This window comes from Streptomyces sp. NPDC050759, from assembly GCF_044456945.1.
Classification (GTDB): Bacteria; Actinomycetota; Actinomycetes; order Streptomycetales; family Streptomycetaceae; genus Streptomyces.
Genome location: NZ_JBITGI010000006.1, coordinates 339,803 through 455,145, shown reverse-complemented (window position 1 = coordinate 455,145; position 115,343 = coordinate 339,803). Strand labels below are relative to the sequence as shown.

92 protein-coding genes and 3 pseudogenes (2 of these 95 running past the window's edge) are annotated in these 115,343 nt (G+C 71.0%); 60 read left to right on the top strand and 35 right to left on the bottom strand.

Annotated features, from left to right (window positions below):
• From ACIBJB_RS21380 to ACIBJB_RS21370, 3 genes are all read right to left on the bottom strand, one after another.
• Window positions 1–2,060, bottom strand: the 5' portion of a protein-coding gene (locus ACIBJB_RS21380) for a cellulosome protein (protein WP_398932666.1). The gene continues 544 nt to the left of window position 1, outside the view; 2,060 of the gene's 2,604 nt are visible here — the first part of the coding sequence; the start codon lies at window positions 2,058–2,060; its stop codon lies off the left edge, out of view.
• Between the two features lie 125 nt (window positions 2,061–2,185).
• The gene (locus tag ACIBJB_RS21375; RefSeq protein WP_398932665.1) at window positions 2,186–2,725 is read right to left on the bottom strand and encodes a MarR family winged helix-turn-helix transcriptional regulator; all 540 of its coding nucleotides are present in this window, start codon (window positions 2,723–2,725) and stop codon (window positions 2,186–2,188) included.
• The gene (locus tag ACIBJB_RS21370) at window positions 2,722–4,344 is read right to left on the bottom strand and encodes an FUSC family protein (protein WP_398932664.1); all 1,623 of its coding nucleotides are present in this window, start codon (window positions 4,342–4,344) and stop codon (window positions 2,722–2,724) included. Before ACIBJB_RS21370 ends, ACIBJB_RS21375 begins: the two co-directional genes overlap by 4 nt.
• A gap of 159 nt (window positions 4,345–4,503) precedes the next feature.
• Here ACIBJB_RS21370 and ACIBJB_RS21365 point away from each other — a divergent pair, with 159 nt between their 5' ends.
• The 5 genes from ACIBJB_RS21365 to ACIBJB_RS21345 all read left to right on the top strand — a co-directional run bounded on the left by ACIBJB_RS21365 (window position 4,504) and on the right by ACIBJB_RS21345 (window position 8,079).
• Window positions 4,504–5,034, top strand: coding sequence for a DUF5134 domain-containing protein (locus ACIBJB_RS21365; RefSeq protein ID WP_398932663.1), 531 nt, complete (start codon window positions 4,504–4,506; stop codon window positions 5,032–5,034).
• 241 nt (window positions 5,035–5,275) lie between these two features.
• Window positions 5,276–5,947 carry a phosphatase PAP2 family protein gene (locus tag ACIBJB_RS21360; protein ID WP_398932662.1) on the top strand — a complete coding sequence of 224 codons (672 nt, stop codon included), beginning with the start codon at window positions 5,276–5,278 and terminating at the stop codon, window positions 5,945–5,947.
• A complete protein-coding gene (locus tag ACIBJB_RS21355; RefSeq protein ID WP_398932661.1) occupies window positions 5,944–6,462 on the top strand; it encodes a hypothetical protein in 519 nt (172 codons plus the stop codon). The genes ACIBJB_RS21360 and ACIBJB_RS21355 overlap by 4 nt, the downstream gene beginning before the upstream one ends.
• 9 nt (window positions 6,463–6,471) lie before the next feature.
• Window positions 6,472–7,164 carry an HAD family hydrolase gene (locus tag ACIBJB_RS21350; protein ID WP_398932660.1) on the top strand — a complete coding sequence of 231 codons (693 nt, stop codon included), beginning with the start codon at window positions 6,472–6,474 and terminating at the stop codon, window positions 7,162–7,164.
• 240 nt (window positions 7,165–7,404) lie between these two features.
• The gene (locus ACIBJB_RS21345; RefSeq protein WP_398932659.1) at window positions 7,405–8,079 is read left to right on the top strand and encodes a TetR/AcrR family transcriptional regulator; all 675 of its coding nucleotides are present in this window, start codon (window positions 7,405–7,407) and stop codon (window positions 8,077–8,079) included.
• On the opposite strand, the gene ACIBJB_RS21340 is transcribed toward ACIBJB_RS21345, so the two are convergent.
• Window positions 8,067–9,569: an LVIVD repeat-containing protein gene (locus ACIBJB_RS21340; protein WP_398932658.1), complete on the bottom strand. Its 1,503-nt coding sequence runs from the start codon at window positions 9,567–9,569 to the stop codon at window positions 8,067–8,069. The genes ACIBJB_RS21345 and ACIBJB_RS21340 overlap by 13 nt on opposite strands.
• Window positions 9,570–9,665: 96 nt before the next feature.
• Here ACIBJB_RS21340 and ACIBJB_RS21335 point away from each other — a divergent pair, with 96 nt between their 5' ends.
• Window positions 9,666–10,334 carry a DUF305 domain-containing protein gene (locus tag ACIBJB_RS21335; RefSeq protein WP_398932657.1) on the top strand — a complete coding sequence of 223 codons (669 nt, stop codon included), beginning with the start codon at window positions 9,666–9,668 and terminating at the stop codon, window positions 10,332–10,334.
• Between the two features lie 27 nt (window positions 10,335–10,361).
• On the opposite strand, the pseudogene ACIBJB_RS21330 reads toward ACIBJB_RS21335, so the two are convergent.
• Window positions 10,362–10,463: pseudogene (locus ACIBJB_RS21330) on the bottom strand (DUF6214 family protein); the annotation flags it as partial.
• Window positions 10,464–10,657: 194 nt separating this feature from the next.
• On the opposite strand from ACIBJB_RS21330, the gene ACIBJB_RS21325 reads away from it, so the two are divergent.
• Both ACIBJB_RS21325 and ACIBJB_RS21320 read left to right on the top strand, forming a co-directional pair.
• A complete protein-coding gene (locus tag ACIBJB_RS21325) occupies window positions 10,658–11,998 on the top strand; it encodes an FAD-dependent oxidoreductase (RefSeq protein ID WP_398932656.1) in 1,341 nt (446 codons plus the stop codon).
• A 90-nt stretch (window positions 11,999–12,088) separates the two neighbouring features.
• On the top strand, window positions 12,089–13,477 hold the full coding sequence (locus ACIBJB_RS21320; RefSeq protein ID WP_398932655.1) for a nucleobase:cation symporter-2 family protein: 1,389 nt from the start codon (window positions 12,089–12,091) through the stop codon (window positions 13,475–13,477).
• Here ACIBJB_RS21320 and ACIBJB_RS21315 read toward each other — a convergent pair.
• Complete coding sequence (locus ACIBJB_RS21315; protein ID WP_398932654.1) at window positions 13,397–13,750, bottom strand: ArsR/SmtB family transcription factor; 354 nt, start codon at window positions 13,748–13,750, stop codon at window positions 13,397–13,399. The two genes, ACIBJB_RS21320 and ACIBJB_RS21315, sit on opposite strands and share 81 nt — an antisense overlap.
• A gap of 159 nt (window positions 13,751–13,909) precedes the next feature.
• Between ACIBJB_RS21315 and ACIBJB_RS21310 the strand changes: the two genes are divergently transcribed.
• A complete protein-coding gene (locus ACIBJB_RS21310; RefSeq protein WP_398932653.1) occupies window positions 13,910–14,989 on the top strand; it encodes an NADH:flavin oxidoreductase/NADH oxidase in 1,080 nt (359 codons plus the stop codon).
• A gap of 84 nt (window positions 14,990–15,073) precedes the next feature.
• Here the strand turns inward: ACIBJB_RS21310 and ACIBJB_RS21305 are convergent, their stop codons facing one another.
• A complete protein-coding gene (locus ACIBJB_RS21305; RefSeq protein WP_398932652.1) occupies window positions 15,074–16,366 on the bottom strand; it encodes a PHB depolymerase family esterase in 1,293 nt (430 codons plus the stop codon).
• A 487-nt stretch (window positions 16,367–16,853) separates the two neighbouring features.
• On the opposite strand from ACIBJB_RS21305, the gene ACIBJB_RS21300 reads away from it, so the two are divergent.
• Together ACIBJB_RS21300 and ACIBJB_RS21295 are read left to right on the top strand one after the other, a co-directional pair.
• On the top strand, window positions 16,854–17,831 hold the full coding sequence (locus tag ACIBJB_RS21300) for a polysaccharide lyase family 1 protein (RefSeq protein ID WP_398932651.1): 978 nt from the start codon (window positions 16,854–16,856) through the stop codon (window positions 17,829–17,831).
• Window positions 17,832–17,878: 47 nt separating this feature from the next.
• Window positions 17,879–18,682, top strand: coding sequence for a pectate lyase (locus ACIBJB_RS21295; RefSeq protein WP_398932649.1), 804 nt, complete (start codon window positions 17,879–17,881; stop codon window positions 18,680–18,682).
• Window positions 18,683–18,746: 64 nt separating this feature from the next.
• On the opposite strand, the gene ACIBJB_RS21290 is transcribed toward ACIBJB_RS21295, so the two are convergent.
• Window positions 18,747–19,505: a PaaX family transcriptional regulator C-terminal domain-containing protein gene (locus ACIBJB_RS21290; RefSeq protein WP_398932648.1), complete on the bottom strand. Its 759-nt coding sequence runs from the start codon at window positions 19,503–19,505 to the stop codon at window positions 18,747–18,749.
• 65 nt (window positions 19,506–19,570) lie between these two features.
• Between ACIBJB_RS21290 and ACIBJB_RS21285 the strand changes: the two genes are divergently transcribed.
• Window positions 19,571–21,226 carry an acyl-CoA dehydrogenase family protein gene (locus ACIBJB_RS21285; protein WP_398932647.1) on the top strand — a complete coding sequence of 552 codons (1,656 nt, stop codon included), beginning with the start codon at window positions 19,571–19,573 and terminating at the stop codon, window positions 21,224–21,226.
• Window positions 21,227–21,347: 121 nt separating this feature from the next.
• Here the strand turns inward: ACIBJB_RS21285 and ACIBJB_RS21280 are convergent, their stop codons facing one another.
• On the bottom strand, window positions 21,348–21,935 hold the full coding sequence (locus ACIBJB_RS21280) for a hypothetical protein (RefSeq protein ID WP_398932646.1): 588 nt from the start codon (window positions 21,933–21,935) through the stop codon (window positions 21,348–21,350).
• 286 nt (window positions 21,936–22,221) lie between these two features.
• Between ACIBJB_RS21280 and ACIBJB_RS21275 the strand changes: the two genes are divergently transcribed.
• Window positions 22,222–23,307 (top strand): WD40/YVTN/BNR-like repeat-containing protein, encoded by a 1,086-nt coding sequence (locus ACIBJB_RS21275; RefSeq protein ID WP_398932645.1) that lies wholly within the window; start codon window positions 22,222–22,224, stop codon window positions 23,305–23,307.
• 169 nt (window positions 23,308–23,476) lie between these two features.
• On the opposite strand, the gene ACIBJB_RS21270 is transcribed toward ACIBJB_RS21275, so the two are convergent.
• Window positions 23,477–24,331 (bottom strand): ketose-bisphosphate aldolase, encoded by an 855-nt coding sequence (locus tag ACIBJB_RS21270; RefSeq protein ID WP_398932644.1) that lies wholly within the window; start codon window positions 24,329–24,331, stop codon window positions 23,477–23,479.
• A gap of 151 nt (window positions 24,332–24,482) precedes the next feature.
• Between ACIBJB_RS21270 and ACIBJB_RS21265 the strand changes: the two genes are divergently transcribed.
• The gene (locus ACIBJB_RS21265) at window positions 24,483–25,271 is read left to right on the top strand and encodes a DeoR/GlpR family DNA-binding transcription regulator (protein ID WP_266377085.1); all 789 of its coding nucleotides are present in this window, start codon (window positions 24,483–24,485) and stop codon (window positions 25,269–25,271) included.
• Window positions 25,272–25,333: 62 nt separating this feature from the next.
• Here the strand turns inward: ACIBJB_RS21265 and ACIBJB_RS21260 are convergent, their stop codons facing one another.
• Genes ACIBJB_RS21260 through ACIBJB_RS21250 form a run of 3 tightly spaced genes read right to left on the bottom strand, consistent with a single transcriptional unit; the run spans window position 25,334 to window position 28,457 of the window.
• The gene (locus tag ACIBJB_RS21260; RefSeq protein ID WP_398932643.1) at window positions 25,334–26,209 is read right to left on the bottom strand and encodes a carbohydrate ABC transporter permease; all 876 of its coding nucleotides are present in this window, start codon (window positions 26,207–26,209) and stop codon (window positions 25,334–25,336) included.
• Window positions 26,206–27,171: a carbohydrate ABC transporter permease gene (locus tag ACIBJB_RS21255; protein ID WP_398932642.1), complete on the bottom strand. Its 966-nt coding sequence runs from the start codon at window positions 27,169–27,171 to the stop codon at window positions 26,206–26,208. Before ACIBJB_RS21255 ends, ACIBJB_RS21260 begins: the two co-directional genes overlap by 4 nt.
• A 5-nt stretch (window positions 27,172–27,176) precedes the next feature.
• Window positions 27,177–28,457, bottom strand: a complete 1,281-nt coding sequence (locus tag ACIBJB_RS21250) for an extracellular solute-binding protein (RefSeq protein ID WP_398932641.1) — start codon at window positions 28,455–28,457, stop codon at window positions 27,177–27,179.
• A gap of 173 nt (window positions 28,458–28,630) precedes the next feature.
• Between ACIBJB_RS21250 and ACIBJB_RS21245 the strand changes: the two genes are divergently transcribed.
• The 10 genes from ACIBJB_RS21245 to ACIBJB_RS21200 all read left to right on the top strand — a co-directional run bounded on the left by ACIBJB_RS21245 (window position 28,631) and on the right by ACIBJB_RS21200 (window position 48,318).
• On the top strand, window positions 28,631–29,530 hold the full coding sequence (locus ACIBJB_RS21245) for an SIS domain-containing protein (protein ID WP_398932640.1): 900 nt from the start codon (window positions 28,631–28,633) through the stop codon (window positions 29,528–29,530).
• 417 nt (window positions 29,531–29,947) lie between these two features.
• Window positions 29,948–32,896 (top strand): TIM-barrel domain-containing protein, encoded by a 2,949-nt coding sequence (locus ACIBJB_RS21240; protein WP_398932700.1) that lies wholly within the window; start codon window positions 29,948–29,950, stop codon window positions 32,894–32,896.
• A gap of 116 nt (window positions 32,897–33,012) precedes the next feature.
• Entirely contained in the window at window positions 33,013–34,881 is a 1,869-nt protein-coding gene (locus ACIBJB_RS21235) for a glycoside hydrolase domain-containing protein (protein ID WP_398932639.1), read from the top strand.
• A 38-nt stretch (window positions 34,882–34,919) separates the two neighbouring features.
• Entirely contained in the window at window positions 34,920–38,513 is a 3,594-nt protein-coding gene (locus tag ACIBJB_RS21230; protein WP_398932638.1) for a beta-galactosidase, read from the top strand.
• Window positions 38,513–39,739, top strand: a complete 1,227-nt coding sequence (locus ACIBJB_RS21225) for an SGNH/GDSL hydrolase family protein (protein ID WP_398932637.1) — start codon at window positions 38,513–38,515, stop codon at window positions 39,737–39,739. Before ACIBJB_RS21230 ends, ACIBJB_RS21225 begins: the two co-directional genes overlap by 1 nt.
• Before the next feature lie 9 nt (window positions 39,740–39,748).
• Entirely contained in the window at window positions 39,749–41,884 is a 2,136-nt protein-coding gene (locus ACIBJB_RS21220; protein ID WP_398932636.1) for a GDSL-type esterase/lipase family protein, read from the top strand.
• Between the two features lie 11 nt (window positions 41,885–41,895).
• A complete protein-coding gene (locus ACIBJB_RS21215) occupies window positions 41,896–43,344 on the top strand; it encodes an alpha-L-fucosidase (protein WP_398932635.1) in 1,449 nt (482 codons plus the stop codon).
• A 5-nt stretch (window positions 43,345–43,349) separates the two neighbouring features.
• Complete coding sequence (locus ACIBJB_RS21210; protein WP_398932699.1) at window positions 43,350–44,294, top strand: hypothetical protein; 945 nt, start codon at window positions 43,350–43,352, stop codon at window positions 44,292–44,294.
• Complete coding sequence (locus ACIBJB_RS21205) at window positions 44,291–45,199, top strand: beta-glucosidase (RefSeq protein ID WP_398932634.1); 909 nt, start codon at window positions 44,291–44,293, stop codon at window positions 45,197–45,199. Before ACIBJB_RS21210 ends, ACIBJB_RS21205 begins: the two co-directional genes overlap by 4 nt.
• Window positions 45,200–45,219: 20 nt before the next feature.
• The gene (locus ACIBJB_RS21200) at window positions 45,220–48,318 is read left to right on the top strand and encodes an alpha-N-acetylglucosaminidase TIM-barrel domain-containing protein (RefSeq protein WP_398932633.1); all 3,099 of its coding nucleotides are present in this window, start codon (window positions 45,220–45,222) and stop codon (window positions 48,316–48,318) included.
• 52 nt (window positions 48,319–48,370) lie between these two features.
• On the opposite strand, the gene ACIBJB_RS21195 is transcribed toward ACIBJB_RS21200, so the two are convergent.
• Window positions 48,371–49,048, bottom strand: coding sequence for a uracil-DNA glycosylase (locus ACIBJB_RS21195; RefSeq protein ID WP_057609776.1), 678 nt, complete (start codon window positions 49,046–49,048; stop codon window positions 48,371–48,373).
• A 69-nt stretch (window positions 49,049–49,117) separates the two neighbouring features.
• Here ACIBJB_RS21195 and ACIBJB_RS21190 point away from each other — a divergent pair, with 69 nt between their 5' ends.
• Both ACIBJB_RS21190 and ACIBJB_RS21185 read left to right on the top strand, forming a co-directional pair.
• On the top strand, window positions 49,118–50,095 hold the full coding sequence (locus tag ACIBJB_RS21190; RefSeq protein WP_398932632.1) for an N-acetylglucosamine kinase: 978 nt from the start codon (window positions 49,118–49,120) through the stop codon (window positions 50,093–50,095).
• A gap of 95 nt (window positions 50,096–50,190) precedes the next feature.
• On the top strand, window positions 50,191–51,114 hold the full coding sequence (locus ACIBJB_RS21185) for a hypothetical protein (protein WP_365656547.1): 924 nt from the start codon (window positions 50,191–50,193) through the stop codon (window positions 51,112–51,114).
• Window positions 51,115–51,193: 79 nt separating this feature from the next.
• Here the strand turns inward: ACIBJB_RS21185 and ACIBJB_RS21180 are convergent, their stop codons facing one another.
• Together ACIBJB_RS21180 and ACIBJB_RS21175 are read right to left on the bottom strand one after the other, a co-directional pair.
• Window positions 51,194–52,225: a lactonase family protein gene (locus ACIBJB_RS21180; protein ID WP_398932631.1), complete on the bottom strand. Its 1,032-nt coding sequence runs from the start codon at window positions 52,223–52,225 to the stop codon at window positions 51,194–51,196.
• 112 nt (window positions 52,226–52,337) lie between these two features.
• Window positions 52,338–53,825 (bottom strand): FUSC family protein, encoded by a 1,488-nt coding sequence (locus ACIBJB_RS21175; protein WP_398932630.1) that lies wholly within the window; start codon window positions 53,823–53,825, stop codon window positions 52,338–52,340.
• A 211-nt stretch (window positions 53,826–54,036) separates the two neighbouring features.
• Between ACIBJB_RS21175 and ACIBJB_RS21170 the strand changes: the two genes are divergently transcribed.
• Complete coding sequence (locus ACIBJB_RS21170; protein ID WP_398932629.1) at window positions 54,037–54,513, top strand: Lrp/AsnC family transcriptional regulator; 477 nt, start codon at window positions 54,037–54,039, stop codon at window positions 54,511–54,513.
• Between the two features lie 20 nt (window positions 54,514–54,533).
• Window positions 54,534–55,220: an HAD family hydrolase gene (locus ACIBJB_RS21165; RefSeq protein ID WP_398932628.1), complete on the top strand. Its 687-nt coding sequence runs from the start codon at window positions 54,534–54,536 to the stop codon at window positions 55,218–55,220.
• A 31-nt stretch (window positions 55,221–55,251) separates the two neighbouring features.
• Here the strand turns inward: ACIBJB_RS21165 and ACIBJB_RS21160 are convergent, their stop codons facing one another.
• The 3 genes from ACIBJB_RS21160 to ACIBJB_RS21150 form a co-directional block, all read right to left on the bottom strand.
• A complete protein-coding gene (locus ACIBJB_RS21160) occupies window positions 55,252–56,667 on the bottom strand; it encodes an FAD-binding oxidoreductase (RefSeq protein WP_398932627.1) in 1,416 nt (471 codons plus the stop codon).
• A 99-nt stretch (window positions 56,668–56,766) separates the two neighbouring features.
• Entirely contained in the window at window positions 56,767–59,439 is a 2,673-nt protein-coding gene (locus ACIBJB_RS21155) for an ATP-binding protein (RefSeq protein ID WP_398932625.1), read from the bottom strand.
• Window positions 59,440–59,949: 510 nt separating this feature from the next.
• A complete protein-coding gene (locus tag ACIBJB_RS21150; RefSeq protein WP_398932624.1) occupies window positions 59,950–60,450 on the bottom strand; it encodes an FBP domain-containing protein in 501 nt (166 codons plus the stop codon).
• A gap of 70 nt (window positions 60,451–60,520) precedes the next feature.
• On the opposite strand from ACIBJB_RS21150, the gene ACIBJB_RS21145 reads away from it, so the two are divergent.
• Entirely contained in the window at window positions 60,521–61,102 is a 582-nt protein-coding gene (locus tag ACIBJB_RS21145; RefSeq protein WP_398932623.1) for a TetR/AcrR family transcriptional regulator, read from the top strand.
• A gap of 4 nt (window positions 61,103–61,106) precedes the next feature.
• On the top strand, window positions 61,107–62,276 hold the full coding sequence (locus ACIBJB_RS21140) for a GDSL-type esterase/lipase family protein (RefSeq protein WP_398932622.1): 1,170 nt from the start codon (window positions 61,107–61,109) through the stop codon (window positions 62,274–62,276).
• A gap of 278 nt (window positions 62,277–62,554) precedes the next feature.
• Here ACIBJB_RS21140 and ACIBJB_RS21135 read toward each other — a convergent pair whose 3' ends face one another.
• Window positions 62,555–63,343, bottom strand: a complete 789-nt coding sequence (locus ACIBJB_RS21135) for a LysR substrate-binding domain-containing protein (RefSeq protein ID WP_398932621.1) — start codon at window positions 63,341–63,343, stop codon at window positions 62,555–62,557.
• A 58-nt stretch (window positions 63,344–63,401) separates the two neighbouring features.
• Here ACIBJB_RS21135 and ACIBJB_RS21130 point away from each other — a divergent pair, with 58 nt between their 5' ends.
• On the top strand, window positions 63,402–63,785 hold the full coding sequence (locus ACIBJB_RS21130) for a DUF5997 family protein (RefSeq protein WP_398932620.1): 384 nt from the start codon (window positions 63,402–63,404) through the stop codon (window positions 63,783–63,785).
• A 91-nt stretch (window positions 63,786–63,876) separates the two neighbouring features.
• Window positions 63,877–66,048 (top strand): hypothetical protein, encoded by a 2,172-nt coding sequence (locus ACIBJB_RS21125; protein WP_398932619.1) that lies wholly within the window; start codon window positions 63,877–63,879, stop codon window positions 66,046–66,048.
• A gap of 228 nt (window positions 66,049–66,276) precedes the next feature.
• Here the strand turns inward: ACIBJB_RS21125 and ACIBJB_RS21120 are convergent, their stop codons facing one another.
• Window positions 66,277–67,143, bottom strand: coding sequence for a fructosamine kinase family protein (locus ACIBJB_RS21120; protein WP_398932618.1), 867 nt, complete (start codon window positions 67,141–67,143; stop codon window positions 66,277–66,279).
• A 175-nt stretch (window positions 67,144–67,318) separates the two neighbouring features.
• On the opposite strand from ACIBJB_RS21120, the gene ACIBJB_RS21115 reads away from it, so the two are divergent.
• From ACIBJB_RS21115 to ACIBJB_RS21070, 10 genes are all read left to right on the top strand, one after another.
• Entirely contained in the window at window positions 67,319–68,653 is a 1,335-nt protein-coding gene (locus ACIBJB_RS21115; RefSeq protein WP_398932617.1) for an ABC transporter substrate-binding protein, read from the top strand.
• On the top strand, window positions 68,650–69,570 hold the full coding sequence (locus tag ACIBJB_RS21110) for a carbohydrate ABC transporter permease (protein WP_398932616.1): 921 nt from the start codon (window positions 68,650–68,652) through the stop codon (window positions 69,568–69,570). The genes ACIBJB_RS21115 and ACIBJB_RS21110 overlap by 4 nt, the downstream gene beginning before the upstream one ends.
• Window positions 69,567–70,511: a carbohydrate ABC transporter permease gene (locus ACIBJB_RS21105; protein WP_398932615.1), complete on the top strand. Its 945-nt coding sequence runs from the start codon at window positions 69,567–69,569 to the stop codon at window positions 70,509–70,511. The genes ACIBJB_RS21110 and ACIBJB_RS21105 overlap by 4 nt, the downstream gene beginning before the upstream one ends.
• A gap of 27 nt (window positions 70,512–70,538) precedes the next feature.
• A complete protein-coding gene (locus ACIBJB_RS21100) occupies window positions 70,539–71,447 on the top strand; it encodes a 5-dehydro-4-deoxyglucarate dehydratase (protein ID WP_398932614.1) in 909 nt (302 codons plus the stop codon).
• The gene (locus tag ACIBJB_RS21095; RefSeq protein ID WP_398932613.1) at window positions 71,444–72,697 is read left to right on the top strand and encodes a glucarate dehydratase family protein; all 1,254 of its coding nucleotides are present in this window, start codon (window positions 71,444–71,446) and stop codon (window positions 72,695–72,697) included. Before ACIBJB_RS21100 ends, ACIBJB_RS21095 begins: the two co-directional genes overlap by 4 nt.
• A gap of 130 nt (window positions 72,698–72,827) precedes the next feature.
• A complete protein-coding gene (locus ACIBJB_RS21090) occupies window positions 72,828–73,424 on the top strand; it encodes a hypothetical protein (protein WP_398932612.1) in 597 nt (198 codons plus the stop codon).
• Between the two features lie 83 nt (window positions 73,425–73,507).
• Window positions 73,508–74,563: an NAD-dependent epimerase/dehydratase family protein gene (locus tag ACIBJB_RS21085; protein WP_398932611.1), complete on the top strand. Its 1,056-nt coding sequence runs from the start codon at window positions 73,508–73,510 to the stop codon at window positions 74,561–74,563.
• A 137-nt stretch (window positions 74,564–74,700) separates the two neighbouring features.
• Entirely contained in the window at window positions 74,701–76,314 is a 1,614-nt protein-coding gene (locus ACIBJB_RS21080) for an NlpC/P60 family protein (RefSeq protein WP_398932610.1), read from the top strand.
• A gap of 167 nt (window positions 76,315–76,481) precedes the next feature.
• The gene (locus ACIBJB_RS21075; protein ID WP_398932698.1) at window positions 76,482–79,385 is read left to right on the top strand and encodes a glycosyl hydrolase 115 family protein; all 2,904 of its coding nucleotides are present in this window, start codon (window positions 76,482–76,484) and stop codon (window positions 79,383–79,385) included.
• 208 nt (window positions 79,386–79,593) lie between these two features.
• Complete coding sequence (locus ACIBJB_RS21070; RefSeq protein WP_398932609.1) at window positions 79,594–80,358, top strand: response regulator transcription factor; 765 nt, start codon at window positions 79,594–79,596, stop codon at window positions 80,356–80,358.
• Window positions 80,359–80,403: 45 nt separating this feature from the next.
• Here ACIBJB_RS21070 and ACIBJB_RS21065 read toward each other — a convergent pair.
• Together ACIBJB_RS21065 and ACIBJB_RS21060 are read right to left on the bottom strand one after the other, a co-directional pair.
• A pseudogene (locus ACIBJB_RS21065) lies at window positions 80,404–81,929 on the bottom strand (ISKra4 family transposase).
• A 71-nt stretch (window positions 81,930–82,000) separates the two neighbouring features.
• Window positions 82,001–82,543, bottom strand: a complete 543-nt coding sequence (locus tag ACIBJB_RS21060) for a hypothetical protein (protein ID WP_398932608.1) — start codon at window positions 82,541–82,543, stop codon at window positions 82,001–82,003.
• A 233-nt stretch (window positions 82,544–82,776) separates the two neighbouring features.
• On the opposite strand from ACIBJB_RS21060, the gene ACIBJB_RS21055 reads away from it, so the two are divergent.
• On the top strand, window positions 82,777–83,184 hold the full coding sequence (locus ACIBJB_RS21055) for an SgcJ/EcaC family oxidoreductase (RefSeq protein WP_398932607.1): 408 nt from the start codon (window positions 82,777–82,779) through the stop codon (window positions 83,182–83,184).
• Between the two features lie 63 nt (window positions 83,185–83,247).
• On the opposite strand, the gene ACIBJB_RS21050 is transcribed toward ACIBJB_RS21055, so the two are convergent.
• Window positions 83,248–84,210 (bottom strand): RNA polymerase subunit sigma-70, encoded by a 963-nt coding sequence (locus ACIBJB_RS21050; RefSeq protein ID WP_398932606.1) that lies wholly within the window; start codon window positions 84,208–84,210, stop codon window positions 83,248–83,250.
• A 374-nt stretch (window positions 84,211–84,584) separates the two neighbouring features.
• Here ACIBJB_RS21050 and ACIBJB_RS21045 point away from each other — a divergent pair, with 374 nt between their 5' ends.
• The 3 genes and pseudogenes from ACIBJB_RS21045 (at window position 84,585) to ACIBJB_RS21035 (ending at window position 87,118) form a co-directional block, all read left to right on the top strand.
• Window positions 84,585–85,160, top strand: a complete 576-nt coding sequence (locus tag ACIBJB_RS21045) for a YdeI family protein (protein ID WP_398932605.1) — start codon at window positions 84,585–84,587, stop codon at window positions 85,158–85,160.
• 62 nt (window positions 85,161–85,222) lie between these two features.
• Window positions 85,223–85,597, top strand: a complete 375-nt coding sequence (locus ACIBJB_RS21040; protein ID WP_398932604.1) for an ester cyclase — start codon at window positions 85,223–85,225, stop codon at window positions 85,595–85,597.
• A 40-nt stretch (window positions 85,598–85,637) separates the two neighbouring features.
• Window positions 85,638–87,118 (top strand): annotated as a pseudogene (locus ACIBJB_RS21035) (IS1182 family transposase).
• A gap of 161 nt (window positions 87,119–87,279) precedes the next feature.
• Here ACIBJB_RS21035 and ACIBJB_RS21030 read toward each other — a convergent pair.
• The 6 genes from ACIBJB_RS21030 to ACIBJB_RS21005 all read right to left on the bottom strand — a co-directional run bounded on the left by ACIBJB_RS21030 (window position 87,280) and on the right by ACIBJB_RS21005 (window position 96,274).
• Window positions 87,280–88,755 (bottom strand): MFS transporter, encoded by a 1,476-nt coding sequence (locus ACIBJB_RS21030; protein WP_398932697.1) that lies wholly within the window; start codon window positions 88,753–88,755, stop codon window positions 87,280–87,282.
• A gap of 107 nt (window positions 88,756–88,862) precedes the next feature.
• Window positions 88,863–90,308 (bottom strand): alpha-amylase, encoded by a 1,446-nt coding sequence (locus ACIBJB_RS21025; RefSeq protein ID WP_398932603.1) that lies wholly within the window; start codon window positions 90,306–90,308, stop codon window positions 88,863–88,865.
• A gap of 41 nt (window positions 90,309–90,349) precedes the next feature.
• Window positions 90,350–93,727, bottom strand: coding sequence for a pyruvate carboxylase (locus ACIBJB_RS21020; protein ID WP_398932602.1), 3,378 nt, complete (start codon window positions 93,725–93,727; stop codon window positions 90,350–90,352).
• 136 nt (window positions 93,728–93,863) lie between these two features.
• Window positions 93,864–94,652 (bottom strand): DUF427 domain-containing protein, encoded by a 789-nt coding sequence (locus ACIBJB_RS21015; protein WP_398932601.1) that lies wholly within the window; start codon window positions 94,650–94,652, stop codon window positions 93,864–93,866.
• Window positions 94,653–94,665: 13 nt separating this feature from the next.
• Complete coding sequence (locus tag ACIBJB_RS21010; RefSeq protein ID WP_398932600.1) at window positions 94,666–95,862, bottom strand: cysteine desulfurase-like protein; 1,197 nt, start codon at window positions 95,860–95,862, stop codon at window positions 94,666–94,668.
• 43 nt (window positions 95,863–95,905) lie between these two features.
• Window positions 95,906–96,274, bottom strand: coding sequence for a MerR family transcriptional regulator (locus tag ACIBJB_RS21005; RefSeq protein ID WP_398932599.1), 369 nt, complete (start codon window positions 96,272–96,274; stop codon window positions 95,906–95,908).
• Between the two features lie 100 nt (window positions 96,275–96,374).
• On the opposite strand from ACIBJB_RS21005, the gene ACIBJB_RS21000 reads away from it, so the two are divergent.
• From ACIBJB_RS21000 to ACIBJB_RS20990, 3 genes are all read left to right on the top strand, one after another.
• Window positions 96,375–97,448 (top strand): alkene reductase, encoded by a 1,074-nt coding sequence (locus ACIBJB_RS21000; protein ID WP_398932598.1) that lies wholly within the window; start codon window positions 96,375–96,377, stop codon window positions 97,446–97,448.
• A gap of 74 nt (window positions 97,449–97,522) precedes the next feature.
• The gene (locus ACIBJB_RS20995; protein WP_398932597.1) at window positions 97,523–98,782 is read left to right on the top strand and encodes a glycosyltransferase family 4 protein; all 1,260 of its coding nucleotides are present in this window, start codon (window positions 97,523–97,525) and stop codon (window positions 98,780–98,782) included.
• Window positions 98,779–99,552: a hypothetical protein gene (locus ACIBJB_RS20990; protein WP_398932596.1), complete on the top strand. Its 774-nt coding sequence runs from the start codon at window positions 98,779–98,781 to the stop codon at window positions 99,550–99,552. Before ACIBJB_RS20995 ends, ACIBJB_RS20990 begins: the two co-directional genes overlap by 4 nt.
• A gap of 19 nt (window positions 99,553–99,571) precedes the next feature.
• Here the strand turns inward: ACIBJB_RS20990 and ACIBJB_RS20985 are convergent, their stop codons facing one another.
• Window positions 99,572–100,729, bottom strand: coding sequence for a cytochrome P450 (locus tag ACIBJB_RS20985; RefSeq protein WP_398932595.1), 1,158 nt, complete (start codon window positions 100,727–100,729; stop codon window positions 99,572–99,574).
• Window positions 100,730–100,851: 122 nt separating this feature from the next.
• On the opposite strand from ACIBJB_RS20985, the gene ACIBJB_RS20980 reads away from it, so the two are divergent.
• The 4 genes from ACIBJB_RS20980 to ACIBJB_RS20965 all read left to right on the top strand — a co-directional run bounded on the left by ACIBJB_RS20980 (window position 100,852) and on the right by ACIBJB_RS20965 (window position 105,802).
• Window positions 100,852–102,222, top strand: coding sequence for a hypothetical protein (locus ACIBJB_RS20980; RefSeq protein ID WP_398932594.1), 1,371 nt, complete (start codon window positions 100,852–100,854; stop codon window positions 102,220–102,222).
• Window positions 102,223–102,288: 66 nt separating this feature from the next.
• Window positions 102,289–103,509, top strand: coding sequence for an AAA family ATPase (locus ACIBJB_RS20975; RefSeq protein ID WP_398932593.1), 1,221 nt, complete (start codon window positions 102,289–102,291; stop codon window positions 103,507–103,509).
• Window positions 103,506–104,774 carry a VWA-like domain-containing protein gene (locus ACIBJB_RS20970; RefSeq protein ID WP_398932592.1) on the top strand — a complete coding sequence of 423 codons (1,269 nt, stop codon included), beginning with the start codon at window positions 103,506–103,508 and terminating at the stop codon, window positions 104,772–104,774. The genes ACIBJB_RS20975 and ACIBJB_RS20970 overlap by 4 nt, the downstream gene beginning before the upstream one ends.
• Window positions 104,775–104,902: 128 nt before the next feature.
• Complete coding sequence (locus ACIBJB_RS20965) at window positions 104,903–105,802, top strand: amidohydrolase family protein (protein ID WP_398932591.1); 900 nt, start codon at window positions 104,903–104,905, stop codon at window positions 105,800–105,802.
• On the opposite strand, the gene ACIBJB_RS20960 is transcribed toward ACIBJB_RS20965, so the two are convergent.
• On the bottom strand, window positions 105,786–106,220 hold the full coding sequence (locus ACIBJB_RS20960; RefSeq protein ID WP_398932589.1) for a GNAT family N-acetyltransferase: 435 nt from the start codon (window positions 106,218–106,220) through the stop codon (window positions 105,786–105,788). The genes ACIBJB_RS20965 and ACIBJB_RS20960 overlap by 17 nt on opposite strands.
• Window positions 106,221–106,246: 26 nt before the next feature.
• Here ACIBJB_RS20960 and ACIBJB_RS20955 point away from each other — a divergent pair, with 26 nt between their 5' ends.
• The 4 genes from ACIBJB_RS20955 to ACIBJB_RS20940 all read left to right on the top strand — a co-directional run bounded on the left by ACIBJB_RS20955 (window position 106,247) and on the right by ACIBJB_RS20940 (window position 109,501).
• On the top strand, window positions 106,247–106,798 hold the full coding sequence (locus ACIBJB_RS20955; RefSeq protein ID WP_398932588.1) for a CGNR zinc finger domain-containing protein: 552 nt from the start codon (window positions 106,247–106,249) through the stop codon (window positions 106,796–106,798).
• A 104-nt stretch (window positions 106,799–106,902) separates the two neighbouring features.
• Window positions 106,903–107,844: a metal ABC transporter solute-binding protein, Zn/Mn family gene (locus tag ACIBJB_RS20950; RefSeq protein WP_398932587.1), complete on the top strand. Its 942-nt coding sequence runs from the start codon at window positions 106,903–106,905 to the stop codon at window positions 107,842–107,844.
• Window positions 107,841–108,641 carry a metal ABC transporter ATP-binding protein gene (locus tag ACIBJB_RS20945; protein WP_398932586.1) on the top strand — a complete coding sequence of 267 codons (801 nt, stop codon included), beginning with the start codon at window positions 107,841–107,843 and terminating at the stop codon, window positions 108,639–108,641. Before ACIBJB_RS20950 ends, ACIBJB_RS20945 begins: the two co-directional genes overlap by 4 nt.
• On the top strand, window positions 108,638–109,501 hold the full coding sequence (locus ACIBJB_RS20940; RefSeq protein ID WP_398932584.1) for a metal ABC transporter permease: 864 nt from the start codon (window positions 108,638–108,640) through the stop codon (window positions 109,499–109,501). The genes ACIBJB_RS20945 and ACIBJB_RS20940 overlap by 4 nt, the downstream gene beginning before the upstream one ends.
• On the opposite strand, the gene ACIBJB_RS20935 is transcribed toward ACIBJB_RS20940, so the two are convergent.
• Window positions 109,456–110,286, bottom strand: coding sequence for a helix-turn-helix domain-containing protein (locus tag ACIBJB_RS20935; protein ID WP_398932582.1), 831 nt, complete (start codon window positions 110,284–110,286; stop codon window positions 109,456–109,458). The two genes, ACIBJB_RS20940 and ACIBJB_RS20935, sit on opposite strands and share 46 nt — an antisense overlap.
• Before the next feature lie 70 nt (window positions 110,287–110,356).
• Between ACIBJB_RS20935 and ACIBJB_RS20930 the strand changes: the two genes are divergently transcribed.
• From ACIBJB_RS20930 to ACIBJB_RS20920, 3 genes are all read left to right on the top strand, one after another.
• Window positions 110,357–111,178 carry a phytanoyl-CoA dioxygenase family protein gene (locus tag ACIBJB_RS20930; protein ID WP_398932580.1) on the top strand — a complete coding sequence of 274 codons (822 nt, stop codon included), beginning with the start codon at window positions 110,357–110,359 and terminating at the stop codon, window positions 111,176–111,178.
• Entirely contained in the window at window positions 111,175–111,462 is a 288-nt protein-coding gene (locus ACIBJB_RS20925) for a hypothetical protein (protein ID WP_398932578.1), read from the top strand. The genes ACIBJB_RS20930 and ACIBJB_RS20925 overlap by 4 nt, the downstream gene beginning before the upstream one ends.
• Window positions 111,463–111,554: 92 nt before the next feature.
• A complete protein-coding gene (locus ACIBJB_RS20920; RefSeq protein ID WP_398932576.1) occupies window positions 111,555–113,333 on the top strand; it encodes a SpoIIE family protein phosphatase in 1,779 nt (592 codons plus the stop codon).
• Between the two features lie 322 nt (window positions 113,334–113,655).
• Here ACIBJB_RS20920 and ACIBJB_RS20915 read toward each other — a convergent pair whose 3' ends face one another.
• Both ACIBJB_RS20915 and ACIBJB_RS20910 read right to left on the bottom strand, forming a co-directional pair.
• Window positions 113,656–114,204 (bottom strand): hypothetical protein, encoded by a 549-nt coding sequence (locus tag ACIBJB_RS20915; protein ID WP_398932574.1) that lies wholly within the window; start codon window positions 114,202–114,204, stop codon window positions 113,656–113,658.
• On the bottom strand, window positions 114,201–115,343 hold the 3' portion of the coding sequence (locus ACIBJB_RS20910; protein ID WP_398932572.1) for an ATP-binding protein. Its footprint extends 318 nt past the window's final position; 1,143 of the gene's 1,461 nt are visible here — the last part of the coding sequence; its start codon lies beyond the right edge, outside the window; the stop codon is at window positions 114,201–114,203. Before ACIBJB_RS20910 ends, ACIBJB_RS20915 begins: the two co-directional genes overlap by 4 nt.

Genomic DNA, 115,343 nt, shown 5'->3' with positions numbered 1-115,343 from the left:
TCCGACGTCCCGGTGACCGTCACCTTGTTGACGCCCCCGGCCAGGAAGAGCGGTACGGCGCCGCGCTCGACGCGCCCGATCTCCTCGCCGTTGACGCTCCACACGCCCTCGCCGGGACCGAGCAGGTCGACGGTCACGGAGGCCTCGCCGTCGTCGGCCGCGTACGTCCAGAAGGTGACGGTGCCGCCTCGCGGGAGCACGGCGACTCCGGGCCCCGAGGCGCCGCGGTGGGCGTGACTGACCCGGGCGCCGCCGCCGAGGTCCGCGAACTCGGCGTCGTACAGGGCGGTTTCGTCCTCGCTCCGCAGCAGAAGGTCCAGCTTGTCGACGTCCGCGTCGCCCTTGGTGACTCCGAGGTCGGGGTCCTCGGCGGCGAGGGTGATCCGGTGCCGGCCCGCGGTCAGCTCCACCCGGGTGTCGGTGTGCCCCCACACCGCCGGCTTGTAGCCGAGCGGCAGCCGCAGTTCGCGAGGATTCTCGCCGTCGACGCGCAGGAAGACGTTGGTGGGGCCCTGCTCGCGCACCAGGTCGGCGAGATTGTGCGAGCCCGCGAACACAGCGAGGTCGTACGTCCCGTCCTGCGGCACCTCGACGTCGAAGGCGAGCACGCCGTCGGAGCCGGTGCGCAGACCGCCCACGTGGTAGCCGCCGGAGGTCGCGAACCGGTCGACGGCGGACGGGGACCCCTCGGGTCCGTTCTTCGAGTAACCGTCTCCCGTGTAGGTGGCGTCCTCGGCCTCGTACGTCCGCCTCCACCGCACCGCGGGCGGCAGGGCCACGGCCCCGTTGCCTCCCGGCGACAGGATCAGTTGGTAGGCGGACATCGCGTCGAGGCCGGTCAGACCGAGCGTCACCTTCCCGTGCGCGACCGGCAGTTCCTCGTCTCGCAGCCGCAACGGCTGTTCTGCGGGGCCCACTTGCCCCGTCCAGGGAATCTCCACGAGACGGGCGTGGACCGCGGCACCGAACACCTCCGCGTCCACGCCCTCGAAGACGACGTCCGCCGCGCCGTCCGCTCCGCCGAAGAGCGCCCGCGCCTGTCGCTTGTCCCGGTCGAGGGTGGCGACGCCCTGGAGGGTGTACTGCTCGTTGGGGTGCGGGGCGAGCACGCGGACGGTGTTACCGGTCAGCTGTCCGTAGGCGTTGTAGAGCCACCACTGGCCGTTGGCCTTGTTCGCCTCGACCGCCGAGTCGTTGAGGTTGCCGGCGATGTTCCAGTAGGCGATGTCGGCGTCGACCTTCGACTCCTCGATCGCGGCGATCCACTGGATCATCTGTCCGGGCACGGAGACGTGGTAGTTGTGCGCGTACTCGTTGATGTTGACGGACAGCGGGCCGATGCCCAACTCCCGTTCCAGTTCCCGGTACGCGGCGATGTTGGTGCGGACCTCGGCGGGCGAGGACAGTTCGTGCCAGGTGACGATGTCGGGAAGCACGTCGTGCGACTTCGCGAACCGAAGGAAGTCCCTGACCTCGGGGTACAGAATGCAGGTGTTGGGTCCGGCCACCCGCGCCTCCGGGTCAAGGTCCTTGATGAGGCGGTACGCGGCTTCCCAGGCGGCGAAGTAGTGGTCCGGCCGGGTCCGCCAGGAGACCTGGTCGTAGCTCCACTCCCCCTCGCCGAACATGTTGCCCTCGGGTTCGTTGAACGGCACGTACACGACGTGTTCCTTCAACTCCCCCAGGGTCAGCACGCGTTCGACCTGACGGCGGATCACGTCCAGATGTCCGGCGAGCCGCTCCTCACCCGTGGCCCCCGGCCACTCGTACGGAAACCCCCGGTAGAAGTCGGGCAGATAGACGTAGACGTCCTTGCCGCCCGCCGCGACGAAGGCCGGCAGGATCTCCAGGGCGTCGCCGCCGGGATGCTGGGTGCCGTCCTGGGCCTTGGTCGTCACCGTGCGCGGGTACATGCCCTCGACCACGACGCGGCTGGGCACGCCGTCGCCGTAGAGCCCGTAGAGGGTGCCGCTCGCTCCCCCGTGGAAGGGTCCGGTCTCGGTCCCGAGATCGATGGTGAGCTTCTCGGGGGCGGGGCCTTCGGCTGCCACGGCATCCATCCTTCGTTCGGCATTCCGTACGACAGTCGATGATCCGCACCGACCTGGACGAACGTAGAAAGCGCGGAGCGACCGCGTCAACAGGCAGCGGGCTTCGAAAGTTCCGAAACCGCAGGTCGGAGCCGTCAGGCGCGCAGCACTCCCAGGGTGCCCTCCAGTCGGCCGAGCAGCTCCCCCAGCCGGCCGGCGAGTTCGTCCCGCGCCTCGGGGGTCAGGACGGACAGCACGGCCGTCTCGTACGCCAGTTGCTCGGGCAGGATGCCGTCGACCAGGTCGCGGCCGGTCTCGGTGAGCCGGACGTGGGCGACGCGGCGGTCGCGGGTGTCGCCCCGGCGCTCCACCAGGCCCCGCTCGGTCAGCTGCTTGAGCCGCTTGGTGACGGCGGCGCCGGAGGAGAAGGTCTCGCGGGCCAGGTCACCGGGGGTCAGCTCGTGGCCGGTGCGGCGCAGGGCGCCGAGCAGGTCGAACTCGGGACGGCTGAGTCCGGCCCGGCGCAGGGGGGCGTCCTCGGCCTGCTGGAGGAGGGCCGCGCAGCGGTTGACGCGCCCGATGATCTCCATGGGGCCGGTGTCGAGGCCGGGGTGGACGGTCTGCCACTGCCGGACGACGGCGGCGACGGTGTCGTGCCGCGCCGGTTCCTCCGGTCGTCCGTTCGGTGCCGTCATGGGCGTGCGCCCTCCGCTCTGTGGTGCCGGATCGTCGCGGCGAGCGTACGGTGTCCGGCCTGTTCGGCGCGTACGACCCTCTCCTGCGGCAGGGCGCGCTGCCACCATTCGCCGGACGCGGCCTCGACGCCGGCCCGCAGGTCGACCAGGGCGGCGGCGAGGGCGCGGTGGGCGGAGTCCAGGCTGCCGGGAGCGGGGTGCGGCTCCGCGAGAAGGCGGGCGGCGCGTGCGCGGGCGCGTTCCGCGGCGGCCAGCGCCTGCTCGACGCGATCGCCCGCGCGCCGGTTGGTGACGGCCATGGCGGCGACGAATCCGACCAGCGCCCCGACGAGGGTGTCCACGACCCGCTCGGTGATCAGCCGGCCCGGCTCCTGGTACCCGGCGAACTCGGTGATCAGCAGCGCCATCGGGGTGACACAGATGCTCCCGAGCCAGTAGTTGCGGCCGATGAGCGCCTCGGCGCCGAAGTTGAGGGCGAGGCAGCACAGGACGAGGGCGGCGGGCCCGAGGTGGGCGAGCGGCACCACGGCGGCGAACACCAGCACCCCGACGAGGTTGCCGACGACGCGCTGGACGCCCCGGCTCCAGGTGAGGGTGACGTTGGCCTGGTAGAGCGAGGCGGCGGTGACCAGCGCCCAGTAGGGGCGGCCGATGCCGAGCGCGAGGGAGGCGTAGCCGGCGAGGGCGCAGCCCAGGGCGGTGCGCATCGCGATCGGGGCGAGCGGCCCGAGGGCACGCCACCACCGGCGGGCCGGGGCGGCGCGTTCGGCCTCCACGCCGAGGAGTTCGCTGTCGTACGCCGTCCGCGGGACCGGCCCGTTGCCGCGCAGTTCGCGGGCCCAGGCGCGCAGGCGGTGCGGGTCCGCGTCGGCGGGAGCGGCGAGGGCGACCTCGGCGCGGACGACGAGACGTTCGAGGGCCCGCCGGGTCTCGGAGCGGGCGCCGGCCGAGAGGAGGGTCTGCCAGGCGGCCTGTACGGCGGCATGGGCGGTTCCGCTCGCAGCCGGGCGCCGGTTCGCCGCGTACGCGGCTGCCGCGTTCAGCGCGTGGGCGGTGGCCCGTCGCTCCGGGCCGTGCGGCCGGAAGAGTCCGGGTGCCATGCCGACCAGCCAGGCCCAGGTGCCCGCGGCGAGGGCCAGGGCGAGGTGGCCGGGGACCTGGGCGAGGGTCTGCGGGGCGAACAGGGAGGCGGAGCTGATGAAGGTGAGGACCACATGACCCGGCGGGCCGATCCGGGTCGCGTCACAGAGCGCTTTCTGTACGGCGGCCACCAGGGCGCCGACGGTGACCAGGATCACCGCGCTGCCGGTGAGCGAGGCGGCGACCAGGCCGACACCGAGACCGGCGACCATGCCGAGCACCACCGCGGCCAGGGCGCGGGCCCGGGCCGCGTAGGGCCGGTGGTGGGCGTACAGCGCGCACAGGGACCCGGCCATGGTGTACATCGCCAGGTCGAGTCGGCCGAGGGCCAGGAGGATCAGGTTCGGCGGGGCGACCGCGACGACCACACTCAGGGCGGGCTTGAACCAGATGTCGGAGGGCCTGCCGAGGCGCAGCACACCGGCCAGGGGGAGACGGCGGGCGCGCGGGGTACCGGCAAAGGGGGTCGCACTGCTCATGAGTCAATACTTTAGCAGGTGTTTTACTCGTAAATGATAGGCCCGCGATTCCTCTGTTCTGCTGTGCTCCCTCGCACGCTCCCCGCATACACCCTTGCGCTCGATTGCGCGCCGCATGGCCCGGGCAGTTCTTGACCGACGTCGAGCGGGGAGGTGGGCGTGCACGGACCGGCTTCGCCCGGCTGGCTGCTGGTGGCGCTCTGCGCGGCGACCGGGGCGTACTGCCTGCTGCGGATGCGCAGCAGCGTCGAGGAACAGCGCCGGGCCGCGGGCGGTGAGGCGCTGATGGGCTTCGGGATGGCCGCGATGGCCGTACCCGCCGCCGTGTTCACACCTCCGTCGTGGGCCTGGCCGCTCTGGGCGGCCGTGTTCGGCGGGGCCGCGGTGCGCGCGCTGTGGGCGGCGCGCACGAGCAGCCATCATCTGCACCACCTGGTGGGAGCCGGGGCCATGGTCTACATGGCGGTGGTGATGGCGGCCTCCCCCGGGCACCACGGCGGCGCGGGAGTGCCCGTGGTGACGGGCGTACTGCTCCTCTACTTCGCGGGCTACGTCCTGCTGTCCGGCGTCCGCCTGATACCGGTGACCGCCGGCGGCGGAACCGTCGCCTGGGGCGACCGCCCCGAACTCGCGCGCGCGTGTCGGCTGTCGATGGGCATCGCGATGGTGGCCATGCTGCTGACGCTCTGAGGCGGCCCGGCCCGGACGACGGGACGGCGTACGCGACCGCGCCCGCATATGGCTCGAACTCGACGAGTACCGGGGCGTGTTCGGCCTCTTCCCCGCCTCTCGGGCCATGTCCCACAGCGCGTCCATCACTTGAATCGGGACAGCGACGACCGCGGGTGCCCGTCGCCCGGCGCAACGGCCGGTCAGGCCCGCCCTGTCCCGGAATTGGCCTCAAGGCGCACCGGTCGGCGAGGATCGCAGTATGCGCACGCCGTCCGTCGACTCCCCGCCCCGCCCCACGGAGCACCGGACCGCCGCCCGCGCGACCGGTGTCCTCGCCCTGTGCTCGGTGCTGCTGCTCGTCCTGGTCGCGGTCAAGTGGCATCCGTTGCTCACCGTGGACGGCGACATCGCCGACACCACCCACCGCTGGGCGGTCGACGAGCCGGGGGTCACCCACGCCTTCCGCATTCTCACGGACTGGGTCTGGGACCCCTGGGCGATGCGCATCCTGGCTGCGATCGCCGTGATGTGGCTGGTGTGGCGGCGCAACGCCCGGTGGACCGCCGTATGGCTGGCGGCCACATGTGCGCTGGGCACACTGCTCCAGCAGATCGTGAAGGCCGCGGTCGGCCGCCCGCGCCCCGTCTGGCCCGACCCCGTCGACACCGCGCACTTCGCGGCCTACCCGTCGGGCCACGCCCTGACGGCCACGGTCGTCTGCGGTCTCCTCCTGTGGCTCCTCCGCCACTACGGCGTCGGCCGCGCCCTGTGGTTCACGGCCCTGTCTCTCGCCGTGATCTCCGTGGCCGGCGTCGGCCTGACGCGTATCTGGCTCGGCGTCCACTGGCCCTCCGACGTGCTCGGCGGCTGGCTCCTGGGCGCGATGCTGGTGACGCTGGCGGTGTTGGTCCACCAGCGGTTCCGGCCGTGAACGACGGCCCGAGCCGGGTCTACGGCTATGTGGGCCCGCCCGAGCTGCGCTCGACGGTACGGCCGGACAGCGAGGGCCGGATCATCCGTTCCACCGCCGACCTCGACGCTTGGCTGTCCGGGCGCGGGCCGGCCGAGACCTCGGAGCCCTTCACCTTCGTCGTCGCCCTCGACGGCCTCCTGCGGCTCGCGCCCCGCCGGAGTGAGCACGTGGCCTGCGCGGGCGGCGCGGATGTGTCGTCCGCCGGCGAGATGGGCTTCGCCCGGGCCGCCGGCCGCTGGGCGGTCCACGAGGTCACCAACCACTCCACGGGCTACTGCCCGGACCTCGATTCGTGGCAGGCGGTCGGGCGCGCGCTCGACCGGGCCGGCGTCGAGCACCCCGGCCGGTTCACGCACGCGGTGGTGTTCCGGCGCTGCGAGCAGTGTGGGGAACGGTCGATCGTACGCGAGGGGGATTTCGTCTGCGTGTTCTGCGGGAGTGAGCTCCCCGTCGAGTGGAACGCAGGCCCGTAAGATCACCGTATGACCGCCGTTCTGTTCGACTTCTCGGGAACCCTCTTCCGGATCGAGTCCACCGAGTCCTGGTTGAGGGCTGCTCTCGACGAGGCGGGACTTGCCCTCACCGAGGCCGAGTTGACGCGGGCCGCGCTGGAGCTGGAGAGGGTGGGGGCGTTGCCCGGCGGGATGGCGCCCCGGGCGCCGATGCCGGACGAGGTCGCCGCCGTGTGGGGGATCCGGGACGAGAGTGCCGAGCTGCACCGGGCCGCGTACACCGGGCTCTCGCGACTGGTCCCGCTGCCGGATCCCGCCCTGCACGACGCGTTGTACGACCGGCACATGTCCCCCGCCGCCTGGCGGCCCTATCCCGACGCCGCGGAGGTCCTGCGTGCGCTGAAGAAGCGCGGGATCGGGGTGGGCGTGGTGAGCAACATCGGCTGGGACCTGCGGCCCGTCTTCCGCGCGCACGGGCTCGATCCGTACGTCGACGTGTATGTGCTGTCGTACGAACACGGCGTCCAGAAGCCGGACCCCCGGCTGTTCAAGACCGCCTGCACGGCGCTAGGGGCCGAGCCCCGGCACGTCCTGATGGTCGGCGACGACCGGCGGGCGGACGGCGGTGCGGCGGCCCTGGGCTGCGGGGTGCACTTCGTGGATCATCTGCCGGCGGCGCAGCGGCCCGACGGGCTGCGGCCGGTCCTCGACCTGGTGGGCTGAGACCCGGATCGGCACGCGGCGTCGACACCCGGAATCGACTCCAGAAAGGTGGCCGAAAACCGGGTGGTCACCCCGCCGAGGTGGTCGCCTGAGGACACCATCGGGTCGTATACCCGCCCACTCTGGACGATCCCCCGCGTCGCCCAGAGCAGGCGGCAGCCCCGACCAGGCCTTTCACGGGCCGGTCCGGACGCATTTGAGTATAGTTGGCTGAGAGCCAGTCAACGCAGGAGTTACAGCATGTCCCCGCGCAGCGCCTCGGTCAACGAAGAGTTGCGCCGTCGTTCCCGGGAGCGGCTCCTGCAGGCGGCACTCGAGCTGGTCTCCGAGCGCGGTTACGAGGCCACGACCCTCGGGGACATCGCGGACCGGGCCGGTTCGGCACGCGGCCTGGTGTCGTACTACTTCCCCGGCAAGCGCCAACTCGTGCAGTCCGCCGTGCACCGGCTCATGCACCGCACGCTGGAGGAGGCGCTGGAGCGCGAGCCGCGCACCGAGGACGGGCGGGAGCGGATGGCCCGGGCCATCGACGCGGTCCTGGGCCTGGCCCGGGACCGGACCGTGCTGATGCGCCAGCACATGGCGGGCCTGCTGGACACCGAGGGCTTCGTGCAGTGCCCGGAGCAGCAGCGCCTCGCCGAGCTGCTGCGGGACACGATGGAACGGCACGGTTCACAGACTGTCGAGAGCGACTACCCGATGCTGCGCTCACAACTCATGGGCGCGGTCTACGCGATGGTCCTGCCGAACGTCCCGTTGCCGATCACGACCCTGCGCGCCGAGCTGTTCGCGCGCTACCGGCTGGACTGGGAGCAGGGCGTCCCGCCGGGCACCGAGGCACCCGGCGGGACGTACGACAAGGATCTGTCGCGTTTCTTCGAGACGGGCCCGGAGGCCGGGGATCAGTCGAAGTAGTCCGGCTGCGTCTGGACGTTGAGCTCGCCGAGCCGCACCTTCTTGGCGGGATCCGTGCGCCGGTCGCTGAGCTTCAGGACATCGAAGCCCTTGGCGATGTCGTTGGAGTAGATGTAGCCGTTGTAGTAGTACGCCGACCAGGAGCCGCCCACCGTGAGCGCGCCGGTGGTCAGCGGGCCGCGCTCGAAGTACGCGATCTCCTTGGGCTTCGAGGAGTCGGTGAAGTCCCAGACGGAGACACCGCCCTGGTACCAGGCCTGGACCATGATGTCCTTGCCCTTGACCGGGATCAGGGAGCCGTTGTGGGCCACGCAGTTCTCGGTGTCGGCCTGGTGGCGGGGGATCTTGTAGTAGCTGCGGAAGGCGAGCTTGCGCTGGTCGCCCTTGCCAACGATGTCGTAGATGCCGTCGGCGCCGCGGTTCGGGCCGGTCGCCGCGTTGCAGGTGGCCGCACCGCCGCCGCCCAGTTCGTCGGTGAAGACGACCTTGTTCGCCTTCTGGTTGAAGGTGGCCGAGTGCCAGAACGCGAAGTTGACGTTGTCCTGCACCCGGTCGATGACCTTCGGGTGCTCAGGGTCCCTGATGGAGAAGAGGATGCCGTCACCCATGCAGGCACCCGCCGCCAGGTCCTTGTCCGGGAGCACCGTGATGTCGTGGCAGCCGGTGGTCTTGGAGACGCCCGGGTTGGTGGGCGCGCCCGGGTTGCCGCCGCCGTCGGGGCCCTCGCCGGGGAAGAGCACCGGGAAGTTGACGACCGCCGCCTTCTCGGGGGCGTTCCGCGGCACCTTGATGACGGAGATGCCGTCGTGCGGTGGCTGGCAGTCGGGGTAGGTCGCGCTCGGCGAGTACGAGGAGACGTAGAGGTAGACGTTCCTGCGCTCGGGCACCAGCGTGTGGGTGTGCGAGCCGCAGGCGGTCTCCACGGCGGCGACGTACTTCGGGTTGCTCTTGTCGCTGATGTCGAAGACCTTCATGCCCTCCCACGACGACTTCTCGGTCGCGGGCTGGGTGGTGCTGCTGCAACTGCTGTCGCTGCGTGAGGAGTCGGTGGACAGGAACAGCAGGTTCCCGGAGACGGAGATGTCGTTCTGCGATCCGGGGCACAGCACCTGGGCGACGGTCTTGGGCGCCTTCGGGTTGCTGATGTCGAAGATGCGGAAGCCGTCGTAGTTCCCGGAGAAGGCGTACCTGCCCTGGAAGGCCAGGTCCGAATTGGTGCCGGGCAGTGCGTCCTTGGGGACGTTGACGAGGTGTTCGATGTTGTCGGAGTGCACGATCTCGTCCTGGCCGGGTATCTCGCCGTCGGCGATCGCCGCCTTCACCTCGGCCTCGGTGCTCTTGGACACTCCCTTGCTCGCCGCCGGGCCGTCCCCGGGGTCGGGGGTCGCGACGGCCGGGCCCGCGGTCAGCAGCGCGGCCAGCAGACCCGCGGCGGCCGCGGCAACTCCCAGGCGTCTGCGCCGGGTTCGGGACTCTTGCAACAGGATCACTGTTTTCCTCCCTGTGCCGTTCATGTGGAACGGTTCACGCGTCACCGCAGTATCGTCTTCACCATGCACAGATCAACAGAGGGCAACGAACCTGTAATGAAGGGACCATGGGCGGCCACTGTGCTTTTCCGCCGTGCGCCCCTGCTGACGGCGACCCTGGCCGCCGTGGCGGCCCTGGCCCTCGGGGGCTGCGACTCAGACGCGGATCCCAAGTCGGCGTCGGGAACCGGGCCTTCGGTGCTCGCGCCGGGCAAGCCGGGCGAGGCGAACCGCACGCTGTCCGCCCAGGACGCGCAGGAGCAGCGGGCCGACGACGACACTCCCAACTCGGCGGACGTCTCGTACGCGCGGATGATGATCGAGCACCACGCCCAGGCGCTGGAACTGACCGAACTGGCCCCCGACCGCGCCGAGTCGGCGAGGCTCAAGGCGCTCGCCGAGCGCATCTCGGCCGCTCAGGGGCCGGAGATCGCCGCGATGCGGGCCTGGCTGAAGGAGCACGATCAGCCCGAGAAGAGCGACGACCACATGCACGCCGCGATGCCCGGCATGGCGACCGAGGCCCAGGTGAAGAAGCTGCGCGCCGCGAAGGGGAAGGCGTTCGACGAGCTCTTCCTCACGCTGATGATCACTCACCACCAGGGTGCGATCACCATGGCGACGGACGTGAAGGGGCAGGGCAACAACATCCGGATCGAGGAGATGGCCGACGACGTGGTCGCCCAGCAGACGAGCGAGATCAACCGGATGCGGGACATGCTCTGAACGGGTTGATTCGATGAAGTCGCCTATTCACCGCCTTGTATGACGTGGCGCCAGAAAGCCCGCGTCGCGTGCCTGGGAGATGAGCCGGAGCGACGTGCGGCGGCCGTGCCCGGTCGGGCACATCACCGCGGCTGACCAGTTGCCCAGCGGCACCGGCACGCGTCACTCCACAGCGCCGGCTGCGACCACCACCACGAGCGTGTCCCCCTGGGCACCATGCACGTAAAGTGACCGAATGATCACATTCCGTACGAACTGACAGGCGTACGCGTGTCCCGCGCGGCACCCTGTCAGCGGAGCGGTGGCGGTGCCATCCTGGAAGCATGCGTGTCGCCGTTGTCGGCTCCGGGCCCAGCGGGTGCTACACCGCCCAGAGCCTCGTCCAGCAGGATCCCGACGTGCTCGTCGACGTCCTGGACCGGCTGCCGTGCCCGTACGGCCTGGTGCGCTACGGCGTGGCACCGGACCACGAGAAGATCAAATCGCTCCAGAACAACCTGCGGACGGTGCTGGAGCACGAGCGGGTGCGGTTCCTCGGCGGTATCGAGATCGGCCCGGGCGGAGTGCCGGCCGCGCGGCTGCGCGAGCTGTACCACGCCGTCGTGTACTGCGTGGGCGCCGCGACCGACCGGCATCTGGGGATCCCGGGCGAGGATCTGCCGGGCAGCTGGTCGGCGACGGAGTTCGTGTCCTGGTACAGCGCGCATCCCGACTCCGCTGCCGACGGTTTCGTGGTCGGCGCCCGGTCGGCGGTGGTCATCGGGGTGGGGAACGTCGCGGTCGACGTGACGCGGATGCTGGCCCGCGGGGTGACGGAGCTCAGCCCGACCGACATGCCGCATCCGGCGCTCACCGCGCTGGCCGCCAGCCGGGTGGCGGAGGTCCACATGGTGGGTCGGCGGGGACCTTCGCAGGCCCGCTTCACCACCAAGGAGCTGCGCGAGCTGGGTGCACTGCCGGACACCGAAGTGGTCGTAGACGCAGCGGAGTTGGCGCTGGATCCGGCGTACCTGGACCCCTCTGCCCTGTCGGCGCCGCAGCGCCGGAACGTGGAGGTGCTGCGGGGCTGGGCGGCCGCGGAGTCACGGCCGGCCTCCCGCAGGATCTCGCTGCGCTTCTTCCTGCGTCCCGTCGAACTCCTCGCCGACGGCGGCCGCGTGGGCGCGGTCCGCTTCGAGAGGACGGTGCCGGACGGGCGCGGCGGCGTACGCGGCACCGGTGAATTCGAGGAGATCGAGGCCCAGTTGGTGCTGCGCTCGGTGGGCTATCGGGGCATGCCCGTGGAGGGACTGCCGTTCGACGCGGAGAGCGGCACGGTACCCAACGTCGACGGGCGTGTCGTGCACGGCTCTTCCGCCGTCCCGGGAGAGTACGTGGCCGGCTGGATCAAGCGCGGCCCGACCGGCGTGATCGGCACCAACCGCCCGGACGCCAAGGAGACGGTGACCTCGTTGCTCGAGGACGCCCGCACGCTCGTACACAAAGATCTGCCCGAGGACCCACTGGACGCACTGCGGGCAGCGGGCGCCGAACCGGTGGAGTGGGCGGGCTGGTGCGCGATCGAGCGAGCGGAGGCGGAGCTCGGTGCGTCCCTGGGCCGGGGCGTGGTGAAGCTCCCGGACTGGCAGTCCCTCATGAACGCGGTACACGGAAGTGCCTCTTAGGGGCGGGGGCACCCCCCGGCCCGCACCGGGCAACGAACCGGCAACACCCCCGACATCAACAAACTGTTCAACACGCTTACGGTCTCGGACATGGCTCAAACCACCCCTGTGCACCCCGTAGACGAAGTACCCCCGGTACGGCAGCTCGCCGCCTTCGGCCTCCAGCACGTCCTCGCGATGTACGCGGGCGCCGTGGCCGTCCCCCTGATCGTCGGCGGCGCGATGAAGCTGTCGCCCGCGGATCTGGCGTATCTGATCACCGCCGACCTCCTGGTGTGCGGTATCGCCACGCTCATCCAGTGCATCGGCTTCTGGCGCTTCGGCGTACGGCTCCCGATCATGCAGGGCTGCACCTTCGCGGCCGTGTCACCGATGGTCCTGATCGGCACGACGGGCGGCGGACTCTCGGCGATCTACGGCTCGGTGATCGTCGCGGGCCTCGCGATCGTGCTGCTCGCACCCGTCTTCGGCAGGTTGCTCCGCTTCTTCCCGCCGCTGGTCACGGGCACGGTGATCCTGATCATCGGCATCTCGCTGTTGCCGGTCGCCGGCAACTGGGTCGCGGGCGGCGTCGGATCGGCCGACTTCGGCGCCCCGAAGAACATCGCGCTCGCCGCGTTCGTCCTGGTGGTGGTGCTGGGCGTGCAGCGGTTCGCGCCGGCGTTCCTGAGCCGGATCGCGGTACTGATCGGCATCGGGGTCGGCCTGGCGGTGGCCGTCCCCTTCGGGTTCACGGACTTCGACGGGGTGGGTGACGCGGACTGGGTCGGGATCAGCACGCCCTTCCACTTCGGGGCGCCGACCTTCGAGTTCTCGGCGATCGTGTCGATGCTGGTCGTGGCCCTGGTGACGATGACCGAGACGACCGGTGACCTGATCGCGGTGGGCGAGATGACGGACCGCGGGATCGAGCCGCGCTCCCTGGCGGACGGCCTGCGGGCCGACGGCCTGTCGACCGTGCTCGGCGGTGTCTTCAACACCTTCCCGTACACGGCGTACGCCCAGAACGTCGGTCTGGTCGGCATGACCCGGGTGCGCAGCCGCTGGGTCGTCGCCACGGCCGGCGGCATCCTGGTCCTGCTCGGCCTGCTGCCCAAGCTGGGCGCCGTGGTCGCGGCCGTACCGGCTCCGGTGCTGGGCGGGGCGGGCCTGGTGATGTTCGGGACGGTCGCGGCGAGCGGCCTGCGGACTCTCACCCAGGTGGACTTCAAGGGCAACAACAACCTGACAGTGGTGGCCGTGTCGGTGGCCATGGGCGTGTTGCCGGTGGGCGTGCCGACGATCTACGCGAAGTTCCCCGACTGGTTCCAGACGGTGATGAACAGCGGCATCAGCGCGGGCTGCCTGACGGCGATCGTGCTGAACCTGCTCTTCAACCACCTGCCCGCGAAGGCCGGTTCAGCCGCTCCCGAGCCGGACGGCCTGGCGGGCGGCGGCGCCGAGGAGGGCGTCGAGAAGTCCCGGGAAGAGGTCGTCTAGGTCGTCCCGGCGCAGGCCGTTCATCTTGGCCGTGCCCCGGTAGACCTGGCGGATCACTCCGCTCTCGCGCAGCACCCGGAAGTGGTGGGTGGTCGTCGACTTGGTGACGGGCAGATCGAAGTGCGAACAGGAGAGCTCGTCGCTCACGGCGGCGAGCTCTCGCACGATCTGCAGACGCATCGGGTCGGAGAGGGCGTGCAGGATGCCCTCCAGCCGGATCTCGCCGCGCTCGGGGTGCGGGAGGGCACGACTGCTGACGACGGGGGAGGTCACGGCGGCTCCACTTCTTCAGGTTCCCGGGGGTTCTGCGGCCTAGGCGGCCGGCCCTCGGGAATGCCATTGTATGAGACCTTTCGTAGTTTGACATTCGACGTACTACGATGCCTATCGTACGAGTCCACCCACTACCGGTCTTGATGAATGGAGCCCGCCGTGAGCGCACTCTTCGAGCCCTGCACCCTCCGCGACGTGACGATCCCGAACCGGGTGTGGATGCCGCCGATGTGCCAGTACTCGGCCGCTCCTGACGGTCCCGAGACCGGCGCCCCGAACGACTGGCACTTCGCGCACTACGCGGCGCGCGCGGCCGGCGGCACCGGCCTGATCATCGTCGAGGCCACCGGCGTCAGCCCCGAGGGCCGTATCTCCCCCTACGACCTCGGCATCTGGAACGACACCCAGGTCGAGGCGTTCCGCCGCATCACCCGCTTCCTGGTCTCGCAGGGCACGGTCCCGGGAATCCAGCTCGCCCATGCGGGACGCAAGGCGTCCACCGACCAGCCGTGGAAGGGCGGCGCGCCGCTCGCTCCGGACGCGCGGGGATGGCAGCCGCTGGGCCCCAGCGCACTGGCGTACGACGCGAAGCACCCGGTACCGACGGAGCTGACGGCTGATCACATCGCAGAGGTGGTGCGCCAGTTCGCGGACGCGGCCCGTCGCGCCCTCGCCGCAGGTTTCGAAGTCGCCGAGATCCACGGCGCCCACGGCTATCTGATCGGCAACTTCCTCTCCCCGCACAGCAATCACCGCACCGACGAGTACGGCGGCTCCTACGAGAACCGCACCCGCTTCGCGCTGGAGGTCGTCGACGCGGTACGCGAGGTGTGGCCCGACGACAAGCCCCTCTTCTTCCGCATCTCCGCGACCGACTGGCTGGAGGAGGGCGGCTGGACCCCGGACGACACCGTCCGCTTCGCCCAGGACCTCCAGGCCCACGGCATCGACCTCCTGGACGTCTCCACCGGCGGCAACGCCTCGGGCGTCCGCATCCCGGTCGGCCCCGGCTACCAGGTCCCCTTCGCCGCCCGTGTCAAGGCGGAAACCACCCTCCCGGTCGCCGCGGTCGGCCTCATCACGGATGTCGAGCAAGCGGAGAAGCTCCTGGCCAACGGCGAGGCGGACGCGGTGCTGCTGGGCCGCGAACTGCTGCGGAACCCGTCCTGGGCGCGGCACGCCGCGCGGGAACTGGGCGGAGAGGTGCACGTTCCGGAGCAGTACCACCGGTCGGTCTGACGAGCGGGGTCTGCCGCGCTCCCGGCGGGACGCCGGCACACTGTGCCGGCGTCCCGCCGGAGGACCGCGATGGCCGGTCAGTGCTCAACTCGCCGTACAAGCCGTCCCGTTGAGCGTGAAGCCACCCGGCGCCGCACTGTTCCCGCCGTGAGTCGCCTGGTATCCGATGCTGACGCTCGCGTTCGGCGCGATCGTCCCGTTGTACGTCGCGTTCGTCGCCGTCACCGTGCCGGAGGACGGGGTGTACGTGGCGCCCCAGCCGTTGGTGATGGTCTGGCCGGTGGGGAGGGTGAAGGCCAGCTGCCAGTTGTTGATCGCGGTGGTGCCGGTGTTGGTGATCGTCAAAGACGCCGTCAGGCCCGTGTTCCAGGCGTTGGTCGTGGCCGTCACCTTGCAGGCACCCGGCTGGGGCTGGGGGGCCGGGCCCGAGCTGTCGAGGCCGAAGAAGGTGAGGGCGCGGGCGGCCATGCCGTTGGCGTAGAGGTTGTGGCCGACGCCCTGGAGGCTGATCGCCTCGACGGGGGCCCGGTCACCGGTGGCGCCGTAGCGCGTGCGGGTCCAGCCGGAGACCGGCGAGTCGGTGGCGGCCGGCGTCTGGCTGACGCCGAGGACGTTCGTCCACTGCTTGATCTCCTCCCCGAAGTTGGGGTAGCGCAGCACGTCGTCCTCGGTGCCGTGCCACACCTGCATGCGCGGCCGGGTGCCGGTGTAGCCGGGGTAGGCGGCGCGGACCAGGTCGCCCCACTCCTGCGGGGTGTGGGTGATCGTGCCGCCCGAGCAGGCGCTGTTCCACTCCGAGCCGTCGGTCGTCGCGAAGCAGCCGAAGGGGACGCCGGAGAAGGCGGCGCCCGCCGCGAACAAGTCCGGGTAGTCGCCGAGCAGGACGTTCGTCATCATCGCGCCGGAGGAGATGCCGGTGGCGTAGATCCTGCTGGTGTCGGCGGAGTAGGTGCGCACCGTCCAGTCGATCATCGACTTGATGCCGACGGGGTCGCTGCCGCCGCCCCGTTTCAGTGCCTGCGGCGAGGACACGTCGAAGCACTTGCTGGACCGGGTGACCGAGGGGTAGAGCACGACAAAGCCGTAGGTGTCGGCCAGTCGGGCCCACTCGGTGCCGTTGTACATGGCCGGTCCGGAGCCGGTGCAGTAGTGCACGGCCACGACCACCGCGGGGTGCGCGGTGACGTTGTCCGGCACGTACAGGTACATCTGGAGATTGCTCGGGTTCGTGCCGAAGTCGGTCACCTCGGTGAGGGTCGCGGTGGGTACCGCCTCGGTTCGGGCCGAGGCCGTGGGTGCGGCGAAGAGCACCGCCGCGAGTAACAGCAGCAGGGCCGGCAGCACCGACCTCAGCGGTCTCCTGGGGGTGATGGACACGTCCTTGCCCCTTTCGGTCAGCGGTATCGGAACGATCAGCGGGAGGAGTTCGTCCGAGTTTCGCCGTGGCGGAGGGCAGCGGGTCCCAGCGCGAACAAAAGTGAGCACCAGGCCGCTGATGAACGTACGCATGGTGGAGTCACCACCGACTCGCCCCTCTCGGAAGTCCTCGGAAATCTCTCGGAAGGGAAGCGTCCGGCGAGCATCGTGGCATGCACATGGCTGCCATGGAAGCGCTCCCACACGTCGAAAGAATTCGCTCACCCCTGCCACCCCTCCCCCACCTGGGACGGCCGAATGTCTTCTGCGCAAAGCGTTGACCAGAAAGCGCTTACCCTCTACGTTCCGTTCAGCGATGTGACCGGCCCGTCTCCCCAGGGCCTTACATGGCCGCTCTGCACTGCGCACGTCGTTCAACATGGCGAACCGTTTTCACGTACATGACCGACCAGGCACCATGCAGGCACCACGGAAGGGACGCACCCGCATGCGTACTCGCCCCCCACGTACACACGCGCAAAGATCCGCTCTGGCCGCCGGTGCGGCCGCGCTCGCGACGGCGGCCGCCCTGGCCGTCCCGCAGCCGGCCGGGGCCGCCGAGACCTCCCCCATCGGTTTCGGCGCCGGAACGACCGGCGGCGGCAGCGCCTCCGCGGTCACCGTCTCCACGCTGAGCGCCTTCAAGACGGCCGTCACCGGCAGCACGGCGAAGGTCGTCAAGGTCAACGGCCTGATCTCGCTGAGCGGCACGGTCGACGTCGGCTCCAACACCACGGTGCTGGGTGTCGGTTCGTCCTCCGGGTTCACCGGCGGCGGGCTGCGGCTGAAGAAGGTCACGAACGTCGTCGTCCGCAACCTGAACATCAGCAAGCCCCTCGCGCCCGCCGACGGCATCGAGGTGCAGGCCTCGACGAAGGTGTGGATCGACCACAACTCCTTCTCGGCGGACCGTGATCACGACAAGGACTACTACGACGGTCTGTTGGACATCAACCACGGCTCCGACAACGTCACGGTGTCCTGGAACACCTTCAAGGACCACTTCAAGGGCTCGCTCGTCGGCCACAGCGACAACAACGCGAGCGAGGACACCGGCCACTTGAAGGTGACGTACCACCACAACTGGTTCAACAACGTCAACTCGCGCATCCCGAGTCTGCGCTTCGGTACCGGGCACTTCTACGACAACTACGTCGTCGGCGCCGAGACCGCGGTTCACTCGCGCATGGGCGCCCAGATGCTCGTGGAGAACAACGTCTTCCGGAGCACCGGAGTCGCTGTCACCACGAACCGGAACAGTGACGTGGACGGCTACGCCAACCTGCGCGGCAACGACCTCGGTGGAGCCGCCACCGAGGTGTCCCGGGTCGGCACCTTCACCACTGCTCCGTACGGCTACACCGCCGAGCCCGCCTCCTCCGTCGTCACCTCGGTGACGGGCGGCGCGGGCGCCGGAAAGATCTGACCACCCCCAACCCGTCCACCCCCCGACACGGAAGAAGGAATCGGGACATGACTTCTTCGGCACGTCCACGCGCGCGTACCCGCGCGCTGACCGGAGCCATGGCCGCACTCGGCCTCTCGGTTGGCATGATCATGACACTCAACGCGCCGACGGCCAGCGCCGCCACCTGGCCGACGGCGAACGGCAGCCAGGCGGTCTCCTCGACCATCGAGCTGTCCGGCACCAAGGACTACGGTATGAAGCGCCTGTACGGCACGGGCGACCTGGGCAGCGACAGCCAGGACGAGGACCAGGGGCCGATCCTGAACCTGGCCGCCGGGACCGTCCTGAAGAACGTCATCATCGGGGCTCCCGCCGCCGACGGCATCCACTGCGCGGGCAGCTGCACGCTGCAGAACGTGTGGTGGGAGGACGTCGGCGAGGACGCGGCGACCTTCCGCGGCTCCTCGTCGTCGAACGTGTACACCGTCTCCGGCGGTGGCGCGAAGTCGGCGAGCGACAAGGTGTTCCAGTTCAACGGCGCCGGGACGCTCAACATCTCCAACTTCGCGGTGCAGAACTTCGGCACCTTCGTGCGGTCCTGCGGCAACTGCTCGACGCAGTACAAGCGGACGATCAACCTCAACACCATCGAGGCGACCTACTCGGGCAACAAGCTCGTCGGCATCAACACCAACTACGGCGACAGCGCGACCCTGAAGAAGATCACGATCGTCGGCGACTCCAGCAAGAAGATCGTCCCGTGCCAGAAGTACATCGGGAACAACACGGGCAAGGAGCCGACCACGAACGGCTCGGGGCCGGACAGTACTTACTGCAAGTACGCGACGTCCGACATCACCTACAAGTAGCAGCTCGCTAGGTGAAGGCGGCCGTACGAAGCGTCCCCGCACGGCGCTTCGCACGGCCGCCTTGTCATGTGCGGAGCCGGCTCTGGGGCACGGTGTCCGCCAGCTCCCCTTGGTAGGCCGCGTACGCGGAGCGCAGTTCCGCGCCCGGCCAGTCGGGCGGCAGGAGCTCGGGCGGCAGCACCGGGTCGGTCAGCAGATGCCGTACGACGGCCGCGAAGCCGGTGAGCCGGTCCGCGGGCCGGTCCGCGCGGGCGACGTGGGTGAGCAGTGCCCGGGACCGGGCCGCCCAGTCGCCGAGGGACCACAGCTCGGCGGCCAGCTCCGGCCCTGGGCGACCGGGGCGGGCCGTGTAGCGCTGGGCGACCGCGCTGAGGTCGTCCGGAAGCGATCGGAGCAGGTTGGCGGGGCGCAGCCAGACGCCCTCTCGGAGTTCGGCGAGCCGGAGCGCGGTCAGCCGCGTGCGCAGCTCGGCTCGTTCGGCCGGTCCGCGGCCCGTCGCCGTGATCACGACCATTTCCCAGTCGCCGCTCCACGCGCGCGTGCGCGGGTGCACCGAGTCGTCCTGACGGCGCTGCCGGGCGAGCAGCCGGTCGCTGAGGCCGTAGACGGTGTCGGCGCGCCGCAGGTCACCGGCGCTCACCATCCGGCTGAGGGCGGCACGCAGCGTGGAGCCGCCCACCCCGAACGGCTCCACCGCGCGGAGCAGGTCCTTCACGGGCATCTCCGGGGGATGCGCGCCGAGCAGCAGGCTCAGGACGACCGAGCGCGCGGACAACGGCCGCAGGTCGACCTCACCGAGCTGCTCCGACACGTTCCTGCGCATGGTCACGTACTGTACTTCTTGTTGCACTATTGCTACAGCCGCGGGATAAGCGCAACATAGACCGCATGGTCTCCCTCTCCGCGCCCGAACAGGCCGCCACCCACGCCGTCACCAATCAGCCGCCTCCGCTGGCTCCGTACGACGCCTCCGACGATCCCGTCCTGCTGGAAGGGCTGCGCCGTGAGGGCGCCGGCTGGGCCGAGGAGGGCATCCGGCGGCTCGGTCTGCGGGCCGGGAGCGCCGAGGCCCAGGAGTGGGCGGATCAGGCCAACCGGCACGAGCCGGTACTGCGCACGCACGACCGGTACGGCAACCGCGTCGACGAGGTCGACTTCCACCCGAGCTGGCATCACCTGATGAGGACCGCGGTCGCCGAGGGCCTGGCCGGCACCCCGTGGTCCGAGGACCGGCCCGGTGCCCATGTCGCGCGTACGGCGGGCGGGTTGGTGTGGGGGCACACGGACGCGGGCCACGGCTGTCCCACGTCGATGACGTACGCGGCGATCCCGGCGCTGCGCAAGGAGCCGGAGCTGGCAAAGGTCTACGAGCCGCTGCTGACCGGCCGCGCGTACGAGCCGGAGCTCAGGGTGCCGGCCGAGAAGCGCGGTCTGCTCGCCGGCATGGGGATGACCGAGAAGCAGGGCGGCTCCGACGTCCGCACGAACACCACGGCGGCGACGCCCACCGCGGAGTCGGGCGTGTACACGCTGCGCGGGCACAAGTGGTTCACGTCGGCGCCGATGTGCGACGTGTTCCTGGTGCTGGCGCAGGCGCCCGGTGGGCTGTCGTGCTTCCTCGTCCCGCGCGTCCTCCCGGACGGCAGCCGCAACGCCTTCCGCATCCAGCGCCTCAAGGACAAGCTCGGCAACCGGTCGAACGCCTCCTCCGAGCCCGAGTTCGACGGGACGGTCGCGTGGCTGGTCGGTCCCGAGGGACAGGGCGTCAAGACGATCATCGAGATGGTCAACTGCACGCGGCTGGACTGCGTGATGATGTCGGCGACCCTGATGCGCAGGACGCTCGTCGAGGCGGGACACCATGCCCGGCATCGCAGCGCGTTCGGCGCCCGGCTGGTGGACCAGCCGCTGATGCGCAATGTGCTGGCCGATCTGGCGCTGGAGTCCGAGGCCGCCACCGCCCTCACGCTACGGCTCGCGGGCGCCGCCGACCGGGCGGTGCGCGGGGACGCCGGCGAGCAGGCGTTCCGCCGTATCGCCACCGCCGTCGGCAAGTACTGGGTCACCAAGCGGGGCCCGGCCTTCACCGCGGAGGCCCTGGAATGCCTGGGCGGCAACGGTTACGTGGAGGACTCGGGCATGCCCCGGCACTACCGGGAGGCACCCCTGCTGTCGATCTGGGAGGGGTCCGGGAACGTCAACGCCCTCGACGTCCTGCGGGCGTTGCACCGTGCGCCGGACACCGCTCAGGCGCTGTTCGGCGAACTCGCCCTGGCCCAGGGGGCGGACGCCCGCCTGGACGCGGCCGTCGCCCGGCTCAAGGACCTGTTGGCCACGACGTCCGAGGCGGGCGCCCGCCGGCTGGTGGAGCACATGGCCCTCACCCTCCAGGCCTCCCTCCTCGTCCGGCACGCCCCGTCCGCGGTCTCCGACGCTTTCTGCGCGACCCGACTCGGTGGCGACTGGGGGCACGCCTTCGGCACTCTGCCCGACGCGGCGGACATGGAGGCGATCCTCGACCGAGCGCTGCCTGGCCGGGACTGATCCCTGCCCCGCCGGCGGACGAGCGGTTGGATCGGGCTTGCGGGAAGGTTCTGAGGGGCGGGTGGCCGCACGGAGTGGTTGCACACGGCTGGTTCACTCGACGCGGCCCTGCCCGCCGGTGTTACCTCCCGTCGGCCCGCCTCCCGCCCCACAACGGTCCGAAGTGCGCCCAGTCCGAGTCCCACTGGTCGAGGCGGTGGCGCTCCATACGGCGACGGAGGACCCGACCGCCCACGAAGGGGACGGCCGCGGTGCTGACGCCGACCAGGATGCCGATCATCGCGGCGCGGATCTGTGCCTGGCCCTCGGTGGCGGGCTGGGTCATCAGACGGCCCTGAGGGTCGGTCCAGACGGTGACCGGGGTGCCCTGGGTGCTGCCGGGATCGACGCGGACCTGGCCCTCGTGGGCCGAGCCGTCCACGCCGGTCCAGGCCACCTTGCCCCATACCCGTTCACCGCTCGACGTGCCCGGGTCGGCCGTGCCCGGCGCCTGGTCGACGAGACGGGCCACGACGGGCCGCCACTCGACGCGCTCCAGTGCCAGCTGGTGCTCGACGGACCGGCTCACCCCCAGACCGGCGAGCACCCCGGCCAGCACGGTGAGCAGCCAGGCACCGAGTACGACCCACGCCTCGACGGTGTCGGCGCGGCGTCGGAGCGGATTGCGCCGCCAGCGCCACAGCCAGACCTTGGGACCACGGAACGCCATCGAAGGCATCCTCCTCATGAGCGACGGGCGCACGAACATGCCGGACCGACCTCCCATACGGGGGAGCCGTCCTCGATGCTCACGGCTCACGGCGAGTTCTCCGTCACGACGGTCCCACCGGGGCGCCCGCCGCTGCCGGCATCTTGCCGAAAGCCGCCCGTCAATCGCCTCAGCCGGTTACCATCCCCGCCCTGACCTGCGACGAAGGCCTTTCCAGAGGTGACTGTCAGTGGCGGGGTGCAGACTGGCCGATGTCTGGGACAAAGACGTCACGGAGGTGATCGGTATGACTGAGAAGCTGCTTGCCGTGGGGACGCGCAAAGGTCTGTTCATCGGGCGTGGGCGCGGCGGCACCTGGGAGTTCGACGAGAGCCCGTATTTCAACGCGCAGGCCGTGTACTCGGTCGCCATCGACACCCGGGGCGAGCGTCCCCGGCTGCTGGTAGGTGGTGACAGCGCGCACTGGGGTCCCTCCATTTTCCACTCCGACGACCTGGGCCGCACCTGGAGGGAGCCGGCCCAGCCCGCGGTGAAGTTCCCGAAGGACACCGAGGCCTCCCTGGAGCGGGTCTGGCAGCTGCACCCGGCGGCGGCCGAGCCGGACGTGGTGTACGCGGGCACGGAACCGGCCGCGCTGTACCGCTCCGAGGACCGCGGGGAGAGTTTCGAGCTCGTCCGTCCGCTCTGGGAGCATCCGACCCGCTCGAAGTGGGTGCCGGGTGGTGGCGGTGAGGGCCTGCACACCGTTCTGACCGACCAGCGGGACCCGCGCGCGGTGACGGTGGCCGTCTCCACCGCCGGGGTGTTCCGCACCAAGGACGGTGGCGCGAGCTGGGAGCCGTCCAACTCCGGTGTCTCCGCGGTGTTCCTGCCCGACCCGAACCCGGAGTTCGGCCAGTGCGTGCACAAGGTGGCCCGGGACGCGGCCGATCCGGACCGGCTGTATCTCCAGAACCACTGGGGTGTGTACAGAAGCGACGACGCGGGGGCGCACTGGACGGACATCGGCGAGGGGCTGCCGTCCACCTTCGGCTTCGCGGTGGCCGCCCATCCCCACCGCGGTGAGACGGCGTACGTCTTCCCGATCAACGCCGACGCGGACCGCGTCCCGGCCGGTCACCGATGCCGGGTCTTCCGCACGGCGGACGCGGGCAAGAGCTGGGAGCCGCTCACGGCGGGGCTGCCGCAGGAGGACCACTACGGCACGGTGCTGCGGGACGCGATGTGCACGGACGACGCGGACCCGGCCGGCGTCTACTTCGGCAACCGCAACGGCGAGGTGTACGCCTCGGCCGACGACGGCGACAGCTGGCGGCAGTTGGCCTCGCATCTGCCGGACGTGCTGTGCGTGCGGGCGGCGGTGGTCGCGTGATCCAGGCCTTCGAGGAGTAACACTGCTGATTGCCGGTCAGGACCCGTATCCGACACCGGGGCACGCGGGCCTCGGCCGGCGGACACGGGTCACGGGCCTCCGCCGGCTCACCTGGACGTCCGGAACTCTCGACGTCGGCGATCGTCTCGCGCCCCGACACCGGAACCCGTCAACCCGTCCCGTACCCACCGCCCGACAGGGTCCGCAGCGCCGAGGTCACGGCATCGGCCATCGCCCGGCGCGCCGCGGTGAGGGCGGGCCGGGGGTCGACGGCCGCGGGCGTCGCGGCGAGTGTGTCGCGGACCGCGCCGGTGAAGGCGGCATTCAGTGCCGTACCGATGTTGACCTTGACCATGCCGGCCGCCACCGCCTGCCGGAGCTCTTCGTCGGGCACGCCCGTCGAGCCGTGCAGGACCAGCGGTACGGGGACCGCCTCGGCGAGGCGGGCGATGAGATCGTGGTCCAGCCGGGCGGTGCGCGTGGTCATCGCGTGGGAGCTGCCGACCGCGACGGCCAGTGCATCGACCCCGGTGGCGGACACGAAGTCGCGCGCCTGGTCGGGGTCCGTACGTGCCGAGGGGGCGTGCACTCCGTCCTTGCCGCCGATCTCGCCGAGTTCCGCCTCCAGCCACAGACCCTGTGCGTGCGCCCACTGCGCCGCCGCGCGCGTGGCGGCGACGTTCTGGGCGTGCGGCAGCGCGGACGCGTCGAACATGACGGATCCGAAGCCGCAGTCCGCGGCTCCGCGCAGCAGCTCTTCGTCGGTGACGTGGTCGAGGTGCAGCGCCACGGGGACGGCGGCCGCCTCGGCGAGCGCTGCGGTGGCGCGGGCTATCGGGGCGAGCCGGCTGCCGTGGAACCGCACGGCGTTCTCGCTGATCTGGCAGATGACCGGGCGCCCCGCGGCTTCCGCCCCGGTGACCACGGCCTCGGCGTGCTCCAGGGTGATCACGTTGAACGCGCCGACGGCCCGTCCGTCGCGGTACGCGGAACTCACCACGTCGGCGGTGGGCGTCAGCGGCACGGACGGCCTCCTGACGGCAGAGGCATAGGTATGAATGTGCGGTAAGTGCAGGGTTTTGCTTGTTTGGCGGCCATAAAGCACCCAATCATGCGCTGTGGTTTCATTGAGGTGCGCACTTCGCGGCGCACACACCGACAGGGAGTTGTGAGACATGGCGGCACCGCAGGCCCGGTGGAGCGCGCTGCTGGAGATGCTGACGCGCGACGGGCGGATCGAAGTCGAGTCGGCTGCCGAGGAGTTGCGCGTCTCCGCCGCCACCATCAGGCGCGACCTCGACGAGCTGGCCCGCCAGCAGATGGTCACCCGCACGCACGGCGGAGCCGTGATCAACGCGATCGCCTATGACCTGCCACTGCGCTACAAGGCCGCGCGCAAGGCTCCGGAGAAGGAGCGGATCGCGGACGCGGCCGCCGGGCTGGTGAAGGCCGGCGCCGTGGTGGGGCTGAACGGCGGCACCACGACCACCGAGGTGGCGCGGGCTCTGGCCACCCGCGCCGACCTGAGTTCCGGCGGCGCGGAGACAGCGGTCACCGTGGTGACCAACGCCCTGAACATCGCCAACGAGTTGGTCGTACGGCGTCACGTCAAGCTGGTGGTGACCGGCGGGGTGGCCCGCCCTGCGTCCTATGAGCTGATCGGGCCGCTGGCCACCGAACTGCTCGCGGAGATCGCACTGGACCAGGTGTTCATCGGAGTGGACGCCATCGACGTGGCCCACGGGGCGACCGCCCACCACGAGGGCGAGGCCAGCATCAACCGGGCGCTGGCCCGCCGCGCGCAGCAGGTCGTCGCGGTCGCCGACTCCTCCAAGCTGGACCGGCGGGCCTTCGCCCGGATCTGCCCGGTGGCGGACATCGACGTCCTGGTGACCGACAAGGCCGCCTCGGACGAACTGACCGAGTCGTTCGAGGCGGCCGGTGTGGAGGTCATCCGCGCCTGACACCGCGCACCGCTCCCGCACCGGCTCCCGCGGCGGCCCCGGCTGCGATGCGGATCCCGGTGTCATCCGCGCACGCCGCCCGCGGTCAGGCCGGCGACGAGGTAGCGCTCCACGAAGACGAACAGCACCACCACGGGCACGATCGCGACGATCGAGGTGGCGAACAGGTACTGCCACTGCTCGTGGTACGAGGTGACGAAGCCCGGAATCGCCCTGGTCAGCGTCATCCGGTTGCCTGACGAGGTGATCGTGAGCGCCACCACGTACTCGTTCCACGCGCCGATGAAGGTGTAGACGAGCGCGGTCACCACACCGGGCATCGCGAGCGGCAGGATGACACGGGTGAGGGCGCCGAACCGCCCGGTGCCGTCCAGCCAGGCCGCCTCCTCGAGTTCCTTGGGGATGCTCGCGAAGTACGCGTTGAGGATCCACACGCAGAACGGCAGGTTGAACGCCGCGTTCACCAGGATGAGGCCCTCGGCGGTGTCGGTCAGGTTGAGGCTGACCATCTCCCGGTAGATGCCGACCAGGAGCGCGGTCGGCGCGAACATCTGGGTGACGAGGACGAGGATCAGGAAGGCGCCGCGCCCGCGGAAGCGGTGCCGGGCGGTGTAGTACGCGGCGGGCAGTCCGACGGCCAGGGCGAGGAGCGTCGATGCCCCGGCGACGTACAGCGAGAACAGCAGCGCGTCTCCGACGCGCGGGTCGGTGAGCGACCAGATCTGCGTGAAGTTCGACCACTGCCAGTGCGAGGGCAGATAGGACGGCGGGGACTTCATCAGTTCGGGCGTGGGTTTGAGCGCTGTCAGCAGCATTTCCGCGTAGGGCGCGAGAAACGCGAGCGCCACCAGCCAGCCGGCGGCGGTGAGCAGGACGGTGCGCAGTTTCATCGGTCGTGGCCGCCTTCTGCGCAGCACAGCTTTGTGAGTGGTGCTCACGCGGTGTCCTCCTGTCGGCGGACGACGCGCAGATAGACCAGCACCACGGCGAGGACCAGCCCGAAGTTGACGACGGCCATGGCGGCCGACTCCCCCACCGACTGGTTGTCGAAGGCGAGTTTGTACAGGTAGGTGGTGGTCGTGTCGGTGCTGAAGCCGGGGCCGCCGCGCGTCATGGCCCAGATGATGGGGAACGAGTTGAAGACGTTGATGACGTTGATGATCGCGGCGACCACCAGCGAGGGCCGCAGCAGCGGCAGGGTGATGCTCAGGTAGGCGCGGACCGGGCCCGCGCCGTCCACCCGCGCCGCCTCGTAGACCTCGCCCGGGATGCTCTGCAGACCGGCCAGCAGGACGAACGAGGTGAACGGCAGGGAGACGAACACCGCCACGCCCATCATCGCCGCGAGTGCCTGCCCGGGATGGGCCAGCCAGTTGACGGGGGCGTCGAGCACCCCGAGGTCCATGAGCAGCCGGTTGATCACGCCGTAGAAGTTGTTGAGCATCCAGCGCCAGATGAGCGCCGTCATCAGCACGGACGAGGCCCAGGGCACGATCATCGCCCACCGCACCAGCCGGCGCCCGGGGAAGCTCGCGTTGAGCAGTTGGGACAGGCCGAGGGAGACCAGGATCGTGACGGTGACGACCCCGATGACCCACACGACGGTGCGCAGCAGCACTCCGGGCAGGTCGCCCTCGGCGAACAGGTCGGTGTAGTTGCGAAGGCCGGCGAATCCCTCGGACAGTCCGGTGGAGCTCACCTTCGTCAGGGACGTCCGGATCATCTCGATGATCGGCCAGACGACCATGGTCAGGATGAGGAGGGTCGCGGGCCCGAGCCACAGCAGGGGCTCGAGCGCGCGCCACGTCCTGCGACGGCGGCGCGGCGGGGGCGGCGCCGGCGCCACCGGGGCCGGGTGTTCGGCCCCGGTGGCGCTTGCGGTGACATCGTGTACGGCCACCGACGTCAGTCGCCCTTCTGCGCGGTCTTCTGGATCTCGCCCAGGACCTTCGCCGGGTCGCCGCCCGCCACCCCCGAGCCGATGCGCTGTTTCACGGCACCGTCGACCGCGGCCCACGCCGGATCGTCGGCGGGGGCGAACTCGGCGCTGGAGAGGGCGTCGACGAACGGCTTGTAGTAAGCGGCGTTCTTGCTGTCGGAGCTGAGCACCTGACCGGCCGACTCGGTGACCGACAGGAACCCCTCGGTGGAGACGAACTTGGCGGCGTTCTCCTTCTGGTAGAAGAAGTCGAGGAACTTCTTCACCGCCGTCTTGTTCGACCCGTCGCTCTTCTTGAACGCGACGAGGTAGTCCTGCACGCCGAGCGTCTTGTGGGTGCTGCCGTCCTTGCTGGGCAGGGCCGCGACGCCGTAGTTCAGTTTGGCGTCGACCGGGTCGATGAAGCCCTTCCGCATGAAGACGGCCCCGTTGAGCATGCCGATCTTGCCCTGGGCGAACTGGTTGAAGACGTCCTTGCGGTTGGTGGCCTCCGGGTTGGGCTGGGTGACCTTTTCCTTCGTCAGTTTCCGCAGATAGCTGAGTGTGTCGACGTTGGCCTGCTGGTCGATCGCCCACTTGCCCGAAGTGTCGGTCCAGCCGCCGCCGTTGTTCATCGCCCAGATCTGGAACTCGGCCTGCGCCTCCTCGGGGCCCAGGGGCAGCCCGAGGCCGATGTAACCGGCCTTCTTGATCTTCTTGGCGTCGGCCTCGACCTCGGCCCAGGTGGACGGCGGTTCGGCTATGCCCGCCTTGGCGAAGATGTCCTTGTTGTAGAAGAACAGGCGCGCGCTGGAGATGAAGGGCAGGCCGTACTGGGCCCCCTTGTACTGCGCCTTCTGCCGGAACAGCGGGAGGAAGTCGGCCAGCACCTTGGGGGAGACGACGTCCTGCGCCTTGTGGACCAGGCCGTCCCGGGCGAAGTCGGAGAACTTGTTGTAGTTGAGGATGTCCGGTTCCTGCTTGGTCTGGACGTACGTCTTGACCTTGGAGTCCATCTGCTCCCAGTCGACGACTTCGAGGTTCACCCGGTAGCCGGGGTTCGCCTTCTCGAAATCCTTGATCAGCGCGGCCCAGTAGGCCTGGGTGTCGTCGTCGTACTTCGCTGCGACGAACCTGATCGTCTTGCCGTCGGATCCGCCGCTGTCCGAGGAGCTGCCCTTGCCGCAGCCGGTGAGGGCCAGTGCCAGGGCCGTGACCCCGGCGAGGCCCGCGAGGTGCCGTTTCACGGAGTACCTCTCCGCACGCATGGCGTGCTTGGTCAAGAGCGTGCTCGCCTGATTGCGCGCCCGCTTGCTTGTTTATGCTCGATTACTGGTGCTATCAATCATCGAACGACATGATGCTCAATCAAACGCGCACACTGTCAAGGGCCGTCGCATCACGTATCGGTCACGCCGTGCGCCCGAGAGGGGAGTCCCCGATGAGTCAGACCGACATCGAGATCGCCACCCAGCCGGACTGCTGGAGGCACGCCGTGGCACTGGCCCGGAGGCCCGACGGTCCCGGCTCCGCCTCACTGCCCAGGCCCGGCGAGCGGGTGGCCGTCGTCGGCTGCGGGACGTCCTGGTTCATCGCCCAGGCGTATGCGGCACTGCGGGAGTCGGGCGGCCACGGCGAGACCGACGCCTTCCCCGCCTCCGAGATGCCGCACGGGCGGGCCTACGACCGGGTGGTCGCGCTGACCCGGTCCGGCACCACGACCGAAGTGCTGGAGCTGCTCGGCCGCCTGCGCGGACACACCCCCACGACCGCGGTGACCGCGGTGCCGCAGTCGCCGGTGACGGGGCCGGCGGACGATGTCGTCGTGCTGGACTTCGCCGACGAGACCTCGGTCGTCCAGACCCGGTTCGCCAGCACCGAACTGGTGCTGCTGCGGGCGCACTTGGGCGAGGACCTGGAGCATCTGCCGCAGCAGGGGCGCGCTGCGCTGGACGAACCGCTGCCGGCCGGGGTGCTGGAGGCCGAGCAGTTCACCTTCCTGGGGCAGGGCTGGGCCTACGGGATCGCCCAGGAGGCGGCGTTGAAGATGCGCGAGGCGGCGGGCGCCTGGACCGAGGCCTACCCGGTGATGGAGTACCGGCACGGCCCGATCAGCGTCACCGCACCCGGCCGCGTGGCGTGGTGGTTCGGAGACCCGGCCGCCCTGCCGTCCGGTCTCGCCGCCGAGATCGCGGACACCGGCGGGCAGTTGGTGGCACTCGGCCGGGACCCGCTGGCAGATCTCGTCGTGGTGCACCGGCTGGCCTCCGCCCTCGCCTCGGCACGCGGCCTGGACCCGGACAATCCCCGCCATCTGACCCGTTCCGTGATCCTGGCCTGACCGGGCGTCCCCCGAAAGGATCTCGGGGGCCCGCAGAATTTACGCGCCCGTTACGAACGGTTTCCGGGCCCGCCGAGGCCGGTCGGCGGGCCCCGGGACCGACCGCCACCAGGGACAACAGCCGCTCCACGACAGCCCTCGGGGCACTCGGGACGCCGTGTGCCCCGCATGTTGACAGGTGGCGATTCCCGCAAGAGCATGTGCGAAATCGCTTCGAATCTTGCATCTGCACGCAGAAACAAGCACACCACAGCCCCGGCGGGCACCGCGCTTCTTCGTGACCGTGCGCTCCGCACGCCACCCGGCACCACGCACCGCCGCTCCTGAGCCACCGTCCTGTCCGACAGGAGGACACGAGTGCACGCCCGATTGAGCAGTCCCGGCGGCCTGTTGCTCGCTGCCGCACTGACCGCCGCCATGCTGATGGCGCCCCTCACCGGCCCCACCGCCGCGGCCACGGCCGTCGAGGCCACCGCCGGTCCGAAGGTGACCCGCACCGCGAACGCCGTCACGGTCTCCGTGCCGGCCTCCGCCAATGCCCCCGGCTACACCCTCGACGTGGCCACCGACGAACTCGCCCTGACCACGCGTCGCGCCGGGAAGACCGTGCTCGCCACCACCTCCGGCGACACCGGTTCCCTGCGCTTCGCGACGGCCGACGGCACCTGGCAGCACGCGACCGGCGTCACCGGCTGGACGTGGAAGAACGGCGTCCTGACCGTCACCGCCGGCAGCACGCTCGACGGCGCCACGGTGGAAGCCCGGATCACTCCCGGCGCCGACCGCTACCAGCTCGACTGGGACGTCCGAGGCGGCGCACCGAAGCAGTTGGGCCTCTCCTACGATCTGTCGTCGGCCGGCCACTGGTACGGCCACGGCGAGGCCGAGACCCCGCAGGGCGGTCCCGGCACCAACCAGCCCTGGCCGCTGGACGCCGGTGAGGTCGACCACCCGACCTTCGGCCCGGCGTCGTACCACATGATCGACCCGTTCTGGTACACGTCCAAGTCGACCGGTCTGCGCGTCGACACCGGGAACGTCATGGACGTGGCACTCAACAAGGGCAAGGACGGCCTCGGCAGCTTCGTCGTGGAGTCGCCCGACACCTTCAAGGCCACCGTGTTCGTCGAGTCGACCCCGCTGGAGGTCTACCGCGACTACATCGGCATCGTCGGCAAGCCCGCCAAGTCCGACGCGCCGTACGAGCAGTACGCCAAGCCGCTGTGGAATTCCTGGGCGCAGTTCTACACCAAGGTCGACCAGGAGAAACTGCTCGACTACGCCACCGACCTCCACGACAACGGGCTGGACGGGCACACCATCCAGCTCGACGACAAGTGGGAGTCGAACTACGGCAACCTGACCTGGGATCCCAAGACCTTTCCCGACCCCAAGGGCCTCTCCAAGAAGATCCACGACATGGGGTTCGACTTCGGCGTCTGGGTCACCCTGTGGATCAACCTTGACTCCGCCAACTACCAGTACGCGGTCGACCACGGCTACCTGCTCATGGACGCCAAGGACAAGACCAAGCCGTGTGACGTGACCTGGTGGAACGGGAACGCCGGGATCATCGACCTGGCCAACCCCGACGCCAAGGCCTGGTACGAGGCCAACCTCAAGTCCCTCATGGACACGTACGACATCGACGGGCTGAAGTTCGACACCCGCTTCTTCGACGAGCGGTGCGCGCCGCGCGAGGGCTCCCAGGTCACGGACTACCAGAAGCTCGGCACGCAGCTCGCCGACGAGTTCGACCTCCAGGGCGCCGGCATCCGCGTGCACTGGAACAAGACGGCCCACGAGGCCGGCTTCGTCACCCGTCAGGTCGACAAGGGCACCGGCTGGGACTCCCTGCGCGCCTCCGCCTCCCAGAACCTGGCGATCTCCACCATCGGTTATCCGTTCGTCGAGTCGGACATGATCGGCGGCTCCGGCGGCCAGCCCGCGCCGACGAAGGACGTGCTGGTGCGGTGGGCGCAATCCGCCTCGCTGATGCCGCTGATGTACGCCTCGACCTCCCCGGTGGACACCAACGACACCACCACCGGGCAGAAGGTGGACTACGACCAGGAGACGGTCGACCTCTACCGGCAGGCCATCAAGACGCACGAGAAGCTCGCCCCCTACATCTGGGACCAGGTGCAGAGCACCCTGAAGACCGGTGATCCGATCATGCGGCCGCTGTTCTTCGACTTCCCGAAGGACGAGGCGAGTTACACGGTCGCCGACGAGTGGATGCTCGGTCCGGCCGTACTGGCCGCGCCCAAGTTGAGCACCGGAGCCACCCGTTCCGTCCATCTGCCGCCGGGCACCTGGTACGACGTCAACCAGGGCACGGTGATCCGCGGTCCCCGGACTCTGAAGGGCTACTCGGCGCCGCTCGGCGTCACCCCGGCCTTCGTCAACCTCAAGGCCAAGGGCGCGGACAAGGCCATCAGGGCGCTCAAGCGCGACGACGCGCCGGCCGCCTCCGTCCTGATCACCCCGGACGCCCCGGCCACCGACGCCGGCAAGCCGTTCGAGGTGACCACCGAGGTGACCAACTGGAGCACCGGAACCATCAAGAGCGTCAAGGCGGCCCTCGGCCTGCCCGACGGCTGGAGCGCCAAGGCGACCGGTCCAACCGCCGCGAGCTCCCTCAGGAACGGCGCCACCCTCACCACCACCTGGACGGTGACCCCGGCCGAGGACGCCCGCTGGGGCAGCCATGACCTCACCGGTACCGCGACCTACAACGGCTCGACGAAGGTGTCCGACACCGTGCAGGCGCAGGTGAAGGCCGCCCCAAGCAGCGTGCAGGCGCCGTACCTGACGACCGACACCACCTCCGAGGACCCGCAATACGCCCAGGCCGGTGACCAGTTCGCCATCTGGGCGGGCGGCCAGGACCTGTCCGGTTGGAAGGACGAGAAGGGCGTCATCTACCGCGACGGGGCGGCAGGCGAAAAGGCCACCGTGCAGGCCCAGTTGGTGTCCCAAAACAGCGCCTCACCGGTAGGCAAGGCGGGCATCGCCCTCGCCAACGACCTGACCGCACCCGAGAAGGGCGGTTACGCGGTGCTGGTCATGACCCAGAGCTACGGCCTGGAGTTCATGACCGACAGCGACGGCGACGGGAAGCTCGACACCTGGGCGGGCGGCGGCGCCACCTACCACCCGGCGTATCTCAAGCTGACCCGGGACGGCACCTCCTACACCGCGTACGCCAGCAAGGACGGCCAGACCTGGTCGCAGGTCGGCACCGCCCAGGTGCCGTCGGCCGCAGGCACCGAGGACGCCGGGATGGTCGCCAGCGCGGCCAACGTCAACTACCCCGGCCAGGACATCGAAGCCGTCTTCAGCGGATTCACCGTCACCTCCTGACGCCACAGGCGCATCACGCGCCACGAAGATCACCCGGACTCCCGGCAGGCCGCCTCCCCCGTGGGGCCTGCCGGGGACCACTCCCCGCACCTCCGTGAGAGAGGGACCCCAGCCCCATGGCACGTACGTCCTCACTCGCCGCCGGCTTCGTCGCCGGCGTCGTCGTGGCCGCGAGCACCACCGCGATCGCCGTCACCGGCACGGCGACCACCGGCACCGACCTCAATTCCAAGGCCACCACCACCTGGCTGACCGTCAAGGTCGCCGACGCCATGGGCACCAGGGACACCATCACCTGGGTTCCCACCGGCTCCTTCGCCGGTTCCGCGGAGGAACGGGTCCCGCGCTACCCGATGACCCCCATCCAGGGCAAGGACACCAAGGAGCTCACGCTCTCCGCCGTCCGCAACGAGCAGGTCTCGGCGCAGCTGGCGATCGCCTCCGGCAAGAACCTCGACGACGTCAAGGCCGTGGTCGGCGACCTCACCGGTCCCGGTGGCGCCAAGCTGTCCGGTGCCGGCACCCAAGTGCGGTTCGTCAAGTACGTGCCGGTGCAGCGCTCCAAGAGCGAGGTCGACTGGTCCGCCACCATCGACCAGGTCAGCTCCGGCAAGGAGGTCTCCGGCGACCGCAACCCCGACGTCGTCGGCGACCCGCTGGAAGAGCGGGACTCGGTGGACGTACCCGCGTACGCGGCACAGCCGCTGTGGTTCACCTTCCACATCCCCAAGACGGCCAAGCCCGGTACCTACACCGGCACGGTGAAGGTCAACGCCGACGGCCGTACGCAGAGCACCTACCCACTGTCCATCCAGGTCGCGGACGCGAGCGTGCCCGACCCGAAGGACTACAGCTTCTTCCTCGACGTGTGGGCGCAGCCGGAGACGATGGCCAAGAACCATGGCGTCAAGCTCTGGTCCGACGAGCACTGGAAGCTGATCGACAAGTACGACCGTGACCTGGCCTCGCGCGGCCAGAAGGTCATCAACACCACCATCGTCGACAACCCCTGGCACCACCAGTGGTCGCTCGGCACCCGGGAGTCGCAGACCGCCACGCCGTACACCAGCATGGTGGGCTGGAACTGGAACGGAAAGACGTTCTCCTTCGACTTCAGCCGCTGGGACAAGTACGTCGAGACCGCCAGACGCGCCGGACTCGGGCCCGACATCGGCGCCTTCTCCATGCTGGCCTTCCAGGACCAGGAGCACCTCACCTACACCGACACCAGCACCGGCAAGACGGTCTACGAGAACGTCGATCTGGGCGGCGACCGCTGGCGTGAGGCGTGGGGAGCCTTCCTCCCCGCCTTCGAGAAGCACGTGAAGGCGAAGGGCTGGCTGGACCACACCTGGCTGTCCTTCGACGAGCGGCCCATCGACACCATGACGGTCGTCAAGAACTTCGTCCACGAGGTCGCACCGGCCTTCGACGACCGTATCTCCGTGGCCGGTTCGATCAACACCGAAGGCGTCGCGTCCAACCTGTCCGTCGACTGGGGCGGCATCGACGCGATGACGAAGGAGAAGGTGGCCGAGCGGCGCAAGGCCGGCAAGATCACGACCTTCTACGTGTACGGCTCGCCGGCCCACCCCAACACGCTGTCCTACTCGCCCGCCGTCGAGTCGCGGATGCTGCCCTGGATCTCCGCCCAGCGGAACCTGGACGGTTTCCTGCGCTGGTCGTACAACAGCTGGACCAGCGATCCCTTCAAGCAGCCGGTGCACATCTTCACGCAGGGCGACGAGTACCTGGTCTACCCGGGCAAGGACGGCCCGATGTCCAGCATCCGCTGGGAGCAGCTGAAGGAGGGCATCGAGGACTACGAACTCATCGCCCAGCTGCGGAAGAAGGACGGCGGCGCCGACAGCGACGCCCTGACCGAGGCGCTCACCACCGCGACCCGGAACCTCGACGGCCGGACGAAGGACGTGGGCGACATCGAGACGGCGCGGGCGGCGGTCGTGAAGGGCCTGACGTCATGAAGTGGAGATCTTTGCTGCTCGCTACGGCCCTCACTGTCATGCCCCTGACCAGCACAGCTGTCGCCGCGGCACCGGTACAGGCAGAGCAGCGGGCCCCGCACACCGTCACCTACGACCAGTACTCCGTGCGGGTCGACGGCAAACCCCTCTACCTCTGGGGCGCCGAGTTCCACTACTTCCGGCTGCCCAGCCCCGACGCGTGGCGTGACGTCCTGCAGAAGATCAAGGCGGGCGGCTTCAACGCGGTCTCGCTCTACTTCGACTGGGGGTACCACTCGGCCAGGCCGGGCTCGTACGACTTCACCGGCACCCGCGATGTGGAGCGGCTGCTCGACGAGGCCGAGCGCGCGGGCCTGTATGTGATCGCCCGACCGGGCCCGTACATCAACGCGGAGGTCTCCGGCGGCGGTATGCCCGCCTGGAGGTCGACCCAGGCCGGCGTGAACCGCACCTCCGAGCCGGAGTACATGAAGGCGGCCCGGGAGTGGATGAGCAGGATCAACCCGATCATCGCCCGCCACCAACTCACCCGTGGTACCGGCTCGGTGATCCTCTACCAGGTCGAGAACGAGTACCAGGGCGGTCGCCACGACGCCGACTACATGCAGACCCTCATCGACTGGGCGAAGCAGGACGGCATCGATGTGCCCACCTTCGTCAATGACGGTGGCGCCAACCAGAACTGGGTGAGCGGCAAGGGCGCCCCGGACATCTACGGCTTCGACGCCTACCCGCAGGGCTTCGACTGCAAGGACCCCGACACCTGGAAGAACCTGCCCGACTATTCCTACGTCAACGACTGGAAGCCCGAGTCCCCACTGATCATCCCGGAGGCACAGGGCGGCGCCTTCGACCCCTGGGGCGGCACCGGATACCAGGACTGCGCGAAGCTCACCGGGACCGACTTCACCCGGGTGTTCAGCAAGATGAACATCGCCGCCGGGGTGAGCGGCCAGTCCTTCTACATGACGTACGGCGGCACCAACTGGGGCTGGCTCGCGGATCCCAACGCGGTCTACACGTCGTACGACTACGGCGCACCGATCAACGAGTCCCGCCAACTGACGGACAAATACCAGGAGTTCAAGCGCCTCGGCTACATGGTCAACTCGGTGACGTCACTGGCGCGCACCGACAAGGCCGAGGCCCCCGCCCCGTCCGACGATGCCCTGCGCATCGACCGGCGGGTCAATCCCGACGACGGCACCCAGTTCTTCACCGTCCGGCACGCCGACACCCGGGTGAAGGACAAGGACGAGACCACCCTGTCGCTGAAGGGCGCCGACGGCGACTACCCGCGCGTACCCCAGCAGGGAACGATCACCATCGACGGTCGGGACGCCAAACTCCTGGTGGCGGGCTACGACTTGGGCGATCAGCGTCTTGTCTACTCCACCTCGGAGATCATGACGCACGCCCGGATCGGCGACCGGGAGGTGGCGCTGCTGTACGGGCGTGCGGGAGAGGCCGGCGAGACCGTGTTGCGGTACACCGCGCGGCCCAAGGTGACCGTCCTCGACGGCGACATCACCACCACCTGGGACGCGGCACGCGGTGACCTGCGCCTGAACTACACCCACAAGGGCCTGGCCCGGGTGCTGGTGAACGGCATGGAACTGCTGATCGCCGACACCGCCGAGACCGCCCATTGGTGGCGACAGGACACGTCCTCGGGACCGGTCCTCGTACGCGGCCCCTCCCTGGTCCGTACGGCCGAACAGGCGGGCGACACCCTGAAGTTGACCGGCGACTCCACCAAGGCCGCGAAGATCGAGGTCATCGCGGACGCCAAGAAGGTGACTTGGAATGGCCGTACGGTCGCCGTGACCGAGGCACCGCGCCCGGTCCGGCTGCTGCCGGCGCTGACGACGTGGAAGTACAAGGAGGAGGCACCGGAGGCGGCTCCCGGCTTCGACGACTCCACGTGGACCACCGCCGACCACCTCACCGCGAACAACGCGGCGCTCGACGGATCGTTGCCGGTCCTCGCGATGGACGAATACGGCTTCCACCACGGCGACGTCTGGTACCGCGGCCGGTTCAGGACCACCGGTGCCGCGACCGCGCTCGCACTCGACGCCAAGACCGGCAACACCGGCCTGTACGCGGTTTGGCTCAACGGCCACTACCTCGGCAGCTCCGGCGACGGCGCGCACACCTTCGACATCCCGGCGAACACCCTGAAGGCCGACGGGGACAACGTCCTCTCCGTCCTCGTGGAGAACGCGGGTCACAACGAGGAATGGGGCCACGACTACTCCAAGGAGCCGCGTGGTCTGCTCAGTGCCGAGGTGATCGGCGGGGCCTCCACCCTCACCTGGAAGATCCAGGGCAACCGGGGCGGCGAGGACCCGGTGGACACCGCACGGGGCCCGTACAACAACGGCGGGCTGTACGGGGAACGGGCCGGCTGGTCGCTGCCGGGCTTCCCCGACGGCAACTGGAAGAGCACCACCCTGTCCGGGCAGGCCGCCAAGACCGACCCCGGCGTGCGCTGGTACCGCACCTCCGCCCGGCTCGACCTGCCGCAGGGCCAGGACAACGCGCTCGCGCTGGACCTGGCTGAACCCACAGGCGGCAGCACCGGCTACCGCGCCCAGATCTTCGTCAACGGCTGGCTGATCGGCCGCTACCTGCCGGGCACCGGACCCCAGACCCGGTTCGTCATCCCCAAGGGCCTCCTGCGTGAGCAGGGCGACAACACGATCGCCCTGGCCGTGTGGTCCACAAAGGCCGGCGCGGGCCCGGGTTCGGCGAAGCTCGTCGACCTCGGCGCCTCGGCGGGCGGGATCAAGGTCGGTACGGTGGCCGCCCCCTCGTACGACGCCAAGACCTACGCCGTACCGGCCGCGGGCGCACAGGTCACCGTCGACGCCGAGCCGTTCCTGGCCACCGACACCGCGACCAAGGTCCCCGTCACCCTCAGCGTTCCGAAGGACGCGCCGACCGCCTGGAACGCCGAACTGGCGCTGAAGGTCCCGGACGGCTGGACCGCGACCACCGACGACACCACCCGTTTCGCCCGTGTCCGGCCCGGCGACACGGTGACCGCGGACTACACGGTCACCCCGCCCGGCGACCCGATCCACTACGCCGTCCTGACCGCGACCGCCAAGCTCACCCAGCCCGGCCGTCCGGGAACCGTCACCGGTGTACGCGCCGTACAGGTGCCACCTCCGGGACTGTCCGCCGACGCCTATGTGAGCGACCTGACCCCGGTCAAGGCGGTCAACGGCTGGGGGCCGGTGGAGAAGGACTCCTCCAACGGGGAGAACGCGGCGGGCGACGGTCGTCCCCTGAGCATCGGTGGCACCACGTACACCAAGGGCCTCGGCGTGCACGCGAACAGCCAGGTGCGCGTGTATCTCGGCGGTGGCTGCACGCGGTTCACCGCGACCGCCGGGGTGGACGACGAGGTCGGCGACGGCGGCAGCGTCTCCTTCCAGGTGATCGCAGACGGCCGCTCCCTCACCACCACCCCGGTGGTGCGGGGCTCCGACGGCGGCACGGACATCGACGTGGACGTGACCGGCGCCCGCTGGCTGGACCTGCTGGTGGACGGGGACGGCGATGTCTCCTCGGACCACGCCGACTGGGCCGACGCCAAGCTGACCTGCGGCGGCGGTGCCTGATGCCCGTACTGGCGATGCGCGGCAGGCTCATGGCGCTGCTGCTGACCGTCTCGGCCGTCGTGGCCGGGACCGTTGCACCGGCCCAGGCGGGTCAGCAAGGCGACGAGCGGCGCTGGACGGGGACCTGGGCGACGGCGGCCAGTGAGCACTACGAAGTCTCGGGGATGTCCGAGGTGACGGTACGGATGCCGGTGCACACCAGCGTCGCCGGTTCAGCCGTACGCATCCGGCTGACCAACGCCTACGCCACCGCCCCGGTGACGATCGGGCACGCGACCGTGGGTCTGCGCGACGGCGGTTCCGCCGTGGCGCGCCCGTACGACCTGCGGTTCGGTGGGAAGCGGGCGGTCACGATCCCGGCGGGCGGCCAGGCTGTCAGCGATCCGGTCGGACTCGCCGTGCCGGCCCTGGCCGACCTGGTCGTCAGTCTCCATCTGCCCGGCCAGGTCACGCACATCACCGATCACTGGTGGGCGCAGCAGACCGTGTACTGGACGGACTACGGGGCGGGCGACCACGCCGCCGACACCGCCGGTGACGCCTACACCTGGACCACCACGAGCTGGCCGTTCCTCAGCGGTGTCGACGTGACCGCGCCGAGAGCCGGGTCGGTGGTGGCGCTCGGCGACTCGATCACCGACGGGTCCTTCTCGACGGCCGACACCAACCAGCGCTGGCCCGACCTGCTCTCCGCCCGCCTCAACGCCTGCCGGCCCGGCGCCGGGGTGCTCAACGCGGGCATCACCAGCAACCGGATCACCGCCGGGACCGAAACCAACCCCTCGGCGCTCGACCGGCTCGAACGGGATGTGCTCTCCCAGCCGGGCGCCAGGACTTTGATCCTCTTCGAAGGGATCAACGACCTCGGCGGGGCGAGTGCAGAGCAGATCATCGCCGGGATGAAGACGATCGCTCACCGGGCTCACCAGCGCGGGATGCGGGTCGTCGGCGCCACGATCACCCCGTACAAGGACTTCACCTGGGGCGGTTGGAGCGAGGAGACGGAGGCGCGGCGGCAGCAGGTCAACGCGTTCGTCCGGAACGCCGGCACGGTCTTCGACGACTACGCCGACTTCGACCGGGCGGTCCGGGACCGGGCGGATCCGCAGCGGCTGGGCGCGGCGTACGACTCCGGTGACCATCTGCATCCCAATGACGCCGGGATGAAGGCATTCGCCGACTCCATCGACCTGACGTCGCTCGGCCTCGGCCGCGGCTGTTCCTGAGGAGGAACCGTGTCCAGACGGCTTGAACACCTGCGAGGGCACCGAAGATTCGCGGTCCTGGCCACGGCGTTGGCAGCCCTGCTTCCCGCGGCGCCGGCCGCGGCCGAGACCACCCAGCAGGAATGGACAGGGACGTGGGCCACAGCCCAGCACGCCGCGTACGACCCGGGCACCTCGGAGGTGACGGTGCGGATACCGGTACGGGTGAGCGCCGGCGGATCGAGCGTGCGCATCCGTCTGACCAACGACTTCACCACCGAGCCGGTGACCGTCGGGCACGCGACCGTCGGGCTTCGGGGTGATGGTTCCGCCGTCACGAAGCCGCAGAAGCTGCGGTTCGGCGGGAAGAGCGGGGTGACGATCGCGGCCGGCGAGCAGGCCGCCAGCGATCAGGTCCGGCTCACCCTTCCCGCCCGCAGCGACCTGGTCGTCAGCCTGTACTTCCCCGGCCGGCTCACCCACATCAGCCAGCACTGGATGGGCCTCCAGACCGTCTACTGGACTCCGGACGGCGGCGGCGACCACGCCTCGGACGCCGAAGGGGACGCCTTCACCAGGACCGATTCCACCTTCCCGTTCCTGACCGGTGTCGACGTACGGGGCGGCAACGCGGCGGGTTCCGTCGTGGCGCTCGGTGACTCCATCACCGACGGCGCGGCCTCCACCTCGAACGCCAACCGGCGCTGGCCCGACTACCTGGCGGGGCGGCTGTCAGCCTGCTCGACCACCGCCGGAGTGCTGAACGAGGGCATCAGCGGCAACCGGATCACGGCCGGTGTCGACGGCAACCCGTCGGCGCTCGACCGGCTGGAGCGCGATGTGCTGTCGCAGCCGGGCGCCCGGACGGTGGTCCTGTTCGAGGGCGTCAACGACCTCAGCTGGGGTGGCGCCACCGGCGACCAGGTGATCGACGGCATGAAGGAGATCGTGCGCCGCTCCCACGCCCGCGGGCTGCGCGTGATCGGCGCGACGGTCGTGCCGTATCGCGGCTGGGGCGACTGGTGGACCGAGGCCAAGGAGGCCGACCGGCAGAAGGTCAACACGTTCGTGCGCGACGGCGGGGTCTTCGACGGCTACGCCGACTTCGACAAGGCCGTACGGGACCCGGACGACCCCACCCGCTACGCCGCCGCGTTCGACTCCGGGGACCATCTGCACCCCAACGACACCGGGATGAAGGCCTTCGCCGACGCGGTCGACCTCGCCGGCCTGCGGGTGGCCCATGACTGCCCCTCGGCCCGCGTCCGGCTCACCCCCTACCGGCCGACCCTGCAAGCCGGCGGTGAGGGCACGGAGATCACGTCGACCGTCACCAACACCGGTCCCAGGACGGTCACTCAGGTCAGCACTCGCCTCGACCTCCCCGACGGCTGGTCCGCCGAACCGGCCGGCAGCGTGCGGGTTCGCTCCCTCGCCCCGGGCGAGAGCGCCACCGTCACCTGGACGGTGGCCCCCGCGGCCGACACCACCTGGGGCACGCACGAGATCGGCGTACGCACCTCCTTCGTCCAGGACGGCAGGACCCGCCACGACTCCGACAGCGTGGACGCGACCGTGACCCCCACTCCGTCCGAGATGCGGGCGCCGTATCTGACGACCTCCACCACCACCGAGAAGGCCCAATACGCCCAGAACGGCGAGCAGTTCGCCATCTGGGCGAGCGGCCAGGACCTGTCCGGCTGGAAGGACGAGAAGGCGGCGGTCTACCTCGCCGACGCCGCACCGCCCTCCGGCACGGTGACCGCCCGGGTCGTCGGTCAGACCGGCAGCGGCCCGTCCGCCAAGGCGGGGATCGCCGTCGCCAACGACCTCACCGCGCCCGAAGCGGGCGGCTACGCGGTGCTCACCATGTCCGCGCAGTACGGCCTGGAGTTCCTCACCGACAGCGACGGCGACGGAAAGCTCGACACCTGGGCGGGCGGCGGCAGTTCGTACCACCCCGCCTGGCTGAAGCTCGTCCGCGACGGCACCGCCTACACCGCGTACGCCAGTTCCGACGGCACCGCCTGGCAGCAGGTCGCCACCGCCACCGTGCCGTCCGCGAGCGGTACCGGGGACGCCGGATTGGTCGCGAGCGCCGTCAACCTCAACTACCCCGGCCAGATCACCACAGCACTCTTCGACTCCTTCTCCACGCACGACTGAGAGGCACATCCATGGCAGTCGACCGCAGACACTTCATGACCACCGCGGCCGCCCTCGGCGGCGCGGTGCTGCTCGCCCCGCCCGGTACCGCCCAGGCGCTCACGCAAGGGGCCACGTCCGCAGTGCCGGGCATCGCCGACTACCAGGCCACCAAGGCCTCCCTCGACACCCACCCGGTGCCGCGCTGGTACAAGGACGCCAAGTTCGGCATCTTCGTCCACTGGGGCATCTACTCGGTGATCGGCGGCGCAACGCCGAGAAGCGCCTCCGAGTGGTACCTGTGGTACCAGAGCACCAAGGACACCGCCGAGTGGAAGTACCACCGCGACACCTACGGCGAGAACGTCACCTACGACGACCTCATCCCCCAGTTCAAGGCCGAGAAGTACGACCCCGACTCCTGGGTGAGGCTGTTCGAGCAGGCGGGCGCCGAGTACTTCGCGCTGACCAGCAAGCACCACGACGGATTCGCCCTCTATCCCAGCAAGGTGACGGACCGTCACTCCGTGGCGTACGGCCCGAAGCGTGACCTCGTCGGTGAGCTGATGACCGCGGCCCGCAAGCGCGGCACCGTGCGGCCGGGCCTGTACTACTCGCTCGGCGAGTTCTTCAACCCCGCGATCGGCCGGCCGATGCGCAATTTCTACACCGACGAGGAGATCCCGATGACCGGCTACAAGCCGGTCCAGGACTACGTCGGCGACTACGAGCTCAAGCAGCTGTACGAGATCATCGACCGCTACGACCCGGAGCTGCTCTGGGCCGACGGACAGTGGTTCCGGCCCACCGGCAACCCGCCGTGGCGCAGCGAGGAACCCATGGCCCACTACTACAACCAGGCCAAGAACCGAACCCGCCCCAAGGGTGTCGTGATCAACGACCGGTTCGACACCCACTTCGACTTCGCGACGTACGAGCAGCGCACCAACCCCACGATGGATCCGCAGAAGTGGGAGTGCTGCATGACCATCGGCTACTCCTGGGGCTACAACAAGCACGAGCCGGACGAGGACTACAAGACCTCCGAGTTCCTGATCCGGCTGCTCGCCGACGTGGTCAGCAAGAACGGCAACCTGCTGCTCAACATCGGCCCCAGGCCGGACGGCACGATCCCCGAGATCATGCAGGAGCGGCTGAAGGACATCGGCGCCTGGCTGAAGGTCAACGGCCCGGCGATCTACGGGTCGACGCCCTGGGTGCGGGCGGAGGAGGAGGGCAGCCCGCTCGGCGTCCGCTACACCGTCTCTCCGGGCAAGTTCAACATCATCGTGCTGGGCAGGCCCACCGGCACCCTCTCGGTGCCCGGCGACATCCCCATCAGCGCCACGTCCCGGGTCCGGCTGCTCGGCACAAGCGGCAGCCTGAGGTGGACCCGCCGGGACGGACAGATCAACATCACCGTCCCGTCCTCCCTGCCCAGCGACATCGCCAACGTCTTCACCGTCGACTGGGCCCGGTGACCGGCATGGGAATCAGCGACGGCACCCAGTTCGACACCCTGGGACCCACCCTCACCGTCACCACGCAGCCGGCCGAGCCGGCCGGCGGTGACACGGTCACCGCCACCGCGGTCCTCACCAACGACTGTCCCTTCCCGCTCCGCAACGCCGTGCTCCACCTGATCAACCCCCGGGCCACCACGGCGGCGAAGACCGTTCCGCTCGGCGACCTGCGGCCCGGCACGAAGACGACCCGGCGCTGGGAGACGGCGCTCCCGGCCGACATGGCCGGGGACGTGTCGTTCACCGCGCACGTCGTCTTCGACGTCGACGAGCGCAGCAGCGACTGCGCGCGGTCCGCGAAGACGTTCACGGTGCCCTACGAGCCCAACGCGGTGCGGGACCCGTACCGGACGTTCGCGACCACCGACGACGCGAAGTTCGGCCAGTACGGCAGCCAGTTGGTGATCTGGGCGGGCGGCCGCGACTTCTCCGGCGGCACCGACGAGAAGGGGGGCATCCTCCTTCCCGGCTCCGCCGTCGAGTCGAGCGTGGTGCAGGTCGAGACGGTCAGCCTCACCGGGAGCGACAACCCCACCGCCAAGTACGGCATCGCCGTCGCCAACGACCTGACCGCGCCGGAGAAGGGCGGCTACGCCGTCCTCACCATGTCGAAGTCGTACGGCGTGGAGTTCATGACCGACAGCGACGGCAACGGACACCTCGACACCTGGGCGGGCGGCGGCGCTTCCGCCCATCCCGCCCTGCTGCGCCTGGTCCGCGCCGGCACCACCTACACCGCGTATACCAGCACCAACAACGGCCTCTCCTGGAACGAGATCGCGAGCGCGACCGTGCCCTCCGCGAGCGGCGCGCTGGACGCGGGCGTGGTGGCGAGCGCCGTGAACCTCAACTACCCCGGTACGACGGTCCAAGCCGTGTTCGACCACTTCACCGTGGAGGCATCGTGACCGCCGCCTACCGTCCCGAGGAGGACTTCCTCTCGCCGCCCGTCTCGCTCACCGTCACCCCGGCCGCGCCCGAGGCCGGCAAGTCCGTGACCCTGACGGCCACGCTCACCAACTCCACCACGATCGCGCTGCGCGGGACGGTGCTCTATCTCGCCGTGGACGACACCGCCGAACAGGACGGCCTGGGCGACCTCGCGCCCGGGCGGTCGGTGACCCGCACCTGGCGGACCCGGCTCCCCGACGACGCCGAGGGCCGGGTCGTGTTCACCGCGCACGCCCTCTTCGATGTGCACCGCCACGGCTCCGACTGCACCCGCGCGACCACCCCCGTCCTGCTGCCGTACCGCTCGCTGTCCAAGGCGTTCGACAACGCGGGGATCTCCTCCGCCGACGCCGTCACCGTCGCGAACATCGACGGCTCGAACTCCAGCCTGTCCGCCGAGGCGCTGGCGTCGGTGGGGCTGACCCCGGGTGCCACGGTCGCCTACGACGGGGTGCCCTTCACCTGGCCGGACACCCGGCCCGGGAGCAACGACAACGTCATCTCCTTCGGCCAGACCGTGCTGCTGTCCGGCTCCGGCTCGCGGCTCACCTTCCTCGGCACCAGCACCTGGGGAGACGGCAAGGGTGACGGGAAGGTCGTCTACGCCGACGGCACCGAGCAGGCGTTCTCGGTCGACGTCCCCGACTGGTACGGCGCGAACTCCTCCGCCGCGGTGGTGTTGCCCTACCGCCACATCGGCTCGGGCCGTGACGACAACCCCGTCAGCCTGTTCACCTTCGGGGTCGATCTGACCGCCGGGAAGGAACTGCGGTCCGTGGCCCTGCCCAAGGTCAGCGACGGCATCCAGGCGGGCGCCCCCGCCCTGCACCTCTTCGCCATGACGATCACGTCGATCAACTGAGCTCGGCCGGAAGGACGTTCATGCACGACAACCGAGGCGACCTCGACCTCCCAGGCGTCACCCGCAGACGGATCCTCACGGGCGCGGTCGCGCTGGGCGGCGCCGCACTGCTGACCCGTCCGCAGGGCGCGTACGCGGCCGACGGTGTCCTCTTCGACACCGCGCCCGCCGTGGCCGCGCTGAAGCGGCTGCTTCCCGACCACTACCGGCAACTCACCCTGCGGGCCGTCAAGGAGGGCACCGACCGCTTCCGGGTCAGCGGCCGGGCCGGACAGATCACGGTGGAGGGCACCAGTCCCGCCGTACTGCTCACAGGTCTCCACACCTACCTGCGGCGGACCGTGCACGCCTCCGTCTCCTGGACCGGCGAGCAGCTGAACCTGCCGCGCATCCTCCCCGCGCCCGCCGCGGAGATCACGGGAACGGCCAACGTGCCGCACCGCTTCGCCTTCAACGACACGAACGAGGGTTACACCGGCGCCTACCGCGACTGGGACGCCTGGCAGTACGAGTTGGACGTGCTGGCCGTGCACGGAGTCAACCGGGTCCTCGTCTACATGGGCGGCGACGCCGTCTACTACGACACGTTCCGTCGGTTCGGCTACACCGACGCCGAGATGCGCGCCTGGATCCCGGCCCCGGCCCACCAGCCCTGGTGGTTGCTGCAGAACATGTCGGGCTTCGGCGGGCCGGTCTCCCGGCAGCTCATCGAGAAGCGTGCCGCGCTCGCCGAGAAGATCATCGACCGGGTGCGCGACCTGGGCATGACGCCGGTCCTGCCGGGCTACTACGGCAGCGTCCCGGACGACTTCCCCGCCAGGCACGGCGGGGACGCGAAGGTGGTGGCGCAGGGCGACTGGGGCGCCTTCAAACGCCCCGACTGGCTCGACCCGCGCACCACGGCCTTCGACGACGTGGCCGCCACGTTCTACCGTGCCCAGAAGGAGCGGTTCGGCGCTAGCACGATGTACAAGATGGACCTGCTGCACGAGGGCGGCAACGCCGGTGACGTGCCGGTGGGCGAGGCCGCGAAGGCCGTCGAGGCGGCACTGCAGAAGGCCCACCCGGGGGCCGTCTGGGCGATCCTCGGCTGGCAGAACAACCCGGCCAAGGAACTGCTCGACGGCGTCGACAAGAGCCGCATGCTGATCGTGGACGGCCTGTCGGACCGCTACACCACCGTCACGGACCGGGAGAGCGACTGGGGCGGCACCCCGTACGCCTTCGGCAGCATCTGGAACTTCGGCGGCCACACCCCGATCGGCGCCAACGCCCCGGACTGGGTGGAGCAGTACCCCAAGTGGCGTGACAAGGAAGGCAGTGCGCTCGCCGGTATCGCGGCGATGCCCGAAGGGGCCGACAACAACGCGCCCGCGCTCGCCCTTCTCACCGACCTGGCCTGGACGCCCGGCACCGTGGACCTGGACGACTGGTTCGCCGCGTACGCCCTCTCCCGCTACGGCGGCCCCGACCGGCATGCGGCGGCGGCCTGGCAGACGATCCGCGACACCGCGTACAACATGTCCCGCGCCGACGCCTGGAGCGAGGCCCCGGACGGCCTGTTCGGCGCCCGTCCGAGCCTGACGGCGAACAAGGCCGCCGCCTGGGGCCCGGAGAAGGACCGCTACGACACCACCGCCTTCGACGCCGCACTCACCGAACTCCTCGCGGTACGAGCGGAGTTGAGGGACAGCTCGGCCTACCGGTACGACGTCGTCGACGTGGCTCGGCAGGTCCTGTCCAACCGCAGCCGGGTCCTGCTGCCGCAGATCAAGGCCGCACACGACGCCGGGGACAAGACCCTGTTCGGCAGGCTGACCAAGACCTGGCTGGGCTGGATGGACCTCCTCGACGACCTGCTGGCGACCTCCGGCCCGCATCTGCTCGGGCGGTGGCTCGCCGACGCGCGTTCCTGGGGCGCCGACCGTGCCGAGAAGGACCGCCTCGAATACGACGTCCGCTCCCTCATCACCACCTGGGGCGGACGTCAGAGCAGCGAAGAGGGCCTGCACGACTACGCGAACCGGGAGTGGTCCGGACTGGTCGGCGGCCTGTACCGCACCCGCTGGCAGACGTACTTCGACGCGCTCGCCACGGGGAAGGAGCCGGCGACGATCGACTGGTTCGCTCTGGAGGACCGCTGGGCGCACGCGCACGAAACGCACCCGACCGACCCCCACGGCTCCCCCTACGCCCTGGCCCGCAGCGTGCGCGACCTGCTCGCCACCACGCCCTACCAGGCGGCCCTCACGGCGGGGGTCGACCGGGGAGCGGTGGCCGAGGGCACGCCCGCGACGGTGAAGGCCACCTTCACCAACAGGAACGGGTTCACGGCGGCTCGCGGCGTGACCCTCTCCGTCACCGCCCCCAAGGGCCTGGCGGTGAAGCCGCTCGATCCGGTGGGCAAGGCGTCGGTGGCGTCGGGCGAGACGTTCGCCGCTCGCTTCGAGGTGTCGCTGGCGGGTGCGCCTACGGAACTGGTCGGCCAGGTCGTCGCGGCGGCGGCGTACGCGGGGGGCGGGAAGGCGGTGGCGCCGGTACGGCTGATGGCCGCGGCCGGGGTCGGTGACCCGTACCGCACAGTCTCCTACAACGACGCGGTGTTCGGGCAGGCCGGCGACGAGATCGCCATCGAGGGCGCCGGGGCCGACCTGTGGGGTGGCACCAACGAGTTCGGGGCGGTGTACCGGGCGGGTGGGTACCAGGACGGAACGGTGGCCCAGGTCACCGTCACCTCCCAGGACGCGTCCGGGGGCTGGGCACGGGCGGGCCTCATCGTCCGCAACGACCTGGGCACTCAGGGGAGCGCGGGCTATGTGAACCTGGCGATCACACCGTCCAACGGCTGCGCGCTGAGCTGGGACAAGGACGGTGACGGCCGTTTCGACTCGATCGAACTGTCGGGCTCCTTCACCGCACCGGTGCGGCTGCGGCTGACCAGGTCCGGCGCCTCGTACATCGGAGAGGCCAGCACGGACGGCGTCACCTGGACCACCGTGGGCACGGCCACGCCGGGCGGCGCGGCCGCCGCGCAGGACGTCGGGGTCTTCATGACCGCGGCCAACGGCTGGACCGACGGACGGGGCATCGCCACGTTCGACGGATTCACGGTGACCTGATCGCGGTGGCCAGGCCCTCTTCACCGCACGGTGGAGAGGGCCTGGCGGGGGCCTACGGCAGTCGCCAGTCCACCGGCTGGGCACCCTGTCGCAGCAGCAGATCATTGGCCCGGCTGAACGGACGCGAGCCGAAGAAGCCGCGGTCCGCCGACATCGGCGAGGGATGAGCGGACTCGATCGCCGGAAGATCCCCCAGGAGCGGCCGCAGATTACGCGCATCACGCCCCCACAGGACCGATACCAGCGGCTTCCCACGAGCGGCGAGCGCCCGGATGGCCTGCTCGGTGACCTCTTCCCAGCCCTGGCCGCGGTGCGCGCCCGGCTTGCGCGGGGCCGTCGTCAACGCCCGGTTGAGCAGCAGCACGCCCTGCTCGGCCCACGGCGTCAGATCCCCGTTCGACGGCCGGGGCAGCCCCAGGTCGGAGTGCATCTCCCGGAAGATGTTCTCCAGGCTGCCCGGCAGGGAACGCACCTCGGGCGAGACCGCGAAACTCAACCCGATCGCCATTCCCGGCGTCGGATAGGGGTCCTGACCGACGATCAGAACGCGGACGTCGTCGAAGGGCTGCTGGAAGGCCCGCAGGACATTCGCCCCGGCCGGCAGGTAGGTCCGGCCCGCCGCTATCTCGGCCCGGAGGAAGTCCCCCATGGCGGCAATGCGTTCGGCCGCGGGCTCGAGAGCCTTCGCCCAGCCCGCTTCAACAAGTTCGTGCAAGGGTCGTGGTGCCACGGCGTGTCACTCTACTGGCAGGGAGCCGGTCCAGCAGATCAGACACCGGTCACCGGGAAGGAGGGGAGCTTGTCGCTCAACGAAGGGTTCCTCGCCGTCGACTCCGGCGGCTCCGGCCTGCGGGTCGTCGTCGGCGTCCCCGGCCGGGGGAACACGGCACCGCGGGAGTCCGAGGTGCCCGTGCGGACGGGTGCGCGCGGGATCGACCCGGGGCACCTGATGGAACAACTGACGCCGATGGTGCGGGCGTTGCTGCCCGAGGCGGGGGTGACCGGACTGGACACCGCCGTCGTCGGAGCGGCCGGTCTCGCGACCCTGGGCGACGCGCTGCGGGACGAGCTTCCCGCCGCGCTGGAGAGGGAGTTCGGGGTCCGGACCGTCGCGCTCGTCGCGGACGCGGTGACGGCGTACACCGGCGCTCTCGGTTCGCGCCCGGGTGCGGTCGTCGCGGCCGGTACCGGTCTCATCGCGATCGGCACCGACCTCGAGTCCTGGCGCCGGGCGGACGGCTGGGGTCATCTGCTGGGCGACTGCGGGGGCGGCGCGTGGATCGGGCGGGCCGGTCTTGAGGCCGCGCTGCGGGCCCACGACGGGCGGCCGGGGGGTTCGGCGGCGCTGCTGGCCCTGGCCGAGGAGTCGTTCGGACCGTTGCGGGAGCTGCCCGGCAGGCTGTACCCGCGTACGGACCGGCCCGCCGTGCTCGCCTCCTTCGCACCCCAGGTGGCGGCCTGCGCCGGGAGCGACCCGGTCGCCGGGAGGATCCTGCGCGAGGCGGCCCGGCACATGGCGGACTCGGCGGCCGCGGTCTGTCCGGCGGAGGGCGAGGCGCATGTGAGTCTCACCGGTGGCTTGTTCAGGATGGGTGCCGCCCTCGTCGTACCGCTGGTGGAGGAGTTGCAGCGGCGACTGCCGCACGCACGGCAGGTCACGGCGGCGGGCGGACCGTTGGAGGGATCCGTACAGATCGCCACAGAACTGGCGCGTGGCTCGCTCACTCTTCCGAGCGACGAGTCGATGTTGTACGTCGTGACCCCAAAGAGGGGCTGAAGCGGACGTAACTCATCAGACAAAACCGGACGGATACCGCTCACCTGCACCCTCCCCGAACAGGGGAGCCCCGGAAGCCAGTAACATGCGTCGCCATGAGCTCCCCCACTGGGCCCGCGTCCGGCCTGCCAGTACGAATGCCGCGACCTCGCCAGCCCGGGCGGCACCGCCGACCCGAGCCCTTGGCGGCTCCCGAGGGCGCGCCCGCGCTCGTCCTCGCGGTTCCGGGCACGCCCGCGGCCGCCACGCGCAGCCTCGCCGAGGAGGTCGTGAGCATCGCCCGCTCCGAGCTCCCCGGCCTCGACGCGCGGATCGGGTACCTCGACGGGGACGACTCGGAGTTCCCCACGCTTCAGGCCGTCCTGACCCATGCCGCCGAGGAGCGCACCGCCCGTTACGAGCAGGCCAAGGCCGCCGGGATGGACGTCAAGGAGCCCGACGGTCCCGTCGCCGTCGTGGTGCCGCTGCTCGCCGGTCCGGACGGCGCGCTGCTGCGCCGGATCCGCCAGGCGGTGATGGACAGCCGGATCGCGGCCGACCTCACCGATGTGCTGGGCCCGCACCCGCTGCTCGCCGAGGCGCTGCACGTACGTCTGTCGGAGGCCGGGCTGGCCCGTGCCGACCGCGCTCGTCTGTTCGCCGTGACGACCGCCGCGGACGGCATCATCCTGGGCGCGGTGGGCGGCGAGGAGGCCGTGCAGGCGGCCGGGATCACCGGCATGCTGCTCGCCGCGCGTCTGGCCGTGCCGGTGATGGCGGCGGCGCTCGACCAGGACGGCTCGATCGCGTCCATCGCCGATCAGCTGCGGTCCTCCGGTTCTCAGCAGCTGGCGCTCGCGCCGTATCTGATAGGGCCGGAGATCGACCCCGCCGTGATCGAGGAGGCGGCCAAGGAGGCCGGCTGCTCCGCCGCCGAGCCGCTCGGCCCCTACCCGGCGATCGGCAAGCTCGTCCTCGCCAAGTACACGACCGCGCTGGGCATCGCCCCGCAGCAGGCGCAGGGCGCCCCGGTGCGCTGAGCGCGCCGCCTGCGACCGCGTCACCGAAAGGGCCCGCTCCATCCGTCGGAGCGGGCCCTTCGGCGTGGCCGGCGGCGGATCAGTCGAAGACCACGCAGGACGCGGCCGGGACCTCGATCGAGCCCTCGTACCTGGGCAGGCCGGTCGCGGGGTCCACGGCGAACCAGGTCACCTCGCCGGAGCGCTCGTTGGCCACGTACAGGAATCCGCCGGACTCGGTGAGGGCCCGGGGCCAGCGTCCGCCGCAGCTGACCGTGCCGACCAGTCGCAGGTCGTCGCCCTCGACGGCGAAGGTGGACAGGACGTCCTCGCCCCGGGTGGCGGTCCACACGAAACGGCCGTCGGGGGAGGTGACGACGCCCGACGGGTAGGCGTCGCCCCGTGGAGCGCCCGCCAGCACCGGGATCTCGCTCAGGGGCTTCAGGGAGCCCTCCTCGGCGTCCCAGCGGCAGCTGATGAGGGTCGGGGTGAGCTCGTTGAGGACGTAGGCACGGGTCCCGTCGGGGTGGAAGGCCAGGTGGCGGGGGCCCGAGCCGGGGCGCAGGGCGATCTCGCGGTGTACGTCGAGCGCGCCGTCCGTGAGGGTGCACACCCGCACGGAGTCCGTGCCGAGGTCGACGCTGACGATCCACCGCCCGCTCGGGTCGGGCTGCACCTGGTGGGCGTGCGGTCCCTGCTGGCGGGGCGTGTGCGGGCCCGAGCCGGTGTGACGCAGCACGCCGGAGGGGGCACCCGCGAGGGAGCCGTCGGCGCGCAGGGGCACGGTGGTGACGCTGCCCGAGCCGTAGTTGGCGGTCAGGACGTGTCCGGCGTGCACGGCGAGGTGCGTGGGCCCGTTCCCGTCGACCGGCACCGGCGGGCCGGCCGGCTGCGGCCGGTCGCCGTTCACCCGGTACGCGGCCACCGCGCCCTCGGCCGTCTCGCTGACCGCGTAGAGCACGTCCCCGCGGTCCGACAAGGCCAGATACGACGGATCGGGTACGCCGTTCAGGCCGCTCAGCACCTTCAACGCACCCGTGCCCGGGGCCACCGCCGCCGTCACGATGCCGGGGCCTCCCGCCGCGGTGAACGACCCGATGTAGGCCCGTCCCCGCCCGCCGCCGTCTGCCACAGTCGTCCCCTCTCGGTCGGTGCCGTTCGGGGCGACGGTAGCAGTCGATCAGCACCGGTCTAGACCAGCACCCGAAATATTCACGGGCCGGTCACGGACCCGGCGGGGTGGTTCAGGCTCCCACCAGCGGCGAGCCGGTTGGCGTGCGCAAGGGCGCGGCCAGCTCCGCGAGCGCCCTCTCCAGTCCGTGCAGATGGGCCAGTGCGGGTTCCTCGGCGAGGGGTCGGTCCGCCACCGGGAAGTCCCTGCCGTCCGTGAGGGCCTCCACAGCGGCCTCCACCCGTCGGCACGCGGCGGTCAGACGGGCGTCGTGCGAGGCCTCGGGGTCGGCCGCGACGGTGACCAGGCCCCGGATCTCCCGGGCGCAGTCGTCGAGGAGGGCGAGGACGCGGCGGGCGCGGCGCTTGCGGGCCGACAGGGGGTTGAGGGGGTGGACCAGCGGGGCCACCGAGAGCCGGACCCTGCCGAGCAGCTGCTCCAGTTCGGTCACGCGGCCGGCCGGGTCCGCGCCCGGCACTCCCGCGAGGCGGGCGGCGGCCTCGGCGGTGCAGGCGTGAACGCAGCGCAGGGCGCGCTGGATCCAGGCGTCGGTGACGGCGTGGGTGGTGATCGGCAGGACGAACAGCACCGCGAGGACGGCCCCGACCGCTCCCACGCCGGTCTCCGCGAACCGCAGGGCGAGCAGTGCGGGGTTCAGGACGCCGAGAAGGCCGTAGAGGAGCTCGGCCAGCAGCGTGACCCAGAGCATCATCCACGTGTACGAGACGGCGGCCGTGTAGAAGATGCCGAAGACGCAGAGGGCGAGCAGGACGGCCGTGGGCGCCGGCGCCCCGTGCAGCGGTACGGCGACGAGCAGGCCGAGGCCGATGCCGATCACCGTGCCGAGGACCCGGCGGAAGCCGCGGACCAGGGTCTCGCCGCGCGAGGTGGTGTTCACGAAGATCCACCAGGTGGCGCCGACGGCCCAGTACCAGCGCTGTCCGGAGATCAGCTGGCCGACGACGAGGGCGAAGCCCGCGCCGGCCATGGCCTGGACCGCCTGGCGGGTGGTCGCACGGGCGAGGCCGGTCCCGGCGGGCGGCGCGGGCACGGGGGCCGGGGGGAGCCGGCGCTCGTAGCACCACAGGCCGAAGCGGACCGCGGCGGCGGTGAGCACGGACAGCAGGACGGCGGCGTAGAGCTCGGGCAGTCGGTCGGTGGTCGCGTGCAGGAACTGCGCCACGAAGAAGGTCATGAACGCGAAGACGCCGAGGCTGTGCCCGCGTGGGCCCCAGCGCCGGGCGTAGACGCCCGCGCCGACGACGGCGAGGAGGACGAGGTCGCGGGCGACGGGGTGGTCGTGGAGCCCGGCCGCGGCGGCGAGGACGGGCAGGCCGACGGCGGGCAGCAGGGCGGTGGTGAGCGCCTGCCCCCGGACGGTGGCGTCCGTGACGGTGAACAGGGCGAGCAGCGCGGCGAGGCCGCCGGTGACGGCACCGGCGAGCGAGTGTCCCGCGAGGCCGCACAGCACGACCGCGAGGCCGATGCCGAGCACCGCCCGCGCGGCGAAGCGCAGCCGGACCCGGCCCGGGTCCGCCGCCATGAACACCCTCTTCAGCACGTACCGCCCCCTGAAGCTCTTGGCCGCCGGCTGGACACCGGCATGGAAAAGGCGCCGCGGAGGTCCGCAGCGCCATCGACCGGCTCATTGCAGCATCCTCGCCGCTGTCGGCTCAAGTGAGGTCGAATATGCTGGGCCATCGGTACAGTGAAAGCGGTCCCGGAGCGTCCACCGACGGGCCAACGGACCATGGACGAGGAGGCCGTACGCCATGGCCGTGGACGAGCTCGACACCCGCATCCTGCGGCTGCTGCTGGAGCGGCCGCGCACGAGCGTGCGGGAGTACGCGCGCATCCTCGGGGTCGCGCGGGGCACCTTGCAGGCGCGCCTCGACCGGCTGGAGCGGGACGGGGTGATCACCGGGACCGGGCCCTCGCTGTCGCCCGCCGCGCTCGGCCATCCGGTGCTGGCGTTCGTGCACATCGAGGTGACCCAGGGGCGGCTCGACGACGTGGGGGACGCGCTGGCCGCCGTGCCGGAGATCGTCGAGGCGTTCTCGATCGCGGGCGGCGGGGATCTGCTGACGCGGGTCGTGGCGCGGGACAACGCGCACCTGGAGGACGTGATCCAGAAGGTGATCAGCCTGCCGGGAGTGGTGCGGACACGCACCGAGGTGGCGCTGCGGGAGCGGGTCGCCCACCGGCTGCTGCCACTGGTGGAGTCGGTCGGGCGCGCCGCCCGGAGTTGATCTTTGACATCCTGGACGCCATGAGCAGGCTCAGCGGCATATCGGTCATCTTCGATCTCGACGGAACGCTCGTGGACAGCGAGCCTAATTACTACGAGGCGTCGCGCCTGCTGCTCGCCGAGCACGGCATCGCCTTCACCTGGCAGGACAACGAGCAGTACGTCGGTATCAGCACCTGGGAGACGCTCGGGATCTGGCAGGAGCGGTACGGGATCACGGCGCCGCGCCTCGAACTGCTCGGCGAGCTCAATCATCGTTACCTGGAGCTGGCCCGCACCGCCACGCGCGTGTACCCGGAGATGCGGAAGTTCGTGGAGCTGCTGGCCGGTGAGGGCGTACCGATGGCGGTGGCCTCGGGATCCTCTCCGGGGGCCATCGGAGCGATCCTGGCCGGTACGGGCCTCGACGCGTATCTCCGTACGACCGTCTCGGCCGACGAGGTCGCCCACGGCAAGCCCGCGCCCGACGTCTTCCTGGAGGCGGCCCGTCGGCTCGGTGCCGACCCGGCCGACTGCGTGGTCCTGGAGGACGCCGCCCCGGGCGCCGCCGCCGCGCACGCCGCCGGGATGCGCTGCATCGCGATCCCCTACGTCGCGGCGCAGGCAGAGGCCCCGGAGTTCGTCCGCGCCGGTCTCCTCCTGCGGGGAGGCCAGGAGGAGTTCACGGCACGGGCGGCTCATGACTGGCTGGCGCGGAACCTGGGCTGACGCGGCTCCGCCGAGCGACCCGTCACCCGTCCTACGGCCGCGCCCCGTGCGACGGCTTGGGTGCCGGCTGGATGTTCTGGTTGAGGCGGAACACGTTGTCCGGGTCCCGGTCGGCCTTGATGCGGGCCAGGCGGTCGTAGTTGCCGCGGTAGCTGGCGCGGACCCGTTCCTGGCCCTCGTCCATCATCATGTTGACGTAGGCGCCGCCCGCCGAGTGCGGGTGCAGGGCGTCGAAGTAGTCGACGGTCCACCGCTTGACCAGCTCTGCGTTGGCCGGATCGGGGTCGACGCCGGCGAAGACGGAGGCCCAGTTGGCGTGGCGGTAGGCCCAGGGGGTCTCGTCCTGGCCCACGTCGTGGGCGGCACCGTCGATCGGGTAGAGGTGCATGGTCGACTGGACGGTCGGCACCTCGGCGCCGAACTTGGCGTGCAGCTGGACCGCCTCGTCCGGGATGGTCTCGACGAAGTCGGCCCGCCAGTACCACTGGTGGCCGGGCGGGTAGAGCCCGTCGAACATGGCCTGCAGGTCGGGGTGCTGCATGACCATCGGGGCGTGCAGCAGCGGCGCGGGCAGGGCGTCGAGCAGCGGGGCCATCTCGCGCGCCGCGGCCTCGGTGTCGTCGCCGGTGTAGCACCAGACCACGCCGGCCGTCTTGCGGAGCTGGATCTCCTCGGGGAACGGCGGGGCGGGCGGGACGGTGCCGTGCAGGAAGAACCCGCCCAGCTCGCGGGGCGCGTTCAGGATGAACTCCCGGTACGCGGAGAGGACTTCGGCGCTGTCGTCGACGGACCAGAACGTCGGCCCGGCGATCACCGTACTGATCTCGTGCAGCCGGAAGACGAACGAGGTGACGACGCCGAAGTTGCCGCCGCCGCCCCGGATCGCCCAGAACAGGTCGCTGTTCTCGTCGGCGCTCGCCCGTACCCGGCGGCCGTCGGCGAGGACGACGTCGGCCTCCAGCAGGTTGTCGATGGTCAGCCCGCAGCTGCGGGTGAGGTGACCGAGCCCGCCGCCGGTGGCGATGCCGCCGACACCGGTCGTGGAGACGATGCCGCTGGGCGTGGCCAGGCCGTGCGCGTTGGTGGCGCGGTCCACCTCGCCCCAGACACAGCCGCCGCCGACCCGCACGGTGCGCGCTTCGGGGTCGACCCGGATGTCCTTCATAGGTGACAGGTCGGCGACCACTCCCCCGTCGACGGTGCCGAGTCCGGCGCCATGGTGCCCGCCGCCCCGCACCGCGAGGGGCAGGCCGTGGGCGCGGGCGAAGCCGATCGTGCGGGACACCGCGTCCGCGTCGCCACAGCGGGCGACGAGAGCGGGGCGTTTGTCGATCATCGCGTTGTAGACGGTACGGGCCTCCTGGTAGCCGGCGTCCTCGGGGCCGATCAGCTCCCCGGTGAATCCGGTCAGTTCACGACGTGCGGCCTGGACGGCTGTGCTGGACATGAGTCCCCCGTTTCCGAATCGGGTTGATTCGTCCGTTCTACTCGCGTCACACGGCAGCGGGTATCCGTGACCGTCACCCAGCTCGGCGCTCCGGGATACCTAGGTCGGGGGCAGCAGTCCGAGCTCCGCCGCGCGCACGGCGGCCTGGCGGCGGCCCGATGCGTCGAGTTTGTCGAGCACCGCCCGCACGTGGTTGTCGATCGTGCGGACCGACACGACGAGCCGGGCGGCGATCTCCGCGTTGGTGAGCCCTTCCGCGAGCAGCCGTATGACCTGGAGCTGGCGGTCGGTGAGGCCCGCGGGGTTCTCGCGGGTCGCGGCGAGGGGGCCGCGCGGGACGTGGCGCACGCCGAGCTGTCGTAGCTCGACGCGCAGCAGGTGGGCCGCCGGTTCGGCACCCAGTGCGTCGAAGGCGGCCAGGGCCTCCAGCTTGGCGGCGGGGTCCGGGCTCTCGGCGAGCGCGGCGGCGTGTTCGTAGGGACAGCCCGCGGCCTGCCAGAGTTCGGCGGCCCGGCGCCACTGCCCGCGCGCCTGCACGGCGTACGGATGGTCGGAGTCGTCCGGTGGGACGCGATGACCCGCCTTGGTGAGCCAGTAGCCGAGTTCGGGCCGGTGGGGGGCGCCGGGCAGCCGGCTCGCCTGGGCGTGGACGGACGCGGCCGCCTCGATCACCCCTTGCGTGTCCCCGCGCAGCCAGGCCGACTCCGCCCGTGCCACCGCCACCGGTCCGGTGCGCTGCAGTTCCTTCGTCCCTACGGCGATCTCCCAGGCCTCGTCGAGGAGTTCGTCGGCGCCGGGGCGGCCGCGGCGGATGCGGACCCGGGCCAGGACGGTCAGGGCGGGACAACGGGCCGGGATGAAGTCGTGCATGCCGTACTCGGCGTGCTTCTCGGCGTCGTCCCAGTCGGCGGCGGCGAGCCTGCGCATGGCGAGTTCGACGTGGAGGTAGTTGAGGAACCCCAAGTGCTCGGCGCGGTCGGCGAGTTCCATCGCCGGGGGCAGGAACGTGTCGGCCTCGTCGTACTGGAGGTTGTCGAGCAGGGTCCAGATGATGTTGGCGTAGGAACGGCAGGCGTGCTCGACCTCGCCGGCGGCGAGCGCGACGTCGAGGCTCTCCTCCAGCTCGGCCCGCCCGCCGGGGTCTCCGGAGCGCCAGCGGGCGGTGCCCACGTTGTTGAGGGCGTGCGCGAGGATCGCCGGATCGTCGGCCTTGCGGGCCAGGACGATGGCACGCTCGCCGTGTTCGACGGCCTCGGCGTAGCGCTCGGACAGCATGCGCAGCTGGGCGGTGTTGCTGACGGCGAGGGCCAACAGGCGGTCGTCGCCCGCGTGTTCAAGGACCGCCACCGCCTCTCGGGCGGCCTCCTGGGCCTGGTCGGCGTTGCCGGCCCACCAGTGGATGCGGGACAGCCAGCGCAGGTCGGCGCCGAGGGCGAGGGTGTCGCCGAGGGCGCGGCGCAGGGCGACGGCCTCGCGCTGGGCGGCGACGGCGGCGGTCGAGTCGGCGATGGTGTAGCTCTCGACGGCGTAGCGTTCGAGCAGGTCGGCGAGTTCGGCGGGGGCGTAGCGGTGCTGGTCGCGCAGGACGAGCCGGAGCTGGGCGGCGGCCTCGCGGTGGGCGCCCGTGGAGGAGGCGTCCTTCGCCGCGTCGGGGCCGTAGCGGGCGACGGCATCCTGGTCGCCGGACTGGGCCGCGTGGTGGACGATCCGGGCGGCGTCGGATCCGGGCCGGGCGACGAGAGCGGCGAGAACGGCCCGGTTGAGGCCGATGCGGCGGGCGGCGGGCAGGGAGTCGGCCACGGCCCGGCGGATCAGCTCGTGCCGGAACGCCACCCGTTCCGGGGTGACGGTGAGCAGACCGCGCTGCTCGGCGGCGGCCAGAACGGACACCCCGTCGGTGAGCGGGCCGTGCGGGTCCGCCGCCGGGGCGGACACCCCGGTCGCGAGCGGACCGTGTTCCTGCGGCACCGCCGCGACGGACGCCCCGTCCGTGAGCAGTGCGTCGACCAGCGGGCGTTCCACGGCGGAGGGAACGACGGCCAACTGCTCCAACGCGTCCACCGTGGCGCCGGGCAGACCTCGCAGCCGGGCGAGCACGGCGTCGACGACGGTCGGGGGCACCCTCCCGGTACCCCCGGCGGCGACGATCTCGGCGACGAAGAAGGGGTTGCCGTTCGTGACGGCGTACACCTGGGCGGGGTCGACGCGGCCGGCGCTGAGGGTGCGCACGGCGTCCAGGGACAGCCGGGCCAGCGGCAGCCGGTGCACGCGGGGCGCCCGGGACACCTGGCCGAGCAGCTGCCGCAGGGGATGCTCACGGCTCAACTCGTCGTCGCGGTAGGTCAGGACGAGCAGGGCGGGCAGGCGTTCCAGCCGGCGGACCAGGAAGCGCAGGGCGTCCAGGGATGCCTCGTCGGCCCAGTGGACGTCCTCGACGACGAGTACCGCTCCGCGTAGTTCTTCGAGCAGAGCCTCGTGGACGCGATGGCGGTCGCCGCCCTCCGTCACGGCACCGGCCAGTTCGCCGCCAACGCTGCCGATCAGGTCGCGGAAGGGGCCGAGGGGCCTGCGGGTGGCGAGGTCGTCGCACTCGCCGACGAGGATCCTGGTGCCGTCCGGCAGATGACCGGGAAGGGCCTTCACCAGGCTCGACTTGCCGATACCGGCCTCTCCGGAGACGAGCACCACGGATCCGGCCCCGTCCGCCGCCTCCCGCGCGGCCGAGGCCAGTCGCGCCAGCTCGGGCTCCCGCTCGAGGATCCCCCGATCCACGCGCCCGATTCTGCCACCGGGGACGCCGGAACGCCCCTGCTCCACCGACGGTCCGATTCCCTCGACGCGACTCCGAGCACGTCGTCGGCATCGGCTGTGGTTCGGCAGGGACGGAAGGGGGGCGGGCCTTGTCGGCGTACGGCTTTGGCGCGAGGGGGCGGGGCCCGAGGCGCGCGGGGGCGGGGGCGCGGGACGCAAGGCGCGCGGGCGCGGGCCGCGCGGAAGCGAGGCACGCCGGGGCGGGGCGCAAGGCGCGCGGGCGCGGGCCGCGCGGAAGCGAGGCACGCCGGGGCGGGGCGCAAGGCGCGCGGGCGCGGGCCGCGCGGAAGCGAGGCACGCCGGGGCGGGGCGCAAGGCGCGAGGGCGCGAGAGCTGGGCGCGATGTGCCGGATCCTGGGTGGCGGCCGGGTCGTTCACTCGGGCGAGCGGCCGGACCGTGGTGAACACGGCACAGCAGACGAGGTACCTCTCCTGACCTCCCCGAGGGAACTCCCCCAGGGCGCGGGCGCCTTACATGGCGCCGCCCGTCACCTTGGCGACGAAGGCGGCGAGGTTCGTGACCGTCCGCCGGATCTTCTCGTCCAGGGTGAGCGTCTCGTGCAGCCGTGCACCGGCGCCCGCGTCCTTCTTGCCCCGCACATAGAGCGAGCAGGCGAGGTCGTCGCACATGTAGGCGCCGACCGAGTTGCCCTGCTGCCCCGCCTTGCCCGCCCTCCGCGCGACCATCAGGGAGACCCCGCCGGAGTGGGTGGTCAGGCACAACGAGCACATGCTGCGCCGCGTCTGCCAGGAGCCGGCGGCGGAGCCGCGCAGCGCGAGGGCCGTCGGGCGGCCGTCCAGCACGGCCACCAGGTAGGCGCGGTCGGGGGCCTGCGGATCGCGCCAGCCGAGGAAGTCCAGGTCCTCCCACGGACGCTCGGCCAGGTCACGCGGCACGGACAGCCGCTTCGCCTCGCCCTTGGTGCAGTTCACGAAGGCGGCACGAATCTGTTGCTCGGTCAGCGGTTCCATAGCCTCACGCTAGATTGCCTAAAAGACTTAGGCAAATGCATAATGGCTTCTGGCGAACGAGAGGACTGCTATGGCACGAGTAGGGCTGAGCACGGAGCGACTGGTCCGGGCGGGCGCCGAGCTGGCCGACGAGGTGGGCTTCGAGCAGGTGACCGTCTCCGAGCTCGCCCGAAGGTTCGGCGTCAAGGTCGCGAGCCTGTACTCGCATGTGAAGAACTCCCAGGACCTCAAGACCCGGATCGCCCTGTTCGCCCTGGAGGAGCTCGCCGACCTCTCCGCGGACGCGGTGGCCGGACGGGCCGGCAAGGACGCCCTCACCGCTTACGCGAACGTCTACCGCGATTACGCCCACGCACACCCCGGCCGTGCCGCCGCCGCCCGGCTGAGGCTCGACCCCGAGACCGCGGCGGCCAGCGCGGGCGTACGGCACTCGCAGATGATGCGGGCCATCCTGCGCGGCTACGACCTGCCCGAACCCGACCAGACCCATGCCGTACGGCTGCTGGGCAGCACCTTCCACGGCTACGCGAGCCTGGAGGGGGCAGGAGGGTTCAGCCACAGCTCCCCCGACTCCCAGGAGTCCTGGACGCGGATCCTGGACGCCCTCGACGCGCTGCTGCGCAACTGGACCACCCCTCCATCGACAGGCTGAGCACATGCACGACTGGATCACCACACCCGTCACCGCCGACCTGCTGCGCGGCGCCCTCGACGTCGAGCACACCGAGCACGGGGTGCTGCCGCACCGGCTGCCCGCCCGGGCCCGAGCCCAGAACACCGACGGGCAGCTGGCCATGGCCGAGTCCCAGCCCTCCGGGGTACGGCTGGTCTTCCGCACCCGGGCCACCGCGGTGGAGCTGGACGCGCTGCCGACCAAGCGGACCTACGTCGGCGCGCCGCCCAGGCCCGACGGCGTGTACGACCTGGTCGTCGACGGGCGGCCGGCCGGGCAGGGCAGTGTGCTCGGCGGCAACGTCATCACCATTGACATGGCCGAGGGGACGTCCGAGCTGCGGTCCGGGCCGCACGGCACCATCCGTTTCGACGGGCTGTCCGGCGAGGTCAAGGACGTCGAGATATGGCTGCCGCACAACGAGACCACCGAGCTGATCGCCCTGCGCACCGATGCCCCCGTCGGGACCGCGCCGCCCGCCGATCGCCGGGTGTGGTTGCACCACGGCAGCTCCATCAGCCACGGCTCCGACGCGGCGAGCCCCAGGAACACCTGGCCCGCGGTCGCCGCGACGCTGGGCCGGGTGGAACTGATCAACCTGGGCCTGGCCGGGAGCGCGCTGCTCGACCCGTTCACCGCGCGGGCCGTGCGGGACACGCCCGCCGACCTGATCAGCGTCAAGATCGGTATCAACATCGTCAACCACGACGTGATGCGGCTGCGCGCCTTCGGTCCCGCGGTTCACGGCTTCCTCGACACGATCCGCGAGGGCCACCCGGACACGCCCCTGCTGGTCGTCTCGCCCATCCTGTGCCCGATCCACGAGGACACCCCGGGGCCCTCCTTCCCGGACGTCAGCGAGCTCGGCGAGGGCCGGCTGCGCTTCAGAACGCTGGGCGACACGGCGGAACGCGCGACCGGGAAGCTGACCCTCCAGGTGATCCGCGAGGAGCTGGCCCGGATCGTGAAGCAGAGGGCCGCCGAGGACCCGAACCTGCACTACCTCGACGGGCGCGAGCTGTACGGGGAGAACGACTCGGCGGAGCTGCCGCTGCCGGACGACCTGCATCCGGACGCGGCGACGCACCGGCGGATGGGCGAACGGTTCGCGGCGGTGGCGTTCGGGGCCGACGGGGTGTTCGGCAGCGACTGAAGCGGCGGGCGCGTGTCCGGGGCAGCCGAATCGCAGGGGCGGCTCGCATTCGCACGCCCGGGACGGCGCCGCCTGCGGGGACGACCGCGCCAGGTCCGCGGGGAGGAGAGGCCGCAACGCCGCGCGGACCCGGCTCCGGGCTCCTGACGCCAGGCCCCAGGCCCCAGGCCCCAGGCTTCGGGCTCCCCGCTCCGGGCTCCGGGCACCGGGCACCGGGCACCCGACGCCTAGCACCCGGCCCCGAGCCCCCAGCCCCCAGCCCCCAGCCCCCAGGAAAGCTAACCCCTGCGCTTCGGCTTCCCCCGCCGGGTGCCCGCGCCCTTTGAGCCGCTGGACCCACCGCGGAAACCCTTGGCCGCACCGGAAGATCCGCGCCCCGCGCCCCTCCCCGCACCCGCCGCGGGCTTGCGGCCGCTGCCCCTCTCGGGCCGTTCCCTGCGTTCCGGCTCGGGCTGGGTGCGCCCCCGTGAGCTGTTGACCGTCCGCCCCCGGACGATGCCGATGAAGTCCTCCACCATGTCCGTCGTGGCGTCCTCCCGCCAGGACAGGGCGATGTCGGACTGCGGGGCGTCGGTGACCGGGCGGTAGGTGAGGTCACGGCGGTGGTGGAGGCGGGCCAGGGACTGCGGGACGACGAGGACGCCGATGTTCGCCGCCACCAACTCGATCGCGTCCGCCGTGGTGGCGGGGCGTTCGAAGGCCGGCTCCCCCGGCGGCCGGTCCCAGCCGATGACGTCGTCGAGGGGATGGAGGACGACCTCGTCGGCCAGATCCTCCAGGGTCACCTCTTCCGCCGCGGTCACCACGTGGTCCTTCGGGACCACGACGACCGACGTCTCGCTGTAGAGGGGGATCGCGCTGAACACCGTACGGTCGACCGGCAGTCGTACGAGACCGGCGTCCGCACCGCCGTCGCGCAACAGGTCGGAGGCCTCCGCGGCGCTCACCTGGAGGAGCTCCAGGGGGATGTCCGGCAGCCGCTCGCGCCAGATCCGCACCCACTTGGCGGGCGTCACCCCGGGGACGTACGCGAGCCGGAAGGAGGGGGGTTCTGGCGAGTCTGTCACGCGGCAAGGTTACCCACTGTGGTCGGAGGTCTCGTGCGCGGCCGATAGTCTGGACTCCATGAAGTCGCACCAGAGCACCCAGACGATGAAGCCCGCGACCGCGGCGAAGAAGCTGGGTGTGTACCTCCCCGCCACCCCCTCGGAGTTCCAGGAGGGCGTGGTCTCACGCGCCGAGCTGAACGAACTCCAGGCCAATCCGCCGCAGTGGCTCCAGGACCTGCGCCAGAACGGCCCGCACCCCCGCCCGGTCGTCGCGGCCAGGCTGGGCATCTCCATCGCGGGCCTCGCACGCGGCGGGGTCACCGAGCCGCTCACCACGGAGCAGATCGAGGCGCTTCGGGAGGACGGTCCCGAGTGGCTGGAGAAGGAGCGCGCCACGCAGGCGGAGGTCCGCAAAGAAGCGGCGCGCATCAAGGAGAAGAAGCAGGGCCAGGAGTCCTGACCCAGGCCCGCGGAAGACCGCGACTCGCGGAAGACCGGGGCCCCGTAAAACTCCGGTGCGCCGGATCGAACACCTCTGCGACCATTCCGAAATGGTCCACCGTCTGGAACGCCTGGTCATCCGGCACACCCTCCGTCTCCCCTCCCCCGCGGGTCCCGTCGGGGAAGGCGCCGTCGTGGCGCGGCAGTTCGACGCCGCGCTGATGTCCGTCGGCTTCAAGCTGTCGGCCGACGCGCTGAGGACGATGTCGGGGCTGTCGGAGGCCACGGTCGTCGACACCGCCGTGGGTACGCTCGCCGCCGTCCGTGAGATGGCCGGCGACCATGTGCGGCACAACGTCTACTTCAAGGACTTCCCGGCCAACGTCCCGGACACCTTCGAGTTCTGGACGCGCTGCGTGCGCGAGGCCCTGGAGGACGGCAAGGCCCGCTCCGGCGTCCTCACCCAGCTGCGCAACGGCGTGCTCAACCTGCTCACGCTGCCGTCGTACGGCAACTACCAGCACACGTACGACGAGATGCTCTCCGCGCACGACGAGCTGACGGCCGCGGTGGGCGACCGGCTGACCGTCCTGCACCTGGGCGGCGCCCTGGACGACGAGGTCACCGCCCTGTACCTGGCGCTGGCCGGGAGCACCACGCCGCTCGGCGACGAGCACCTGGCCGACCTCAAGGTGCTCGCCGAGCACTGCGCCGACGGACCCCAGCCGGACGAGATCCCGGTGCGGGAGAACCGTGCCGTCGTGAACGAGGCCCGGCTGAAGGCGGGTTCGGGTCTGCTGCTCGACACCGTCACCGATGTGCTGCGGCTCGCCTGCGCGTTGTCGGACGGGGACGTGTCCCTCCAGGAGCCGACCCGGTTCCGCGCGCTGTCGCGGCCGGCCCGCCGGGCGCTGCTCGCGGGGCTCGACTCGGTCGTCGCGGCGGCTCCGGCCAAGCTCGCCGACGTCCTGGCGCACCGTGAGGCCTTCAAGCGGCTCGGTGAGCGTCTGCACCCGCACGAGTACCCGCAGTGGCCGCGTGCCGCCGAGGTGTTCGCCGTCGCCCGGGGCGAGCAGAAGGCGTACACCTTTGACGCGCGCATGGAGGCACTGCTCGGTGCGGACGACGTCGCCGGGGCGGCGGAACTGCTCAGGTCCGCGCCCGGCAGGCTCTTCCGCGCGCTGGACCGCCTGCTGCGCACCGCGCGCACGCAGGAGGAGCGGGACGCCGTGGTGGCCTCCGTCGAGCAGACCGCCCCGGAGGTCTCCGGGCGGGTCGTGCTGTCGGTGCGTGAGTACCTGCACAATCGGGCCGACGAGACGGGCCGGAAGCGGGTGTTCATCAACCGTCTCGGCCGCGCGCACGTCGCCGACGACACGCGTACGGCCGTACCGGAGGCGGACCGCGAGCGGCTGATCGCCGCGCTGGACGCGGAGATCAGTCGCCGACTCCCGTCCCCGGAGCGCCTGTTGGTGGGCCCCGACATCCTCGACGTGGCGCTTCCGCTCAGCGGGCGGGCCACCTCGGCCGGACTCGGTGTGCTGCCCCGCGGCTCCGTCTCGCCGGTCGACGGGGAGCTGCTGCGCTTCTTCGTGTACTGGAAGCAGGCGGAGCGGGTCACCGACTACGACCTGTCGGCGCTGCTCCTGGACGCGCAGTACGACACGGTGTCGTGGCTGTCGTACACCAATCTCCGCGAGGTGGAGGGCGAGCACTCGGGTGACATCACCAACGCACCCGACGGCGCCTCGGAGTTCATCAACCTGCGGCTCGGGGCGGTGCGGGGCACGTACATCGTCCCGCAGGTCAACATCTTCTCCGGGGAGGGGTTCGAGGAGGCCGAGGAGTCGTTCTTCGGGTTCATGCTGCGCGAGGGCGAGCAGCGGGGGCGGCCCTTCGAGGCGCGTACCGTGCGGATGAAGTCGGAGCTGCGCGGGCCGGGCCGGGTGGCGCTGCCGCTGGCGTTCAGGCGTGCGGAGGACGGGAGTTGGCACGCCAAGTGGCTGCACCTGTACCTGAAGGGGCATCCGGCGTACAACCGCGTCGAGGGCAACCAGGTGTCGGTGGCGACGCTGCTGCGCGCCGTCCTCGAGCGCGAGCAGCTCACGGTCGGGTATCTGACCGGCCTGATGGCGAACGGCGGTACGGACGTGGCGGCTTGGGACGCCGAGTCGGTGCCGGACGTGCCCGTGACCTACATCGGCCTGGAGCGGCCCGAGGGGTTGCACCCGGACTCTGTCGTCATCACCCCGGAAAATCTGCGCGACCTGATCCCCGAGTGACTGTTACGGTTCTCATGGCGAGGCCATGGAAGGGCTTCCTTCTCCATTCGAAGAGCCCCCATGGGGCTTGGATTCCCAGCCCTTCCGCTTTCCTCGCCCTCGACGTCACGCACGAGGCCATGAAGGGGCTTCCTTCTCACCGGTTGCAAACCGGCTTTCTCAGAGCTCCAGTCCCTTCGCTCTCCTCGTCGTCGGTGTCGCGAGCCCAGGCGGCCCGGACCGGTGTACTCACCGTTCCAGGGCCGCCTTCGCCGTGCTGAGGGCCTGTTCCGCGTATCCCCGCCCGAACAGCACGGCGTGCACCAGCAAGGGGAACAGCTGGTGGAGCCCGATGCGGTCGGACCAGCCGTCGGCGAGCGGTGCCACCTGCTGGTAGCCGCGCAGCACCTCGTCCAGGTGCGGGCAGCCGAAGAGATGCAGCATCGCGAGGTCGCTCTCGCGGTGGCCGCCGTGCGCGGCCGGGTCGATCAGCCAGGCGAGGCCGTCGGCACCCCACAGCACGTTGCCGTTCCACAGGTCGCCGTGCAGCCGGGCGGGCGACTCGGCGGAGCCCGCGAGGTCGGGCAGCCGCGCGCAGAGCCGCTCGATCACCTCTGCCTCCGAGCGCTCGATCGTGCCGTCGTCCACCGCGCTCCGCAGATACGGCAGCACCCGGTGCTCGGCGTACCACTCGGGCCATTCGGCGCCTTCGGCGTTGCGCATCGGGGCCCGCCCGATGTACGCGTCCCGTGGGCCACCGGGCGGCGCCGAGCCGAAGGCGGGTGCCCCGGCGAGGTGCATCCCGGCCAGCGCCCGGCCCAGGTCGAGCGCCGCCTCCCGGTTCGGCCGTCCCCGCGGGATCAGGTCGGTGACCAGCCAGTGGCCGTCCTGGCCGTACACGATCGGCACCCGGACCGGGCCGGCCCCGGCCAGCCAGCGCAGCCCCGCCGCCTCCGCCCGGGCCTCCTCAGGACTGTCGGCGCGCTTGACCATCACCGTCCGGCCGTCGTCGAGGACCACCTCGGTCAGTGCGCCGGACAGCGGGCGCTCCTCCGTCGCCGTACGGCCGGTGAGTCGCTCGGCCGCCGCACCCGGGCCGTCGCTGTCGTCGTACACCTGCGTCTCCCTGATCACTCACACCACTGCTTTCGCACCAGCCTTCCCGAAAGGCTCCTGCACAGCCTCTGTGAAGACTCCCAGCCATGTCTTGACATACGGAAGAAACGATCCGTAGCTTGGCCGATCATTTAGATGCGTGAAGCGAGTTCACGCATATGAACGGAGTGTGCCCATGGGCGATCGCCGACGACGACGCCGCCTGGCCGCGGCGGCCACCGTCGCGGGAATGATGTTCGCGACGGCCGCCTGTGGCTCCGGCTCCGACAGCGCGGGCAGCAGCGATCCGAACACGCTGGAGGTCTGGACCCGGAGCAATCCGGACTCGGCCGCCACCTACGACCGGGTCTTCGCCGCCTTCACCAGGAAGACCGACATCAAGATCGACTACCAGCCGGTCATCAACTTCGACCAGCAGCTCCAGAGCCGGGCGTCCACCAAGGACCTGCCGGACGTCATGATCAACGACACGGCGCTGATGGGCAGTTACCAGAGCCAGGGCCTGCTCAAGCCGATCGACCCCGCCTCGATCGCTGGCGGCGACCGGATCACCGACAAGTCCTGGTCCTCCACGGTGGGCATCGACGGGAAGCACTACGGCATCCCGTACTCGCGTCAGGCCCAGACCTTGATGATCCGCAAGGACTGGCTGAAGAAGCTCGGGCTGAAGGCGCCGACGACCTGGCAGGAGATGCTCTCCGTCGCCAAGGCCTTCGCCACCGAGGACCCGGACGGCGACGGCAAGGCCGACACCTACGGCATCGTCGCACCGGCCAGCGCCCAGAACGGCTACGCCGCCTGGTGGGGCGCGAGCTTCCTGTGGCAGGGCGGCGCGCAGATCATCGCGCCGGACGGCAAGGGCACATACACCCCGGCCATGGACTCGGCCGCCGCCATCAACGCCGTGACCTGGATGAAGGAGAACCTCTTCTGCGGCAAGAAGGGTGTCGTCCAGCCCGGCGCGATCACCGCCGTCACGGCCACGGCGACCAACTTCCAGGACGGCAACGCCGGGATGTACATGACCGGCCCGTACAACATCACCACCTTCGACGCCACGCCCGGCAAGGACACCTACGAGGTCGTCCCCGCCCCCGCGGGCCCGGCCGGCGGCGATGTGCTGGCCGACGGCGAGAACGTCTACCTCGGCGCCAAGACCGGCAAGGACAGGCAGGAGCTGGCGCTGGCCTCCTTCCTGGTCTCGGCCGAGGGCCAGAAGATCGCCATGACCAGCGTCGACGGCCACCAGCCGGTCGTCCGCATCCCCGTCAACTCCACGCTGGACGCGGCGAAGGTCAGGAACGACGCCCGCTGGAGTGTCGTACAGAAGGCCTACGAGGACGCCTCCGAGCAGTTCCCGAACGCGCCGGACTTCGCCCCGATCAAGCAGGACACCGCCGACGCACTGAACGCGATCTTCACGTACTGCGGCGGTGACGTCCGCTCGCAGCTCAAGGAGCTGAACGACACGCTCGCCGGTGACCTCAAGGACCAGGACCTGCTGAAATGACCGCTACCGTCCCCGCCCCCGCGGCGCGCCGAAGCACCGGCAGGAGGGCCTTCGACAAGAAGGCCGTCGTCCCCTGGCTGTTCCTGGCTCCGGGCCTGCTGCTCGCCCTCGTCTTCAAGTTCTGGCCGATGGCCAAGGGCATCTGGCTCAGCTTCTTCGACGTCAGGCCCTTCCTCGGCGACAAGTGGATCGGCCTCGAGAACTACAGCCGGGTCCTGACCGACCACCGCTTCCAGGACGCCATCGGACACACCCTGATCCTGGGCATAGGTCAGTCGGTCGGCGCGATCCTGCTCGGGTTCGCCCTCGCCCTGCTCCTGGAGGGCCAGGCCCGTTCCCTGAAGTTCCTCCGTACCGCCGTCTTCCTGCCCGCCGTCACGGCCACCGCGGTCGTCGGCGAGCTGTGGCGGCTGATGTACTACCCGACCTCCGACGGCCTGCTCAACAGCGGCCTGCACTTCTTCGGACTCGGTCCGGTCCAGTACCTCGACAACCCGGACATCGCTCTGTACTCGACGATGGTGATGGGCATCTGGATCTGGGCGCCGTACAACATGGTGATCTTCCTCGCCGGCCTCGCGGGCGTGGACCGCTCGCTGTACGAAGCGGCGGCGATGGACGGGGTCTCGCTGTGGCAGCGGCTGCGCTTCGTCACGCTTCCCGCGATCCGTCCGGCGCTCATGATCGTGCTCACGCTCGCCACGATCCGCGGACTGCGCGTGTTCACCGAGGTCTACGTCCTCACCGGCGGCGGTCCCGCCGGGTCCACCGACGTCTGGATGACCCGCGCCTACACCCTGGGCTTCACCCGCAACGACATCGGCGGCGCCTCGGCGGCCTCGGTCGTCCTGCTCTGCGTGACGCTGCTGCTCACCGTCCTGGTCAACCACCTCCGCACGAGGGGAGAAGCGCGATGAGCGCCCCCGTCATCGACCCCGTCCGGCCGGCGGCACCTGACACCCCGGCCGGACGGACCGCCAAGGAGCGGCGGACCACGCCGGCCCGCTTCGACACCGCCCTCGGCTGGAACGACAAGCCCGGTCTCGCCTGGGGACTCAGGGTGCTGCTCTGCGTGATCGCCCTCGCGATCTTCGCGGCGCCGTTCCTCACCATCTTCTCGGGCGCCTTCACCACCAACCCCAGCGGATCCTCGCTGTCGTTCCTGCCGCACGACAACACGCTGTCGAACTTCACGGTGGCGGGCGAGCGTGGCATCTGGGACTACCTCGGCAACTCCCTCGTCATCGCGGGCGGCGGGCTGCTGCTGCAGCTCGTGGTGTGCACGCTGGCCGCGTACGCGCTGGCCCGGCACCGGTTCCGGGGCCAGGCGCTGATCATGATGCTGTTCATGATGACGCTGATGCTCCCCGAGGAGGTCATCGCGATCCCGCTGTCCCTGGTCCTCGGTGACGTGCCCGTGGTCCACCTGGACCTGAAGGGCACAGTCTGGGGTGTCATCCTGCCGCTGGGCGCCTGGGGATTCTCGGTGATGATGCTGACCGAGTTCATGCGGGACATCCCCGCCGAGATAGAGGAGGCGGCCCGCCTCGACGGCGTCGGCGAACTGCGGATGCTGTGGCAGATCATCCTGCCGCTGTGCAAGCCCGCGCTGGGCGTGGCCGGGGTGCTCGGCTTCATCATGATCTGGGACCAGTACCTGCTGCCCCTGATCGCCGCCAAGGACCCCACCGACTACACGGTCACCGTCGCCCTGTCCATCCTGCGCACCGACCCCGAGGTCGGCTCCGGGGTGGTCCTGGCCGGCGCGGTCATCGCCCTGATCCCCAGCCTGATCGTCTATCTGCTCCTCCAGCGCTCCCTGGTCACCGGCATCGCCGCCGGTGCCACGAAGGGCTGACCCCGACCCCCCACGTTTGAGGGAGACATGAAGTTCCAAGGAGTGCTGTTCTTCCCGGTGACGCCGTTCGCCGTGGACGGCTCGCTGGACGAGGAACGGCTCGCCCGGCACATCGCCGGCGGCGTCGCGGCCGGTGCGGGCGGCGTGTTCGTCGCCTGCGGCACCGGTGAGTTCCACGCATTGACGCCCGACGAGATCGAGCGGGCCACCCGGGTCGCGGTCGAGACGACCGCGGGCCGGGTGCCCGTCCTGGCCGCGGCCGGCGGCCCCACCCCGGTCGCCCGCGACCAGGCAGCCCGCGTCGCGCGGGCCGGCGCCGATGGCATCCTGCTGCTCCCGCCGTACCTCGTGACGGCCCCGCAGCGGGGCCTGGTGCGCTACGTCGAGGAGGTCACCGCCGCGAGTGAACTCCCGGTGATCTTCTACCAGCGCGGCACCGCCCGCCTCACCGAGGAGACGGCCGCCGAGATCGCCGCGCTGCCCAGGGTCGTCGGCCTCAAGGACGGCCTCGGCGACATCGAGCGCATGCACCGGATCGTGCGGGCAGTCCGGGCCGTACCCGGCACGGAGGACTTCCAGTTCTTCAACGGCCTCCCGACGGCGGAGATGACCGCGCCCGCCTACCAGGGCATCGGCGTCCCGTTGTACTCCTCCGCCGTGTTCGCCTTCGCGCCCGAGATCGCCCTCGCCTTCCATCGGGCACTCGCCGCGGGCGACCGACCGCTGCTCGACACCCTCCTCGACGAGTTCTACGGCCCCCTCGTCCAGCTCCGCGACGAGGTACCGGGGTACGCCGTCGCGTTGGTCAAGGCAGGAGTGGCCCTGCGTGGCCTGGACGTGGGTGGCGTACGGGCGCCCCTGGTCGACCCGACCCCGGAGCACGTCGCACGGCTGTCCAAGCTCATCGACCACGGCCTGGAGGTGGTCGGCGCATGAGCGACCCGACTCGGATCAGGGAGCTGATCGTCACCCCGATCGCCTTCCGCGACCCGCCGCTGCTCAACTCCAACGGCGTGCACGAGCCCCTCGCCCTGCGCATCATCCTCCAACTCGTCCTGGACGACGGCACGGTGGGCCTCGGGGAGTCCCCCGGCGGCGTCGCCCGCCTGGAGCGACTCGAGGCCGCCGCGAAGGTCGTCGCGGGCATGGACGTCTTCGACACGACCGCCGTCGGCGCCGCGATCGACGCCGCCCTGCTGCCCACGGTGCCTTCGAGTCACGAGCGCGGCTGGACCACCTCCGCCGTGGAAGTGGCCTGCCTGGACGCGCAGGGCAAGCTGCTCGGCCGCCCGGTCAGTGACCTGCTCGGCGGGACGGTCCGGGACTCGGTGCCGTTCGCCGCGTACCTCTTCTACAAGTGGGCCGAGCACCCGGCCCTCGACGGCCGCGCCGCCGTCGGCGACGACTGGGGCGACGCCCTGGATCCGGCCGGCATCGTGGAGCAGGCCCGGCTGATGCAGGAGCGGTACGGGTTCAGGTCGTTCAAGCTGAAGGGCGGTGTCTTCCCGCCGGACGAGGAGATCGCCGCGATCAAGGCGCTCGCGGAGGCCTTCCCCGGACAGCCGCTGCGCCTGGACCCCAACACGGCCTGGACGGTGGAGACATCGAAGTACGTCGCCCGCGAACTCGACGGTGTCCTGGAGTACTTGGAGGACCCGACCAGGGGCATCGAGGGCATGGCGGCGGTGGCGAAGGACGCGCCGATGCCGCTGGGCACCAACATGTGCGTGATCGCGTGGGAGCACCTGAGGCCCGCGATCGAACAGAACGCGATCCAGGTCCTGCTCACCGACCACCACTACTGGGGCGGCCTGCGCCGCACCCGTGAACTGGCCGCGGTGTGCGAGGCGTTCGGGCTCGCCCTGTCCATGCACTCCAACTCGCACCTGGGCATCAGCCTGGCCGCCATGACCCATGTGGCGGCGGCGATCCCGAACCTCGACCACTCCTGCGACACGCACTACCCGTGGAACCCGGCGGACGACGTCGTCCTCCCCGGTGTCCTGGAGTTCCGCGACGGCGAGGTCAAGGTGCCGACCGGACCCGGCCTCGGTGTGGAACTCGACCACGAGGCCCTGGACCGACTGCACCGCCTGTACCTCGACTCCGGGGTACGCAGCCGCGACGACACCGGATACATGCAGCGATTCCAGCCCGACTACGAGCTCACGCTTCCCCGTTGGTGACAGGCCCCCATGAGACAAGGCGCCCGGCGAACCCGGGCGCCTTGTCTTTGCCGCCCCCTTGGGAGCGGGCACGGGGACGGCGGACACTGGTCCGAGTCACCCCCAGTCTCATGCCGGAAGGAGAGAACCAGTGCGCACGGGACTCCGGTGGGAGAGTTTTCTGCGGGGTGTGGTGACGCGGGTGCTGGCGGGAGACGAGCCGCAGCCGCGGTGGATGCCCCGACGCGTACTGACCGTGGTCTCGGCCGATGTCGACGACAACGCCGGGGTCGGAGCCATATGGCTCGAGTGGCGTCCGAAGTCACCGCGGATGCGTGAGCACCTTGTGCTCCTGGAGTGGTACGGCGAGCGGTGGCGGTCCGTGGGGTGCGGCAGCGGCTCCGGAGACGATCCTGTGGACGTCGACGTGCTCGACGTGTGCAACGGCGCGGGCGCCCTCAGTCTCACCCGCGGCCGCGACCTTCCGCACTCCCTCACCACGGCCCCATGGATCAGTTGCGCCAAAGTGCGACTCGGGCGGGACGTGGATCACGTGCTCATCGGTGACCGCCGGATCGACGCTCCCGAGCGACGCACGCTCATCGCTGCGTGGACGTCCCCCCGCCGCAGCCACGGCCTGCGTCCCGTCATCGTGGCCCTGGGACGCGACGGCGCCGAACTCTCCCGCATCGGCCCCCACGACAGCCTCGACACCCACACCTGGGCACGATTGCGAGAGGAGCAGTAGCCGGGCTGCTTGCCGAGTCGGATCACCTCCCGCTGGAGATCCGCCGGTGCTTCAATGTCACTCCCTGGCTGGAGGAGTGACGCATGGGTGCGGAGTCGGGCAGCGTCCTGGTGACCGGCGGCAGCGGTTTCGTCGGCAGCCATCTGGTGCGGCGGCTGCTGGAGCGGGGTTACGAGGTGCACGCCACCGTGCGCAGTCTCGCGAACGCGGCGAAGGTGCGGCCGCTGCGGCAGATGGAAGCGGAGTTCCCCGGCCGGCTCACGTTGTTCGAGGCCGACCTCCTCGATGAGGGCTCCTTCGACGAGGCGATGGCGGGCTGCCGCGTCGTCTTCCATGTCGCCTCGCCGTTCTTCATGCCGGAGAAGATCAAGGACGGCCAGAAGGACATGGTCGACCCGGCCCTGACCGGCACCCGCAACGTCCTGGCCGGCATCGAGCGGACGCCCACGGTCGAGCGGCTGGTCTTCACCTCCACGGTCGGCGCGATCTTCGGCGACTACTCCGACGTGCGGGACATGGACGGGCAGGTCCTGTCGGAGAAGTACTTCAACACCAGCAGCACGGTGGAGAACAACCCGTACCACTACGCCAAGACGGTCGCCGAGCGCGCGGCCTGGTACGCCGAGGCCGCGCAGGACCGCTGGCACATGGTGTCCGTCAACCCCGGCCTGATCCTGGGCCCTTCGCTCGCGCCCGCCTCCGAGTCCGGCAGCCTCTTCCTCCTGGAGGAACTCTTCAAGGGCTACTTCTTCTACGGCGCCCCCGACTTCAGCTTCACCACGGTCGACGTCCGTGACGTGGCCGACGCCCACCTCGCGGCGGCGGAGAAGCCCGACGCGAAGGGCCGCTACATCCTGGCCGCGCCGACGATGACGTCGTTCCACGAGATGTCCCGCATCATCCGCACCCGGTACCCCCGCGTCCTGCGCATCCCGCGCACCGCGCTCCCGCACTGGCCCGTGCGCGTCCTCGGCCCGGCCTTCGGACTGACCCAGGACTACATCCGCAAACACCTCGGCATCCGCTTCCAGGTGGACAACAGCCGCAGCGTGAACGAACTGGGCCTCGTCTATCGCCCGGTCGAGGAGACGGTCCTCGACCACTACGAGGCGTGGCTCTCCCACCAGGGAAAACGCTGATCCGCACCGGGAGAACCGGCTCGCACGCGACGAAGGTCACAGGTACATCTCACGCTTTTCACACTTCAACCTTCACGGGAGCCACACAAGTTGGCTAAGTTGACGGCGAGCAGCACGACGGAAGGGGCATGTCTTTCATGGCGCCGGATCGAACATCGCGCAATGGAGGGTTCAGCCTCCCGGCCAAGCGCAACTCCGCACTCGCGACGGCCGCCATCGCCTCCGCGGCCCTCCTCTCGCAGACCGGGAACGCCGCCGCGGACGAGGGGCCGAGCCCCGACGAGGTGAGCCGACGGGTCACCAATCTCTACGACCGGGCCGAGACCGACTCCGGTACCTACAACGCCACGCGCGCGGCCGGAACGGCGTCGAGCACCCGCGGCCGTACCGGTCCGGCGACCGGCGGCGGCCGCAGGACCGGCGGAGATCCCGCCCTCGACGACATCGCCAAGCAGTGGTACGGCGCGGCCCGCGCGAAGACGGGCCCGATGGTCGCGGCGACCCTGCCCTCCGACCGCGTTGCCGCCCGCCCTGCCGAGTCACGTCGCCAGCGCCCGCCATCGGACGCTCCCTCGGCACGCGATCCGAGGCCGGCCGAACGCGCCGTGCCGGAACTGACCGCCGCGCCCATGCTCGCCCTGCCCAGCGCACCGGAGTCGGCACCGGCGGCGCTCACCGCCGCACCGCCCCAGTCACCTTCGTGGACACCGGAACCGGCCTCGCAGAACCTCACCGGCACGGGCGAAATACCCGCGTTGGGCAGCTCCCCACTCGTCACCCCCGGGGTCCCGGAGTACGCGCCGCAGCTCGTCACCGGCGTTCCTGAGTACGCGCCGCAACCCGTCACCGAGGCCCTCGAGTACACCGCCCAACCCGCCACAGGCTTCCCGGAGTACGTCCCGCAGCCCACCGCCGCGATCCCCGACTACACCCGGCAATCCACCACCGGGGCCCCCGAGTACACCCCGCAGGTCAGCGCGGGATATCCCGAGTACAGCCCGCAGATCAGCACGGGGTTCCCCGACTACACCGGGCAACTCGGCACGGTACAGCCCGAGTACACCGCGCAAACCACCACGGGGTTCACGGACTACAGCAGCCAACTCGGCACCGGGATACCCGAATACGCCACACAAGCCACCCAGGCTTTCCCCGAGTACGCCGCGCAGACCACCACAGCCTTCGCCGAGTACTCCGCGCAACCCACCACGGCTTACCCCGAGTACGCCACAGCCCTCACCGCCCCCCTCGCGACGATCGCACCTCCGTCGGCCGCCCCCGTCCCGAGCATCCCGGCCATCCCGGCCCCCCGCGCCCCCGAACCGGACTGGCTGGCACCGCAGCCGGCCGCGGCCCCGAGCGTCGAGCTCCCCACCGTCGACCCCGGTTACGACTCGAAGGTCATCCAGGTGCTGGCCTTCGCCCGCTCCCAGATCGGCAAGCCCTGTGTCTGGGGCGCGGCGGGCCCGGGTTCGTACGACAACTCCGGTCTCACCCAGGCCGCCTGGAAGGTCGCCGGTGTCTCCCTCCCCCGCACCGCCCTCGGCCAGGCGAGCACCGGCACGGCGGTATCCCTGTACGCCATGCAACCCGGCGACCTCGTCTTCTTCCACGACGACTTCAGCCACGTGGGCCTGTGCACCGGCAACGGCATGATGATCCACGCGCCGGGCCCGGGTGCGTCCATCCGCGAGGAGTCGATCTACCCGACCGGCGAGTCGATCATCCGCGGCGCGATACGGCCCGTCTGACACACCACGCGCGCACACCAGGGCACTCCCTTCACGCACACCTCTGGACGCCCCGCGAACGCCTCGCCTAGGGTTTCCGAGAAAGCGCTTTCTGGCCTGACCATGCCAACCAGGGGGAGCGTCTCGTGCCGCACCAGCAGTGGACCCGCAAGTCCTTCCTCCGAGGAATGGCCGCCGTCGGCGCGGCCCCCTTCCTCCCCGGACTGATCCCCACCAGCGCCCACGCGGTCGCCTCGGACCGCCCCGCCTTCCCGCTGGCGGCGGGCGGCACGGCCGTCGGTATCTTCGTGGACGCGGCGGACGACCCCGCCGTCGTCCGCGCCGCGGGCGACCTCCAGTCGGACGTCGAACGGGTCTCCGGGACGAGACCCGACCTGCTGCACACGCTCCCCCGAAGCGCCCCCTTGCTCGTCCTGGTGGGCACCCTCGGCGCGAGCCCCGCCATCGACCGCCTCGTCTCGCAGGGCCGCCTGGACGTCTCCCGGGTGAAGGGCCGCTGGGAGGCGTCCGTGACGCAGGTGATCGAGCGTCCGCTGCCCGGCGTGGACCGCGCCCTGGTCATCGCGGGCAGCGACCGGCGCGGCACGGTCTACGGGATCTACGACACCTCGGAACGCATCGGCGTCTCCCCCTGGTACTGGTGGGCCGACGTCCCCGTCGAGCGCCGCGACACGGTGACCGTCCCCGCGGGACCCTTCACCCGCCATGAGCCCTCGGTCCGCTACCGCGGCATCTTCATCAACGACGAGCAGAATCTGACCACTTGGTCCCACCGCACCCAGGAGACCGACAAGAACATCGGCCCGGAGACGTACAAGCGCGTCTTCGAGCTGCTGCTGCGCCTGAAGGCCAACTACCTGTGGCCGGCGATGCATCCGTACTCCGACTTCTTCAACAAGTACCGGGAGAACCCCGAACTCGCCGACCGCTACGGCATCGTCGTCGGCTCCAGCCACCCCGAGGCCCTGCTCCGCAACGGTGTCCACGAGTGGGAGCCGTGGATCGCCGAGCACCCGAACACCGACGGCAGTGCGCCGGTCTACGACTACACGGTCAATCCCGCTGTCATCTCCGACTACTGGAGAGCGCGGGCGAGACAGAACGCGGCGTTCGAGAGCAGCTGGACGCTCGGCATGCGCGGCCTGCACGACAGCGCGCTGGAGACGAAGTACGCGACGACGATCCCGGAGAAGGTCGTGGTGATGAACGACATCATCGCCGACCAGCGCCGGATCCTCGCCGAAGAGGTCGGGGCGGCTGCCGAGCCGCAGATCTTCATCCCGTACAAGGAGGTCCTGGACCTGTACAACGCGGGCGTCCAGGTCCCCGACGACGTCACGCTGATCTGGCCGGACGACAATCACGGCAACATGCGCCAGCTGCCGAACGAGGCGGAGCGGGCGCGGTCGGGCGGCAACGGGATCTACTACCACCTCTCCTACTGGGGGCGTCCGAAGAGCTACCTGTGGCTGGACACGACCCAGGTGGCCAAGGTCTGGCAGGAGTTGCGGCGGGTCTACGAGCACGGCACGGACCGCATGTGGATCTTCAACGTCGGTGACCTCAAGTCGATCGAGACCGGCCTGTCCTTCGCGATGGACATGGCCTGGGACGTGGACCGCTGGGAGGCCGACGAGGTCGAGGGCTTCCTGGCGGAGTGGGCGGGGAGGCAGTTCGGGCGACGCCACGCCGGGGAGATCGCCGCGATCCGCACGGAGTACTACCGGCTCGCCGGGGAGCTGCGCCCCGAGTTCATCGCCGCGGGCCTGGTCTCCGTCGTCCACCACGGCGACGAGGCCGGGCGCCGGATGGCAGCGTACGACCGACTCCTCGCGCAGGTCCGGGCGGTGGGCGCCGAGCTGCCCGACGCATATCGGGACGCCTTCTACGAGCTGGTCGAATATCCGGTGCACGGCGCGTACTTGATGAACCTCAAGTACTACTGGGCGGACCGCAACGCGCTCGCCGCCCGGCAGGGCCGTGGGGCCGGCACGAACCGCTTCGCGGACCTCGCGCTCGCCGCGCACACGGCGGAGGCTGCTCTCACCAGCCGGTACAACACCGAGGTGGCGGGCGGGAAGTGGGACGGGATCGTCAACCCGTACCCGTCCCAGATTCCGAAGGCGCCGGGGCGCCCGACCGTCACCAGGGTGACCCGGCAGGAGACCAGCGGGCTCGGGGTGGCGGCGGAGGGGAACGAGACCGGGGCTGGCCGGCCGCTGTCGTTCTCCTCGTACACCCGCGACCGGCGCTTCGTCGACGTCTTCAACACCGGGTTCCTGCCCCTGGACTGGGCGGCCGAGGCCAGTCACCCGTGGGTGAGGCTCAGCACGGCCGGTGGCTCGCTCACCGAACAGCGGCGGGTGTGGGTGGAGATCGACTGGGAGCGTGCGCCCGAGGGTGCCCAGGAGGCCACGGTCGCCTTCACCGGCGCGGGGCAGCGCTTCGACGTGCCGCTTCGGGTGGTCAACGGCCGCCGCCGGGCCCGTGGCTTCGTCGAGGCCCACGGTTACGTGTCGATCGACGCGGCGCACGCCGACCAGCGGGTGGGCCGAGGCGGCTGCCGCTGGCGGACCGTGCGGGGCCTGGGACGTCGTACGGGAGCCGTCGAAGCCGTTCCTTCCACGGCGGCTCCGATCACCGGTGACGTCGCCTCCCGTGCACCGGAGTTGCGGTACCGGGTGCGGTTCGGCAGCACCGGTACCTTCCCCGTCACCGTCTTCCGGCTGCCCTCGCTGGACGAGCGCGGGCAGCGGCGGGTGGCCGTCGGACTCGACGACCAGCCGGTGACCGTGCTGTCCGGGCAGGCCGTCGCGACCGGCAACCGGGGGGACGCCTGGGCCCGCCAGGTGGAGGACGGCGTCGAGCGGCTGACCGCCACCGTGACGGTCGCCGAGGCCGGGGAGCATGTGCTGAGGGTCTTCATGGTCGATCCGGCGATCGCGGTGGACCAGATCGTGATCGACACGGGCGGCCTGCCCGCCACCTACCTCGCGCCGCCGGAGAGCTACCACCCGGCGTTCAACCCGGAGCCCGCGCCCGGTCCGGGCCTGGAGGCACCGGACCAGTAGCCCGAGGACTTCGTGCGGGCCGCCGGTCCCCCGTGCCGGCGGCCCGCACGCGTCGCGGCCGGCGCTGTCGTCCCCGCGGGGAGACAGGCGTATCCGACGGGCCGCCCTCCCCCCACTGCGGCCCGCCGGAGCTTCGATGTGCTGGAGTACATCCGAGAACGTCGATGGTGCTCGGATGAAGTGTGGGTCAGCGAGGTACTGGGCCGGTATGGGTACAACTGCGTATGAGCGGGTGCTGTCGGTCGCCGTGGCCGCGCTCCACGAACGCGACGCCGATCGACTGTGGCCCCTGCTGGCGGCCGAACTGCCGGTCCTGTGCGGTGGCGACGCCCTGATCTACAAGCTGGACAACTGGAACGAGAGCGAGGGCACGCTCGGTCTGTCCCCCGGTGCCGCCACGGAGTTCGCCGCGCTCGGGGCCGAGGACACCGCGCTGCTGCGCGCGGGATATCCGTTCGCCCGGCACTACGCGGACAGACCCGACCGGGCGCCGGTCACGGCCCGTCGGGTGGCCGGCCGTTGCTGGGCGGGAAGCCCGACCGCGCGGCTGCTCGACAGCGTCCTGGACGTCGACCATGTGCTGGGCGTTCCGCTGCCGCAGTCGACCACCCCGGTCACCGGGTGCATGGTGTACCGCTCCGGGCGGGACTTCACCGACGACGAACTGCGCCTGGCCGAGCAGTTGCAGCCCCTGCTGGCCGCCGTCGAGCAGCAGCGGCAGCTCCTGCGGCGGCTCAGCACCCCGTCCGAGGAGGCGGCCGACGTGTCGCTCACGCCCCGGGAGACGACCGTGCTGCTCCTGCTCGGCGACGCCCTGACCGCCGTGTCGATCGGCCGCAGACTCGGCATATCCGAGCGCACGGTCCACAAGCACATCGCGAACATCTACCGCAAGCTCGGCACGCACGACCGCGTCAGTACGGTGCTGCACGCCCAGCGGCTCGGGCTCGTCCCTAGGAGCGTGTCCCAGTAACCGGCAACCTGCATGGGTGCGGCTCGTTTCGAGTGACGGTCGCGATCAAGCGGTGAGGGCGTAGTTCTCCTGGTTGGGGTAGAGGCGCTCGTGCTCACGGGCGGTATGGAAGCGCCAGTAGGGGTCGAGGTCTCCGTTGGAGACGATGGCACGCAGTCGCAGGACGGCTTCGGCTCCGGGCAGGCCCCAGCGGGCGCCGGTGATGTCGAGGCGGTCGGCGATCAAGTGGCGGCAGGCGCCCTCGACCGCGCCGGTGGCAATCGGCCACCCGCTCGCAAGTGCCGTGTCGTAGCGGAGCTGGTCGAGGTGGCCGGTCAGGTAGCGGTGGCAGGCATCGACGGCCTCGCGCCGGGTGGTCGACAGTCGCTCCCGGGTGGCTTGTGCGGTCATGGCGTGGGCGGTGCGGGCGGCGTGGCCTGCGAGGATCGCGGTCAGATGGTCGGCTGCCCAGGCTTCGGCCTCGGTGGTGCCCGGTTGTGGAAAGCGTGGGCTGCGGCCCAGACGTACTCGGCGACGTGCACGAAGTCCAGCAGCACGTGCACCGTGACGCCGCGTCGGTCGGTCTCGGCGGTGATCAGGTCGAGCTGGTGACGGGCGCCGTCGACCAGGACGACCCACGGCCGCAGATGCCTCGGATCGCGCGCCTCGGCCTGGTCGAAGGCATCGGCGATGACCTGCTCGGGCGGACGGATCAGGGAGGCGGTGCACCACTTGTTCTCCGCCCTCGGCCCCGGGCGAGCGGGACGTTCGCCGCTGCGCCCGCCGGGCGGGTGGATCACATCGTGCGGACGCCGGGGAGCCGGGCGGGTGTCGAAGACGCAGGCCACGGTCGCCATCCGCTTGCGGTTCGGCTTCTCGCCCGGCGCGAGCCGGCCGCGATGACCGGTCGCGGCCTTCGCGGCGGCCCGGCGGGTGGCCTCGCGCAGAGCCTCGGGCCGCATGACCACGCCCTTGCCGTCCACCTGGACCACCAACGGCATCTCGCGGCTGCAGGGAGCCGGAATCCTGGTCCGGTAGAAGTCGTCGACGTCGACCGCGGCGGCGACCACGAGCTCTTCCGGCCTGCGCTTGCCGAGCACTTTCCCACAGCCGCGCTCGACCGCATCGTGCGCCTGGTCGAACGAGCCGCGGACGGCCTCGGTGACAGCGAGCCGACGCAGGCCCATCGAATGCCGGCCAGCCGGCAGCGACAGCGCGACGTCGGCGGGATGGACATTGCCCAGGCCCCGGCCCCGGTGGGCGACCCGCGTGACCCGGACCAGTCCGAACACGCTGGCCAGCCAACGCGAGTGTCCTGTCTCCCGCCAGCGCCGCACCTGTCCCTCCGGCCCGGTCACGGGCGGCCCGCCGCTGCCACGGACCTCTTCCTCCTGCAGCCTCGCGCGCAGGTCCAGATGGTCCTGCAGCAGTTGTCGTAACAGCTCCCGCCCGGCCACGTCGAGGCGTTCTTCCAGCTCGGCGTGGGTCCACGCGCTCGCATCGCTGCCCGACAAGGTGCACATCAGGGTCTCGAAGGCGCTGACCGAGCGCGCAAAGGGGTCAGTGGTGGCACGAGTGTCGTACGGTTTCATCTCCGGGGCTCTTCCCGTCCTGCTTCGATATGGGTCGCACCTTCGAATGTAGGCGCGGAAGAGCCCTGCTGTTAACGGGAGTTGGGCGAAGCAGCCATCCGGCGACGGGCCGGGGTGAACATCCCCGGGGTGTCCTCGTCCAGCCAGCCCCGGTCCACCAGCCGCTTCAACTTCGACCGCGTGCCCTCGATCTTCCCGGTCTCGGCCGGCAGGCCGATCCTCGGCACGATCTGCTTGGCGCGGACCGGCCCTGGCGCGTCTGCCACCACCTCCAGGATGTCCCGATACGCCCGCGGCAGGACCTCCGAACCTATGCCGGGCTGCCAGTTCGGCACCGTCAGCACCCCGATGACCTGCCGCTCGGCCCCCGCATACGCCGACGCGAGCCGCTCACCCGCAGCCGGCTGTCCAGCATCGACGGCCGCCGCCGACTTCTCCGGGGTCATCTCCGCGAGCACTTCGGCGACCGTCTCCCGCGCGATCCGCAACCGCTCCAGGCTCTCCCGGGCCAGCTCCAGCTTCCCGGCCAGCTCGGCGACCTCGGCCTCCAACTCCTCCCCCCGCACCCGGGCAGCCACCTCGCGTGCTTCCAACTCCTCAAACAGCGAGCCCATCCGCCACCCTCCTTCACCACCACGGTAGAGAGGAGCAGCCCGGGACACAGCCCGTCCGCATCGTCCACGCCCTGGCTCCGGTCGGCTTTCAAACGCCGGCAGGCCGACGGTGCGGAGGGGACTGCGCTCCGAAGAGAAGATCTTGAGGTTTGCGCGATGAGTTCCGAAAGGGACGCCGGTATGTACTCACGGGCCCCTTCGGTCCCGACCAAGTGCAATGACTGGAGAGAATGATGTCCGACAACCGCGCGAACGACACGGCCGCGATCACTGCTGTCCTTGAGAGCCTCTACAAGGCATGGGACGACGGCGACGCCGACGCCTTCGTCGCCGACTACACGCAGGAAGCCACCGCGATCATGCCCGGCTCCTACCGCGCCTCCCGCGAGGAGGTTCGGCAGGGCATGGCGGCGGGGTTCGCCTCTTTCCTGAAGGGCACCACAACGAGCAACCGGCAACTGGGGATCCGGTTCCTGGGTCGCGACGGCGCGATCGTCGTGAGCGAGGCCGGCATCCTCTTCCCCGGCGAGTCCGAGGTTCCCGCCGACCGGGTCGTGTACGCGACCTGGGTGTTGGAGAAGCGCGACGACGCCTGGCTGATCGCCGCCTACCACAACAGCCCGGCCAAGTCCGCCAGCTGATCCAGAGTCAGTCCTGCACGGGTCCGCCCGCACCTGTCGGGCGGGCCCGCGCCGACGGGCGGATCAGCCGTCGACCTTCTGCGCCAAGCCGAAGGTGGCGAACACGTCGGCGTCCTGGAAGACCGAGACACGGCTGATGCCGCCGGCCGTGACCGTGAAAACCTGCAGGGTGTGCAGCTCGAACACGCCGGCGTCCCCGCGCCGATAGGCGGCGAAGCCGGCCTGCCCGTTGGCCCGCACCGGCAGCAACCGCCAGGCCTTGCCGGCCTCGGCGAACACCCAGCCCATGAAGCTCGCGTAGTTCTCGCGGCCGGTGAACCAGTTGACCATGGGCGGCATCTCCATGAGGACGTCCTCGGTCACCACCCGCAGCAACCCTTGGATGTCCGCCCGGACGAAGGCCGCCATGTACCGGTCCACCCACGACCGTTGCTCTGCGTCGGAAGGCTCAGCGACCTGCTCCTGCAGCACTCCCGCGGCCCGGATCCGGGCGCGAGCCCTCTGCAGCGAGCTGTTCACGGCCGCGACCGAGGTCTCCAGGATGTGCGCTGCCTCCGCCGCCGGGTAGTCGAGCACGTCGCGCAGGATCAGGACGGCGCGCTCTCTCGGTGACAGCAATTGCAGTGCTGCGACGAAGGCCAGCCGCAGGCTGCCCCTGTCGATCGCCGCGGTGGCCGGGGCGCCCAGGCCGAGCAGGCTGTCCGGGAGTGGCTGCAACCAGGTTGCCTCCCCGCCGTGGACGAGCGGGCCCAGCGGTTCGCTCTCGGTGACCAGACCCGAGGGCATGGGGCGGCGGCCAAGCCCGTCCAGCGCGGTCAAACACGCATTCGTGGCGATCCGGTACAGCCAGGTCCGCAGGGAGGCACGCGACGAGTCGTAACGGTCCCGCGCACGCCACGCCCGCAGACACGTCTCCTGCACGAGTTCCTCGGCGTCGTGGACCGAGCCGAGCATCCGGTAGCAGTGCGCCAGCAACTCCGGCCGGTGCCGCTGCACCAAGGTCTCGAAGTCCCCCGTCGACGTCATCCCCGCGCTGCCGCCCTTCCGGTCCGCTCATCCGCCCCTACGGTATCCGCCTCACGGGGCCGGTAGCAGCCGTTCTGCTGCCGGGAACATCGGTCGGGCGGACGCTGTGCTCTCGCCGCGTCCTGCGCGGAGCAGGCGGGTACGTGAGGAACCGGGCTTCCACGCCGCCCACGAGCACCCGCGCATCTACCCACCTTGACCAGCAGGATTACGACCTCACCGCTTGCTCGCGAGCTTCACTCGAAACGAACCGCACCCAACCTGCATAGGCTTCACGCTCGTTTGCGGGGATGATCCCGGTGTGCGTGGGGGTGGTCATCACACCATGTGCGAATGCGCCATAACGGTTGGCCAGCGCATGGTTCACTGCCGAGGTGGCTGATGACTTGGAAATCATTCTGTTCGAGTCTGGCGAGGCATTCGAGTGCTGGCTGGGCGAGCATCACTCTTCCTCGCCCGGGATCTGGCTGAAGCTCAGGAAGAAGGCCCGCGGGGTCGTGGCTCTGGACTACGCGCAGGCCCTCGATGTGGCACTTTGCTACGGCTGGATCGACGGACAGAAGCGCAAGTTCGACGACTGCCATTGGCTGCAGCGGTTCACGCCGCGCAAGCCGAAGAGCAAGTGGTCCAAGATCAACCGCGATAAAGTCGCGGCCCTGCTCGAACAGGGACGCATGCGACCGCCGGGACTTGCCGAGGTCGAGCGTGCCAAGGCGGATGGCCGCTGGGATGCCGCGTACGACGGGGCGAAGAACGCCTCGGTGCCGGACGATCTGGCCGAGGTCCTCGCGGCGAACCCCGCCGCTGCGGAGTTTTTCGCGGCACTGGACGGCCAGAACCGATACGCGATCCTGTACCGCGTCCAGGACGCGAAGAAGCCCGAGACCCGGGCGCGGCGGATCCAGAAGTATGTAGCGATGCTGGCCGACCAGCAGAAGCTCCACCCCTGAAAACGCCGCCCGTGGCGTTCACCCCCTTGCTGATCCCGTCCACTTTCCGAAAGCAGCGTGAGATGACCGACGACGTACGAGCCGTCGCGCAGCGCATGTACGAGGCGTTCAACGCCCGTGACCTCGCTGCGGCGCAGGAACTCTTCTGCGCCGACTTCGTGAGCCACCCGCTGGGCACCGTTGGCGTCGACAGCGTCGTGAAGGCGTGGAGCGGGCTCCACAGCATGTTCCCCAACATCCGGGTCATCGTCGAGGACATGCTCGTGGATGCGGACAAAGCCGCGGTTCGCACGACCTTGCACGGCGTCCGGGCGGGCATCGAGGAACCGTCCCCTTCGATGATGGAGATCTTCCGAGTACAAGACGGCCGCATCACCGAGCTGTGGGGCATATCCACACTCAACCGCTCCGCGGACAGCAGCGCGAACCCGGGCTGATCACATGCGGGATGACTGCGGTATGCGTGGCAACGATGGGCTGTTCGAGGTCGAGCCGGTCGAGACGAAGCAGCCGCAGGGTCGTCCGGCGGCGGTGGGCAAGACGTTCCGGGCGTTCGAACCGCACCAGGTCCTGCTGCTGCCGCCATCGCTGGACGACTGGCTGCCCGAGGACCACCTGGCCCGGTTCGTCTCCGATCTGGTCGACGAGGTGCTCGACTTGTCGCCGATTCTGGCGGACTACACCGAAAAGCGCGGCTACCCGCCGTACGATCCGCGGCTGATGGTGCGGCTGCTGATCTACGGCTACACCACCGGGGTGCGCTCCTCGCGGGCGATCGCGCGTAAGTGTGTCGATGACGTCGCGTTCCGGTTCCTGGCCGCCGACCAGGCTCCGGACTTCCGCTCGATCTCACGGTTCCGCCGCCGCCACCTGGACGCGCTCGCCGACCTGTTCCTGCAGTCGCTGCACCTGGCGCGGAAGCTGGACATGGTCAAGATGGGTCGCGTCGCGCTGGACGGCACCAAGCTGGAGGCCAGCGCCTCCGAGCACAAGGCGATGAGCTACGGCCGCCTGATCGGCAAGGAAGAGCAGATCGAAGCCGAGATCGCCGCCCTGGAGTCCACGGCCCGGTCCCTGCTGGACGACGCCGAAGCAGTCGATACCGCCGAAGATGCCCGGTTCGGCGTGGACGGCAAAGAGGCCGACCTGCCCGCCGAGCTGGACCGGCGTGAGAAGCGCCTGGCCAGGCTGCAGGCCGCCCGCGCGCAGATCGAGGCCGAGGCCGCCGACAAGGCCCGCGCTCACGCCCAGGACAGGAACGCCGCCGTCAGGAGCGCGCCGGGACCAGCGACGAGCGGGCCGTCACCGACGCGGGCGAGCAGACAGCAGCCAAGGCCCGGCCCAAGCCCAAGGCGCAGGCCAACTTCACCGACCCCGACTCGCGGATCATGAAGAACAGCGACGGCGCCTACATCCAGGCCTACAACGCCCAGGCCGTCGTCGATGAAAAGCACCAGGTCATCACGGCCGCCGACATCACCACCAACGCATCGGACGCCCGGAACTACACCCCGATGCTCGACCAGTCCGCGCACAACACCGGCGTCCACCCCAAGCAGGCCCTCGTCGACGCCGGCTACTGCTCCGGGACCAACCTGCAAGCCGCCCAAGAGCGCCAACTCGCCTGCGGCACCGACACGTTCATGGCCACCGGCCGACTCGGCCACGACGAACAGGTCCCGCCCGCACCCCGCGGACGCATACCCGCCAGCGCCACCCTCAAGGAGCGCATGGCCCGCACACTGCGGACCAAGCCCGGCAAGGCCGCCTACAGCCGCCGCAAAGCCATCGTCGAACCCGTCTTCGGCCAGATCATGACCTGCCAGAACGGCCGCCAACTCCTCCTACGCGGCGAGGACGGCGCCCGCGGCGAGTGGCGACTGCCGGCCGCCTGCCACAACCTCCGCAAGATCTTCCGACACGCCGGAACCGTAGGACTCGCCGCGGCGATCGGCTGACCAGCCCGGCCAACGGCCTCAGCGGGCCACACCGGCCTCAGCGGGCCGCAATCCCCCTCCGACCGACCCGCCCATCGGCCCCACAGGCGCTGACCGGGCGACCACGACCGATCCCGCCCATCACGACCTCCCGGCCAGTTGCCCGTTACCGAGACACGCTCCTAGGGCACCGGCGGCCCGCCCTTGAGGCGTTCCAGGTCGGAGGGGCGGACCTGGATGACCACGACGGCGATGAGCGCGGCGACCACCGTGAAGATCGCGGCCATCACGAAGGCGGCCGAGACGCCGGCGGTGAGGACCTCGTCGCCCCAGGAGCCCGGGAGCTGACCGGTGCGCTGGAACAGACGGCGCTCGGCCGGGGTGGCCTGGGCGAGGAAGCGCGGGACCTGCTTCTCCGCCTCGTTGGTGCTGGCCGTGCCGAACATCGTGACCAGGATGGACAACCCGAGCGAACCGCCCACCTGCTGGGTGGCGTTGAGGAGCCCGGAGGCCGCGCCGGTCTCCGCGGTGGGCACGTTGGACAGCGCCATCAGGGTCAGCGACACGAACTCCATGCCCATGCCGAGGCTGAAGACGAGCATCGGCCCGAGGACACTGCCCGCGTAGGTGGAGTGGACGTCCGTCTGGGTCAGCCAGCCCAGCCCGGCCGCCGCGAGGATCGCGCCCCCGACCATGAAGGGCTTGGGCCCGTACACGGGCAGGAAACGCGAGGCGAGACCGGCGCCGATCGCGATGACCGCGCTGACCGGGAGGAACGCGAACCCGGTCGCCAACGGGCTGAAGTCGAGCACGTTCTGTGTGAAGAGGGTCAGGAAGAAGAACATGCCGAAGATCGCGGCCGCGAGGCACAGCATGATGCCGTAGGTGCCCGCGCGGTTGCGGTCGGCGAACATGTGCAGCGGGGTGATCGGCTGCCGGGATCGCTTCTCGATCAGCACGAACACCACGAGGAGGACGACCGCGGCGGCGAACGAGGCCAGGGTGAACGCGTCCCGCCAGCCTTCCTGGGCAGCGCGGATGAAGCCGTACACCAGCAGCACCATGCCCGCGGTGGCGGTCAGCGCACCGGCGATGTCGAAGTTGCCGGGATGCCGCTCCGACTCACGGATCCAGCGGGGCGTGGCGAGCGCGATGAGCAGTCCGATGGGGACGTTGACGAACAGCACCCACCGCCAGTTGAGGTACTCGACGAGGACCCCGCCGGCCAGCAGTCCGATCGCTCCGCCGCCCGCCGACACCGCGGCGAAGACGCCGAACGCCCGGTTGCGCTCGGGGCCTTCACGGAAGGTCGTACTGACCAGGGAGAGGGCGGTCGGGGACGCGATGGCGCCGCCTACGCCCTGGAGGGCACGTGCGGCGAGGAGTTGGGCCTCGTTCTGCGCGAGCCCGCCGAGCAGGGACGCGAGCACGAACAGCAGTACTCCGAAGACGAACACGCGGCGTCTGCCGAGGATGTCGCCGGTCCTGCCGCCGAGCAGCAACAGCCCGCCGAAGGTGAGGGTGTACGCGTTGACCACCCAGGCCAGGCTGGTGGTGGAGAAGTCGAGGGAGCGCTGGATGTCCGGGAGCGCGATGTTCACGATGGTGATGTCGAGCACCACCATGAGCTGGCAGGACGCGATGACGAGAAGGGCCATGGCGTTTCCGCCGCCGCCGGAGTCCGGTGGGGCCGTCCGTGGTGCAGAACTCGCCTGCGGGTCGCTGCTCATGGTCTCCGTTCGACCGTACGCCCCCGCCGTGGCCGTCACCACTTGAGGACGTGGTACCCCCAGCCCCCCAGGGACACGAACAGACCGCAGTCGGCCAGTTCGTCCCCGTCACGGTCGTACACCTCCCCGGTGAGCAGGTCGGTCGCGCGGCACACGCGGCCCCGCAGGTCGTCCCACGGCAGCGGCAGCCTCGCCCGGGCCGGGCGGTCGGAGTCGTTCACGACGACCAGATGGCGGGCGTCGGCGTGGGTCCAGGTCCAGGCGAGCAGGTCGCGGTGCGTGTCGTTGTCCGGCCGGCCCGTCGGTGTCAGCAGCCGCCAGTCTCCTCGGCGTACGGCGGCAGCGACGGGCAGCAGCCGACCGTAGAAGTCGCGCAGGGGCTCGTCGACGGGCTCCTCGGGCCTGCGGCTCAGGAACACGGGGAGGCGTACCCGGCGGCCCTCGAACTGGCCCTCGTGCCAGAGGGTCGCGCCCGGCAGGGTCGCCACGGCCACGGCCGCCGCCCGGCCCCGGTCGCCGGGCAGGGTGGCGGCGGCCCGGGGCTCGTCGTGGTTCTCCAGGAAGCGGACGAGACCGCGCTGGTGGGCGAGGTCGGCGCCCAGGTGGTCGCGGACGGAGCCGGCGCTCTCGTGCAGCAGACGGTCGTAGAGGCGTTTGTCGTAGCAGTGGTCGAAGCCCTGCTGCCGGAGGGCCCCTTCGAGGTCCCAGTAGGCCTCGGCGACGAAGAGGAGATCGGGGTGCCGGGCCCGCACACGCGGGATGACGTACGGCCAGAAGTCCTCGGCGGGGGCCGTGCCCGCGCGGTCCCCCCAGGTCTTCCCGAAGATGTCGTTCATCAGCAGCATGGCCATGTCGCAGCGCACGCCGTCGGCCTGGTCGCCGATGGACACGAGGGTGTCCACGGTCGCCTCGCGCAGCGCGTCGCTGAAAGCGTTCAGCTGGACCACGTCCGGCCAGGGCGGGAAGTAGGGGTCACGGCCGCGGGCGTAGACCTTTCCCCCGGCCTCGATGAAGTCGGCCGGTGCGCGGGCCAAGTCGTCGGCGGTGCCCCGGACGAGACGCTCCGGGCTCGACGTGAGCCAGGGGTGGTCGGGGGCCACGTGGTTGGGGACGTAATCGAGGATCAACCGCAGTCCTCGCGCGGCGAGTTGGGTGCGGGCGGCGGCCAGGCCTTCGGGTCCTCCGAGGGATGCGTCGACGACATAGCCGCGTACGCAGTACGGCGATCCGGCGATGTCCGCGTCCGTGACGTCGGGCAGGGCCTCGCGGAAGGCGGCCCTGAGCCCCTCGTCGCGCAGGGCGATCTCCCGCCCGGCCGGACTGCGCTGCCATACGCCCATCAGCCAGACGGTGTCGACGCCGGGCAGCGCCACGGAGTCCCAGACCTCGCCCGGCACGTCACCGAGGGTGACGGGACGGCCGTAGCGACCGCTCAACTCGCTCAGCCACACGAGGGTGTTGATCTCGTGGATCACTGCCATGACAAGGGCTCCTCCCTGTCACGTCCGCACCGCTGGTGGGCTCAGGCGATCTCGACCAGCAGGTCGCCGCCCTCCACCTGCTGGATCTTGTTGATGGCGAGCCGGGACACACGACCCGCCTTCGACGCGGTGATCGCTGCCTCCATCTTCATGGCCTCGATGGTGGCCACGGTCGCCCCGGCGTCGACCTCGTCGCCCTCGGCGACCGCCAGCGTGACCACACCGGCGAACGGGGCGGCGACATGCCCGGGGTTCGAGCGGTCGGCCTTCTCCGTGGTCGGGATGTCGGAGGAGGCCGCGCGGTCGCGGATCTGGATGGGCCGCAGCTGACCGTTGAGCGTGGACATCACCGTGCGCATGCCCCGCTCGTCGGCCTCACCGATCGCCTCCAGCGCGATGAGGAGCCGGACACCGGGTTCCAGGTCGACGGCGTACTCCTTGCCCGGCCTGAGGCCGTAGAAGAAGTCCTTGCTGTCCAGGAGGCTGGTGTCGCCGTAGGACTGCCGGTGTGCCTCGTACTCGCGGGTCGGGGCGGGGAACAGGAGCCGGTTGAGGGTCGAGCGGCGGTCCTTCTCAAGGCCGGTGCGGTCCTCGGCGTTCAGCTCCTGGACGGGCTTGGCGTCGGCGCGGCCCTGCAACGCCTTGGTGCGGAACGGCTCGGGCCAGCCGCCGGGCGGGGTGCCCAGCTCGCCGCGCAGGAAACCGATCACCGAGTCGGGGATGTCGAAGCGGTCCGGCGTCTCCTCGAACTCCTTCGGGGTGACCCCGGCGCCGACCAGGTGCAGGGCGAGGTCGCCGACCACCTTGGAGGACGGGGTGACCTTCACCAGGTGGCCGAGGATCCTGTCGGCGGCCGCGTACATCGCCTCGATGTCCTCGAACCGGTCGCCGAGCCCGAGGGCGACGGCCTGGGTGCGCAGGTTGGAGAGCTGGCCGCCGGGGATCTCGTGGTCGTAGACGCGCCCGGTCGGGGAGGCGAGGCCCGCTTCGAAGGGCGCGTAGATCTTGCGGACGCTCTCCCAGTACGGCTCCAGGTCGCCGACAGCCCTGAGGTCGAGGCCGGTGGGCCGGTCGGAGTGGTCGGTCGCGGCGACGATCGCGGAGAGGGAGGGCTGCGAGGTCGTACCGGCCATGGAGGCCACGGCACCGTCCACGGCGTCCGCGCCCGCCTGGATCGCGGCCAGGTAGGTGGCGAGCTGGCCGCCCGCGGTGTCGTGGGTGTGGATGTGCACCGGGAGGTCGAACTCGCGGCGCAGGGCCGACACCAGCTTCGCCGCGGCGGGGGCGCGCAGCAGGCCCGCCATGTCCTTGACGGCCAGGACGTGGGCGCCCGCGTCGACGATCTGCTCGGCGAGGCGCAGGTAGTAGTCGAGGGTGTAGAGGCGTTCGTTCGGGTCGGACAGGTCCGAGGTGTAGCAGAGGGCGACCTCGGCGATCGACGTGCCCGTGGCCCGTACCGCCTCGATGGCGGGGCGCATCTGGCTGACGTCGTTGAGTGCGTCGAAGATGCGGAAGATGTCGATGCCGGTCTCGGCGGCCTCCTGCACGAAGGCGTCCGTGACCTCGGTGGGGTACGGGGTGTAGCCGACGGTGTTGCGGCCGCGCAGCAGCATCTGGAGGCAGATGTTGGGGACGGCCTCGCGCAGGGCGGCCAGCCGCTCCCAGGGGTCCTCGGCGAGGAATCGCAGGGCGACGTCGTAGGTGGCACCGCCCCAGCACTCCAGGGAGAGCAGTTCGGGCAGGGTGCGGGCGACGGCCGGGGCGACGGCGAGCATGTCCTTGGTGCGCACGCGGGTCGCCAGCAGCGACTGGTGGGCGTCGCGGAAGGTGGTGTCGGTGACGCCGATGGTCGGCGACTCGCGCAGCCAGCCGGCGAAGCCCTCGGGGCCCAGCTCGGTGAGCCGCTGCTTGGAGCCTGCCGGCGGCTCCACCGCGGTGTCCACACGGGGCAGCTTTGTGACCGGGTCGATCACGTCGGGCCGCTCGCCGTGCGGCTTGTTCACGGTCCGGTCGGCCAGGTAGGTGAGCAGCTTGGTGCCGCGGTCGGCCGAGTGCCGGGAGGTCAGCAGGTGCGGGCGCTGCTCGATGAACGACGTGGTGACGTTGCCCGCCTGGAAGTCCGGGTCGTCGAGGACGGCCTGGAGGAACGGGATGTTGGTGGCCACGCCCCGGATGCGGAACTCGGCCACGGCACGCCGGGCCCGGTTGACCGCGGTGGTGAAGTCCCGGCCCCGGCAGGAGAGCTTGACCAGCATCGAGTCGAAGTGGGCGCTGATCTCCGTACCGGCGTGGGTGGTGCCGCCGTCGAGGCGGATGCCGGAGCCGCCGGGCGAGCGGTAGGCGCTGATGCGGCCGGTGTCGGGGCGGAAGCCGTTGGCGGGGTCCTCGGTGGTGATACGGCACTGGAGGGCCGCGCCGTGCAGCTGCACCGTCTCCTGGGACAGGCCGAGCTCGGCGAGGGTGGCGCCGGCGGCGATGCGCAGCTGGGCCTGGACGAGGTCGACGTCGGTGACCTCCTCGGTGACCGTGTGCTCGACCTGGATGCGCGGGTTCATCTCGATGAAGACGTGGTTGCCCTCGCGGTCGAGGAGGAACTCCACGGTGCCCGCGTTGCGGTAGCCGATCTCGCGGGCGAACCGGACGGCGTCGGCGCAGATCCGGTCGCGCAGGTCCGGGTCGAGGTTGGGCGCGGGGGCGAGCTCGATGACCTTCTGGTGGCGGCGCTGCACCGAGCAGTCGCGCTCGTAGAGGTGGATGACGTTGCCGTGCCCGTCGGCGAGGATCTGCACCTCGATGTGGCGGGGCTCGACGACGGCCTTCTCCAGGAAGACGGTCGAGTCGCCGAAGGCCGAGGCCGCCTCACGCGCGGCCGCCTCGATGGACTCGCGCAGCTGGGCGGGGTCCTCGACCCGCCGCATTCCGCGTCCGCCGCCGCCGGCGACTGCCTTGACGAACAGCGGGAAGCCGACATCCTCGGCGACCCTGACCAGCTCGTCCACGTCGTCGGACGGTTCCGAGGAGCCCAGGACCGGTACGCCTGCGGCACGGGCGGCGGCGACCGCGCGGGCCTTGTTGCCGGTCAGTTCGAGGATGTCGGCGCTGGGGCCGACGAAGGTGATGCCCGCTTCCTCGCACGCGCGCGCGAGCTCGGGGTTCTCGGACAGGAAGCCGTAGCCGGGGTAGACGGCATCGGCACCGGCCTGGCGGGCGGCGCGGATGATCTCGTCGACGGAGAGGTAGGCCCGCACGGGATGGCCCGGTTCGCCGATCTCGTAGGCCTCGTCGGCCTTGAGCCGGTGCAGTGAGTTGCGGTCCTCGTGCGGGAAGACGGCGACCGTCCTCGCGCCCACCTCGAATCCAGCGCGAAACGCGCGGATCGCGATCTCACCACGGTTGGCGACCAGTACCTTGCGGAGCATTCCCGTTCCCTTCGGCCTGCCGGTGACGCACCCATGTTCTCGGCAAAGGCTGTCGGTGGCCATGAGAGTCAGGTCACGTGTCGCGGACGGTTTTGGGGGTAATTCGCGCAGGTGCGGCGGTGGCCGCTCGGGACGATCACTTCACGGTGCCGGTGAACGGGGTCACCGGCCGCTCCAGGCGCTCTCCGTCCACGGTGATGTCGACGGCTTCGTTGTAGAACGCGAGCAGCCCCTTGACGGCGGCCACGGCGGGGAGCGGGTCCGGGTAGCTCCAGAGGATGTTCGCGTGGCCACCCGTCGACCAGTACGCGGCGGTGCCCTTGTAGGGGCAGTCGGTGTGGTGGTCGGTGGCGTCGAAGAGGTCGAGGCGGACGTCCTCGCGCGGGATGTAGTAGCGCGTGGGCAGGCCCGTCTCGAAGAGCAGGACGGGACGGCGGGTGTCGGCGACGACCGTCCCGTCGATCTCGACCCGGACATGGCGGCTGCTGGGCATGGCGTCGACGCGTTTGTGCGGGTCACGGGGGTGGACGAAGATCTCTTCCTCCTCCTCGTACCAGTGGTCGAGGCCGGTGCCCCAGCGCCGGAACCACGCGAAGGCGATGTGGTCGGCCAGGTCGGCGGCCGGGAAGGTCCAGGCGGCGTTCTCGACGAGTTCGCCGTCGGCCTCGAGGTCGTAGAAGATCCGCGAACCGGTGTGGGTGCCGGTGGCCGGGTTCTTCGCGGGCCGGAGCAGGTCCTCGCGGACGTCGGCGCGCGGGAAGGCGTACAGCGGTACGGGGACGTCCGGTTCCCAGACGAGGACGGGGTGCCGGCTGTCGACGACGGTGATGTCTCCCTTGCGGCCGCGCACCCAGCGTTCGCTGGGCTCCCACAGCAGTCCTTCCGGTGTGGTCCGTACGTCTCGTGCGGTGGGGAAGGTGGTCATGAGCGTGTCTCCTTCACCTCTTGAGGAAGTCGGTCAGTCCCGTCAGGAGCCGGTCGACGTCCTGTGCGTCGTTGTAGGGGGCGAGGCCGACGCGCAGGCCGCCGGTGTCGCCGAGGCCGAGGTGGCGGGAGGCCTCGATGGCGTAGAAGGAGCCCGCCGGGGCCTGGACGCCGCGTTCGGCGAGGAAGCCGTACGCGTCGGCCGTGCTGTGCTCCTCGAAGGTCAGCAGGACGGTCGGGGTGCGGTCGGCGGCCCTGGAGTGGACGGTGACGCCGTCGAGCGCGGCGAGGCCCTCGTCGATCCGGGCGCGCAGGACCCGTTCGTGGGCTTCGAGCGCGGCGAACCCGGCGGCGAGCCGCTCCCGCCGGGTGCCGGTGGCCGCCGGGTCCAGCCGCTCGGCGAGGAAGTCGACCGCGGCTGTCGTGCCGGCGAGGAACTCGTAGGGCAGCGTGCCCAGTTCGAAGCGCTCCGGGACGGCGTCGGTGGAGGGCAGGAGCTTGTCCGGGTGCAGGGTCTCCAGCAACTCCGGGCGGGCGGCGAGGACTCCGTGGTGCGGGCCGAGGAACTTGTACGGGGAGCAGGTGAAGAAGTCCGCGCCGAGCGCTTCGAGATCGACCAGGGTGTGGGCCGCGTGGTGGACACCGTCGACGTGGACGAGTGCGCCGACCTCGTGTGCCGCCCGGGCGATCGCGGGGATGTCGGGGCGGGTGCCGATCAGGTTGGAGGCCGCGGTGACGGCGACGAGCCGGGTCCGCTCGGACAGGACGGCCCGGATGGCGTCGACCGTCAACTCGCCTGTCTCCGGGTCGAATTCGGCCCACCGTACGGTGGCTCCCGACTGGATCCAGGGGCGGATGTTGGCGTCGTGGTCGAGGCGGGTGACGATCACCTCGTCACCCGGTGACCAGGTCTTGGCGAGGGTGCGTGCGACGTCGTAGGTGAGTTGGGTGGCGCTGCGGCCGAAGACGATCCCCGAGGGACTCGTCCCGAGCAGGTCGGCCATCGCCCGGCGGGCCCCGGTGACGAGGGCCTCGGCGTTGCGCTCCCCCAGCGTCACCTGCCCCCGGTTCGACAGGGGCTGCGCCAGGGCGTCGGCGATGGCCCGGATGACGGGCTCGGGGGTCTGGGTGCCGCCGGGGCCGTCGAAGTGGGCGATACCGGCGGCCAGGGCCGGGAAGTGGGAGCGGAGTGCGGCGATGTCGTACGTCACGTGGGGCTCCTCGGTCCGACCGGTTCCAGGTGATCTCAGCCTGTCACGCCGTCCGCAGGGTCTCGCGGTGAGCCCGGTTCGTGGCCATCAGCCCGTCCAGGGCGTCCCGGGTCCGGATCAGCTCCTCGATGTGGTCGGAGAGCCGGTCGCGTTCCTCGGCCATCCGCTCCAGGGCGGCGTCGGACGTCTCCTCGCTGGGCGAGTCGACGCACGGCAGGAGTTCGGCGATCGTACGGCTGGACAGACCGGCGGCGTACATCCGCTGCAGGAAGCCCACGCGCTCGACCGCGTGCGGTGTGTAGTGCCGCTGCCCGCTCGCGCTGCGCGTGCTGGTGAGCAGGCCCTGCTCCTCGTAGTAGCGCAGGGCCCGGACGCTGACCCCGGCCCGTGCGGCCACTTCCCCGATGCGCACGCGTTCCTCCCTCATGGACTTGACCCTCACGTCGACGTCAGGTTTTAGCGTACCTGCGTGCCCGGGATTCGGGCGCGACGGATCACGAAGGAGACATGACGTGACGACCCTTTTCACCGGCTTCCGGCTCGGCGGACTGCGGCTGCCCAACCGCGTGGTCATGGCCCCGATGTCACGGGTGCGGGCCGCCGAGGGCGGTCTGGCGACGCCGTCGATGGCGCGCTACTACGCCCAGCGCGCCACGGCGGGCCTGATCGTCACCGAAGGGGTGCAGCCGAGCCTCATCGGGCAGTCCAATCCGGGCACGCCGGGGCTGCACACCGACGAACAGGTGGCCTCCTGGCGCCCGGTGACCGAGGCCGTGCACACCAACGGGGGCCGGATCTTCGCCCAGATCATGCACGGCGGCCGCGTCTCGCACCCGGACACCAACGGCCTGCGGCCCGTCGGGCCCTCCGAAGTCCCGGCCACCGGCGAGGTGTTCACGCCCACAGGACCGCAGCCCGCGCCGGTTCCGCGCGCTCTCGGCACGGAGGAGGTGCCCGAGCATGCCGAGTCGTACGCCGGGGCTGCGCGCCGCGCCGTCGACGCCGGGTTCGACGGGGTGGAACTGCACGGCGCCAACGGCTACTTGATCTCCCAGTTCCTCTCCACGAACGCCAATCTGCGCACGGACCGTTACGGCGGCTCGGTGACCAACAGGATCCGGTTCGCCGTCGAGGCGGCGGCCGCGACCGTCGACGCCGTGGGTGCGGAGCGGACCGGGATCCGTCTCTCACCTGGCGGGACTTTCTGGGGAGTCGAGGAGACCGAGGTCGTGGAGCTGTACACCGCGCTGCTGACCGAGCTGTCCGGTCTCGGACTGGCCTACGTCCATCTGGAGGCCACCGCCCCCGAGGAGACGCTCCTGACCCTGCGGCAGGTCTGGCCCGGCGCCCTCGTCATGAACCCGGTGCTGCCGCTGGGCGCCAAGCAGGCCGGCCGCTCCGAGGCCGACCACTGGCTCGGTCTCGGCGCCGATCTCATCAGCTTCGGCCGTGCGTTCATCGCCAACCCGGACCTGGTCGAGCGGCTGCGCACCGATCTGCCGATCGCCCCCGCCGACGAGGCCACCTACTTCCAGGGCGGCGACAACGGCTACCTCACTTATCCCACATACCAGTACACGGCGTGACGTCCAGGCGGCGAGGACACCACGAAAGGGTAACGAGGGTCAACCGCAGGCAATGTCGAGTGGTCTAGCCCAGCATGAAGATCTCTTTCCTGCTGCACAACGCCTACGGGATCGGAGGCACCATCACCACCACCTTCAATCTGGCCCAGGCCCTGGCCGAACGGCACGAGGTGGAGATCGTCTCCGTGCTGCGGCACCGGGAGCTGCCCAACTTCGTGCTGGATCCGAGGGTTTCGCTGCGGCCGCTGGTCGATCTCAGAGAGGAGAAGGAGCACCCTTTACATCTGAGACCGGCGCGGGTGTTCCCGCGCTCCGAGTACCGGTACGGGCAGTACAGCGAGTTGACCGACCAGCGCATATCCGAGGCCCTCGCCGCCATCGACGCGGACGCGGTGATCGGCACCCGGCCGGGGCTCAACGTGCATCTCGCGGGTCAGGCGCCACCCCATGTCGCCCGGATCGGACAGGAGCACCTCACCCTGGACAACCACTCGCCCCGGCTGCGCACCGCGCTGCGGCGGGCCTACCGGGGGCTCGACGTGCTCACCACGGTGACCGAGGCGGACGCGGGCGCCTACCGGCGCCGGATGCGGCTGCCCGGCGTCCGGGTCGAGGCACTTCCGAACAGCGTGCCGGATCCCGTACTGCCCGCGGCCGACGGTTCGGCGAAGGTGGTCGTCGCGGCCGGTCGGCTGGTCCCGGTGAAGCGGTACGACCTTCTGGTCGAGGCCTTCGCCGCGGTCGCCGCCCAGCATCCGGACTGGCAGCTGCGCATCTACGGCAAGGGGGACGAACACGACCGGCTGCGGCAGCTCATCACCGACCTCGGTCTGTGGAACAACGTCTTCCTGATGGGCGCCGCGGCTCCCATGGAGGCGGAGTGGGTCAAGGGCTCGATCGGGGCGGCCGCCTCCGACTTCGAACCCTTCGGCATGACCATCGTCGAGGCGATGCGGTGCGGGTTGCCCGTGGTGAGCACCGACTGCCCGCACGGCCCCGCCGAGATCATCGCGGACGGGGTCGACGGGCGGTTGGTGCCGGTCGGGGACCGGGACGCCATGGCCGCGGCCCTGCTGGAGCTGGTCGGCGACGACGAGCTGCGCCGCCGTATGGGCCGGGCGGCCCTGGAGAACGCGCGGCGGTTCGCTCCCGGACCCGTGGTCGAGCAGGCCGAGCGGCTCATCACCGAGGCGGTCTCGGCGCGGCGGGCGGGACGGCCTGTCGTGCGGGAGCGCCAGGGCGGAACTCTGACCGCTCGGGGCTCCGCCGCCAGGGACACCGCGCTGATCGCGGCGAGCGGCGCGTTGCGCCTCGTACGGAAGGGGCGGTCATGACCACGCCACGCGCCGGATGCGCGGTCGACGCGGAGGGCCGGATCACCTTCGAGCTGCCGTCGGTCCACCGAGAGGGGTTGCTGCTGCGGCTGCGTCCGAAGAAGGGGCTGCCCGAGGAGACCCTGCACGTCCTCGACCTGAAGCCGGCCGACGAGGGGCGCGCGCGTGCCGTGCTCGGCGCCGATCCCGTGCTCGCGGAGGGCCGTTGGGACGTGTATCTGCTGGACGGGACCGAGCGCACACGGCTGCGTCCGGGCCCGCGTGACCTGCGGGTCCTGGTCGACGGACACCTGCGGGACCGGCGCGCGCCGCTGGCCGTCCGGGTCCCCTATGTCACCAAGGACGGCTTCCTCGCGGTGCGGACCTGGTTGCGGCCCGCGCACGCGGAGGCCGACCGCGTGGACGTCACGGGCGGGGCACTGACGTTCTCGGCCCGGCTGCACGGTGCCTCGCTGCCGGCCGGTGCCGAGGTGCGGTTGCGGCTGCGCCGGGACGGAGAGACCGTGCGCACGCTCGAGCCACTGGTAGCGGAGGACGGCCGGAACTTCTCGTTCACGGTCGCCGACGAGACCCTGGACATCGGCATCTGGGACCTGTTCGTACGGCCCGCTCCCGGAGCCCCGATGATCCGGCTCGCCCGGCTTCTGGACGACGTGGCGGACCGCAAGCATGTCTTCGTCTACCCGGGCGCCAGGGCCGGGGGAATCGTCGTGCGGCCGTACTACACGGTCGACAACGACCTGTCCCTGGAGGTGAGGCAGGCCGGCTGAGCGGTCACCGCGCCGTAGGTCATCCCCAGAGCACGTGCAGGGTGGGCGGCTTGCGGAAGACCAGGCCGTACGGGGCGGTGGGGCGGTCCGGGTCGAGGCGGAGAGCGGGGAGACGGTCGAGCAGGTGCCGTAGGGCGATGCGGGTCTCCAGACGGGCCAGGTGGGCGGCGAGGCAGTAGTGGGGGCCGTGGGCGAAGGCCAGCTGGAGGCGGGCGTTCGCGCGGCGGACGTCGAAGCGGTCGGGGTCGGGGAAGACGGCGGGGTCCCGGTTGGCACCCGTCAGGGAGACGGTGACGAGGTCCCCCTTGTGGATCGGGGCCGGGCCGAGGGTGATGTCCCGGGTGGCGTAGCGGTCGACGACGGCCGCGCCGGGTTCGAGACGCAGGGACTCCTCGATCGCGCCGTCCAGCAGGGCGGAGTCGGCCTTCACCAAGGCGAGTTGATCCGGATGCCGGAGGAGATGCAGCAGTGCGTTGGTGATCATCGCCTCGGTGGTCTCTATGCCTCCGAACATCAGCACCGCGGCGTTGGAGGCCACTTCCGGCAGCGTCAACCGGTCCGCGGCGGAGGTCAGGAGCGAGGTGGTGCCCCGTTCCGCGACCGTCGCCTCGACCGCTGTCCGAAGCTCGGCGTACGCCTCCGGGCCCGCAGGCCCTGCCGTACGGCCCGCCGTGATGTCCGAGACCGTCCGCACGATGGCGTCGTACCAGGAGAGCACCGTGTCCGTACCGGCGCCGACCAGCCCGAGGGCCTCGGTGACGACGGCGACAGCGAGCGGGCCTGCGAAGGTGCGGCGCAGTTCGCCGGCGCCCGCCGGTTCGAGTGCGGTGACGAGACGGTCGGTCTCCCGCTCGATGAACTCGGCGAAGCCGTCCCGCACTTCACGCGGGCGGAAGGGCGCGGTGAACGGCTCGCGGTGGCGGGCGTGTGCGTCGCCGTCCAGGGAGAGCATGCTCGGGCCGACGACCCGGGAGGTCGAGAAGCGGGGGTCGTCCACGGTGAAGGTCTCGGCGTCCCGCATCACGTCGAGCGCGAGATCCCGCCGGGTCACCAGCCAGCCGTTCAGTTCGGGCAGCCAGGACACCGGTTCATGCGCACGCAGTCGGGCCAGCCGCGAATGCGGATCACTGGCGAGTTCGGCCAGCGTGGTGGTGGCGCCGAGCGGGAATCCGATCACGCTCCAGGCTAACCCCGCGGAAAATACGTGGCAGAGGGGCGTGGGTGGCCCTTACGCTGCTCCACGATGACGACTCACACTCCTGAACGATTGGGGGTCCCGTCCGCGCAAGGTGAGCGCTGATGCTCACGTCGACCGCGAACGAGGACATCCGTACATCCTTCTGGCCGCGCGTGCGCGAGTTCGCCGTGCCGGCCTCCATGATCGAGACCGCGACCGCCCGTCGCCTCGCCGGGGACTGGGCGGGGGCGTGTGCCGCCGCGGGCTTCGACGTCGATCTCAACCTCCGCGCCGTGGCACGCGATCACGGCCGCGAGCTGGCGTCCCGGGTCCGCTCCGATCTCCGCGCCCTCGCTCCCGACCTGCTGCGCTGGCACATGCCGAGGATCGCCCCGGACGGGCTGCTGCGGCCCGGGGTGACCCTGACACTGGCGCGGTACGACGCACCCGAGGGCCCTGTGCATCTCGTGGCCCGGACCGCGCCGGCCTGGGCTGACGCCGGACAGCGCATCAGCCTCGCCCTGTGGTCCCGGTCCACGACCGACGCCGCAGGGCATCCGCACCCGCGTCCCAACCGACGGTTCCGGCTGGATCTGCACCGGCATCTGTGGGATGCGGGCAGGGGCGGGGAGTTGGGGGCGCGGTCGGGGTCCGGTGAGGGCTCGATACGGGCCGGGTTCCGTCAACGTTCCCTTCGCGGACCGGAGTTGATCCTGCCACCCGCTTGTGCCGTCGACCGGTGGGCGGCCGAGGCGCGGATACTGCTCGCGGCCGAAGGGCGGACCGGCGGAGTCCTGCTGGTGCGGCTCGGTGGGCGGCAGCGGCTGGTGCTGGAGCTCGCCGCGGACGACGACCTGATACGTCCCGTGCCGACTCCCCCGGCCGGTACCGTCTCCGCGCTCCCCGTCCTGCCGGACGCGGCGACCTGGGTGCTGCCCGACCTCCAACTGCTGCGCGTCGGCGCGATCGAGGCGGAACGGCTGCACCCCCTGGTCGCCGCCGCGTTGGCACCGGACCGGGCGGCCACCGGACCACCCCGCACCCCGGACCGGCCAGGACGACCGCGTCTCGTGGAGTGCCGGGGAGCCCGGCACCGGATCGGCCTGGTCGACGGGGTGCTGGCCCCGCTGGACCACGACCCGGACGAGATCCGGCGGGAGGAGCTGCTGGTCGCGCTGACCGGCACCCCGCTCCCCTGCCTCCAGGCGATCGACGAGGCACACCGCCGTCCGCACTGCCTGGCCGGCGTCCGCGAACGTCTCGTGCACGGCGACACCGCCGGCGCCCTGGCCGTCGTGGAAGGACTGCTCGGCCCCGAGGCGCTGCTGCGCACCGGACCCCTCCGGGACGAACTGGAGGCGGCCGCGCAACGGCGCATCACCTACGGCCTGTTCAGGGCCGGCCTGACGGGACCCGGGCCCACCTGGTTCCGACCGCGTCCGAGCGGTCGCGACCCCCGGAACCGGCGTACCCATCCGCGTCACGCGACCTGAGTCCTCCATCGGGGACACACACCGTCCCCTCCCCTTGCCCCACTCCTAGCCCACAGGTGATCACTCATGCCCATGACCGCCCCTGCCCCTGTCTCCCAACTCGACGTCGCCGCCGACCTGTTGGCCCTTCTGCGCGACTCCACCACCGAACCGCGCCCCGACTCCCAGCTGGAGGCCCTCACCCTGGCCGTGGCCGCCGATCTGCCCGTACTGCTGTGGGGTGAGCCGGGCATCGGCAAGACCGCGGCCCTGACCCAGCTCGCCGCCGCCCTGGACCTGCCGCTGACCACGGTGATCGCCAGCGTGCACGAGCCGTCCGACTTCTCGGGGCTGCCCGTGGTCGGGGACGATCCCGCCACCCAGGGCGTGCCGATGGCCCCGCCGGACTGGGCGGTACGGCTGGTGCGGGCCGGCCGGGGGCTGCTGTTCCTGGACGAGCTGTCCACCGCGCCGCCCGCCGTCCAGGCCGCGCTGCTCCGGCTCGTCCTGGAGCGGCGGATCGGCGCACTGCGACTGCCGCCCGGCGTGCGGATCGTGGCCGCCGCCAACCCCAGGTCCTCGGCGGCCGACGGCTGGGAGCTGAGCCCGCCGCTGGCCAACCGGTTCGTCCATCTCCAGTGGACCCACGACCACGAGACCGTCGTACGCGGACTCGGCGGGACCTGGCCGCGGGCCACCCTGCCACGGCTCGACCCGCGCAAGCTGCCGGAGGCCGTGGACTTCGCCCGCCGCGCGGTGTGCGGGCTGCTCGCCGCGCGGCCCACGCTCGTGCACCGGCTACCCACCAATGAGACCGGGCGGGGCGGTCCCTGGCCGTCGCCACGGAGCTGGGACATGGCCCTGTCCCTGGTCGCCTTCGCGACCGCGGCCGGTTCCGCGCGGGACGTGCTCTCCTCGCTGGTCCGGGGCACGGTGGGCGACGGCCCGGGGCTGGAACTGCTGGCGAGCCTGGACCGGCTGGACCTCCCTGACCCGGAGGACGTGCTCGCCGATCCCGCGGGGGCCGTCCTGCCCGAGCGGGGAGACCTGCGGCAGGCCGTGCTCGACGGTGTGGTGGCGGCCGTGCGGGCACGTCCGGACCGGGCCCGCTGGGATTCCGCGTGGGCGGTGCTGGTGCGGGCGCTGGAGACCGGGGCCCCGGACCTGGTGGTCGTGCCCGCGACCACGCTCGCCTCGCTCCGGCAGCAGGACTGGGACGTGCCGGCGGCGATCGAGAGGCTCGCCGGGGCGGTGGCGCTGTCACGGCGGGCGGACCGGGCGGCCGTCGCCTCCAAGGCCCGCCGATGAGCACGAACACCCCTGAGAAAGGGGGCCGTCTGGACCGCGACAAGCTCTTCGCCGCCCGTCTGCATGCCGCCAGGGCCCGCCCCTATCTGGCCACCGCGCTGTTCGCGCTGCACACGGTCGAGTCGAAGCAGGTGCCGACGATGGCCGTCGACCGGCACTGGCGGTGCTATGTCTCACCGGCGTTCGTGGACCGCATGCCGGTGGAGGAGCTGGCGGGCGTGTGGGTGCACGAGGTGTCCCATCTGCTGCGCGACCACCACGGGCGCGGGGACCGGGTGGCCCGTGAGCGCGGGCTGACCGGTATCGGGGACCGGCTGCGGATGAACATCGCCGCGGACTGCGAGATCAACGACGACGTGTACGGCGACGGACTGGTCGCACCCAAAGGCGCCGTCCGGCCTGGGCGGTTGAGGCTGCCCGTGGGACAGCTCATGGAGGAGTACCTGAGCCAGATCAGCTTCGGGCCGCTCACCCTCGACCTGTCCTGGCTGGACTGCGGCAGCGGTGCCGACGGCCTGGAACGCGAGTGGGACCTGGGCTCCGAAGGGGCGGACGGCCTCAGCGAGCAGGAACGGGACGCGGTGCGCTTCCGGGTGGCGCAGGGCATCAAGGCGCATCCGGGGGACACCCCGCAGGGCTGGCGGCGGTGGGCGGAGGACGCGTTCCATCCGCCGCAGCCCTGGCGGGACCTGCTGGGCGCAGCGCTTCGGTCCGCGGTCTCCGGCTCCGGCGCGGGCGACGACTACAGCTACGGCCGTCCGTCGAGGCGCTCGGCTGGGGTGCCCGGCGCGGTGCTGCCGAGCCTGCGACGCCGGCCGCCGCGGGTCTGCGTGATCATCGACACCTCGGGCTCGGTCAGCGACGGCGAGCTGGGCAGCGCACTCTTGGAGGTCGCCGCGATCTCCCACGCCGTGGGCGGCCGACGTGATCTGGTCACCGTGCTGTCGTGCGACGCGGCGGCCGGGATCGTGCGTCCGTTGTGCCGGGCCGAGGGCATTCCCCTGGTCGGCGGCGGGGGTACGGATCTGCGCACGGGTTTCGAGAAGGCGCTGCGCTCGCGGCCCCGTCCGGACGTCGTCGTCGCCCTGACCGACGGGCAGACACCCTGGCCGAGCGCGCGGCCCGCATGCCGTACCGTCATCGGTCTGTTCCCCCGTCCGGGGAGGAGCCGCGCGCGACGCGAGAACGACCCCGAGTACATGCCGGACTCACCGCCCGCCTGGGCCCGCGTGGTGGAGATCGGCTCGGCATCCGGAGCCGGGTGAGCCACGAAGCTCCGAGCGGGCCTTCTGGCCTCACAGTCGCCGCGGGGTGGACGCGGGGGTGGTCGGCCACGAGATCATGGGGGTCGGGGAGTCCGGAGTACCTCGCGGGCCTGGGTGGGAGGAACGACATGACCAATGTCGACGTACACCAGCATCTGTGGAGCCCGTCGCTGGTGGCGGCCTTGAGGGCGCGCCGCGAGCCGCCGTATCTGGACGGCTGGACGCTCTATCTGGACGGTGAGCCGCCCTACGGCCTCCCGCCCGCCGACCACGACGCGGCCCGACGCGCGGAGCTCGCCACCACCGACGGCCTCGGCCTCGCCCTCGTCTCCCTCTCGGCGCCGATCGGCGTGGAGTGGCTGCCCGCGGCCGAGGCACGGCCGCTGCTGGACGCCTATCACGAGGGTGCGGCCGCGCTCCCCGCGCCGTTCGGGGCGTGGGCCGCCGCCTGTGTGCGGGACATCGACGCCAAGGCGACGGCGGACTGCCTCGACCAGGGGTTCGCCGGCCTCCAGCTGCCCGCCGACGCCCTTGCGGACGCGGCCGGTTACGCCCGGTGCGCCCCTTTGCTCGAGCTGCTCGAAGAGCGCGATCTCCCGCTGTTCGTGCACCCGGGGCCCGCGGCCGGTGGCTCCGCGGGGCCCGGGTGGTGGCCCGCGATGGTCCCCTACGTCCAGCAGATGCACGCCGCCTGGTTCGCCTTCCGCGCATACGGCCGTCCCCGCCATCCCCGGCTCCGCGTCTGCTTCGCACTGCTTGCCGGGCTCGCCCCGCTGCACGGGGAGCGGTTCGCCGCGCGCGGGGGCGGCGGGACAGCCCACGACCCGCTGGTCTTCGTCGAGACGTCCTCGTACGGGCCGCGTGCCGTCGAGTCCGTCGTGCGTGCGCTGGGCGTGGACGCCGTGGTCCAGGGTTCGGACCGGCCGTACGCGGAGCCGCCGCAGCACCCCGGCCACGGGCTCGGCGGAGCGGCGGCCTACGCCTTCCGTATCGCCAACCCGCGGCGCCTGCTCACCGGGAAGGAATGACGGCACGGTGAAGGGGCGCGTGCTCGACGGGAGCGCGCAGTTCCACCCGGGAGACGCCGTGGTCCCGGAACCAGGCGAGCAGGCCGCCGATGACCGTACGGCTGTGGCCGTGCCGCCGGTGGTCCGGATCGGTGACGACTGCGATGACGTGCCCGGTCCAGCCGCCGGGCACGCCCGGTCGGGGCGGGCGCCGGTCGATGGCGCCGATGCCACAGGCGGCGAGCCCCTCGTCCTCGGCGTCCACCACCAGGACGCGCACGTCGTCCGCGGTGAGCTGCTCCCACAGCGCCACGGCCAGTGAGTCCAGCGCGTTGCCGTCGAGATCCCCGGATCGCAGGGCCTGCAGACGTACGAGCTCCACGAGGTCGTACTCCACCGCCCGCCGTACGGCCGTCGAGCTTCCGGTGCCTTGTCCCATACCGACCACACTGGTGTAATGCCCTTGTGCATCTCAACCCTTACGGCGAGGACCCCGTGAAGTTGGCCGCGGATCTGGCCAACCGGCGTCCGGCCGACGTCACGGAGCTCGCGGACCGCTGCCTCGCCGCCGGGGTGGTGCTGGACGGCCCGGTCACCCCGAGGGATCTGGTCCGCACCGGGGAGGTGCTGGACGCATGGGAGAAGGTCGTCGACGCCACGGACGAGGAGGAGCGCGCCGGGCTGCTCAACCGCATGCTGGCGACGGCCGCCGCGTATCCGCGGATGACCAACCACGTGGGCACCGGCTGGCATCTGCACTACCGCGACGAGGGCCAGTCGCTCGGCGACGTGCTGTACTCCCTGATCTCCGTCGGCACCGCCCTGCACCTGGCGGGACGCGGCATGCACCGCCTGCGGCGCTGCGAGGTGACGGAGTGCGCCACGATCTTCGCCGACACCTCCCGCACCGGCCGGCAGCGGTACTGCTCCCAGCGCTGCGCCAACCGGGACGCGGTCCGCCGCCACCGGGCCCGCAGCGCGTCCTCGGGCCGGCGGACGGCCCCCGGCCAGGGCTGAGTCAATTATTGGCAACGGTTTTCACATAGCGACCACCTGACCTGTTTACGACAATCATTTCCATCTAGCGTGAGGGGGCAGTCAGAACCGCACTTGGAGGATCCATGCCCACGTCCCCGTCATCCCGCCGCTTGGTGCTGCTCGTCGGCGCCTCCGTCACCCTGCTGGCAGGCTGCGGCAGTTCCTCGGACTCCGGGAGCGACGGGAGCGCCTCCGCGGCCCCGGCCGCCTCGTCCAAGGTCGCCGTCGTCGCCTCCACCAACGTGTACGGCGACATCGTCTCGCGCATAGGCGCCGACAAGGTCTCCGTCACCTCGGTCATCAGCGACCCCGACCAGGACCCGCACTCCTACGAGGCCAGCACCCAGAACCAGCTGGCCCTGTCGAAGGCGAAGGTCGTCGTCGAGAACGGCGGCGGCTATGACGACTTCGTGGACCGGATGCTCAAGAGCGCCGGCAACTCCTCCGCCGAGGTCATCAACGCGGTCCAGGTCTCCGGCCGGACCGCTCCCCAGGGCGGCGAGCTCAACGAGCACGTCTGGTACGACTTCCCCACGGTCGCGAAGATCGCCGACCGCATCGCGGCCGCCCTGGGCAAGGCCGATCCCGCGAACGCCACGACGTACACGAAGAACGCCGACGCCTTCAAGGCCGACCTGTTGCCGCTGGAGGCCAAGGAGGCACAGATCAAGAAGGAGCACGGCGGCGAGGCGATCGCCATCACCGAGCCCGTGCCGCTGTACATGACCGGGGCGAGCGGGCTGGTCGACAAGACGCCCACGGAGTTCAGCGAGGCCATCGAGGAGGGCGACGACGTCTCCCCCAAGGTCCTCCAGGAGACCCTCGCCCTGTTCACCGGCAAGCAGGTCGAGGCACTGGTCTACAACGCGCAGACCTCGGGCCCGCAGACCGAGAAGTCCGAGCAGGCGGCCAAGGCGGCCGGCATCCCCGTGGTCCCGGTGACGGAGACCCTGCCCAGCGGCAAGGACTACCTCGCCTGGATGACCGGCAACGTCGACGCGCTCGCGAACGCACTGGCCAAGTGAGCGCGGTCATCAGCCTGCGCGGGGCCGGTCTCGCCTACGGTCCGCGCACGGTCTGGAGCGACCTCGAACTCGACGTACGCCCAGGGGAGTTCCTCGCCGTGCTGGGCCCGAACGGAGCGGGCAAGACCAGCTTCGTCCGGGCCCTGCTCGGCCGGCAGCCGCTGTCCGCAGGGGAGTTGACGGTTCTCGGCCGCTCTCCCCGCGAAGCCGCCCGGCACATCGGTTACGTCCCCCAGCAGGCGGCCCTGGCCCCGCAGGCGATGCTCCGCGCCCGTGACCTCGTCCGCTTCGGCATCGACGGCCACCGCTTCGGGCCGCGCCTGCGAACAGCCGCCGTACGCAAGCGAGTTGAGGAGATCCTCGCCTCGGTGGGTGCCTCGGCGTACGCCGACGTCCCGCTCGGACTGCTGTCCGGCGGCGAGCGTCAACGCGTCCGGATCGGACAGGCCCTCGCGACCGATCCCCGCATCCTGCTGTGCGACGAGCCGTTGCTCTCCCTCGACCTCCACCACCAGCGCGCCGTCACCGAGTTGGTGGACGCCCGCCGCCGTTCCCACGGCACGACGGTGGTGTTCGTGACCCACGAGATCAACCCGGTGCTCGGTCTGGTGGACCGGGTGCTGTACCTGGCGCCGGGCGGCCACCGTGTCGGCACCCCCGACGAGGTCCTCACCTCCGCGTCCCTGTCCCGGCTGTACGGCACCCGGGTCGACGTCGTCCGTGTGCACGGCCGGGTCGTGGTGGTCGGCGCCCTCGACGACCCTGCGCACCACGTGCCGGAGGAGGTCCACCCATGAGCGTCTGGCACCAGATGTTCGACTTCGACAACTACGGCGAACTCCTCGTCCTGGTCCGCAACTCGCTCATCGCCGGCGCGGCCCTGGGCCTGGTCGGCGGCCTGGCCGGAGTGTTCGTCGCGATGCGCGACCTGCCCTTCGCGGTGCACGGCATCAGCGAACTGTCCTTCGCCGGCGCCTCCGGAGCCCTTCTGCTGGGCATGAACATCGTGGCGGGCTCGATCATCGGATCCCTCCTGGCGGCCGGCGCGATCGGCCTGCTCGGCACGCGCGCGCGTGACCGCAACTCGGTGATCGGCATCCTGATGCCGTTCGGACTGGGTCTCGGGGTGCTCTTCCTCGCCCTCTACAAGGGGCGCGCGGCGAACAAGTTCGGCCTGCTCACCGGACAGATCGTCGCCGTGGACACCCCGCAGACGACCTGGCTGCTCGCCACCTCCGCGGTGGTCCTGATCGCCCTCGCGGTGATGTGGCGCCCGCTCACCTTCGCCAGCGCCGACCCCGACGTTGCCGAGGCCCGCGGGGTCCCGGTGCGCGGGCTCTCCCTCGCCTTCATGATCGTGCTCGGCCTGGCAGTCGCCCTGTCCGTGCAGGTGGTGGGCGCCCTGCTGGTGCTCTCCCTGCTGATCACCCCGGCCGCGGCCGCCGCCCGCGTCACCGCGTCGCCGGTCCTGCTGCCCCTGCTCAGCGTGGTCTTCGCCATGGCGTCGATCGAGGGCGGCATCCTGCTGGCCCTGGGCAGCAGCATCCCGATCAGCCCGTACGTCACGACGATCTCGTTCGTCCTCTACGTCGTCTGTGGCGCGGTCGGCAGTTACCGGACCCGGCGCTGGGGCACCCGGCGTACGGCTCCGGCCTGAGCCACGCTCTGTCCGTACCCCTCCCGCACGGCCCGCGGCGACGCGCCCAGCTCCTTGCGGCAGGCCTTGTTGAAGGCCTGCAGGTCGGGGATGCCGACGGTCGCCGCGATCGCCGGGATGGCCAGCGTGGAGGCGATGAGCAGGTGCCGGGCGCGTTCCGTGCGACGGCGCCGGATGTAGGCGACGACCGTGTGTCCGGTGTCCTCGCGGAACAGCCGGGTCAGATGGGTGTGCGAGACCCCGGCGGCGCGGGCGATGCCGGGGACGCTCAGGGGTCCGGCCAGATGCTCCTCGATGTGGGAGATCGCCGTCCGCAGCGCGGGGTGCCGGGCCCGGTCCTCGCCGGCGCCGGCCAGGCCGGTCGTGCGCCACAGCACCGTCCACAGTTCGGCGGAGGCCCGGATCGAGGACTGCGTGCCGGCGGCGACCGTCTGCCGCAGCAGTCCGGTCAGCACCGCCGCGTCCGCACCGGCGTCCTGCATCACCGGGACCCGGCGCCGCTCTCCGTCGCCCGGCAGCCGGAAGTGGGCGTACAGGTGCTCGCAGCGCGTGGCGTCGTAGTGGAAGTGCACCTCGGTGTCGGGCGGGACGAGGCTCACGTGTCCCGGGCGGATCGGGTGCCGGGAGCCGCCCAGCTCGAGGGTGCCGGAGTAGCCGTAGAGATGGAGCTGCCACAGCCGTGGGAGCCGGAACACGTCGTGCGGGCCCGCGGAGCCGTGCACGCCGACGCCCGCGTTCTCCACGTGGGGCGGCAGGTCGAGGCTGAGGTCGACGTGCCGGGTCATGGTGGAAAACTACCAGTGGTCGCCGATTACAGCCCACTACTTCCCGGGTGACTGTTCCTACGGTTGCCGTATGCCAACCACACGACAGCTGCTGAGCTCCGCCCAGGTGGCGCGGTTCGTGGCCCACGGTTTCCTGCGCCTGGACGGCATCGTGCCCCGGGAGATGAACGAGGAGGCGCTCGGTGTCTTCGCCGCCGGGCTGCCCTCCGTGCCGTACGGCACACCCGTACCGAAGGCGTTCCCCGACGGCTCCTTCGCCCGCCGACTCGTCGAACTGCCCGCCGTCGCGGGGGCGTTGGAGAGTCTGGTGGGCCCGGATCCGACCGTGGACCACCACTTCGTGCACATCCGTGAGCCGCGCGAGGGCAGCGCCCAGCCGTTGCACGCCGACGCCGTCATCGATCTGCGGTCCGACGCGTTCGACGTCCAGCTCATGTACTACCCGCAGGAGGTCACCGCGGAGATGGGCGGCACGCTCATCGTCCCCGGCAGCCATCTGCGCCGCACCAACGAGACCGACACCGGCCGCTACCAGAACCTGCGCGGCCAGACCCGGCTGACCTGCCCGGCCGGCACGGTCGTGCTGCTGCACCACGGGATCTGGCACGGCGGCCGGCGCAACGACAGCGACACCGTCCGCCACATGTACAAGATCCGCTTCAACCCGACGGTGCCCCAGGTGCGGCTGTGGGACACGGCGGACCTGGACGCGCCTGCCGTCCGGGAGGAACTGGGGCGCGGTTTCCCCTGGTACGAGCAGGCCACCGGACGGCTGGAGATCCTCAACCGGGTCAGGCTGTGGCGTGCCCTGTCCGGCGATCCCGCGTTCGACATCGAGTACTGGGCCACCCGTATCGCCAACCGGCCCGCCGCACAGAGGAGCAACGCGTGACCCTCTCGACCACCCTGCGCCAGCAGGTTCTCGTCCTGTACCTGGACACCTCCGCGCTCGACTCGCGGGTCGTCGGCTGGGCCCGCTACGACGGCACGGGCACCACCCGCCCCACGACCGGGGACAGCGACGAGCCGCCGTACGAGACGGGCGTCGCGGCCCTCCAGGACGGCTGGCGGCTCTTCCAGGCGGCGCAGCTCGTCCCGCCGTATCCGGGGACCGAGCACGAGACGTCGTTCCTCAAGCACGAGTTCTTCTTCGAGAAGCTGGTGAGCGGCGGATGAGACCCGGCTCATAGCTTCACCATCTCGAAATGTGGTCCAATACTCAGCAAGTATGACGAATCGGACTCCGGCTCTTCGAGGAATCACACCAGATGACCCACCCCCGTCTGTCCGCGCCCTCCGCCCCCTTCCTCCCCTCGGAGACGTTGCGGGAGCTGTCGGAGGCGGCCCGGGCGGCGGGGACGGGGCGGGTCCTTGACGAGTTCTGGACGGCCCGCCGGTTCCTGGACGGGACACCGGCGGCCGTCGCGGTCCTGGACGCGGACCTGCGCTATCTGTACCTCAACGACACCCTGGCCAAGTTCAACGGGCTGCCCGTCGAGGAGCACCTCGGCCGTCCCATGCCGGAGGTGATCCCCGGTTCCGGGCCCTCGGCGGAGGTGGCCCGCGAGGTACTCCGTACCGGACGGCCGCAGACGGTCGTCTTCGACGGGCGGCCGCCCGTCGACACGGTGGACGTGCCGCGCTGGTGGCTCGGCGCCTTCCACCGGCTCGAGGGTGAGGACGGCGAGATCCTCGGTGTCGCCGCCGTCGTCATGGAGATCACCGACGGCATCCGGCAGCGCGAGTCGCTCACCCGGGCCCAGGAGCGTCTGGAGCTGCTGGCGGAGACCGCCGCCCGGGTCGGCGGCACGCTCGACGCGGCCGAGGCCTGCCGGGCTCTGACCGGCCTGCTGGTGCCGCGGTTCGCCGACTACGCCGCCGTGGACGTGCTCGACCCCGAGGGCACCCGCAGGGCCCCGGCCACCCCCGTCCCGGTGCGGCTGCGGCGCATGGCGGTGGCCGCCGCACCCGGCACGCCCGAGCCGTTCACCCCCGTGACCAGGAGCGGCGAGGTGATCTTCCACCAGGCCAGTTCGTCGATGGCCCAGGTGCTGGCCGGACACAGACCCGTGGTGCTCAACCGGCCCGACGACGACACCGTGCGGCTGCTCGCCCCCACCCGGCAGCGGCTCGAGCGTTACCGGGCTCTGGAGCTGCATTCCGTGGCCTACCTGCCGCTCATGGTCGGCGGCGAGCCCGTCGGGGCGGTCATCGTCGGCCGCAGGGCGGACTCCCCCGAGTTCACGCCGGACGACGCCGAGCTTCTGGAACTGCTGACCGCGCGGGCCGCGACGGGCATCGGCCACGCCCTGCGCTACACCCACGAGCACGAGACCGCGCTGGAGATGCAGCGCGCCTTCCTGGCCACCCCGCACACACCGGGGCCGGGCGTGGAGATCGCCAGCCGCTATCTGCCCGCCGGGCGGGGTGCCGAGGTCGGCGGCGACTGGTTCGACGCGGTCGCGCTGCCCGCCGGGCGCACCCTGCTCGTGGTCGGGGACGTCATGGGGCACGGGGTGCGGGCCGCCGCGGCCATGAGTGAGTACCGCTCCCTGATCCGGGCGCTGGCCCTGCAGGGGCTCGCTCCCGACCGGCTGCTCACCGAGGCGGACCGCACCGCCGACGCGCTCGACCTGGACCGCGTCGCCACATGTGTGCTGGTCCTCCTGGACCCAGGCGCCGAACTCGCCGTCCTGGCCACCGCCGGCCATGTCCCGCCCCTGGTGGTGCGGCCGGGCACCGCCCCCGAACTCGCGGACCTCCCCGTCGGGCCTCCCCTGGGCACCGGCTTCGGCGGATACGAGAGCCGGCACTGCCCGCTGCCGCCGGGCACCCTGCTGCTGGCCTACACCGACGGGCTCGTGGAGCGGCGCGGCGAGGACATCGACACGGGCCTCGCCGCCCTCACCCACGCGCCCGTCGCCGCCGGGAACGCCCTGCCGGACATCCTGAACACCGTCCTGGACCGGCTGGCCCCGGCCAACTCGGAGGACGACGTCACGCTGCTGGCGGCACGCACCCTGCGGGAGCCGCCCGGACCCCGGTGACCTTCCGCCTCCTCACCGATCGGGGCAGCCCTCGTCCGACGCCGTGACCTGCCATCTGCCGCCGTCGGTCACTTCAGCGGGGACCGTGGCATCGGACGGACGCGTGAGGCGGTACGCGGCGGCAGCCGTGCAGACGACCTGCCGTACCCCGGTGACCTTCCGCCTCCTCACCGGTCGGGGCAGGCCTCGTCCGACGCCGTGACCTGCCATCTGCCGCCGTCGGTCACTTCAGCGGTGACCGTGGCATCGGACGGACGCGTGAGGCGGTACGCGGCGGCAGCCGTGCAGACGACCTGCCGTACCCCGGTGACCTTCCGCCTCCTCACCGGTCGGGGCAGGCCTCGTCCGACGCCGTGACCTGCCATCTGCCGCCGTCGGTCACTTCGGCGGTGACCGTGGCATCGGACGGACGCGTGAGGCGGTACGCGGCGGCGGCCGTGCAGACGACCTGCCGTACCCCGGTGTCGCTCAACCTGTCCATGCCCGGGGGGAGCCGGATCGTCATCGCGTCGCCCTTCACCGTCACCGTCGGGGTGTCCGGCGAGGGCGGGTCGGGGTTCCCGGGCTCGTCGGTGGCGGGTGGCAGTGCCATGGCGGTCGGCACGCCCGGTACCTCGCTGGAGAGCCTCCCCGAGCGCCCCTCCCCGGCCAGCGGACCGGCCATCAGCAGTCGCAGCGCCGCCTCGGGATCACCGGGCAGCTCGGTCGTGCGCGGCATCGCGACGAGTGCGCCGTTCTCGACGAAGTAGACCCGCGTCATCGGGAGGGTCCCGCTCGCGGGACCGCCGGCCTCCACCACTCCGGTCGCGGGGATCCCGCAGGAGGTGAGCGCGAGGAGCGTCAGCAGCGGGACGCTGCGCAGGGCCTTCATGACGGGTTCTCCTCGGGCGACTCGTCCCGCCACAGCGGAAGTTCTACGGTGAAGACGGCGCCGCCCGCCGGGTGGTTGGCCGCGCGGACGGTGCCGCCGTGGATGCGGACGTTCTCGGCGGTGATGGACAGACCGAGGCCGCTGCCCTCCGAGCGGATCCGGGCGGTGTCCGACTTGTAGAACCGCTCGAAGACATGGGGCAGGACCTCGGGGGGGATGCCGGGGCCGCTGTCCCGTACCTCGATGACGGCCCCCGCCTCGCCGACGCTCAGCCGCACCTGTACCGGGCGGGCGCCGTGCTTGAGCGCGTTGCCGACCAGGTTGGCGACGACCACGTCGAGGCGGCGCGGGTCGACGCGTCCGCGTACCGCGTGCGGCGGCGGCAGATCGGTTGCCACCGTGTCCGTCCAGCCGCGGGCGGCGAGGGTGCGCCGGATCGACTCGGCGAGGTCGATCTCGTCCAGGTGCAGCACCGCCGCGCCCGCGTCGAACCGGGAGATCTCCATCAAGTCGTCGACGAGGCGGGCGAGTTTGAGAGTCTCTTCGCTGATGAGTCTGACCGCGGTGGCCGTGTCCGGGTCCAGCCGGGCGGCGTCCTCGTCGAGGACGTCGGTGACGGCGGACATGGCGGCGAGCGGGGTGCGCAGTTCGTGCGAGACGTCGGCCGCGAAGCGGCGGGCCCGCGCCTCCATCTCGCGCAGTTCGGCCACCGATGTCTCCAGCGCGGCGGCCGTCTCGTTGAACGTGTGGGACAGGTCGGCGAGTTCGTCGGAGCCGTTGACCGCGAGCCGGGTGTCCAGACGCCCTTCGGCGATCCTGCGGGTGGCGAGCCGCAGCTTGCGCACCGGCACCAGCACCCCGCGGGCGGCGAGGAGCGCGAGCACGACAGCGAGCGCGAGGGCCACCACCATGGCCCGTTCGACAGCGGTGACCAGGGCGTCGACGTACGCCTGTTCCGTGGTCTGCGGAACGACGAGGAACACGTGGACCCCGGTGACCGTGGCGGCGCTGTCCGGGGCGCCGAAGAGGATCGACATGCCGACGACCAGGGAGGTGCGTCCGTCGCCGCGCACTCGTTGGAAGACGGTGGCCCGGCTGGCGCCGACGGCCTCGCGCACGCCGGGCGTGACCTCGGTGAA

What these genes read in the sequence shown, in the direction of transcription:
- ACIBJB_RS21375 (WP_398932665.1), bottom strand. Translation starts at nt 2,725, where the DNA reads ATGACGGCACCGAACGGACGACCGGAGGAACCGGCGCGGCACGACACC.
- ACIBJB_RS21370 (WP_398932664.1), bottom strand. Translation starts at nt 4,344, where the DNA reads ATGAGCAGTGCGACCCCCTTTGCCGGTACCCCGCGCGCCCGCCGTCTC.
- ACIBJB_RS21360 (WP_398932662.1), top strand. Translation starts at nt 5,276, where the DNA reads ATGCGCACGCCGTCCGTCGACTCCCCGCCCCGCCCCACGGAGCACCGG.
- ACIBJB_RS21350 (WP_398932660.1), top strand. Translation starts at nt 6,472, where the DNA reads ATGACCGCCGTTCTGTTCGACTTCTCGGGAACCCTCTTCCGGATCGAG.
- ACIBJB_RS21345 (WP_398932659.1), top strand. Translation starts at nt 7,405, where the DNA reads ATGTCCCCGCGCAGCGCCTCGGTCAACGAAGAGTTGCGCCGTCGTTCC.
- ACIBJB_RS21335 (WP_398932657.1), top strand. Translation starts at nt 9,666, where the DNA reads ATGAAGGGACCATGGGCGGCCACTGTGCTTTTCCGCCGTGCGCCCCTG.
- ACIBJB_RS21325 (WP_398932656.1), top strand. Translation starts at nt 10,658, where the DNA reads ATGCGTGTCGCCGTTGTCGGCTCCGGGCCCAGCGGGTGCTACACCGCC.
- ACIBJB_RS21320 (WP_398932655.1), top strand. Translation starts at nt 12,089, where the DNA reads ATGGCTCAAACCACCCCTGTGCACCCCGTAGACGAAGTACCCCCGGTA.
- ACIBJB_RS21300 (WP_398932651.1), top strand. Translation starts at nt 16,854, where the DNA reads ATGCGTACTCGCCCCCCACGTACACACGCGCAAAGATCCGCTCTGGCC.
- ACIBJB_RS21295 (WP_398932649.1), top strand. Translation starts at nt 17,879, where the DNA reads ATGACTTCTTCGGCACGTCCACGCGCGCGTACCCGCGCGCTGACCGGA.
- ACIBJB_RS21290 (WP_398932648.1), bottom strand. Translation starts at nt 19,505, where the DNA reads ATGCGCAGGAACGTGTCGGAGCAGCTCGGTGAGGTCGACCTGCGGCCG.
- ACIBJB_RS21285 (WP_398932647.1), top strand. Translation starts at nt 19,571, where the DNA reads ATGGTCTCCCTCTCCGCGCCCGAACAGGCCGCCACCCACGCCGTCACC.
- ACIBJB_RS21280 (WP_398932646.1), bottom strand. Translation starts at nt 21,935, where the DNA reads ATGGCGTTCCGTGGTCCCAAGGTCTGGCTGTGGCGCTGGCGGCGCAAT.
- ACIBJB_RS21275 (WP_398932645.1), top strand. Translation starts at nt 22,222, where the DNA reads ATGACTGAGAAGCTGCTTGCCGTGGGGACGCGCAAAGGTCTGTTCATC.
- ACIBJB_RS21265 (WP_266377085.1), top strand. Translation starts at nt 24,483, where the DNA reads ATGGCGGCACCGCAGGCCCGGTGGAGCGCGCTGCTGGAGATGCTGACG.
- ACIBJB_RS21250 (WP_398932641.1), bottom strand. Translation starts at nt 28,457, where the DNA reads ATGCGTGCGGAGAGGTACTCCGTGAAACGGCACCTCGCGGGCCTCGCC.
- ACIBJB_RS21245 (WP_398932640.1), top strand. Translation starts at nt 28,631, where the DNA reads ATGAGTCAGACCGACATCGAGATCGCCACCCAGCCGGACTGCTGGAGG.
- ACIBJB_RS21240 (WP_398932700.1), top strand. Translation starts at nt 29,948, where the DNA reads ATGCTGATGGCGCCCCTCACCGGCCCCACCGCCGCGGCCACGGCCGTC.
- ACIBJB_RS21235 (WP_398932639.1), top strand. Translation starts at nt 33,013, where the DNA reads ATGGCACGTACGTCCTCACTCGCCGCCGGCTTCGTCGCCGGCGTCGTC.
- ACIBJB_RS21230 (WP_398932638.1), top strand. Translation starts at nt 34,920, where the DNA reads ATGCCCCTGACCAGCACAGCTGTCGCCGCGGCACCGGTACAGGCAGAG.
- ACIBJB_RS21225 (WP_398932637.1), top strand. Translation starts at nt 38,513, where the DNA reads ATGCCCGTACTGGCGATGCGCGGCAGGCTCATGGCGCTGCTGCTGACC.
- ACIBJB_RS21215 (WP_398932635.1), top strand. Translation starts at nt 41,896, where the DNA reads ATGGCAGTCGACCGCAGACACTTCATGACCACCGCGGCCGCCCTCGGC.
- ACIBJB_RS21210 (WP_398932699.1), top strand. Translation starts at nt 43,350, where the DNA reads ATGGGAATCAGCGACGGCACCCAGTTCGACACCCTGGGACCCACCCTC.
- ACIBJB_RS21200 (WP_398932633.1), top strand. Translation starts at nt 45,220, where the DNA reads ATGCACGACAACCGAGGCGACCTCGACCTCCCAGGCGTCACCCGCAGA.
- ACIBJB_RS21185 (WP_365656547.1), top strand. Translation starts at nt 50,191, where the DNA reads ATGAGCTCCCCCACTGGGCCCGCGTCCGGCCTGCCAGTACGAATGCCG.
- ACIBJB_RS21170 (WP_398932629.1), top strand. Translation starts at nt 54,037, where the DNA reads ATGGCCGTGGACGAGCTCGACACCCGCATCCTGCGGCTGCTGCTGGAG.
- ACIBJB_RS21165 (WP_398932628.1), top strand. Translation starts at nt 54,534, where the DNA reads ATGAGCAGGCTCAGCGGCATATCGGTCATCTTCGATCTCGACGGAACG.
- ACIBJB_RS21160 (WP_398932627.1), bottom strand. Translation starts at nt 56,667, where the DNA reads ATGTCCAGCACAGCCGTCCAGGCCGCACGTCGTGAACTGACCGGATTC.
- ACIBJB_RS21150 (WP_398932624.1), bottom strand. Translation starts at nt 60,450, where the DNA reads ATGGAACCGCTGACCGAGCAACAGATTCGTGCCGCCTTCGTGAACTGC.
- ACIBJB_RS21145 (WP_398932623.1), top strand. Translation starts at nt 60,521, where the DNA reads ATGGCACGAGTAGGGCTGAGCACGGAGCGACTGGTCCGGGCGGGCGCC.
- ACIBJB_RS21140 (WP_398932622.1), top strand. Translation starts at nt 61,107, where the DNA reads ATGCACGACTGGATCACCACACCCGTCACCGCCGACCTGCTGCGCGGC.
- ACIBJB_RS21130 (WP_398932620.1), top strand. Translation starts at nt 63,402, where the DNA reads ATGAAGTCGCACCAGAGCACCCAGACGATGAAGCCCGCGACCGCGGCG.
- ACIBJB_RS21125 (WP_398932619.1), top strand. Translation starts at nt 63,877, where the DNA reads ATGGTCCACCGTCTGGAACGCCTGGTCATCCGGCACACCCTCCGTCTC.
- ACIBJB_RS21115 (WP_398932617.1), top strand. Translation starts at nt 67,319, where the DNA reads ATGGGCGATCGCCGACGACGACGCCGCCTGGCCGCGGCGGCCACCGTC.
- ACIBJB_RS21110 (WP_398932616.1), top strand. Translation starts at nt 68,650, where the DNA reads ATGACCGCTACCGTCCCCGCCCCCGCGGCGCGCCGAAGCACCGGCAGG.
- ACIBJB_RS21105 (WP_398932615.1), top strand. Translation starts at nt 69,567, where the DNA reads ATGAGCGCCCCCGTCATCGACCCCGTCCGGCCGGCGGCACCTGACACC.
- ACIBJB_RS21100 (WP_398932614.1), top strand. Translation starts at nt 70,539, where the DNA reads ATGAAGTTCCAAGGAGTGCTGTTCTTCCCGGTGACGCCGTTCGCCGTG.
- ACIBJB_RS21095 (WP_398932613.1), top strand. Translation starts at nt 71,444, where the DNA reads ATGAGCGACCCGACTCGGATCAGGGAGCTGATCGTCACCCCGATCGCC.
- ACIBJB_RS21085 (WP_398932611.1), top strand. Translation starts at nt 73,508, where the DNA reads ATGGGTGCGGAGTCGGGCAGCGTCCTGGTGACCGGCGGCAGCGGTTTC.
- ACIBJB_RS21080 (WP_398932610.1), top strand. Translation starts at nt 74,701, where the DNA reads ATGGCGCCGGATCGAACATCGCGCAATGGAGGGTTCAGCCTCCCGGCC.
- ACIBJB_RS21075 (WP_398932698.1), top strand. Translation starts at nt 76,482, where the DNA reads ATGGCCGCCGTCGGCGCGGCCCCCTTCCTCCCCGGACTGATCCCCACC.
- ACIBJB_RS21070 (WP_398932609.1), top strand. Translation starts at nt 79,594, where the DNA reads ATGGGTACAACTGCGTATGAGCGGGTGCTGTCGGTCGCCGTGGCCGCG.
- ACIBJB_RS21060 (WP_398932608.1), bottom strand. Translation starts at nt 82,543, where the DNA reads ATGGGCTCGCTGTTTGAGGAGTTGGAAGCACGCGAGGTGGCTGCCCGG.
- ACIBJB_RS21055 (WP_398932607.1), top strand. Translation starts at nt 82,777, where the DNA reads ATGTCCGACAACCGCGCGAACGACACGGCCGCGATCACTGCTGTCCTT.
- ACIBJB_RS21050 (WP_398932606.1), bottom strand. Translation starts at nt 84,210, where the DNA reads ATGACGTCGACGGGGGACTTCGAGACCTTGGTGCAGCGGCACCGGCCG.
- ACIBJB_RS21040 (WP_398932604.1), top strand. Translation starts at nt 85,223, where the DNA reads ATGACCGACGACGTACGAGCCGTCGCGCAGCGCATGTACGAGGCGTTC.
- ACIBJB_RS21030 (WP_398932697.1), bottom strand. Translation starts at nt 88,755, where the DNA reads ATGGCCCTTCTCGTCATCGCGTCCTGCCAGCTCATGGTGGTGCTCGAC.
- ACIBJB_RS21025 (WP_398932603.1), bottom strand. Translation starts at nt 90,308, where the DNA reads ATGGCAGTGATCCACGAGATCAACACCCTCGTGTGGCTGAGCGAGTTG.
- ACIBJB_RS21020 (WP_398932602.1), bottom strand. Translation starts at nt 93,727, where the DNA reads ATGCTCCGCAAGGTACTGGTCGCCAACCGTGGTGAGATCGCGATCCGC.
- ACIBJB_RS21015 (WP_398932601.1), bottom strand. Translation starts at nt 94,652, where the DNA reads ATGACCACCTTCCCCACCGCACGAGACGTACGGACCACACCGGAAGGA.
- ACIBJB_RS20995 (WP_398932597.1), top strand. Translation starts at nt 97,523, where the DNA reads ATGAAGATCTCTTTCCTGCTGCACAACGCCTACGGGATCGGAGGCACC.
- ACIBJB_RS20990 (WP_398932596.1), top strand. Translation starts at nt 98,779, where the DNA reads ATGACCACGCCACGCGCCGGATGCGCGGTCGACGCGGAGGGCCGGATC.
- ACIBJB_RS20980 (WP_398932594.1), top strand. Translation starts at nt 100,852, where the DNA reads ATGCTCACGTCGACCGCGAACGAGGACATCCGTACATCCTTCTGGCCG.
- ACIBJB_RS20975 (WP_398932593.1), top strand. Translation starts at nt 102,289, where the DNA reads ATGCCCATGACCGCCCCTGCCCCTGTCTCCCAACTCGACGTCGCCGCC.
- ACIBJB_RS20970 (WP_398932592.1), top strand. Translation starts at nt 103,506, where the DNA reads ATGAGCACGAACACCCCTGAGAAAGGGGGCCGTCTGGACCGCGACAAG.
- ACIBJB_RS20965 (WP_398932591.1), top strand. Translation starts at nt 104,903, where the DNA reads ATGACCAATGTCGACGTACACCAGCATCTGTGGAGCCCGTCGCTGGTG.
- ACIBJB_RS20960 (WP_398932589.1), bottom strand. Translation starts at nt 106,220, where the DNA reads ATGGGACAAGGCACCGGAAGCTCGACGGCCGTACGGCGGGCGGTGGAG.
- ACIBJB_RS20950 (WP_398932587.1), top strand. Translation starts at nt 106,903, where the DNA reads ATGCCCACGTCCCCGTCATCCCGCCGCTTGGTGCTGCTCGTCGGCGCC.
- ACIBJB_RS20940 (WP_398932584.1), top strand. Translation starts at nt 108,638, where the DNA reads ATGAGCGTCTGGCACCAGATGTTCGACTTCGACAACTACGGCGAACTC.
- ACIBJB_RS20935 (WP_398932582.1), bottom strand. Translation starts at nt 110,286, where the DNA reads ATGACCCGGCACGTCGACCTCAGCCTCGACCTGCCGCCCCACGTGGAG.
- ACIBJB_RS20930 (WP_398932580.1), top strand. Translation starts at nt 110,357, where the DNA reads ATGCCAACCACACGACAGCTGCTGAGCTCCGCCCAGGTGGCGCGGTTC.
- ACIBJB_RS20920 (WP_398932576.1), top strand. Translation starts at nt 111,555, where the DNA reads ATGACCCACCCCCGTCTGTCCGCGCCCTCCGCCCCCTTCCTCCCCTCG.
- ACIBJB_RS20915 (WP_398932574.1), bottom strand. Translation starts at nt 114,204, where the DNA reads ATGAAGGCCCTGCGCAGCGTCCCGCTGCTGACGCTCCTCGCGCTCACC.